The organism is Thalassospira indica (assembly GCF_003403095.1).
Classification (GTDB): Bacteria; Pseudomonadota; Alphaproteobacteria; order Rhodospirillales; family Thalassospiraceae; genus Thalassospira; species Thalassospira indica.
Genome location: NZ_CP031555.1, coordinates 4,154,812 through 4,270,154, shown reverse-complemented (window position 1 = coordinate 4,270,154; position 115,343 = coordinate 4,154,812). Strand labels below are relative to the sequence as shown.

The window sequence follows — 115,343 nt, the reverse complement described above, 5'->3', positions numbered from 1 at the left end:
TGTTGCTGCCGGTTTTGGGCCTGTGGCTCAGGCCCGTTCGGTGGCAAAATCGGCGATCAGCATGTCAAGGAACAGCTTGGTGATCGGATCGGGTTGCTTGCTGTCATCAAGGCTTGCCTGAAAGGTGACTTTGACCTTCAACCGATCTGGCAGGACCCTGCGCATGCGCCCGGCCTCGACAAACTGCCTGGCGTAATGTTCGGGCAGATAGCCCAGAAAGGCGCCAGACAGGATCAGGCGTGCTTCGGCCTCCATGTCCGTAACCGTGGCATGCGGGCGGGCGATGGCGAATTCTTTCAAATCGCGACCCAGCCAGGATTTGCGCCCGATCAGGCGATAACGCCGGATTTCATCGATATCGATTTCCGCATCCTTACGGTCAAAAAGCGGATGATCCGACCCGCAATAGAAACGGTGGATTTCGTCATAAAGCGGGATATAGCGCAGACCCAGCACGGTCTTTGGAAAGCTGCAAATCCCGATCTGGATATTGTCGGTCACCACTTCACGCAGCAAATCATTGGGCGGATAGGTCACGACATTCAGCGTCACATCCGGCGCGCGTTCCATAAACCGCGCAATGGTCTTTTCAATCCGCCGCGCCCCCGGATCGGTGATCGTGTTATCGGTCAGCCCGATGGTTAGTGTACCGCTCAGTTTGTCACGCAGGGCCCGCATCTTGGTTTCATACTGCCCGACTGATTTGAAAAGCCGGTGGGCTTCTTCAAACACAACCTGGCCTTCGCGTGTCAGGGCAAAGCCACCCCGCCCGCGTTTGCAAAGCGTGAATCCCAGCCGCGTCTCAAGGGCGGTGACATAGCTTGAAATTGTTGAAAGTGACAGATTGAGATCACTTTGCGCCGCGGCAAATCCCCCGGCCTCGACAATGGTCAGGAAGATGCGCAAAAGCTTGAGATCGGCCTGTTCCGTGATCATCGGGCGGGATCCATGGGTAAGTAGTCATTACTTTGAGGATTGCCAAAGTAAAGTTCAGAAATACGTGATTTTTCCGGGCATGGCAATTTGATCTGATCGGGCCAACAGAAAAATCGGGCCATCGATTGATACCGTATCGAACCGATGTGCCACTTCAGGAGGTCCCATGTTCACAGACGACAAGCTTGCAAAACTGCGCGAAAAATATGGCAACGCCAAAGGGGCCGACATCTTTGATCCGCATTTCCGCGAAGTGGCGGCATCGCAGTTTTCCGAAAGTGGCGGGCGCAAATGGCCGTTTGCTGGCGTTCCGACTTTCCTTGATGCGCCGTTTTTCGCTGATGCCGAGCGAGAAAATTTTGCAGACCTCGACGTCGCACTCGTTGGCGTGCCGATGGATCTTGGGGTGAGTAACCGTGCCGGTGCCCGTCTTGGCCCGCGCGCGGTGCGCAATATCGAACGCATCGGGCCGTATGAACATGTCCTTCGCATGGTGCCCGGTGCCATGGCCCGCATTGCCGATATTGGCGATGTGCCGTTCAGAAGCCGCTATTCGCTCGAAAGCTGCCACGAAGATATCGAGGCCTATTTCAGCAAGATTGTCGGGGCTGGCGTCATTCCGATTGCGGTCGGTGGCGATCATTCGATCAGCTACTCGATCCAGAAGGCGGTGGGCAAGGATCGCCCGGTTGGCATGATCCATCTTGATGCCCATTGCGATACCTGCGGGGCCTATGACGGTTCGCGCTTCCATCATGGCGGCCCGTTCCGCGAGGCCGTGATGGATGGCGTTCTTGATCCCGAACGCACCATCCAGATCGGTATTCGCGGCGCATCGGAATATGTTTGGGAATTTTCCTATGACAGCGGCATGACCGTGATCCACGCCGAAGAAGTGCCGAAAATGGGCATTGATGCCGTGATCGCCAAGGCCCGCGAGGTGGTTGGCGACGGCCCGGTTTATCTGTCCTTTGATGTTGATTGCCTCGATCCGTCCTTCGCACCGGGCACCGGCACGCCAGAGGTCGGTGGCCTTACCTCGCGCGAGGCGTTGGCGATTTTACGCGGGCTCAAGGGCCTTGATTTCGTCGGTGCCGACGTTGTTGAAGTCGCCCCGCAATATGATACCACCACCAACACCGCCCATATCGCGGCACAGGTCCTGTTTGAAGAACTGTGTCTGGTGGTCGATGCGATGAAGCGCCGCGGCGCTGGCGCGTAAATACAACTGATGTCGCCTGCCCAAGCTAACCGCATGATGGGCAGGCGATGTCGATTTTTTGCCGGTTTAGGGATCAAGACTTGCGATAAACGCGCCGGGGCTGACGCCCCACATGGCCTTGAAATGGCGGTTCAGATGGCTTTGATCAGCAAAGCCGGTGGCGGCGGCCGCATCGGCAATGCTCGCCCCGTCAAACAGCAACCGCTTGGCGCGCCGCAACCGCATGTGGTTGAAATAGGTATGCGGCGGAAGCCCGGTTGCCGCCCGAAACACGCGCAATAAATGAAACCGGCTGAGCCCGGTAATCATCGCAAGATCATCAAGCGATATATTGGCATCCAGATGTGCTGCCATATAGTCAATCACCGCCCGGACACGTTTGTCCTCTGAGCCCGGCTGATAGAGATAGGGCGGGGCATCGGCATGGCGCAGTGCAAGGCGGGCGGCGCTGTAAAGAAGCTGACTGTCACGCTCCAACAAGCTGTTGCTGACGTTGCTGCCATCGTCATTCGGGCGAAATAGGCGGTGCAGGTCTTGCAGTTGCAAATGCAATTCCGGGTCGTTGACGACACAGGAGCCGAAAAACGGCAGGCCGCTGTTTTTGGGCGAAAGCTCCGTCACCAGATCGCCAAACACCTTCGGGTCGATGAACATGATCTGGTATTGATAGCCATCATCGGATGCCGGGCTGCCATCATGCACCTGCATCGGGTTCATCATCAAAAGCTGCCCCCGCGCGGCGACATAATTTGTCCCGCGGGTGGTAAACCGCTCCGCCCCGTTTAGGACAGTGCCAAAGGCGTAATAGTCGTGGCTGTGCTTGGGGAAAGAGAAGTTCTTGTAATCGGCTTCGAACATATCGATGCCATCGGCTGCCCGCCAGTGGCGGGCAATCTCGCGGGGGCGGCCGGTCGCCGGTCGCGATGACGTCTGGCGACGCTGGGCTGCCGTGTTCTGTCGCGCAGCACTGTTCATGACGCCATTATAACGCCAAGGCCGGGTGCCAGCTTGTACAATATTGTCATCGTGACATTTTACTTGGCATCATTCCAAAAGATCGCCGGAGGCCTTCGCAACCTTGCGGTGGATGGTCGAGTCGCGGTCGATTTTGGGAAATCTGCCGGTTTGAAACCCTTCGAAACGGATAATGACCTTCGTCCAATTGTATAATGCGATGTTCATATGAACATTTTCGGGTGGCCAGAATGTTGTTTTGCGCAGCGCAAATGACCATCCGGCACCTTCTTTGATCGACAAATGCGGGTTTCATCCAACTGTTACAAAACCGCGCCCTGCACACATGTATGAATCGCGCCAAACGTAAATTTTGCTGTTTGGATGTCCCATGTTTCTTGATCGCATTCGTATCGGATCGCGCATCTTTGCCGGTTTCTTTGTTCTGGTTGTTCTGCTGGTTGGCCTGTCTGCCTTGTCATCAACCTACCTTCTGGGCTTTGGCGCGCATGCAGACCGCATTGCCAAAAGCACCGGTCTGGTCGGGCTTGCCAATGACTATGCACTGCGCTTGGAGCGTCTTTCCAATCAGGTCCTGTTATTTGCCCAGACGGTTGATCCGCTTGACCGCGAAGGCATCACCACCATGCGCGAGGCAGCCGAGCAAAGCGGTGCCACCCTTGTCACCCAGCTGCGTCAAAACGGCGATAGCGATCGCGCAGATGCGCTTGAAAGCCTCAGTGCTGATTACATCGCAACGCTGGAGCCGCTTGTGCTGCGGGCGGAAAACCTGTCGGCGGCATCGGAAACCATGCTGCTTGGCGCCAATCAGCTTGGCAAATCCGCAAGCCAGCTTGAAGATTTCATCGCCAAACGCGATCCGGTGATCGCCGAGAAATACGCAGATAAACTTGGCGCGGCCAACTTGGCGGCCATCGTCAATTCCCTGCAATTCCCGATCCTGCGTACCGCGGACTCACTTGATGCCGCCCGCACGCAGACCTCGGCCCTGACCGATCTTCAGGAAGAAATCAAAGCGTCCTTTGATGGCCTGACCCGGAACGAGAAAAAGCTGTTCTCCTACGCGATCCGCGACAATGACTTGCTCAAACAGGGCGCGAACCAGCTCGAAGCCTCCATCGCCGGGTTCCGTCAATCAATGGATGACTTCAAATCGGCCGTCCGTGAAGTCCAGACCATCACCCAGAATATCCGAACAGACGCCATGACCAATCAAACCGCCTTGGTCGAGGCCGCCCATAATCAGTCGGAAAACTCGGCCCTTACCAACATCGTGGTTGCCGCCATCGGGGTTCTGATTGCCGTCGTCCTTGCGCTTGGCATCGCGATGAGCATCCTGCGTCCGCTGCGTCGGGTGAATGGTGACATGACCCGGCTGAGTGAAAACGACACCGATATCGCGCTTGCCGATATCAAGCGCCGCGATGAATTCGGGGCGATGTCACGCACCGTGGCGATCTTCCGCGAAAACGCGCTCAAGATCGAAAAAATGGCCGAGGAGCGCATCACCCTTCAGCGCATCGAGGAAGAAAAACGTCGTGCATCGCTTGGCGCGATGGCCGAAACGATTGAGGGCGAGACCACCGGTCTTGTCAAATCAGTCAATCATCAGGTGACCCGCATGCGCGAAGCCGTGGTCGAAGTCGCCGCTGCCGCCGAACGCGTCACCGGTCAAACCGAAACCGCAACCAGTGCCGCACACGACAGCCAGTTGCATTCCAATGCCATCGGCGATGCTGCCAACCGTCTGCGCGAGGCCATCGTCTCGATCGCCAACCGCGTCGAACATCAACGTGAAATCGCGCAAAGTGCCGTCGGCTCGACCGAGGAATCGGCAAAGGCCGTCGATGATCTGCGCGAAGTCGCCACCAGCATCGAACAGATTGTTGACTTGATCCGCGGCATTGCCGGACAGACCAACATGCTGGCCCTTAATGCCACCATCGAGGCCGCCCGCGCCGGTGACGCCGGCAAGGGCTTTGCCGTTGTCGCGGCAGAGGTCAAAAACCTTGCCAGCCAGACCGAACGCGCGACCGAACAGATCACCGAACATGTCAACGCCATGGGCGCTGTTACCGATCGGTGTGTTGCCTCCATGGAGGATGTCGGGGTCACGGTGCGGTCGATGATGTCGATTTCCGAAGAGGTCGCAGGCGATGTTGAACATCAACGCCGCGAGACCGAGGAAATTACCGGTGCCATCGCCCTTGCCGGCGATGCGGTGCGCAATGTTGCGACCGCCATCGGTGCCGTATCCGAAGACATCGAAGTTACCCGCAAGCTCAGCCTTGATCTTAATCGTCGTGCCGACGAGGTTGATCGAAATGTGACCGAGCTCACAGCATCCCTTGACCGTGCGGTGGCCTCTGCCGCTGGCAACGAAGACGCAGATGCCGCTGACGACAACGCCAAAGAAACCACCATATGGCATGATGATAATCTGGTGGTCTTCCCGCAAACGCAACAGCGTGGTGCCGCCTGATTTACCTGCACCGGCCCGCGGTTTCGCCGCTGAAATTCAAAATTGAACAACAAAGGCCTGCGCACCGTATAGAGGGTGTGCAGGCCTAATGCATTTGCTCAGTGCTATCGGCGCAAAACGCAGGATTTGTCAGCAGTTAAGATACAAACTGCGACGTTTCTGATACACTTTTTGTGTGGTTCTCACTGGCGGGTTGCAATATCGTTCGGGGCAACGGTATTTCATCAAAAGCATAAAGCCTACTATTCGGTACTGAATTGAAATACCGGCACTTTCCCGGCACGGGAACAGTGTCATTTGCAGTAAGGTTGTTTGGTCAGCCCGACTTGGAAGTATCAATGTGATGGCGCGTAAATCAACGCTTCTGATCGCAGGTGTTGCACTGATTGTTGTTGCGGCCTCTGCCTATATCTTTGCCAAAGACGACATCACGGCGTTAATCGCGCCCGATGCGCAACCCGCAAGCACCGGGCAGCGCGGTGGCGGCGAACGCAGTCTTCCGGTCATTGCCGAATATGCCAGCCTGATGGATGAAAAGACCGTTGTCGAAGCGGTCGGCACGGGCAAATCGGCCCTGGGTGTTTCGATTTATCCAGCCGTGTCGGGCGAAGTTGCAGATGTGCTTGTACGCGCCGGTGACAAGGTGACCGAAGGACAGGTTCTTGTCATTCTGGACTCTGATCGCGAACGCCTTGCCCGCGATCTTGCTGCTGTTCAGGCCCGCGATGCCGAACAACTTCTTGCCCGCTATGAAAAGGCCCGCCCGCTGGGTGCCGTTGCCGAAAGCGAAGTTGACAGTGCCCGCACCGCCCTGGCCGAGGCCCGCATCGCCCTTGATCAGGCAGAGGTCAATTTGGCCGATCGCACCATTCTGGCGCCGTTTGATGGCATCGTCGGCATTCCGCAGGTTGAGGCCGGCGACCGTGTTGACAGTTCCACCGCCATCGTGACGCTTGATAACATCGATAGCATTCTGGTCGATTTCGAAGTTGCCGAAACCCGGTTTGACAATGTCCGTCCCGGCCAGTCGGTCCGGGTTGAAACCTGGAGCCTGCCGGGCGAAGAATTCACCGGTGTGGTTGAGTCTATTGGTAGCCGCATCGATCCCGAAAGCCGCACCTTTGCCGTACGCGCCCGGGTGCCAAACCCCAATAGTCGCCTGCTCGCCGGGATGTCCTTTGCGGTTTATGTCGATATCGAAGGCAAACAATATCCCGCAGTTGCCGAAATCTCGGTCCTGTGGGGCGATGAAGGCACCTATGTCTGGCGGATCGACGATGAAGACAAGGTCTCGCGCGTTCCCGTCCGTGTTGTGAAACGGACCAATGGCCGGATCCTTCTGGATGGCGGGATTGCCGAGGGCGATCTGGTCGTGGTCGAGGGTGTCTTGCGTCTGCGTCCGGGCCGGACTGTTTCGGCAACCATTCGCGGTGATAACCCCGCGCCTGAAAATGCGCCGTCGGATGCGGGCGGCGTTGCCACCCGCGAAGGCGCTGGCGAGGGGTCCTGATCATGACGACAGGAAGCGAAAATCACGATCATAACGACCTTGCATCGCTAAGTATCCGACGCCCTGTTCTGATCAGTGTGGTGTCGATGCTGATCATCCTGGCCGGTCTTGCCGCGATGCTGGGTGTGGAAATTCGCGAACTGCCCAATGTCGACCGCCCGACCATCACCGTGACCGCCGACTATGACGGCGCATCGCCGGAAACGGTTGATTCCGAAGTCACCGGGATCATCGAAAGTGCGGCATCGCGTGTCAGTGGCATCAAGGAAATCAGTTCGCAAAGCGAAGAGGCCAACGCCCGCATTCGCATCGAATTTTACCCGGATGTTGAAATCAACGATGCCGCCAGCGACATCCGCGAAGCCATCAGCCGTGCGGAACGCAGCCTGCCCGACGGGGTGGAAAACGTCCGCGTGGTCAAGGCCGATGCCGATGCCAGTGCGATCATGCGCATTGCGGTTGTCAGCAACAGCCTGACCGAGGAAGAACTCGCCAACATCGTCGAAGACCAGATCAGCCCGTCCTTGCTGTCTGTGCCCGGCGTGGCCGAGGTCGGTGTCAACGGGGATCGCGAACGCGTTTTGCATGTGCGCATCGACCCGCTTCGCATGGCAAGTTACGGCCTGTCGGTTCAGGATGTCGCGGACCTTCTGCGCACAGCCCAGTTTGATATTCCCGCCGGCAGTTTTGAATCATCCGATCAGAAATTGTTTGTCCGTGCCGATGCATCCGTCTGGGAAGTCGACAGACTGAACCAGATGCTGGTGCGCGATGGTGTGCAGATGGGCGATGTTGCCGATATCTATTACGGCCCGGATGATGCATCATCCTATGTGCGGCTGAATGGTCGCACCGTGATCGGGCTTTCCATCACCCGTCAGGCACAATCAAACACGATTGCGATTTCCAACGGCGTGCGCGATGTCGTTGAACGCCTTAACGATCAATATGATGATCTGGATGTTTTCGTGAACTCCGACGACGCGGTCTTTATCGAAGGTGCGCTGTGGGAAGTGATCTATAGTCTCGGTCTTGCCATCGTCATTGTCATAGCAGTGCTGTATCTGTTCCTCAGATCCTTTACCGCGACCCTGATCCCGACCATCACCATTCCAATCGCCCTGATTGGTACGGTGGCAGCGATCTGGGCGATGGGCTTTTCGATCAATATCCTGACCCTTCTCGCGCTTGTTCTCGCAACCGGCATGATTGTCGATGACGCCATTGTCGTGCTTGAAAACATCCAGCGCCGCCGACATCAGGGGCTGGGTTCTATGGCCGCCGCGGTGTTGGGCTCGCGGCAGGTGTTCTTTGCCGTGATTGCAACAACGCTGACACTGATTTCGGTTTTCGTGCCGATATCCTTCCTGCCCAGCACCGCCGGGCGTTTGTTCCGCGAATTCGGTTTCGTTCTGGCCTTTGCGGTGGCGGTGTCATCCTTCGTGGCCCTGTCGCTGTGCCCGATGCTGGCATCACGGCTTAAACATATCGATCCCCACGATGGCAAAACCGATGACGCACCCAATATGCTGGAACGTTTCGGGTTCTTCTGTGCCGGGATCTATCGCCGTATTCTTGAGGCCGCCCTTGGCAGCCCGATGATCACCCTGATGGTTTGTATCGTTGCGGGTGGAACGGCCATTGGCGTCTATACCAGTGTCACGCAGGAACTCCTGCCTGACGAGGATCGCGGACGCATTCTGGTTTCCATGCGTGGGCCGGATGGCGTTGGGATTGACTATATGGATCGTCAGGTCGAAGCGGTTGAAAATATCCTGCGCCCGGTGGTCGAGGCGGGCGATGCCTATAACATCTACACCATTGTCGGCCTGTGGGATCCGAACCGTGCACTGGTGATTGCGCCGCTGAAACCGTGGGAAGAACGTGCGCGCTCACAACAGGAAATTACCGCTTCCATCCGCGGCGACTTGAACGCCCTTCCGGGTGTGCAGGCCTATATCTGGAAGCCCAACAGTCTGGGGCTGCGTGGTGGCACGGGCGAGGGGCTTGAATTTGCCCTGACCGGGACAAGCTATCGTACGCTGGCTGAAAATGCCCGCGCCATGCAGCAGGAGATTGAGGCAAACTACCCTGGCCTCACGGGCCTTCGGGTGTCCTATCAAACCACCCAGCCACAGCTTCTGGTTAATATTGACCGCAAGCGCGCCTTTGATCTGGGCATCCCGATCGAGGAACTTGATACCACCCTTCGTGCAATGATCGAGGGGTATGAAGTCACCGAAATCAATGTCGATGACGAGAATGTGCCGATCAAGCTGCGCAGTGCGCTTGGCAGCATCAATGACCCGTCGGATCTTGAAAACCTGTTTGTCACGGGCACCAACGGTCGGGTTCTGCCGCTGTCTTCCGTTATTACGCTCACTGAGGAAGCTGTTGCCTCCGAACTTGAACGCGAAGGCCAGCAACGCGCTGTCACCATTTCGGCCAATCTGGCACCGGGCTATACGCTGGCCGCGGCGGTCGAGGATGTGAACACGGTTGGCGATCAGTTGCTGCCCCCCGGTGTTGGTATCCTCTTTCTTGGCAATGCGGCAGCGCTTGGTGAAACCGCCAATGATGTGCAGATTACCTTCCTGATTGCGGTTCTTGTGGTCCTTCTGGTTCTGGCCGCACAGTTCGAAAGCTTCACATCCGCGCTTGTGGTGGTGCTGACCGTGCCGTTTGGTTTGGCGGCGGCGATCTATGCGCTGGCGCTCAGTGGAACTTCGGTCAATATCTATAGCCAGATCGGGTTGGTGATGCTGGTCGGGCTGATGGCCAAAAATGGCATTCTGGTTGTCGAATTTGCCGATCAGCTGCGCGATGCAGGTAAGTCCGTGCGTGAAGCCGTCCATGATGCGGCCATGGTGCGTCTGCGGCCGATCATGATGACCATGATCTCGACCGTTCTGGGCGGCTTGCCACTTGTTCTTGGCTCCGGCGCCGGGGCAGAGGCCCGCGCTGCCATCGGCTGGGTGGTGTTTGGCGGTCTTGGTTTTGCCACGGTCTTTACCCTGTTCCTGACTCCGGTATTGTATTTACTGCTGGCCCCGCTTGTCTCTGCCCGTGCCGATGGTGGCAAGAAACTGCAAAGCCAGTTGCGCGCCGCAGAAGCCATTCCCGATCATGGTGAAGCCGCATCACATGTCGCCAATGAGCCCAGAAGTGATGGTCTTCAAGGAAGTGCGAAATAATATGAATAATCCTCACATTTCTGCCGTTTCGGGACTTGCCCTTCTGCTTGCGCTGGCCGGATGTCAATCTGTCGGGCCGGATTACACCGCACCAAGCTTTGATCTGGTCGGCGCCTATACCCCGGAAATCCCGGTGATTGCCGTCAATCAGAACCAACAGGGCCGCTGGTGGGAAAGCACCACGGACCCGGTTTTAAATGGTCTGATTAATGAGGGGGTCGACAACAATATCGATCTGCAGATCGCGATCAGCCGCATCCGTGCGGCGGCGGCAACCGCACGCGGTGTTGCCGGGGCGAATGGGCCGCAGGTCGGCGCGTCCATGGATGGATCGGCCAGCCGGTCGACGTCTAGCCGTGCCAGTGGTGATCAGGTTTCAGATATTGGTTATGGCGCGGGTATCGATTTCTCGTGGACGGCCGATATCTGGGGTGGTCAGACGCGTGAGGAAGAAGTCGCCGAGGCAGATTACCTGCAGCAGGTCTATCTGCGCGAAGATGTCTATCGCACGATGATTGCCGATATCATCACGAACTATATTGAACTGCGCGGGGCACAGCGGCGTTTGGCGCTTTTGCAGGACTCGCTTGATCTGCAACGCCAGACCAGCAACATCGTGCAGGTGCGCTTACAGACCGGTCTTGGCTCCGAGCTCGATCTGTCACGTGCCCGGGCCGAGGTCGCCGATCTTGAGGCCACCGTCCCGGTCCTGCAAACCACCATTGATCGTTCGATCAATGCGATCTCCATTCTGGTTGGTGCGCAGCCGGGCACCCATCGCGACCTTTTGCTCGATGCATCGCCCCTGCCGGAATTTCAAAGCAGCCCGCCAATCGGCATCCCGGCCGATTTGCTGCGCCGTCGCCCGGACGTGCGCGCAGCCGAACTGGCCCTGATTTCCGCGACTTCGCAAATCGGGGTGGAAACCGCAACGCTCTATCCGGAATTGTCCCTTGATGGGTCATTGGCGCTTGGCGTGACCGGCTACGGCACTGGCCCGATTGTCCGCACCGCCATGGCCGCCATCGGGGCGCTGATTGATGCGACCCTTTATGATGGCGGTGAACGTCGGGCCAATATCACCGTTGCCGAGGAAGAGGCAGAACAAGCCTTCCTCACCTATCGCCAGACACTTCTGAACGCGATTGAGGAAGTTGAAAGTGCGATTTACGGCTACGTCGGCGCGGTGGCACAGCGCGATTCCCTGATCGCATCGGTGCAATATCACCGCGAAGCCTTTGAACAATCGCGCGTGCGCTATGTTCAGGGGCTCTCGGATTTTCTTGACGTGCTTGATTCCCAGCGCAGCCTGACCACGTCGCTGCAATCGCTTGCCGATTCCGAAACCGATCTTGAGCTTGAAACCATCAATCTCTATAGCGCGGCGGGTTTGAGTGTCGAAGACGTCGAACGTTATGCCAGTGAGGCAGGCGTGGCTTTGGTGAACGGCTAGAAGCTGCTGGAAAAACGCATATATCAGCGAACTGTGGCTTGAGTTTCCTGATCTTTCATCCTAGGTCTTTGGCAATCTGCATTCCGGGGAAAATCATGACCGGCGATCTGTTTGCCAATGAACCACCACGCAACCTTTTGCCCTTTGACGGCGAAGTGCTGTTGCTGCGTGACATCATGGCTGATGATGAAGCCGACAAGACCTTTGCCCGACTTCAAAGCAACATCGTCTGGCAACAGGAAACAGCCAAAATCCATGGCAAGGAAATCCCGGTTCCGCGCCTGACCGCCTGGTATGGCGAGGTCGCTTATCGCTATAGCGGTGTCTATCACCCGGCAAGCCCGTTTCCCTCGATCGTTGCGCCGTTGCGCACACTGGCCGAAGATTTGGCGGGTGCTGCGTTCAACACCGTCTTGCTCAACCAGTACCGTGATGGGCGGGACAGTGTTTCCTGGCATGCCGATGACGAGGAAGTTTTGGGCGAAAACCCGGTGATTGCCAGCCTGACCTTCGGGCAGGAACGCCGTTTTCATTTCCGCCACAAGAAGACGGGGGATCGCATCAGTGTTGATCTGCCCCATAACTCAGCGCTGATCATGTCGGGTGCGACCCAGCATTGCTGGCTGCATCAATTGCCCAAAACGGCGCGTCAGGTCGGTCCGCGCATCAATCTGACCTTCCGCAATACCCGCCCGGAAAACCGATAGGATGTTGCCTTCCCTCGGGTAATGTCTTCTGGCCGTGGGTACCTGCTTCTGGCTATAGTGTCGCCAATTCAAACGGGTAATGACGGTTTCGGGGGTCAGGCAGGCATGGCAAAACGCGTAAAACTTCTTGATGTCGCCAAGGCGGCCGGGGTTTCGCAGGGCACGGCCTCCAACGCGTTTGGTAAGCCCGATCTGGTCCGCCCGGAAGTCCGCGAACGCATCTTTGATGCCGCGCGCGAACTGGGTTATCGTGGCCCGCATGTCATGGCGCGCATGCTGCGCACCGGCAAGGCCGGGGCACTCGGTGTCGTTTTCCCGGATAATCTGGAATATGCCTTTAGCGATCCGGTGGCGATTGAATTGCTGCGCGGGATCGGGCGCGAATGCGCGCATCATGGTGTGAATGTCATGATCATCTCGGCGGAAAATCCCGAACAGGCGATTACGGCGGTCAATAATGCCGCGGTCGATGCCTTTCTGGTGCATTGCTATTCCGACAATAACGACATCATCAAAGCCATCCAGCGCCGCAATCAGCCGCTGATCAGCATCGATACCGACATTGCCGGTGCGGCGGGCACGGTGGTGCTTGATGACTTTGCAGCCGCCAAAAATGCTGCGCAGCATTTGCTGGATTGCGGTGCGTCGAAATTCGCCATCCTGTCGCTGCAGGCAACCGAACATGACCATTTTGGCCCGATGAGTCCCAACCGTCTGGGGGCTGCCAGCCACCGGGTGGTCCGCGAACGTTTGGCGGGCTACCACACGGCCCTTGAGGCTGCCGGGATTGCTGCAAGCGATGTTGTCCATATCGAATGTGACAACCAGTCCGGTCACAGTGCCAAAATGACGACCGAGCTCCTCGCGGACCATCCAGAGATCGACGGTATTCTCGCCATGTCGGATGTCATTGCCATCGGCGCCATTGATGCCGCACGTGCCATTGGCCGCAAAATGCCGGGCGACCTCAAAGTCATTGGCTTTGATGGCATTCAAGCCGGCGAACGCACCGACCCGCCACTCACCACCATGCATCAGGATTCCGTTGAAAAGGGCCGGTTGGCGGCTGAAATGGCCCTTTCCGGCGAGCCGGGCAAAACCATCATGCTCGAGACCAGCTTGCTGCTGCGTGGGTCTAGTCAGGAAAGCTCGGCGTAGCGATAACAATCGGTGGTGTGATCCATCACGATACCGGTGGCCTGCAGGAAGGAATAGATGATCGTGGTGCCGACAAACTTCATGCCGCGTTTTTTCAGATCCTTGGAAATCTTGTCGCTGAGTTCGGTCGAGATTGGCACGTCTGACATGCTTTTCCAGTGATTGATTACCGGCTTTCCGCCAACAAATGACCAGATGTAGGAATCAAAGCTTCCGAACTCTTTCTGGATGTTGAGGAATGTTTGCGCATTTTGAATAGACGCCGCGACTTTTAATTTATTTCGAATAATCCCCGGATCGGCCAGAAGGGCTTCTTGCTTGGTCGTGTCGTAAGCCGCGACCTTGGCGACATCGAAATTATCGTAAGCCGCGCGATAGGTGTCGCGTCGGGCCAGGATGGTCAGCCAGCTCAAGCCGGCTTGCGCGCCCTCAAGGATCAGCATTTCAAAGAAATGCCAGTCATCATGCACCGGAACACCCCATTCGCTGTCGTGATAGTCGACATAGAACGGTTTGTCGGCATGGGTCAGGGCCCAGCCACAGCGCGAGTGATCGGTGTTTGGCATGATTGTTCCTCCTTGAATACCGGCATTCTGGCGTTGAAGCATGCCTCTATACAAGGCGTAATCGGGGCGGGACTGACATCTCCTGACAATTTCTGGCAGGGCGTTCGTGGGCCGAGTTTTCAGCACCTTTGGTGAGCATGATCACAACGCGATGAAAACTTCGGGCGAATTGAACCAAAATCAACGCTGTGTGCTTGCGTTGGCGGCCATTGCCGACTAGGTTTTGCTGCGTGCAAACATCTTTCCGGGCCCAAAACGTCCATGTGCCCGGCGATTGTAAGGAGCGGCGATGCTGGCGATTTTCTGGCTGATTGACACTGTGGTGGGTATCTACATTTTCATGCTGATTGCATCTGCAATCCTGTCATGGCTTGTGGCGTTCAACGTGATCAATACCAACAACCGGTTCGTCTATATGGTCGGTGATTTCCTCTATCGTGTCACCGAACCGGCATTGCGCCCGATCCGGCGGATCATGCCCGACCTTGGCGGTATTGATATCTCGCCGATCATCCTGATCCTGATCCTGCAATTTGCCAACATGCTGATCCAGACCGACGTCCGGATGGCGCTTGTCGGCTATTGATGTCTCATTTCACCTATTAAATTGTCTCATTTAGACAATGTCTGATCACGCGCCCGTGTTACGGTCCGAGCCATCAGGGGTTCGACTGTTCGTTCGGTTGACGCCAAAGGCATCACGTAACGCGATTGGTGATGTCATGGTCGATGCCAACGGAAAGCAGCAGTTAAAAGTTTCTGTGACGGCGGTACCGGAAAACGGCAAGGCCAATCAGGCGCTGATAAAACTTTTGGCAAAAGCAGCCAAATGTCCTAAATCGTCGGTCAGGATTGTTTCCGGGCAAACTGATCGCACCAAAACGCTGCTGATCGACGGAAATCCCGAAGAGCTGATGGCGAAAATATCCCAACTCACGGGGCGGACAGACATATGAGTGACGCGAAAATCATCGACGGCAAGGCATTCGCAGCCAACCTGCGCACCGACATCACGGCCGAAGTATCAAAGCTTAAATCCGAACATGGCGTAACACCGGGTCTGGCCGTCATTCTGGTCGGCGAAGACCCCGCCAGTCAGGTCTATGTCCGCAACAAGGGCAAACAGACCCTTGAATGCGGCATGAATTCCTATGAGCACAAGCTCCCGGCGGAAACCAGCGAGGAAGACCTTCTGGCCCTGATCGCCAAGCTGAATGCCGATGAAAATGTCCATGGCATCCTGTGTCAGCTTCCGGTGCCCAAGCACATCAACGAGCAGGCCATTCTGGCCGCCATCGACCCGGCCAAGGATGTGGATGGCTTCCACGTTGTGAATGCCGGTGCACTGGCAACAGGCGGCGAAGGTTTCGCACCCTGCACACCTTATGGCTGCCTGATGTTGCTCAAGGATACCCTTGGGGATCTGTCGGGCAAACGTGCGGTCGTGGTTGGCCGTTCGAACATCGTTGGCAAGCCGATGGCGCAGCTTCTGCTGAAGGAAAGCTGCACGGTCACCATCGCGCATTCGCGTACCCGCGACCTGCCTGAGGAAGTCCGTCGTGCCGATATCGTGGTTGCCGCCGTCGGTCGCCCGAACATGATCAAGGGTGACTGGATCGCCCCGGGTGCCACCGTGATTGATGTTGGCATCAACCGCGTTGAAGGTGCTGAAGGCAAAATGAAGCTGGTCGGCGATGTCGAATTTGAGACCGCCTCCAAGGTGGCCGGTGCCATCACCCCGGTTCCGGGCGGTGTCGGCCCGATGACCATCGCGTGTCTTCTGAACAACACGCTGATTTCGGCCTGCCGCGCCAATGGCCTTGATGTGCCGAACCTTGGGTTTGATAGCTAAGCCGCACGACCATATCGAAATGCGGAGGGCAGCCATTGGCTGCCCTTTTTGTTATCAAGTTGAACTGACAGTGCGACAAAAGTATTTGCGTCGGGATGAAGCTGATGGTGACCTTGTTCGGGCAGCTAGTATTTGTAGTATTGCGTTAACGGGGGGCCGATACTGTTACAAAAACGCCAGTGTTATGTAATGATTGTATCCGGCAATAAAATTTATCCCGTGTCACTTTGCCGTTTGATTTTCCGTTTATATGAGGCGTTGTCAGTTGGGTGAGGCAAAACGTAGGAAGAGTCTGGAAGAAAGAGCTAGGACATTTGTGCGGCAGATTAAGCGTGCTCGCTTTAATCTATATACTATGGGTACTCGCCTATCGAGCTCTGCTTACATGTGTGAGGAGTTGTCTTGGTGGTCATCCGATGGTGAAGATCTGCTCGGAATGGTAGCTCGTGATACAATTGACAATGATTTTTTTTGGATGATTTTGGCGCGGGATAGGGTCGGTCGTTTCCGCTGTGCTTCTTTGATGACTGATTTTCGAACACAGGATTACGCTGAACGGCAGCTATGGGTCGCAATGGCTAAAGTTCTAGAGAACGGATCTGTCGAAGAATTCGGCCAGCAGGGCGATGAAACAAATAGCCCGCTTGATCCTTTTGACGTTGCTGCGGACTTAAAAGACGAAGAGCTACATCCCTACTATAAGCAGCTAAAAGATGAGCCCGGGCGCTTGCCTGCACGTAAGGTGATTTCAGAGCTTGCATTGTGGCTTGCACCTAAGGACCCTCATTTTGTGCGAGAGTTCCAGACAAACGGATTTGACCAACGACTTTGGGAGCTGTTTTTGTGGGCGGCATTTAGAGAGTTCTTTCTCGATGTTGAACAGCTTGATGCACCTGACTTTCGTTGCTGCGGTCCGGGCATCGATTTCACGGTCGAAGCGACGACCGCCGCTCCATCACAAAATGGTGTTCTTCAGGAGCACCCCAATCCTAAATCACCCGAAGATAGAGAGCGGTTCCTCAGAGACTATATGCCGATGAAATTCGGCAGCGCACTTACTGGGAAACTGAACAAGGTGAATGCCTCAGGTCAGCGGTACTGGGAGAGAGAAGAGAGCAAGGGTAAGCCATTTGTTATCGCCATTGCTGATTTCCACAAATCGGCTGATAACAACGAACTTGGCTCAATGACCTATACTCAGTCTGCGCTGTGGCAATATCTTTATGGTGCGCGTGTTACATGGCGATTTGAGGGTGATCAATTGATAATTGATACTCAATCGATCGATAGCCACCAATATAAAGGTAAAGTAGTACCATCAGGTTTCTTTGACCTGCCCGAAGCGGAAAATGTTTCTGCTATCATTTTCTCAAACGCAGGCACTATCTCGAAATTCGATCGAATGGGTGCGGCCGCCGGTTTCGGAGCGGATGGCTATGGTTATTTCCGAGTTGGGTTGAAATACAACCCCGAAGCCAACGCAGAAATGGGAGAGGCCTTTTCTTTCGATGTTCAGGGGGATGAGTATGAGGAGTATTGGACGCAAGAAATCCAAGTGTTCCATAATCCAAATGCTAAGCACCCTCTGCCATTTGAAGCACTTCTGGGTGCGACTCATCACTACTTCGATGACGGTCACTTGAAGTCGGTGACGCCTGACGATGCCGTGCTTAGTTCATTTACAATGTTGATGAAGTATGTCGGGGAAGGTGAAGCTGTTGTCACGAAGAAAAGTAGCTCTTGAGCCTCTATGTTGACACTTTACAACGGCCAAACCCACAGCAACATAGGCACACCAACCGCGACAACGATGATCTCGATCGGCAGGCCGAGGCGCCAGTAGTCGCTGAAGCGGAAGCCGCCGGGGCCGAGGATCAGGGTGTTGTTTTGATGGCCGATGGGGGTCAGGAAGGCGCAGGAGGCGCCAATCGCAACCGCCATCAGGAACGGGTCGGAGCTGGCATCGAGTTGGGCGGCACTGCCAATCGCAATCGGGCACATGACGGCGGCGGTTGCGGCATTGTTCATGAAATCCGAGAGCGTCATGGTGACAATAAGGATCAGGGCAAGGGCAACTGGCCCGCTTCCCTGTGCGACGGTATCGAGCAGGAAGCGCGCAATCATATCGGCACTGCCTGTACTTTCCATGGCGTTGGCGACCGGGATCAGGGCGGCCAGCAACACAACCACCGGCCAGTCGACCGCATCATAAAGTGTTCGCGGCGAGACCACACCCACCAGCAAACTGGCAAGCACGCCAAGTGCGAACGAAATGGCGGCAGGCAGGATGCCAAAGGCTGCAAGCGCAATGGCAACGGCCATGATGGCGGTGGCCTTGAAGGCCTGTGTCTTGTCGCCAAGGTTGAGCGACCGTTCGGCGAGCGGCGCGCAGCCCAGGCGATTGCCGAATTCGTGAATGGCCGCAGGCGTTCCTTGCATCAACAGCACGTCCCCGGCCTGCATTTTCATGGTCCGCAAGCGTGACATGGAACGTTGTCCCTGGCGGGACAGGGCCAGCAAGTTGATGCCATAGCGGCTGCGAATGCGGATATCAGCCGCAGATCGCCCGATGAAGGAGGCGTTCGGCAGGACCACGACTTCGATCAGGGAGATATCGTCGGACTGAAGGGCTCTTTTCTTTGCATCAGAGTCCTTTTTATCCGACTTGGAGGCGTCATCCTTTTCGGCGTCAGCCTTTGGTGCGTCACCGGATTTTTCGGCTGCTTTTTGCGCCTTTTGGGCGCGGACCTGTTCCTTGGCTTCTTCCTTTTGTTCGGCGTTGGCTTCTTCACTGCGCAGTTCGGCTTCAAGGGTCAGTTCAAGGCCGGACAGGGCACTTGCCAGTCCTTCGGGTTCGGCTTCGATCAGAAGGATGTCATCCTGTTGCAGTTCGCGATAGGGGCTTGGTGCCGGAATGCGGCGCTCATTGCGGATCAGGCCGATCACCTGCGCGTCTGACTTTTCAAGCTCGTCATTTATTTCGCGCATGAACATGCCGATGGCCTTGCTGCCCTCGGTAATACGGGCTTCGGTCAGATAGGATCCGGTCTCGAACCCTTCGGCCCCGGCGCGTTGGCGGGTTGGCACCAGAAAGCGGCCCAACAGAATGACAAACAGCAGTCCGGCAAGGGCTATGGCAACGCCGACCGGGCTGTAATCAAACATCGAAAAGCCTGCCCCGTTTACCTCCACCCGAAAGCCCGAAACGATCAGGTTTGGGGGCGTGCCGATAAGCGTCGTCATGCCACCAAGGATCGACCCAAAGGCCAGCGGCATCAGGATTTTGCCCGGTGGCAGGTCCTGTTTGTTGGCAATCTGAAGGGCAATCGGCATCAAAAGGGCGAGTGCCCCGACATTGTTCATAAAGGCCGACAGGATGGCGGCGAGCAAACTCAAGGCTGCCATGGTGACAAACGGGCCCGCCGATTGCGGCAGAACGGTGCGCGACAGCGTATCGACCGCACCTGACCTTTGCAGGGCGGATGACAGGATCAGGATACAGGCAACCGTGATCACGGCGGGATGGCCAAAGCCGATAAAGGCTTCACCGGTCGGGACCAGCCCCAAAACCACACAGACCAGAAGGGATGCCATGGCGACCATGTCATGACGCCAGCGTCCCCACAGGAACAGCACAACAGTGCCAAGCAGTACGGCCAGAATCATGATCTGCGGGGTGGCCATTCGGGCTGTCCTGTTTTTGTCGTTGGTGTCGTGAGCCTATGAGTGCAGGCAAATCCGGTCAAGCATGTGACGTCACTGATCGGTGAAATCGTCCTGACGGAATTGTCAGGAGTATATGGTAGTATCATCCTGTTTCCATTTAGAATTTATGTGTGTTTTGATGCCGATTGACAGTGCCACCATCCCGTCCCCCACCGTGTCGATTTCGACCAAACAGGCACGTAACCTGGCCCTTGTCGGGCAAGGGTTTGCACCCAACCCGGACCGGGATGTGACCAAGCGCCAGATTTTGAAAACCATCCGCGCGACCAATATGTTGCAGGTCGACAGTGTCAATGTGCTGACACGGGCGCATTACATGCCGATCTTTTCACGGTTGGGCGTTTATGACCCGAAGATGCTTGATGAAATGGTCTGGGGAACGGCGCGCCAGCGCAAGCTGTTTGAATATTGGGGCCATGAAGCATCAATGATCCCGGTTGAGGATTACCATCTGTATCGCTGGCGGATGCGTGATGCCGAGCGGGGCATGGGGACGTGGGGACGAATTGCGCGGGTTCAGCGTGAGCAACCTGATCTGATCGATAACATCCTGCGCCATATCGATCAGGCAGGCGCGGTTGCGGCAAGCGAGCTTGAGACCGAGGGGCGCAGCAGCGCAAAATGGTGGGGATGGTCAAACACCAAAACCGCGATGGAGTATCTGTTCTGGAGCGGGCAGGTGATGGCGCGCAAACGCCGCAGCAGTTTTGAGCGCGAATATGATTTACCGCACCGGATTATCGGCGACGCAGCACACGAACCCGACCGGGATCGACAGGATGCGATGTGTGACCTGATCTGTCAGGGGATTGCCGCCATGGGGGTGGCCGCCGAGATTGATCTGCGCAAATATTTCCGTCTTCCAACCGATGAAACCAAGGCCTGTCTGGCGCGACTGGTTGAAGAGGGTCGGTTGTTGCGGGCCGATGTCGAAGGCTGGAAACAGCCGGGCTATCTGTGCCCGAAGGTCAATCCGCGCGGGCGGGCCAAGCCGACCTGTCTGATGGTACCATTTGATCCGGTGATGTGGGAACGTGATCGGGTGGAGCGGATATTTGGTTTTAATTATCGGATCGAGATTTATGTCCCGGCCGAGAAACGGCAATACGGCTATTACGTTTTGCCATTCATGTTAAATGGCGAATTTGTTGCCCGGGTGGATTTGAAATCAGATCGGCAGGCCGGAATTCTGCGCGTGCAAAGCGCGCATCTGGAAAACCACGCCAAGGCCGGTGATGTTGCCGGGCCGCTTATGGAAAACCTTGCGCGGCTTTCGGAATTTCTGGGACTGAACGGGGTCGAGGTGATGCCCGCCAATGACTTTTCAAAGTATCTTGCCAGTGTACCCATAAGGTAAACGGGGCGCAGGTCCCACATCCGCGCCCCGTCTATCCGTCGAACTGGCTGACCACAAAAGCTTCAGGACAATGTGGTCATATTGTTGCACCTGGCCTTACCAGCAGGTGTAACCCCCATCTGCCAGAACGATGGATCCGGTCATCAGGCTGGAAGCATCAGATGCAAGGAACAGGACAACCGATCCGATTTCTTCGGTCTCGCCAAGGCGGGCCATCGGGGTGCCGTTGATCCAGGCGTCATACATTTCCGGCTTGGATTTCACGAATTCATTCAGCGGGGTCGCGATATAGGTCGGTGCGACCGCATTGACGCGCACGCCACGGTTGCCCCATTCGGCAGCAAGTGACTTGGTCAGGTGGTGAACAGCGGCCTTGGAGGCGTTGTAATAAGCCTGTTCCTGCGGCTTATTCACGATGAAGCCGGACATGGAACCGACATTGACGATGACGCCGTTTTTCTTGGCCAACATCTGCTTGCCGAATTCACGGCAGCACCAGAAGGTGCCGTTCAGATTGACGTCAATGACATTGAGCCAATGTTCATCGGTCACGGTTTCTGCCGGCGTTTCCGAACGCGCGATACCGGCATTGTTGACCAGGATATCAACGCCGCCCTGCTTCGCCATTTTTTCGGCACTTGCACGGACCTGGTCGGTGTTGGTGACATCCATGATGTCGATATCGGCCGAATAACCTTTGGATTTCAGGTAATCGCGGCCTTCTTCGGCAACACCTTCGCTGATGTCACCGATGATGACATGGGCGCCGGCCTCTGCCAGAGCTTCGCAGCAGGACAGGCCAATGGCACGACCGCCGCCAGTGACATAGGCCCGACGGCCCGTAAGATCGAACTTTTTCAGATACATTTTGGACTCACAAGTGGCTTGGTTGGTAAGACGGGATCGCAATGTTTGTGGGACATCGCGATCCGGTTTTTGCACGTATCAGGATTTGGCCAGCGCCAGCCCTTGGGCATCAAAGCGATGGATGCGATCCTGTTCCGGGGTCAGGAAGATCTTGTCATGTTCGCCAAGCGGGATTTCCCCGGTGGCACGAACCGTCATCGGACCGAGACCGTCGGCTTCGACATGAAGATATGTTTCGGCACCAAGGTGTTCGGCGATCTTGACGGTTGCCGGGATTTCACCCTTTTCGGTGCTGACCGCGAAGTGTTCCGGGCGAATGCCGATTTCGTGGCAATCGTATTTTTTGGCAAGCTCCCCGCCCAGGAAGTTCATTTTTGGCGAGCCGATAAAGCCAGCGACAAACTTGTTTGTCGGGTTGTTGTACAGTTCCATCGGCTTGCCGACCTGTTCAACACGGCCGGCCTGAAGGACCACGATCTTGTCAGCCATGGTCATGGCTTCGACCTGATCGTGGGTCACGTAGATCATGGTGGTTTTCAGTTCCTGATGCAGACCGGTGATTTCGAGCCGCATGTTCACACGCAGCGCCGCATCAAGGTTGGAAAGCGGTTCGTCAAACAGGAAGGCCGCCGGGTTACGGACAATCGCGCGGCCAATGGCAACGCGTTGACGCTGACCACCCGAAAGTGCGCCCGGGCGCCGTTCAAGATAGTCGGTGAGGTTCAGGATCTTGGCCGCAGACTGGACTTTCTCTTCGATAACTTCCTTGCTTTCACCAGCCATTTTCAGGCCAAACGCAATGTTGTTATAGACGGTCATATGCGGATAAAGCGCATAGGACTGAAAGACCATGGACAGGCCGCGTTTGGCTGGGGCCTCGTTGGCGACATCGGTTCCGTTGATCAGGATTTTGCCATCGGTGACGTCTTCAAGGCCTGCAATCAATCGCAGAAGCGTTGATTTGCCACAGCCCGACGGACCGACGAAGACCACGAATTCACCGTCATTGATATCAAGATCGACACCGGGAATAACATCGAGTGTGCCGAAGGTTTTCTTGACTTTTTCCAGTCGGATAGCACCCATTTTGGTGTTCCTTCTTTCCAGATTGCTATCAGGCTGCGGTTACTTGACCGCGCCGAATGTCAGACCACGAACCAGCTGTTTCTGAGAGAACCAGCCAATCACGAGAATTGGGGCAACCGCGAGCGTCGATGCGGCTGAAAGCTTTGCCCAGAACAGGCCCTCGGGGCTTGAATAGGAGGCGATGAAAGCTGTCAGCGGGGCTGCATCGGACGTTGTCAGGTTGAGCGTCCAGAAGGCTTCGTTCCATGCAAGAATGATGTTGAGCAGCATGGTCGATGCGATGCCGGGAACCGCCATGGGCAACAGCACAAAGATGATTTCCTTGGGCAGGGTTGCGCCATCCATGCGGGCCGCTTCGAGGATGTCGGTCGGGATTTCCTTGAAATAGGTGTAAAGCATCCAGACCATGATCGGCAGGTTCATCAAGAACAGAACCATGATCAGACCAAAGCGGGTATCGAGCAGTCCCCAATCGCGGAACACCAGATAGATCGGGACCAGAACGCCGACCGGCGGCATCATCTTGGTCGAGAGCATCCACAGAAGGGCATCTTTGGTGCGCTTGGTCGGGTTAAAGGCCATTGCCCATGCGCAAGTCACGGCAAAGACCAGACCGACCAGGGTGGAGCCGACCGCGAGGATCACCGAGTTCATGGCGAACTTGAAATAGTTCGAGCGTTGCTGGACCTCGGCATAGTTTTCAAGCGTCCAGTCGAACGAGATGAAGCTTGGCGGGATGGACACCGCTTCGAGTTCTGTCTTGAAGCTGGTCAGCACCATCCAGAAGATCGGGAAGAAGATCAGAAGACCCACGATCCACGCGAAGACCGAGAAGCTGACATAGCCAAGGGGTGTTTGTTTGCTTTCCATGTCGTGCCCCTATTTGTCCAGGTTCTTGCCGATGAGGCGGATCAGGAAGATCGCCACGATATTGGCCAGAATGACCGCGACAATGCCGCCGGCAGATGCGCCACCAACATCGAACTGCAACAGCGCCTGAGTATAGACAAGGAAGGCGATGTTGGTCGTTGCCAGACCCGGGCCACCCCCAGTGGTGACAAAGATCTCGGCAAAGACAGTAAGCAGGAAGATGGTTTCGATCAGAACGACCACCGTGATCGCACGGCTAAGATGCGGAAGCGTAATATAGAAGAAGATCGCGACCGGACCGGCACCGTCCATCTGGGCGGCTTCTTTTTGATCGCGGTCAAGCGATTGCAGGGCAGTCAGCAGGATCAAAACGGCAAAGGGCAACCATTGCCAGGACACCATGATGATGATCGAGGTCAGCGGTGCATTGGTGAACCAGTCAATCGCGGGCAGCCCGAACAGGCTGGCGATCCAGGCAAACATGCCTGACACCGGATCCATCAAAAGGTTTTTCCAGACCAGCGCGTTCACGGTCGGCATGATGAAGAACGGTGCGATCACCAGCAGGCGCAAGATACCGCGCCCGAAGATCGGCTGATCAAGCATCAGACCCAGAAGGATGCCACCCACCACCGTGATGACCAGAACCGATCCGACCAGCAAAAGGGTATTGGTAAGGGATGCGAAGAATGCCGGATCTGTCAGGAAGAATTCGTAATTAAGTGTACCGATCCACTCTTCCATTCCCGGCGACAACAGGTTGTAGCGCAGGAAGGAGAAGTAAATCGTCATGCCCAGCGGGACGGCCATCCACAAGAACAGGACGATGATCGACGGTGCGGACATGATACGCCCGGTAAGGGTCGAGGCCCGTGTCGACATGATGTGCTCCCCGAAATTGTCGTTTCGATCCGTGACTTTAAGGGAAAAAAAGGGTGGTGTGTTTTGCAACCACCACCCAAGTTTCTCTCAGGTCAAGGAGGTTCAGACCGGAACTCAAATCAGGCAAAGAGTTCCGGTCTGGGTAGTGTATCAGTAGTAACCAGCCTTGCGCATGGTGCGATCAGTGCTGGACTGTGCGGCCGAAAGGGCCTCTTCAACACTCATCTGACCTGCAAGGGCTGCGGAGAACTGCTGACCGACCGTGGTGCCGATACCCTGGAATTCAGGGATTGCAGCGAACTGAACACCAACATACGGCTTCGGTTCCATGGTCGAGTTGATCGGGTCTGCGCTATCGATTGCCAGAAGGGTCTCGTCTGCGAACGGTGCCGCTTCAAGATATTTCGGGTTCTGATAAAGCGACATACGGGTGCCCGGCGGTACGTTTGCCCAACCTTCTTTGGAGGCAACCAGTTCCAGATAGGCTTTCGAGGTCGCCCAGGAGATGAACTTCTGAGCTGCTTCTACTTTCTGGGAACCCATCGGAATGCCAAGGTTCCATGCCCAGAGCCAGTTGGCGCCGGTGCAGGTTACAGCGCACGGTGCTTCGGTGAAGCCGACCTTGTCTGCAACTTTGGATTCTTTGGGGTTGGTCACGAAGGATGCCGCAACGGTGGCGTCAATCCACATGCCGCACTTGCCGGAGTTGAACAGCGAAAGGTTTTCGTTAAAGCCGTTCGAGGTCGCACCGGGAGGACCGTAGTTACCAAGGACGTTGGTGTACATGTCGAGGGCATTTTTCCACTCGGCACTGTCGAAGGTCGGGTTCCAGTTCTCGTCGAACAGGCGTGCACCAAAGGCATTGCCCATGGTGGTGATCAGCGCCATGTTTTCACCCCAGCCGGCCTTGCCACGCAGGCAGATGCCATAGACACCTTCGTCAGGCTTGTGGAGCTTCTTGGCGATTTCAAGGGTCTGGTCCCAGGTCAGGCGGCCGTTGATTTCGATACCGGCAGCTTCGAACAGGTCGGTGCGGTACATCATCATCGAGCTTTCGCCGTAGAACGGTGCAGCATAAAGCTGATCATCGTTGGAAACGGCAGAGCGGATGGCAGGCATCAGGTCATCGACGTCATAGTCGGAACCAAGATTATCAAGTGGTGCGAGCCAGCCTTTTTCAGCCCAGATCGGCACTTCGTAGGTACCAATGGTCATGACGTCATACTGGCCGCCTTTGGTGGCGATGTCAGTGGTAACGCGCTGACGCAGGGTGTTTTCCTCGAGCGTGACCCACTCAAGGGAAATGTCAGGATTCTTGGAGGTGAAATCATCCGTCAGCTTCTGCATGCGGATCATGTCACCGTTGTTGACGGTAGCGATGGTCAGTTTCGTTTCGGCATTGGCGTGTGCAACACCGCCTGCCAGCAGCGCACAAAGCGCTACTCCCATTACGCGTTTCATATTTCCTCCCAAAGGACTATTTACCCGCTGAGCAACTTCGGTTGCCCACATTGATCATTTGTTCAGGTAATGAGCATTCACTCAATTTCGCTATTGCTTGTCAAACAAAATCGTTTTTGCGGCGCACAACGAAACGCCCTGCCGACATGGGCGGCAGGGCGCAGAACTATTTGCTGTGTGGGTGAAAAATGCCGCGTGCTAGCGCAGCAAACTTTCCGCAGTGGCTTCGTCGGTGATCAGCGTTGAAATCAATTGGCCACGCATAGCACCGCGAATCGCGGCAACCTTTTTCGCACCCTTGGCGACCGCAATGGTGTTGGTCGCGGGCTGGACAGCCGGCGCGCTGGTGACACAGTGATTGACCGGGTGATCGAGGATATTGCCGTCCTGATCAAACGACCAACTGATCACTTCGCCGATGCCGCCACTTTCGCGTAGCGATACCAGCTCGTCTTTCGAGATAAAGCCGTCAATATGCAGCGGGGCATCATCGCCCAGATGCCCGACCCCGATAAAGCGGATGTCTGCCTCGCGCGCGAGTTTGAGGATATTGTCCATCGGGGGCTGTTGCTGCATGCGTTCGCGCATCTGCGGATCGGCGATGATCACCGGGATGGGTAACGGGTAATGCGGCGCGCGGGTGCGGTCGGCAAGATCGGTCACCGCATCATAGAAACTGGCCGCCCCGTCATGGGCGATGGTGCCGACCAGGGATACGATCTTGTGATGATAGGCATCAATACGCCCGATTTCATCGACCATGGCGCGCATGGCGCGCCCGGTACCGAGTGCGATGATTTTTGGCTCAGTGGAATGCAGCGCACGTTCGAGATAGTTTGCCGCCGCCTGCGCCATGCCAAACATCGCATCGGGTGCGGCCGGATCGGTTGGCACCACATCGCAACCGGCAATGCCATAGGTTTCGCAGATCGCCTTGCCCAGTTCCATGCAGCGCGCAATCGGATGATCAAGACGAACCTTTACCAGCCCCTCGCTGACAGCTGCAGACACCAGACGCTGTGCGGTCGGGCGTGACACGCCAAGCTTCTGGGCGATTTCATCTTGCGTGTTGCCAGCACAGTAATAAAGCCAGCCAGCGCGGGCTGCTTCATCGAGGCGGGCCGCTTCCTTGCGGGTGCGTTTGACCATCTCATTCCCCGGACTTTTTGATCCGTTGCCAAAAGGCGAACAGGTATTTTTTGATTTTGAAAATTTGTCTTCTTTTTCCCTAGCGCCTTTTTTTGCCGCTGACCAGCATCTTGCCGGGATGTGGAACGACAAAACCCGCCCATGACAGGCGGGTTTTGTTTGAAATCTGTTGCGGATCCAAGGGATCGCTTATTTCTTCGGCAGGAATTCTGCGACCAGTTTCTCGGCAATCTGAACCGCATTGAGGGCTGCACCCTTGCGCAGGTTGTCGCCAACACACCACAGCGACAGGCCGTTTGCGACCGTCGGATCCTTGCGCACGCGCGAGACAAAGACATTGTCCTCGCCCTGGACTTCCTGCGGGGTGACATAGCCTTCGTCTTGACGGTAATCGACAACCGAAACACCGGGGAAGTTTTTCATCGCCTTGCGGGCTTCTTCGACCGTGATCGGCTTTTCAAACTCGATATTGACCGCTTCGCCATGGCCGACAAAGACCGGGACGCGCACGCAGGTGGCGTGGACTGCGATTTCCGGTGCAAGAATTTTGCGAGTCTCGACCGACATTTTCCATTCTTCGCGGGTCGCGCCATCATCCATGAAATTGTCGATATGCGGGATGACGTTAAAGGCGATCTGTTTGGTGAATTCCTCCTTCTTGGGCGGATCATTCACATAGATGCCTTTGGTCTGGTTAAACAGCTCGTCCATGGCGGCACGACCGGCACCCGACACCGACTGATAGGTCGCAACAACGATGCGTTTGATGGTTGCAATGTCATGAAGCGGCTTAAGCGCCAGAACCATCTGAATGGTCGAGCAGTTCGGGTTGGCGATGATGTTCTTTTTGGCGTATCCGGCCAGCGCATCGCCATTTACCTCGGGCACGATCAGCGGAACACCCGGTTCCATGCGCCAATAGCTGGAATTGTCGATGACAACGCAGCCTGCTTCGGCAGCCTTGGGCGCCAGTTTCTTGGCGGTTTCACCACCGGCCGAGAACAGGGCGATATCGGCCTTTGAGAAATCAAAGGTTGCTGCATCAAGAACACTGACCTCGTCATCTTCGCCATAACCGACGGTGCGCCCGATGGATTTCGACGATGCCAGTGCAAAGATTTCGTCTGCCGGGAAGTTGCGTTCGGCAAGGGTGTTAAGCATCTCGCGCCCGACATTTCCGGTCGCGCCGACAACGGCGATTTTGTAGCCCATCAGGGTGCCTCTTTCAGTCTTGTCGGCATGGCGGTCACAACGGTACCGGAACGGGAAAACCCCGTGCGACAACGGATGACGCAGCGACCATGCCTTTGGGTAATGTCTGATAATCTGCGGCGAGATGTAAGGGTTTCTCGGCGATTGCGCAAGCATGTCATTGCCAATGTGATCATGATTACTACTTGAGATCGCAGAAAAATCTGGCAGAATTACCGAAGGGGTTCATGTAGCGAACCTGAAATCAGAAACGTTTTGCATCTTGCCAGGTTGATTTCTGAATTTCTGCCTGGTTGGCGTCCAAGCCACCGATGTGACCACCTGACGATCCTCCGGACGGCCAGACAAAACGATCCTGATCACGGGTTCAATACAGATATGCGGCATTGCTGCATATGGGGCGATCACTATTCGGACTTTTATAAAAAGGACGGCCAATGACGTACCCGATGAGTTTGGATTGGACACAGAAAAAGGTTCTCGATTTCTTTCGGGAACATGTCACGCGCGGGACTTTGGTATTCCGTGTGGATGACAAGCACGAGATCGTGCTGGGAGATGGATCAGAACCGCGGGCGGGTATGACCGTCCCGGATTGGACCAACACACTTAAAATGGCACTGAGCCCGGACCCGGGCTTTGGCGAGGCCTTCATGCATGGCGGGTTCGACCTTGTGAACTGCGAGATGGAGGACCTGATCAAGGTGCTGCGTCTTAATTTCGAAGGCGGGCATTCGACCAGCGGGTTTGGCAGCTTTATTGAAAAGCTGCAGGCGCTGAAATTCCAGATCGGGCAGTTTACATCGGTGCGGGCCGCGTCGCACCGCGTGCGCCATCACTATGATATCGGCAATGATCTTTACACCCGGTTCCTTGATCCGGAGATGCAATATTCATGTGCCTTCTGGGATGATGGGGCCCAGACCCTTGAAGAAGCCCAGCACCGGAAAATGAGCCTGACCACACAGCGGCTCAAGATCAATGAGCCGGGCCTGCGCGTGGTCGATATCGGTTGTGGCTGGGGCGGGTTAAGCCGCTTTATCCACCGTGAAACCGGGGCGGAAGTGCATGGCATCACGCTTTCGACCGAACAATATAACTGGGCGCAGGAAAAACGTTCCGAGATGGGCGGTAATATGAAGGCGGGGCTTGATTACCACCTGCTGGATTACCGCTTGTTTGCTGATGCCAACGCCGGGAAGTATGACCGCGTGGTATCGGTCGGCATGTTTGAACATGTCGGTCGTCATCAGTTCAAAACCTATTTCGAAAAGGTCAGTGAGCTGCTTAAGGCTGGTGGGAGGGCTGTGATCCATACCATCATCAAGCCGCGGGCTGAGTTTACATCGCCATGGATTGATAAATATATCTTCCCCGGTGGGTACATTCCGGCGGTGCACGAAGTGATCGAGGCAGCCGAACATGCCAACCTGACGGTAGAGGCCTCAAACTTCCATGCCGGTCGCAATTATGCACAGACGCTGATTGCGTGGCGTGATCGGTTCCGCAAAGTCGCCGATGAACTTGACCCGGAAAAATACGACGAAGAATTCAAACGCATGTGGGAATTCTATCTGGCCGGATGCATCAATGCCTTTGATGATGCCGAGGGCGGCGGTGGCATGCGGGTTAGCCAGTTCGTCTTTACCAAACCGGGTTTTGACTACGCCTGAGGGGCGCAGTGATAGAGGGCGGGGAACATTGGTTTCCCGCCCTGTTTGTTTTCTGCTTAGAGCTTCCCATATTCAGTAATGAGCCGTGCGACCCTGCTGCGGCGAAATGCACCACATGACTGCAAATCAAAATCAAAACAAAGAAGATCAAAAACGTGCCTTCAAACCAAGCCACATCGCGTGATGGACCGGCACGACAGATGTGAAAAGCGAAACTGAAATGCGATTTTCCGGTCATTCTGTCGGGAGGAAACGACATGTTTGAAATGATCAACCGGGATGACGCGACACACGCCAGCAGCGGTGACACTGCACTTGCCCCGCATATCGGACGGCCAGAGGACTATGTCCGGGCCCTGGCCAAAATTGAAATGTCGAGCTGCGAACGTGATATGCTGCGTGCGCACGCCAAAGCCCCGGACCGCAAGATTACCGGGCTGAAACTGGCCGAGACCGTCGGGCATTTCGGATGCAGGATCGGGAACAAGAAGTATGGTCGGCTTGCCGCCAAGATTGCGGCCGCAGCAGACCTTCCGATGTGCAAGAGTGATGTCAGTGATTATCTGGCGGCGATATTCACCCTTGCCCAGGGAACGCAAAGCGATGGTGAGGACTGGACATGGGTGATGCATGACAATGTCGCCCGCGCGCTTGCGGATGCGGGCATTGTCTGAAATCCCAGATTGCTGATTTCATAAATTTCGAATTTTGCGGGCGGGTCGTGTAACGCGGGCCGCTCGTGTTTCGTCCTTGTGGGCAGAAAGGGATTTTTCCCCATGTATTCCTCGTGTCACCAAGGAGAATTGCCATGACCCGTTTTGCCTTTCATGAAGTCAGCCCGAAACTGTTTCAGGCCCAGTTTGACCTTGCCACCAAGCTTGGCGAAAACCCGCTGATTGCACCGGTGCTGCGTGACCTTATTGAGTGTCGGGTGTCGCAGATCAATGGCTGTGCCTATTGCGTTCGGATGCATTCTGACAGCTTTGCCAAACATGGCGGGGATCCGGTCAAGCTTGCGATGTTGCCGGTTTGGCAGGGTGCCGAAGGGTTCAGCGCGGCAGAGCGTGCGGCACTGGCATGGGCCGAATGCCTGACCCAGGCGGAATGCCAAGTTACGATTTCGAAATGCCATCGCGTGCTTCTTGATCATTTCGAGGAAGCCGAGATTTCGGAGCTGACCTGCATCATTGCGACGATGAATGCATGGAACCGGTTGGGCATCGCGCAGCATGAATTTGCGTGATCGTCGCAAGCTTCCTGACGGAGGTGTAAAAACCCCTTACAATCGGAGACACACAGCGATACGGGATTTCCCCGTATCGCTTCACGCGTTTGGTGGGACATCTGTGGCAGATCGGATTTTTGAACAACGCAGGGCACGGTTGACCGCGTTGGCTTATCGCATGCTGGGCAGTCACGCCGATGCCGAGGATGCGGTTCAGGACGTCTGGTTGCGGTGGCGCAATCAGGATCATGAAACGATCAATGACGCCACCGGCTGGCTTGTCCGGGTGTGCAGCAATATCTGCCTCGATGTTTTGAAATCAGCCCGCCGCCAGCGTGAAAACTATGTGGGTCAGTGGTTGCCAGAACCGTGGTTGCCGCCCGAACAACCCAAAGCCGAAACCCAGCTGATCGAACAGGACGGCCTTGGGCAGGCTTATATGTTGATGCTTGAACGTCTTGCCCCGTTGGAACGTGTGGCACTTGTGCTGCATGAAGTTTTTGACTGGATGCATGACGATATCGCCCCCCTGATCGAACGCACGCCGAACAATACCCGTCAGATCCTGTTCCGCGCCCGGCGCAAGATGCAGCGTGACAGTGATCGCGATGCGACGCCCGAACCAAATGCAACGGCGTGTGATCGGGATCGTCTGGATGCGTTTGTCACTGCCATCGGGACGAGTGACGTTGGCCGGTTGCTAGATCTTCTGGCACCTGATGTGATTTTGCATTCCGATGGTGGTGGCAAGGCACTGGCGACCGCCAATCCGCTGTTTGGCGCAGATCATGTGTCGCGGTTCTTTCTTGGTGTCTGGGGCAAGCGCAGCCCGGGCGAACGCATCTTTGGCGTTACGATCAAGGATCAATGCTGGATCCTTATGGCCGAAGACGGCGTTGTGGCAACCGCACTCTGCGCGACCGAACGTGAAGGGAAGATTGTTGATCTGTTTGTTCATCGAAACCCGGACAAGCTGGCGCTGTTTTCCGGCATTCTTGCCGATGCCGTCGAGATCACCCATTAATGCAAAAAAGGCCGGATCAATATCCGGCCTTTTTAAGATCGGGATCGCTTAAAACGATCAGACGAGCTTGTCGAGTTCGCTGATCAGCGACTCACCCATAACCGTGGTCGAGACCTTGGCCATGCCCGGCTGCATGATGTCTGCAGTACGCAGGCCGCCCTTAAGGACGTTCTGTACGGCGTCTTCGATCAGGGTGGCATCGTCGCCCATGTCAAACGAATAACGCAGCATCATGGCGAAGGACAGGATGGTTGCCAGTGGGTTGGCGATGTCCTGCCCGGCGATGTCCGGGGCGGAGCCGTGTACCGGCTCGTAAAGCGCCTTGCGCGCGCCGTTTGCATCGGCCGCACCAAGGGATGCAGACGGCAACATGCCAAGCGATCCGGTCAGCATGGCGGCACAATCGGAAAGAATGTCGCCAAACATGTTGGTGGTGACCATCACGTCAAACTGTTTCGGGTTACGCACCAGCTGCATGGCGGCGTTATCGACATACATGTGGCTCAGTTCGACTTCCGGGAAGTCCTTGGCAACACGTTCGACAACTTCGCGCCACAGAACGGTGGATTCCAGAACGTTCGCCTTGTCGACAGAGCACAGGCGCTTGTCGCGTTTCATTGCCATGTCAAAGGCAACGCGCGCGATGCGTTCGACTTCCGGCTCGGAATAGACCAGCGTGTTAAAGCCGTGACGGACACCATCGCGTTCTTCGATGCCGCGCGGCTGACCGAAATAGATGCCACCGGTCAGTTCGCGCAGGATCATGATATCAAGACCCTTAACGACGTCTTCTTTAAGCGTCGATGCACCGACAAGGGCGTCAAACACCAGTGCCGGACGCAGGTTGGCAAACAGGCCCATTTCCTTACGGATTTTTAGAAGGCCACGTTCCGGTTTGATGTCGAACGGCATGTCGTCCCATTTCGGACCACCAACAGCACCCAGCAAAACAGCGTCGGCTGCCATGGCATCCGCAAGCGTTTCGTCGGTCAGCGGGTTTTTATGGGCATCAATGGATGCGCCGCCGATCAGACCTTCGGTGATTTCGAAATTCACACTGCGCTTTTTCGCCATCCAGTCCATGACGCGCTGAACCTGACGCATGACTTCCGGGCCAATTCCGTCTCCCGGCAGCATCAGTACTTTTTTGGTAGTGCTCATAAATGCTTCCTTCCCATATTTTTTTGGGGCCGCTCACCCCGTAACGATCAGAAAACGGGCGGCAAACCAATGTTTGCCGCCCGTTTTTGCAATTACAGCGACAGCCAGGGCTGCGATGCAGCGCGCTTGGCTTCGAAATCGTTGATGGCATCGGCCTTCTGCAGGGTCAGGCCGATATCGTCGAGGCCATTCAGCAGGCAATGCTTGCGGAATTCTTCGACTTCAAATTTGATGCAGCCGCCGTCCGGACCGGTGATTTCCTGATTTTCAAGATCAACGGTGACGGTGGCATTGGCACCGCGTTCGGCATCGGCCATCAGTTTGTCGACATCTTCCTGCGGCAGACGGATCGGAAGGATGCCGTTTTTAAAGCAGTTGTTATAGAAAATGTCGGCAAAGCTTGGTGCGATCACGCAGCGAATACCGAAATCAAGCAGCGACCAGGGTGCATGTTCGCGCGACGAGCCACAGCCGAAATTGTCACCCGATACGAGGATCTTGGCATTGCGATAGGCCGGCTTGTTCAGAACGAAATCCGGGATTTCGTTCCCCTGGTCGTCGTAACGCATTTCATCAAACAGGTTCTTGCCAAGGCCCGAACGTTTGATGGTTTTGAGGAACTGTTTGGGAATGATCATGTCGGTATCGACATTGATCATCGGCAGCGGTGCTGCAACACCGGTGAGCTTGGTGAATTTTTCCATTATCTTATCCCTTGCTTCCAGTTTCCCAGGCCAGACCGAGTGCTTCGATCAATTCTTCGGTCGCGTCGAGTTCCTGGGCCACGAAGTCCGGCAGGTTGATGCCGGTCAGTTGCGGCAGGAGGTGCTCAAGCACCGGTGCGCGGCCCAGACGAGGGGCACTTTCGCGGAAATTGATCAATGTGTGATCGGCCATGGGTAACCTTCCTTAACCGAGTTTGCGAATGTCGGTCAGATGACCGGTGATCGCAGCCGCAGCTGCCATGGCCGGGCTGACGAGGTGGGTACGACCACCACGGCCCTGACGACCTTCGAAGTTACGGTTCGAGGTCGAAGCGCAACGCTCGCCCGGGGCCAGACGGTCCGGGTTCATCGCGAGACACATCGAGCAGCCCGGCTCGCGCCAGTCAAAGCCTGCTTCGATGAAGATCTCATGCAGGCCTTCTGCCTCTGCCTGTTCTTTCACAAGGCCGGAGCCCGGAACGATCATGGCATTGACGGTCTCTGCAACCTTGCGGCCCTTGGCGACTTCGGCAACAGCACGCAGGTCTTCGATACGACCGTTGGTGCAAGAACCGATAAAGACGCGGTCGATCTTGATTTCCTCGATCGGGGTGCCCGCGGTCAGACCCATATATTCCAGCGAACGGGCAATGGCCTTTTGCTTGCCGACATCCTTGCCGTCAGACGGGAACGGAACGGTGCCGGTAACCGGAACGACGTCTTCCGGGCTGGTGCCCCAGGTAACCTGCGGGACGATTTCGGCGGCATCGATTTCGACAATCTTGTCGTAATGTGCGCCTTCGTCAGACGGCAGGGTCTTCCAGTATTCGACAGCCTGCTCGAACGCGGCACCTTTCGGCGCCATCGGGCGGCCCTTGATATATTCAAAGGTTTTCTCGTCCGGGGCGATCAGGCCAGCGCGTGCGCCGCCTTCGATCGACATGTTGCAGACCGTCATTCGGCCTTCAACCGACAGCGAACGGATGGCCGAGCCAGCGTATTCGATGACATAGCCGGTACCGCCAGCAGTGCCGATGCGACCGATGATCGCAAGGGTGATGTCCTTGGCGGTCACACCTGGATGCAGATCGCCTTCGACCTTGACCAGCATGTTCTTGGCCGGTTTCTGAACCAGCGTCTGGGTGGCCAGAACGTGTTCAACTTCGGACGTACCGATACCAAATGCCAGCGCGCCAAATGCGCCGTGGGTCGAGGTGTGGCTGTCACCGCAAACCATGGTCACGCCAGGAAGGGTGAAACCTTCTTCCGGGCCGACGATGTGCACGATACCCTGACGGAGGTCGTTCATCGGGAAATAGTGAATGCCGGTGTCCTTGGCGTTCTGGTCAAGGGTTTCAACCTGAATGCGGCTGTCTTCTTCCTTGATGCCTTCGGAACGGTCAGAGGTCGGAACGTTGTGATCCGGCACGGCGAGCGTCAATTCCGGATGGCGCACTTTGCGGCCCGAATTGCGCAGACCTTCGAAGGCCTGCGGGCTGGTCACTTCGTGGACGAGATGACGGTCAATATAAAGCAGGCAGGTACCATCATCCTGCGTGTCGACCACATGGCTTTCCCAAATCTTGTCAAAAAGGGTTTTAGGTTGACCCATCTCGACCTCCTCATAATACATCGATCTTTTGAGCAGCAACGATCAAGCCGCTGGGTGCGGATCTGGATGGGACGAAGATTGCTGCGATACCTGCTTTTGACGGCGGGTGGGGCTCGGCGTTTCTCCGGCGCAACCGGCTTTATCCGGTTTGCGAAATTTTATTATCCAGAACCACGCGGGTTTGTTCGTTTTTGCCGCGGGAGTGCCTTTATACACGCCGCCTTCCAAATCGCAAGGTATCGGGCGCGTGTTTTTGGATGATGCACACTTTTAAATAGAGTGTGGCATTTTACAGCACCCAAGAGTAGCAAAATCAGCGTTTAACGATATAGGTAAGGGATATCTGATATAATGAAAGCTGATAAATTTATCGTCGGTTTTCTGCGGGACTGCATTCTTTGAGGTTAAATCCGGCGATTCGCTATAATGCAACCAATGAGTGTAATAAGCGGTTTCTGATCTCGTCCCGACCGAGGGTCGGAAACGAAAACGGGCCCACCCGAAGGTGAGCCCATCTTTGTTCTGATGCTGAAAACAGCGAAGAATTACTTCTTCTTGCGTTCTTCGGCGGTCAGTTTGCCTTTGTGGCCGGTGGTCTGCTCGGCGATACGTGCAGATTTACCGGTACGACCACGAAGGTAGTAGAGTTTCGCGCGACGTACGTCACCGCGGCGAACGACTTCGATTTTGTCGATGGCCGGGGAGTACGACTGGAAGATACGCTCAACGCCTTCACCCGATGCGATTTTACGCACGGTGAAGGAAGAGTTCAGGCCGCGGTTCTTACGCGCAATGCATACGCCTTCGAACTGCTGGATACGCTCACGGGTACCTTCAACGACTTTCAGGTGTACACGGACGGTATCACCTGCATCGAATTCCGGAACTTCGCGCTGCGCAACGATTTTGTCGAGCTGCTCTTTCTCGAGCTGCTGGATGATGTTGGTCATGGTTTAACCCTCTTTGATGTTCCCGTTTGCCACGTACCGGTCCCAAAGGTCCGGGCGTCGCGCGCGGGTAATTTCTTCTGCCTGAGCATGCCGCCAGGCTTGTACCTTGGCATGATGTCCGGAAAGCAAGATCTCCGGCACTTCACGCCCGTTCCAGTTGGCCGGGCGCGTGTAATGCGGATATTCAAGCAACCCGGTTTCAAAGCTTTCCTCGTCGACAGACTCGGTCTTATTGACCGTTCCCTCGATGAGGCGAATGCACGATTCAATCAGGACCATGGCCGGCAGTTCGCCGCCCATGAGGATGTAATCACCGATGCTGATTTCCTCGGCCTCGTGTTCATCCAGAACCCGTTGGTCGATACCTTCGTAACGACCGCAAAGCAGGATGGCACCCGGGCCTGCTGCCAATTCGCGGCAGCGTTTCTGGTTCAGCACTTTTCCCCGCGGGCTGAGATAAATCAGCGGCAACTGCGGTGCAGAGCCACGCAATTCACGCAGGGCGGCGTCGACAATATCCGGGCGCATGACCATGCCGGCCCCGCCCCCGAAGGGATTGTCGTCTACAGTGCGGTGGCGGTCGGTTGCATGATCGCGGATGTCTTTGACATCAAGCGACCAGATCCCGTTTTCAAGCGCCTTGCCAGCCAAAGACTGACCAAGCACACCCGGAAACATTTCCGGAAACAGGGTTGCAACTTTTGCCTGCCACACAGACATCGATCAGGCCTCCTTCCCGCTGCCGGTCGCGGTTTCCGCGCCTACTGCATCTGCAGCAACGGCATCAGAATCGCGGTCGGCCTGAGAGTCTTTGCGGGGTTTGTTCGGACGACGGTTACGATTACCGGGTCCGTCCTCATCCTGCAGTAGCCCCTCGGGCGGATTTACCACCATCTTGCGTTCCGAAAGAATGACCTCGGGCACGACTTCCTTGGTGAAGGGAAGAACAACGACCTTGTTCTTGGCTTCTTCGAGCGCGACTTCGATTACGTCGCCAGCGCCAAAATCAGCCACACCCCGTACGGTGCCAAAAACCGAACCATCAATGTGGAACGCTTTCAGGCCGACAAGGTCAGCAAGGTAGAATTCATCTTCTTCAACCGTGTCAGGCAGTGCAGCACGCGGTACATGCAGCTTGGTGCCCCGCAGCCGTTCGGCAGCGTCCCGGTCGTCCACACCTTCGATCTTGGCGATCAGCTGGTCGCGGACATGTCCGACAGGAGACAGCTTGTATTTCACGCGTCCCTTGGCGTCGAACAACGGGCCGTAACCGACAAGGTTATCCGGATCGACGGTATAGCTTTTGACGCGCACGGCACCACGCACCCCGTGCGGGGCGGTGATCATGCCGACGCAGACATAAGCTTCGTCGTTTTTGGATTTGCGGGTATCAGCCATTTCGGTTCACAAGTTTCCGGTATCTGATCAAAGCGTGCGTTCAGCGATTACTCGCCTGCAGCTTCTTCTTCAGCAGGTGCTGCTGCTTCGGCAGCGGCTTCCGCAGCAGCGGCAGCAGCAGCTTCGGCTTTTTCAGCTTTCTCACGAAGACGTTCCTGAGCTTTCGCTTTCGGAGCAGACTTCTGCGGCTGTTCGGTCGGTTTGAACGCGTCAGCCAGGCCCGCTTTGCCCAGGAAACGTGCAACACGATCGGTCGGCTGTGCGCCAACGGACAGCCAGTATTTGATGCGCTCTTCTTTGAAGGTCACGCGGTTGTCAGCATCCTTCGGGAGCATCGGATCATAGGTACCGACGCGCTCGATGAAGCTGCCGTCACGCGGGGCACGAACGTCAGCAACTACGATACGGTAGTACGGACGCTTCTTGGCACCGCCACGGGAAAGACGAATCTTGACAGCCATTCGGATAAGTTCCTTTCAGCTTGGGTTTGTAGTCTTCTGAATCATGACCCCGAGGGGCCTATTCACTTGGTCTTTGATCCGGCTTTGTGGGCCGGTTTTGGTTCCTAAGAGGAATTCTTGAAGAACCCATTTCAGAACCGGGGGCTTGGCTATTTCTTTTTGCCGAACCCCGGGAATCCCGGAGGCAAGCCACCGCCGCCTCCCAATCCCGGCAACCCGGGCGGCAAACCGCCCCCGCCACCGGTAAATCCTTTTGGCAAGTTATTGAGGTCGGGCATATCGCCGCCCTCAAGCATTGCCGGGTCCATTTTCGGCATACCGCCAAACAGACCCTTTTTACCCATCTTGCCCATCTTTTTGATCATGGTGGACATGGTCTGGTATTGCTTCAGAAGCTTGTTCACATCCTGAACGCTCAAGCCACAGCCAGCGGCAATACGCTTTTTGCGCGATGCCTTGATCAGGGCCGGATTTTCACGTTCCTTCGGCGTCATCGACAGGATGATCGCTTCCTGGTGGGTCAGAAGTTTGGGATCAAGCTTGGTCTGCGACATCTGTTTTTTCAGCGCGCCCATGCCCGGCAGCATCCCCATGATGCCGGAAAGATCACCCATTTTCTGAAGCTGTTTGAGCTGTGCCAGAAGGTCGTTCAGGTCAAACTGACCCTTGCGCAGCTTCTTGGCCATTTTCTCGGCGTCTTCGGCCTTGATGTTTTCGGCAGCCTTTTCAACCAGGCTGACAACATCGCCCATGCCAAGAATACGGTTGGCGATACGATCAGGATGGAAGGCTTCCATCTCGTCGATTTTTTCGCCGATACCGATCATCTTGATCGGGCAGCCGGTAATCTGACGCATCGAAAGTGCTGCACCACCACGTGCATCACCGTCCACACGGGTCAGAACGATACCGGTGATGCCGACCTTGTCGGCAAATTCCTTGGCAACGTTTACCGAGTCCTGACCGGTCATCGCATCGGTGACCAGAAGGGTCTCGACCGGGTTGACGGCATCACGGATCTGGGCGACTTCGCTCATCAGTTCCATGTCGATATGCAGACGCCCGGCGGTATCAAGGATGACCGCGTCATAGCCTTCCTTGCGGCCGGTATCCATCGCACGTTTGGCAATCGAAACCGGTTTCTCGCCCATAACGATCGGCAGAATGCCAAGGCCGTTATCGTCTGCCAGCACTTTCAGCTGCTGCTGGGCGGCCGGACGATAGATATCAAGCGATGCCAGAAGGACTTTCTTGTTGCGCTTTTTGGTCAGGTTCAGCGCGATCTTGGCGGAACTGGTGGTTTTACCCGAACCCTGCAGACCGACCATCAGGATCGGAACCGGCGGGGTGGAAGCGAGATTGATTTCCTCGCCTTCGCCCAACATGTTTTTCAGTTCGTCATGGACGATCTTGACGACCATCTGGCCCGGGGTGACCGAACGCAGAACGTCGGCACCAACTGCACGTTCGGTGGCGTTGGAAATAAAGGTTTTAACGACCGGAAGTGCCACGTCCGCCTCAAGCAGGGCGACGCGTACTTCGCGCATGGCCTCCTTGACGTCGGATTCTTTCAGCGCGCCACGTTTGCGCAGCTTATCGAGAACCCCGCCAAGGCGATCGCTTAGTCCTTCAAACATTCCAAATCCCGTCTGTGTTGCTGGTGTTTCCACCGTGTGCGCACAAAAAACTAAAACCCAGTGCTCGAAACTCGAGGACTGGGGGAGTCACCTCTTGGGCGACCTTTGGTGGGGAGGGTTTATTGGATCAGGGTGTGGGAGTCAAGCGCAATCGGGCGCAAAAGCGCGTTATTCTGCGCTTTTCATCCTGTTTGGCGCGCAATCGGCGATTCCGCCACTGTGCCCGGGTGTTTAACCGGCAGTCATACCAGGCTCTTGCCCAGAATTACGCAGGCTCAATCGCGTGATTGTCAATCAGACGCGCCTTGCCCAGCCGGGCAGCAACAAAGATTCGGGCCGGTTTTGTCACCGTATCACTGATCAGTTCCAGTGTGTCGGCATCGCGAACTTCAAGGTAATCAATCGGATCAAACCCGGCAGCAAGGATATCTTCGCGCCCCTTGGCCAGAAGCGGGCCCAGTTCGGCGCCATTGGCGGCCTTGGCGGTGATGTCGCCCAATACCTTGTTGAGTGTCGGGGCAATCGCACGTTCGTCAGGTGTCAGGTAGCGGTTGCGCGATGACATCGCCAGACCATCGTCTTCGCGCAGGATTTTTGCCCCGATGATCTCGACCGGGATGTTCAGATCCATGCTGAAACGCCGGATGACCATCAGTTGCTGGTAGTCTTTCTGTCCGAAAATCGCACAATCTGGCAGGGCCTGAAGCAGCAATTTGGTAACAACCTGTGCCACGCCATCAAAGTGGCCCGGTCGGGCCGCCCCACACAGCACATTGGTCATCGCGCCATCAACAGAAACCTTGGTGGCAAAGCCGTCGGGATACATTTCCTCGACCGAGGGGGTAAAGCACAGCTCGACCCCGGCGTCATCAAGCAGTTTCTGATCGGCGGGCAGGGTGCGGGGATAGGCGCCGAAATCCTCGTTGGGCGCAAACTGGGTCGGATTGACGAAAATCGAAACAATCACCCGGTCAGCATGTTCACGAGCAAGGTGTGTCAGGCTGATATGGCCATCATGAAGCGCGCCCATGGTCGGAACCAGGGCGACACGCAGGCCTTCGGCGCGCCAGTTGGCAACAGTCGCGCGCAGATCAGCGACAGTGTGAACAGTCGTAAGGGACATCGTTTTCGTCGTATCGAAGATTGCAGAAAATCGCGGCGGTCTGGATCAGACCGCGCGCAACTTACCTTTTTTCGCTAACCCAAAGCAATGTTCATCCGTCGGGAACTGACGGGTGCGCACTTCGTCGGCATATTGGCCGACGGCCTCGGATACCGCATCGCCAAGATTGGCGTAGCGTTTGACGAATTTTGGCGTGAAGTCGGAAAACAGACCAAGGATGTCTTCGGTGACCAGAACCTGCCCATCACAGGCGACCGAGGCACCAATGCCGATGGTCGGGATGTCGATGGCCTCGGTGATCTGGCGGGCGACCGGCTCAACCGTGCCTTCGACGACAACCGAAAAGGCACCGGCCTTGGCAACCGCCTTGGCGTCAGCAAGGGTCTTGCGTGCGGTTTCTTCGTCACGGCCTTGGCTTTTGAAGCCACCCATGGTGTTGACCTGTTGGGGCATCAGGCCGATATGGGCCATGACCGGCACGCCGCGCATGGTCAGAAATTCGATGGTTTCGGCAAGTTCGGCACCGCCTTCAAGCTTAACAGCGGCACAGCCGGTTTCGGCCAGAATATGGGATGCCGTGCGGAACGCCTGTTCCTTGGATTCCTGATAACTGCCAAAGGGCAGATCAACAACAATACAGGCATTCTTTGATCCGCGCATCACGGCCTTGCCATGGTTGACCATCATATCGACGGTCACGGCAAGCGTGCTTTCCATGCCGTAGACAACCATGCCCAGTGAATCACCGACCAGAAGCAGGTCGCAATGTTCATCAAGGCGTTGCGCCATCGGCGCGGTATAGGCCGTCAGGCAGACAATCGGATCTTTGCCCTTGCGGGCACGGAGTTCTGGGACGGAGGTCCGGCCCATCTTTTTGCTGGTGGCACTCATGACGTTTCTCCCCCGGTACAACCGGATTTCGCTGCTCGATCTTTGTCGAGCGTGCGGTCATGTTTACAATATCATGACCGCGATCGGGAAACCTTTTTTGCAATCGCGAAATAGGCAATTCGGCCAATAACCGGGATTTTGGGCGTGGTTTGGCTGATCGTTCGAAGGATCAGCGTCCTAAAATGCTATTGGCCGATTACAGGCACGCAGAAATCACAGACCTTCGGCAAGATCTTCAAGCATGTCGAGACCGACCGCCTCGATATGGCGGTTATCCTTGAGCGTAATCGTTGCTTCCTTGCGCAACTGGGTCAGGGTGCGTGACACGGTTTCAATGGTCAGACCCAGATAGTCGGCAATGTCGGAACGGCTCATCGGGACATTGATGGTCTCGCTGCTTTCGCCGCGGTGTTCCTGACGGCGGGCCAGCATCAAAAGGAAGGATGCGACCTTTTCCTTGGCGGTCTTGCGGCCAAGCAGAAGCATCTGATCCTGTGCGGCGGCCAGTTCATCGACCGCCATGCCCAGCATGCGTTTTTCAAGATGCGGAAACTTGTCGAACAGTTTTTCCAGCTTCTGACGCGGGAACCGACATGCGGTTACCGGTTCAATCGCCTCGGCGGTGTAGCTGTAATTGGCATTCAGTGCGAGGCCAAGAAAGTCACCGGCAAACAGAAAACCTGTGATCTGACGGCGACCATCGCCCAGCAATTTATACAACTTTACAGAGCCGGATGTGACGTTGAAGACGTAGTCTGCGTCTTCTGCCTCGTGGAAAATCGTCGTGTGCGGGTCATAATGTGCATGCGTAAGCAATTGACGCAGCTGATCATGTTCATCGCCATGCAATGCGGAGCAAAAAGTTAAGTCCTTGATAGAACAGGCTTCGCAGATTTGAGGGCGGACTGCCATCGTAGACTCCGATGCTGGTGACCCGGTAGGCGGATTGTAAACAAATCTATCCGATGAGATAGCCCTGTTTCAAGCAATTCTAACTATCGCCTTGATGGAACTTCTTTGAGTTCCCCGGAGGCGTGACGTCATCGTCATCAAACAGAATGCGATTTGCCGCACCTTCCATATCGTCAAACTGCCCGGAACGCAACGACCACAAGAAGGCCCCAAGGCCCAGAAGGCCCAGAAACAATGCAATCGGGATCAGGAGAAGGAGGTTGCTCATGGCATTATATCCCTGCCTGCTGCGACAACGTGGTCGCCGGTTTGATGCCGACCCCGTCAGACTTGCCCGATTTTGCGTGTAAACGCAAGGCATTGGCGATCACAATCAGGGATGAGGATGACATGGCGATTGCCGCAAAAAGCGGGGTGACAAACCCTGATACCGCCAACGGGATCGTAATCACGTTATAGGCAAAAGACAGGGCAAAATTTTGACGGACAAGTCGATCAGCCTTGCGCGCGACATCAATTGCCTCGATCACGGCGCCAAGCCGATCCCCCTGAAACACGATATCGGCCGCATTTTGCGAAATTTCAGCGGCGGTCGCTGGCGACATTGACGCATGCGCCGCTGCAAGGGCCGGTGCGTCGTTGATGCCATCGCCGACCATCAAATCATGGTTGCCGCGATCCGCACGGGCCTGAATATGGTTGGCTTTTTCGGTTGGCGACATGCGTGCCATCCAGTTGGTAATGCCGAGTGTTTCGGCAAGCTGTCGCACGGTGCTTTCGCGGTCACCCGACAACAGGGTCATTTCAAAACCACGCGTGCGAAGGGTGTCGATCACTTCGGGTGCGTCGCTGCGCATCGTATCGCGGAAGACAAAACGGGTCGGGGCAACGCCCGGCTCAGACAACCACAATTCCGGTCCGGTGATATCGGATGGTACATCGGCGTTTTCGGCAACATCGCAGAAAGCACGGCTGCCAAGCCGGATCGGACCCGCGGGACCCTGCATCATCAGGCCGAGACCAGCTTGTTCGGTAACATTGGTTTGCGGGGTCACGTTTCCGGCGGCACGCACCAGTGCGCGGGATAACGGATGATTGCTGTTGGCGGCCATGCCAGCGGCAAGCATCAGTTTGTCTTGCTGTGGTTGGCCGACCAGTTCGGGTTTGCCTGTGGTCAATGTGCCGGTTTTATCGAAAATGATGCCGGTAATCTTGGTCAGTCGTTCAAGGGCGGTTGCCGATTTGACAAGAATGCCCGCACGCAACAGACGCCCGGTGGCAATGACCTGAACCACCGGAACTGCAAGCGCCAGCGCACAGGGGCAGGTAATGATCAGAACGGCGATGGCGTTCATCAGCGCATCCTGCCAGCCAATCCCACCAATCAGCCACCAGCCGATAAAGGTCGCCAGGGACAAGGTGTGAACAACCGGCGCATAGGCCTTTGCCACCCGATCAGCGATCGCGACATATCTGGCACGGCCCTGTTCGGCATTTTCCATCAGACGCACGATTTCGGACAGCAACGTATTGCCACCGGTGGCGGTGACTTCGATACGAAGCGGGGCGGAAATATTGGTGGTTCCAGCAAATACGGTGGTGCCCGGACGGGTCAGAACAGGGATGCTTTCGCCGGTAATGATGCTGGTATCGACATCAGATTGGCCGTCGATCACCTTGCCGTCAATGCCGATCCGTTCACCGGCCGCAGCCAGAACGATCATGCCCGGTGTGGCCTTTTGCGGTGCGATCAGACGTCGCGTGCCATCAGGTTCAATCACGGTGATCGAGCGGGCATTAAGTGACAAAAGATGTTCAGCCGCCGAGCGTGCCTGCCCGCGTGCACGACCATCAAGATAGCGCCCGATCAAAAGAAAGAATAAAAGGGTAATCGCACTGTCGAAATAAGCATGTGGTTCGCCGCGAATGGTTTGTGCCAAGCTCATGCCAAGTGCCAGAATGACGCCTAGACTGATCGGCACATCCATATTGACCCGGCGATTGCGAATGGCGCCAAGCGCAGATCGATAAAACGGCAATCCGGCATAGGCCGCCGCAGGCAGCGCGATCAGGGCGGATATCCAGTGAAACAGATCGCGGGTCGCCCCGCCCATGCCCTGAAAATATCCGGCCCAGACCGAGACCGACAGCAACATCACGTTCCCCGCCGCAAACCCGGCAACCGCCAGACAGCGCAGCAATTCCTTGTTGCGCGATGTTGTTGCCTGCTCAAGGGCGGCCGGGTCAAACGGGATCAGGCGATAGCCCATCTGCATCACCGGGCGAATGATGTCTTCGATATCGGATACATGGCCTTGCCAGCTCAGCCGCAGGCGGCGTGTCGTCATATTGACGCGGGCCTGCAAGACGGCACTGTTTCGTTGCAGAAGGGTTTCGATCAGCCAGACACAGGCCGCACAGTGAATGCCATCGACCATCAGGTTCAGGTGATGGTGGCCGTCGTCATCGGTGTTGGCCAGTTCGGTGAAATCAAAGCTTGCGATTTCGTCTTCGTCCGGGCGAAGGGCGCGGACCTTGGGATCGATTGCGCGTCGGTTGTAATAGGATGTCAGCCCCATTTCGCCCAAGAGCTCATAGGCGCCAGAACACCCGGCACAACAAAAGTCGGGTGCGGCAGGTGACATGGCTGTCACCGGCTCGCCGCAATGGCGACAGGGCTGAAGGGCGACGTTCATGGATTTACGACGACATACTCGACAGTTTGATAATCATCCCCCATCGCGTTGGCGATGGTGCGCAATTGCCAACGACCATAAACCGGGAAGGCAGCACTTGCACGATATTCACCCGGTGCGATTTCGGCCATCGCGATGGTGGTATCAAGATCATCACGATCCGCGCGCGACATCACAATGGACATTTTCGCCCCGGTGATCGGGTTGGAATCTTTGTCGCGGAACAGGACGGTGATGGTGCCGTTTTGATCAATGACACCATCGACACTAAGCTTGCTGCGCCAGCCCAGTTCTTCCTGACGGGCAGCACCGGAAATGGCCGCGTTATAGTTGTTGCCCTCTTCGAAGGCATGCTTGGTCACAAGGCCATTCCAGCTGGTCATCGAAAATGTGATCAGCGAAATATTGGCAACCAGCATGACGGCGAAGCCGCCGACAAAATACCACGGAATCCAGCGATCCGACTTGCGCGGGCCATTCTGATCTGTGGAAGGTGATGTCATCTGCATTGCCATATCTTGTCTCCTGAACTGAAACGCTTTTGCGATCAGCGGTCGTTTTCCGGACCGGCGAACACTGTATCATATGTTTCGGTATTGCCGGTTTCCTTATCGGTCACCGTGAATTCAAATGGTGTCGATTTACCATCAAGTGTTTGGGGATCAGCTGCCACAAAGACACGGAAACTGCCGACCCGGTCGGGGGCCACGTCAAGATCATAGGTGCCGTCCTGGTTCGGGGTCAGGCCGATGATCTGGAAATCAGTTGCGTCAATTCCTTCAAGCGACAGAACATAGGTTTTTTCTGCCTGTTCCTTGTTGAGAACCTTAAGGGTATAGCCGTTGCGCACATCACCATCAGACAGGGCGACGAACAGCGGGTTACGGTCGCGCAGAACATTGAGTTCAAGCACCGAACGGTTGGCCAGACCAAACATCATGACGGATGCGACGAGCACCAGAAGCACCGCATAGAATATCGTTCTGGGGCGAATGATGCGTACACGTGTGGCTTTGCCCTGAGCACGGAGTTGGCTGTTCTGGACCGAGTCGAAGCGCACCAGATCGCGCGGGAAGCCGACCTTGTCCATCATCTCGTTGCAGGCATCGATGCAAAGCCCACAGCCAATGCATTCCATTTGCAAACCATCGCGGATATCGATACCGGTCGGGCAAACGTTTACGCAGGCGTGGCAGTCGATGCAGTGGCCGGTTTCGGGCACTTCGCCGCGCATAAGGTTTTTACGTTTGATCGGGCCACGCGTTTCCCCGCGCCAGCTTTCATAGGTGACGATCATGCTTTCATCGTCAAGCATGGCGGACTGGAAGCGCGGCCACGGGCACATATAGGTGCAAACCTGTTCACGCGCCCAACCGGCCAGAAGGTAAGTCGAACCCGTCAGGAAGGCGATGGTAACATAGGTGCCAAATGATGCGTTACCGGTGAAAATATCGACCATCACGGTCGGGGCGTCGTGGAAATAAAGGACAAAGGCACCACCGGTCGCCATGGAGATCGCAATCCATGCCACGTGTGTTGCGCTGATTTTCCAGATTTTTTCCAGCGTCCATTTCGATTTGTCCAGCCGGACACGGGCGTTGCGGTCGCCCTGGATATAGCGTTCAACCAGCATGAACAGATCCGTCCACACCGTCTGCGGGCAGGCATAGCCGCACCAGATACGCCCGAAGAGGGACGTTGCAAGGAACAGCCCAACGGCTGCCATGATCAGGATGCCGGTGATGTAATAGACTTCCTGCGGCCAGATTTCGATGAAGAAGAAATAGGCACGCCCAAGATCCATATCGATCAGAACGGCCTGATCCGGTGCGCTTGGTCCACGATCCCAGCGCAGCCATGGCACGACCCAGTAAATGCCCAGAAGTGCAATCAGCGCAAACCACTTCAGGTTCCGGAAACGTCCTGAGACGCGCTTCGGATAGACTTTGTCGCGCTTTTTATAGAGCGGGACTTCGTCATAATCGCCTTCGTCAACGATGTGCGGGACGTTTTTGGGTTCGATATCTGGTTGCTGCAAAGTGGACATGGCCATGTTCGCTACCTGGTTGGTGCTCTGAACCTTGCGACTGCTCTCTATGCGGCGTCGAACCGCCAGTCGCTTTGAAGGTTGGTCTGTCAGGAGAACTTGGGTTTCTGGCAGCTTTGCAGAGCAAACTCTAATTATTCAAATCTCAGGCAGAAAATACGAGAGACCCGGCTTGCACACCATGACACATGTCAATTTATTAGCCGATATTGGTGTGAATTATTGTGGGTGAGCTGCCGGGCAAAGAAAAAGGCCCGCGATTACAAATCACGGGCCTTTTTGGAAAAGTTGTCTTGGACTGTGGACTTAGTATGCGGACTTACTGGCCGCCACCGAGCGAGTGGACATAAACCGTCAGCATTTTGATGGTTTCTTCGTCCAGACGGCCTTCCCATGCCGGCATGACGCCGCGACGGGAATTCATGACCGTTTCGGTGATGGTTTCTTTCGAACCACCATAAAGCCAGATGGCATCCGTCAGGTTCGGTGCACCGAGATCCTGAACGCCTTTGGCATCGTCACCGTGGCAAGAAGCGCAGTTTTCCTCAAAAACGACCGCACCGCGATCGGCCGCAGCGGCGTCAGTTGCACGGTCCGTGAAGGACAGAACATATTGAACCACATCTTCGATCTGGTCGCGTTCAAGCAGTTCGTCACGCCCAAATGCCGGCATATCATTGAAGCGGGTATCTTCATTGGCATCCCAACGCACGCCAACATGCAGCGTTTCGTTGATCGCCTCAAGCGTCCCACCCCAAAGCCAGGCATCGTCCTGAAGCGACGGGAAGCCCGGGTTACCCGAACCACCGGTGCCATGGCACGGTGCGCAGTTATCGGCGAAAACGGCCTTGCCACCAGCCATGGAGAAGTTCAGAAGTTCGCTGTCATTGGCGATTTCCGATACATCCAGGGCAGCCAGACGTTCCATGTAAGGTGCACGTTCGGCCGCAACACTGGCCATGGTTTCGTGCAGTTCGGTACGGTTGGTGGTGCCAAACATACCTTTGAGGTAGTCATTGGCAGTCGGCCAGGACGGGTAAACCACCCAATAACCAACAGACCAGATGACGGTGATCCAGAAGACATAGACCCACCAGGATGGCAGCGGGGTATTCAGTTCCTTGATGCCATCCCATTCATGACCGGTGGTATCTGTGCCAGATACCTGATCTTTCTCGACTTTTGTCGACATTGCTCTGTTCTCCCCTCAATCCTGATCCCGGAAGGGGATCTGCGCATGCGATTCCATGTCCTTGTTGCGCTTTTTGCTTGGCCACATGACCCAGGCAATAATCGCGCCGAACAGCAGCATCAGCCACAGACCCCACAGAGGGCGGAAAAAGTCAGCGAGTTGCGTAAAGAATTCCATGACGATCCCCTTGCATTAGCGCAGGTTCATCTGCGGGTTGTAGGTGGTGAAGTCGACCATCCGGCCCAGGACCTGCAGGTACGCAACAAGCGCATCCATTTCGGTCAATTCTGCCGGGTTGCCGTCAAAGTCACCTGTTGCCGCATTCGGATAGCGCGCGAGGAAATCATCGTCATAGGCCGCATCCTCGCTGGCCTGCAGATACAGGTCTGCCTTGGCTGCCTCGATCATCTCGTCTGTATAGGGGACACCTACCATCTTGAGGGTTTCGAGATGTGCCTGAGCGTCGTCGAAATTCAGTTTGCGTTCCGCCAGGAACGGATAACCCGGCATGATCGATTCCGGCACAACAGCGCGCGGGTCAATCAGGTGGGCCACATGCCATGCGTTGGAATATTTTCCGCCGACACGTGCCAGATCCGGACCGGTTCGTTTTGACCCCCACTGGAACGGATGGTCATACATCGATTCTGCTGCAAGGCTGTAATGGCCATAACGTTCGACCTCGTCACGGAACGGACGGATCTGCTGGGAATGGCAGTTATAGCAACCTTCGCGGAGATAGATGTTACGACCGGCCTGTTCGAGTGGCGAATAGGGACGGACACCTTCCACTTTCTCAATGGTCTGCTCCATCGTGAACAACGGTACAATTTCAACGATACCGCCGATGATGATGGTCAGGAAAATACCAAGGATCAGAAAGAAGACGTTCTTTTCTACGATATGGTGTTTTTTAAGAAGCATCTCTGGTTCCCCCCTTATTCGGCTGCAACGGGTGCAGGTGTGCCGATTGGTGCTTCGTTACGGAGGTCACCCTTGATGGTCTTGTAGATGTTCCAGACCATCAGCAGCGAACCCAGCAAGAACAGCAGGCCACCGGTTGCACGAATGATGTAGTAGGGATGCATTGCCTCGACAGTTTCGATGAAGGAATACTGCAAGAAGCCAAGGTCGTCATAGGCGCGCCACATCAGACCCTGCATGATCCCCGAAACCCACATCGAGGTGATGTAAAGAACGATCCCGATGGTGCCGAGCCAGAAGTGATGAGCCACAAGGCGCATCGAATACAGGCGTTCACGGTGCCAAAGGACCGGGATCAGGAAGTAGATCGCACCGAACGATACGAAGGCAACCCAGCCAAGCGCACCGGAATGCACGTGACCAATGGTCCAGTCGGTATAGTGCGACAGGCCGTTGACCGCCTTGATCGACATGACCGGGCCTTCGAAGGTCGACATGCCGTAGAAACCGACAGCCGCGACCATGAAGCGCAGAACCGGGTCAGTGCGCAGTTTGTCCCAAGCGCCCGAAAGCGTCATCAGACCGTTGATCATCCCGCCCCATGACGGCATCCACAGCATGATCGAGAAGGTCATGCCAAGGGTCTGTGCCCAGTCAGGAAGTGCGGTGTAATGCAGGTGGTGCGGACCAGCCCAGATATACAGGAAGATCAGCGCCCAGAAGTGGATGATCGACAGGCGATAGGAATAAACCGGACGTTCGGCACGTTTCGGAATGAAGTAGTACATCATGCCGAGGAAGCCAGCCGTCAGGAAGAAGCCCACAGCGTTATGGCCGTACCACCACTGGGTCAATGCATCCTGCACGCCAGAGAACATCGAATAGGACTTCGTGCCCATGAACGAGACCGGAATGGCAAGGTTGTTGCCAAGATGGAGCATCGCAATGGTCACGATAAAGGCCAGATAGAACCAGTTCGCGACGTAAATGTGCGGCTCGGTACGTTTCAAAAGGGTGCCGACAAACATTGCCAGATAGCAAACCCAGACGATCGTGATCCAGATATCAACGAACCATTCCGGTTCGGCATATTCACGACCCTGGGTCACACCGGTAACATAACCGATGGCTGCCATCACGATGAACAGCTGGTACCCCCAGAACACGAACGCCGGAAGTGCGCGGCCGCCATAAAGCGGTGCGCGGCAGGTACGCTGCACGACATAGAATGACGTTGCCAGAAGCGCGTTACCGCCAAAGGCAAAGATCACTGCCGAGGTGTGCAGCGGACGCAGGCGTCCGAAGTTCAGAAATTCTGTATCAAAATTGAGAACCGGAAATGCGAGCTGCCATGCAATGACATCGCCCACCAAAAATCCGACTACTCCCCAAAATACGGTCGCAAGTGCGGCCCAGCGCACAACGTCCATATTATAATTGACAGCAACTGAAGGCGATGCTGCCTGTGCCATGCTCCCCTGGCTCATGCTTGACTCCCGTTCAAGGTGGTCGGGTGAACTGCCCAAAACCCTCTCGGGCAGTTTCAATAGTCCCGATGAACCGACGACCTTCTTGATCTTCGGTCCACCTGCACAAAAAGCCCCACCCAAAATGCACCTTGTCTGAAAGTCAGGGCGCGTTATTGCGGGCGAGGTTTCCCAATTCGTTCGGCGAGTATGCGGACAGTTCATCCAAAAGCCATTGACCTACGTCAATCTCGGCTTGCAAACCCGTCAGAAATTCAATCGGCGGAAACGTATTGGCCCTTCGGCTGGGTACTTCTGTACTGGCTGTGTTTATGCGCGCCAAACCCTCAAAAGGTGTTGATGCACATCAAGGTGGGGCCGATTTATTTGCGGCATGATCTGCTAAATTCCAGAGGGCAGGATCATGTCAGAAGCCTATAAGTCACTTCCACTTACAGCACAGACCGCGGATATGACATATCCGCTGGTTCAGATGTTGAAAGTCGACATGTCTTTTGACCGTTGGCGTGCATTCGTCGATCAGTATTGCATGCCGGTTAACAAGGAGACCCTTGGTGCAGGCACCGACGGTGAAGACATCCTCTGGCAGCGTGAGCGCGGTATCATCGTGATTGCCAACGAACGCGGCTATATCCATGGACTGTTTTCGTATTATGTCCGCGATGACATGACCGATGGCGTTGTGTTGCATGTCGACAATGTGATGGCGGTTGAAATCGTATCGGGCGACTATGTCCTTGATGCCATGCGCGATGCCATGAGCCGACTTGCCCGCGTGCATGCCTGCAGCAATGTGTATGTCTCGCTTGGTGAACCGGACGAACGTCTCAGGGAATATTTTTCCCGGGCCGGCTATGCGCCAAGCAAGGTGCGCTATTGTGCGCCGACAACCCCGCGACTTTCTGCCTGATTTATCCTTTTTCGGATGCGCGACAGTGCGATTGGCGTAATGCCGATAAAGCTTGCGATCTGTGCCTGAGACAGGCGCGGGACAATATGGGCGTAATCTTCAAGAAACCCCTGATATCGATCCTGGGCGGACAGGCACAGGAATTCGTATTCGCGCTTTTCCTTGCGCATGCTGACCTGTTCGTTGAAATCAAAAAAGATCGCCATCAGGTCTGGTGAACGCGCGGCAAGTTTGCGCAAGCCGTCATAGGGCACGGCTGTAATTTCGCAGTCCTCAAGACATGTGATGGCAAAGTGGCTCGGCTCGCCCAGGATCTGGCAGCGCCTTGCTCCCATGATCGCATTTTCCGCAAAGAAGCTTTTGATCCATTCCTTGCCCTCGAATGTGACATAGGACATCTGTGCAAGGCCTTTGCGCAGAAAAATCACATCCCTGCAAACCTCACCCTGTTTGATGATCTGGCTGCCTTTGGCATGGGTTGTGGTCCGTATCTTTGGTGCCAGATCCGGATCAGCCCTGAGCTGTTCGATCAAATCGTAAATGTTCATGCCCAATAAACCCGGGTTAATGCCAGTCCCACTGCGTAATGGCCAACTGTCGCTGATCTGAACACCAGACTACGCGGATGGGAAGCCAATATGAACACACAATCAGGAACTGTCCTTATTACCGGGGCAACATCGGGAATCGGACGCGAATTGCTGGGCATTTATCATGCGCAGGGTTTTAACGTGATCGCGCATGGCCGGTCCGAGGTGAAGCTTCATGACCTAAAAGACCACTATCCGGGTGTGCAAACCGTGTGTGCCGATCTGGCGCATCCTGCATCCGTTGATGCGATGATGGCCGATATTTTGCGCGATGTTCCACGCCTTGACCTTGTGATCAATAACGCCGCCGTGCAGGAAAGGGGCGTTTTGACCGATGTGGAATTCAGCGCGTCTCTGGCGGATCGGGAAATTGCGATTAACCTGCAGGCGCCCATCCGCATATGTCATGCGGTGATCAAGGCGTGGACAGAACAGGAGGGCCATACCGGCACACCGCAACGGACCGGGGTCTGGAGTCGCATCGTCAATGTGTCTTCCGGGCTGGCCTTTTTCCCCAAGACGGGTAGTGCGATTTATTGCGCCAGCAAAGCTGCGCTTCACAGCTTTTCCCAAAGTCTGCGTTACCAGCTTGTTGCCGCAGACCTGCCGATTGCCATCAGCGAGGTGTTCTTGCCGGTGGTCGACACCCCCATGACCGCAAGCCGCGACATTGCCAAGATCCCCGCACAGCAGGCCGCCCTTGCCATCCATGACGGCATTCTTGCCGGGCAGGATGAAATCTATGTCGGCATGGCGCGGTTGATCCCGGTTGTCGCCCGGTTGTCGCCGTCCCTGATGAAATCGATTTTGCGCAAGGGGTAGACAATCATGAAAGATCTTCTGAAAACCGGACTGGTGCTTGCGACCTGCTTTGCGGCGACCTTCGGGATATTGATCGCAACCGGGCTTTTGCAACGCGATGATGTCGTGCGTTGGCTGGAATATGCCGAGCAAATTGATGCGTGGCTTGTCGCGACGATTGTCATTTCGCTTTTGGTGGCGGATTTGTTCATTGCTGTGCCGACGATGACGGTTACCGTGTTGGCGGGATATTTTCTGGGGCCGCTTGGCGGCGCATTGGCAGCGGGAACCGGAATGATCACCGCTGGTGCGATGGGATATCGGATCAGCACGAAATTTGGCCGTTCGGTTCTGCGTCGAATCATTTCCGATGAAGAACGTCTAGGCGAGATGGAGGAGGTCTTTTCACGCTATGGCCTGGTAGTCTTGATGATTTGCCGTGCAATGCCGATCCTGCCCGAAGTGTCATGCTGTCTGGCCGGCGTGACCCGGATGCGATTTGTGAAGTTCGGCTTTGGCTATCTGATCGGCACGGTTCCATACGTGATCGTGTGTGCCTGGCTCGGCGCGCAAAGTTCGGCCGCTGATCCGATGCCCGCCATTTGGGGGGCTGCGACAGTTTCGGTTGTCATGTGGTTATGCTGGTTTTTCCTGATCCGTCATCACAGACGGTCGCATCGCCGGGTTTGATCAGGGCGAGGTTGCGCGACACTGTGAATAACCCACATATGGACGTGCTTTGGAATCACGACTATAAGGCGGGTATGAACGGTATTCCTTTTGTCAAAATGCATGGTTTGGGAAATGATTTCGTTGTCTTTGACGGACGACGCGATCCTGCTGTGCTTGATCTTGATGACGCGACCGCTGCCCGTATTGCCGATCGCAAAACCGGGGTCGGTTGCGATCAGTTGATCGTCATCGAACCGGCCCGCGATGATCTGGCAGATGCCTTTATGCGCATCCGTAACAATGATGGCGGCGAGGTACAGGCGTGTGGCAATGCGACCCGCTGCGTGGCCAATATCGTCATGGGCGAACTTGGCCGCAAAGACGTGATCATTGAAACCGTTGTCGGTTTGCTGGATGCCAATGGCTTGGCCGATGGCCGTGTCACGGTTGATATGGGGCAGGTCAAACTGGACTGGCGTGATATTCCGCTGTCCGATGCGGTCGATACCAACCACATTCCGCTTTCACTCGGCCCGCTTTCAGATGCGGTGGCTGTCAATGTTGGCAACCCGCATGGTGTTTTCTTTGTTGATGATGTCGAGTCCATTGATATCGAGAAATTCGGTCCGGTGCTTGAACATCATGAAATGTTCCCGGAACGCGCCAATATCGAAGTTTGCAGCATCATTGATGAAAACAAGATCCGGATGCGTGTTTGGGAACGCGGTGTCGGCGTAACCCGTGCGTGCGGGACTGGCGCCTGTGCGGCTGGTGTTGCGGCGGCACGTCGTGGCCTGACCGGTCGCAAGGTCGAAGTGATCCTTGATGGCGGGCCACTGACCATTGAATGGCTGCCCGATGATCATGTGTTGATGACCGGCCCGGTCGCGACCAGTTTTTCTGGCTTTTTGCATGCGTCCCTTCTAGGAAACCACTGATCAGGTTTTCCTGATTGGTCTTTTGACCGGTTTGATCTGGCCTTGCGTCGGATGAGGTGATCGGGCAAAACAAGGCGCATCAGGATTTGGTTCAATCCATGTCGGGACACCCAATCCCGTCTCTTGTGAAACTCAAAAGCAGGTTCAGATAATGGCTGACTTCAATACGCTTGACGGTGTCAATGTCGCTGGCAAGCGCGTTTTGCTGCGCGCTGATCTTAACGTTCCGATGAAGGATGGGGTTGTTGGCGATACGACTCGTATCGACCGCACCGTACCGGGCCTGATCGAACTGGCGGATGCCGGGGCGAAACTGGTGGTAATTACGCATTTCGGTCGTCCCAAAGGTGCGCGCGTCCCGGAAATGAGCCTTAAACCGGTTGCCGATGCCCTTGCCAAGCAGATTGGCCGTCCGGTGAAGTTTGCGGATGACTGCATCGGTGACGCAGCGGCAAGCGTGGTCAACAGCCTGAAAGACGGCGAGATCGCCCTTCTGGAAAACCTGCGTTACCACGCCGAAGAAGAAAAGAACGACCCGGCCTTTGTTGCTGAGCTGGCAAAACTTGGCGATATGTATGTCAATGACGCGTTTTCCTGTGCGCACCGTGCACATGCCTCGACCGAGGGTCTGGCACGCGCGCTTCCGGCCTATGCCGGTCGTCTGATGCAGGCTGAGCTTGAAGCGCTTGGCAATGCACTGGAAGCACCGAAGCATCCGGTGATGGCGATTGTTGGCGGTGCGAAGATTTCCACCAAGCTTGATCTGCTGGGCAACCTTGTTGCCAAGGTCGATCAGCTGGTGATTGGCGGTGGCATGGCCAACACCTTCCTGGCAGCCAAGGGTGTCAATGTTGGCAAGTCCCTGTGCGAGCATGACCTGCTTGATACCGCGCGTGAGATTTTCAAAAAGGCCGAAGCCGCCAATTGCGAAATCGTCCTGCCGGTCGATGGTCTGGTGGCCAAGGAATTTGCCGCCAACGCGCCGCATGACGTTTGCGACATCAACGACGTCGCAGCAGACGGCATGATCCTTGATGCCGGTCCGGCAACCATCGAAGACCTGAACAAGCGTCTTGAGACTTGTGAAACGCTGGTCTGGAACGGCCCGTTGGGTGCGTTTGAAATTACCCCGTTTGACACCGCAACCGTTTCGGTCGCCCAGCATGCCGCGGAACTGACCAAGGCCGGCAAGCTTCTGTCGGTTGCAGGCGGTGGCGACACAGTCGCAGCCCTGCGTCATGCCGATTCCGATCAGGCATTTTCCTATGTCTCGACCGCGGGTGGTGCGTTCCTGGAATGGCTGGAAGGCAAAACCCTTCCGGGTGTGGCAGCCCTTCGCGCCGGCTAAGCCGTTTGGTTTGAGTACAAAACAACAAACCCCGCCAACTTGGCGGGGTTTTCTTTTGCAACGCGTTTTGGAAACCTAGTCCTTTTTGACGTCAGGCAGGCTGTTCTGGGCCGTGCTTTGCATGATTTCATCGCGTTCGGTCAGGAACCCCGCATAGCCGTTTTCCATCATGGCTCCGCCCAGTTCGATATAGACTGTGAACAGACGCGATAAGGTATCGGCCTCGTCCGTGTCCAGAACCGACAACAACTCACCCGATCTGGCTTGCCCGGTTTCGAAATGCTCCCAGGCATGTTCGAGCAGGATTTTACCGAGATAATCGAGATCACCATATTTGCCCTGGCCGATGGCATTGCGGATTTCACCAAGGGTGATGTCGGCAGCGATCAGGACTTCCGAGGGGATGGTGACAAGGCGGTCGGGGCCTTTGATGTCTTCGGGCAGGTCGCGCAGGATGTGGATGATATAGCAAAAGATCGCCATGTCCCGTGCGTGATAGAGCGGCGGGTTGGTCAGTGGCGAGGTATAGCCGATCTCTGCGTCATAACGGGCCGACAACAGATAAACAAAAATTGATGCCGGTGCCGCGGTTGCACCTTCGCAATAGGCGATAAAATCTTCCCATTCGTCCATCGGTTCTTCGGCGATGTCACGATGAAGCGCGTCAGCCAGTTCGATCCATGGATCTGCGGGAAGGTCGCTGCGTCCCAAGGTCAGGCGCAGGGCCTGATAGACCTCAGACGACAAAGGGCCGTTTTCGGGCAGAGGATTATCCAGATCTGCCTTGGAGGCGATGACCTGTGCTTGCCATTGATGAATGGTTTGCAGGACAAATTCGCGTTGGGCATCGCGCTCGGCATCGGGAAGTTCAAGGAACCCGTCATCGACGATATCGTCGATCACACGCATCGAGGCATAGGCTGCCAGAAAGAAACGCTGCCGTTCGGGCGAAAGGCGCATTGCGGCACGATACAGATTGGCATTCTTTGCGGCTGCCAGTTCATTGCAGGCATCGAATGGTGGTCCAAGTACAGCGTGTTCAGGAGGGAGCGAATGGCTCATGCGTGTCTGGATGTCCCGTTGGTTTGCTTTCAAACAGTCATACAGCACTGCCAGCGCTGCGCAACATCCGAATTGGGAATTGTCAGGGGCGTTGGCATACGGTGCGCAACCGCATGATCAGAACTGGATCCGGTATCTGGCCGTCAGCCCCAACATGGCATCAATGCCATCAAGTAGACCGTCATTGGGGCTCGTTGTGGTCAAATCACGTGAAACCGAGCCATGCAGACCGATCCAGATATCTTCGAGCGGCATGTAAGACAGTGAGCCGGCAAGTCCGGCATCGTTGGTCAAGCCTGTACCGGTAAAACCGAACCTTGGACGCGCACGATGTTGCATACCGAATGCATCGGTCTGGTAAACACCAAAATTGCCCGGTGTCGCGGCATCAAGATCAACGAACGGTCCGACGGTAAAACCAACATCAGGGGTCGGTGAATAGCCAAACCCGATTTGGGCATTCATGCCGTGATCAGAACGCGGCGTACCACCGAATTCAAGCCAGTACTGTGCCGGATTGTGAGGATCTGTTGCATCGGGACCAAGTGTCAGGCCATAGCGCGCCGACGGGGTAAAGGTGCGATCAAAGCCGGTTGGGTTTGAGGATGAAATACCGCCGGGGCCAAATGCGCTGCCGCCCGGGATCAACGTAACGCCGGTTTGCGATGTTGGTTCAGTTTGCAGCGACTGGGCAAAAGCCGAGGGGGTCTGAACCAGACCCGCATGCAGCAAAGCCGTCAGAAATATCCATATCCGGTGTCTTTTTGCCCAATTTGGCCAATGCAGCTTTTTCATGTCGCCTGTGCCCACAGGTGATCAAACAACCACAGCAATCGAGGCAACAGCCAGACTGCGTCCTTTGCCGGACGCTTGAATGGTTTGATTTTGTCGGTCCCAACCAACAACCGTTGAACCCTTGCTGCGTTCTTGGCGCGTAGCAAACTTCATCGGGTTCTTGACGGACGGGGTTTTCCGGCGTGACTTGATCCTGGGTTTTACCGGGGATTGCCGGTCAGGATGTGCTCGTGCTCAGAAAGTCCCGAATTGCGTCGATTTGCGCTTTATTATTTAAGTGGGGTGCGTGCCCGCAGTTCGCCACTGCAAAAACCGGCATTTGTGGTTTTTTCTGTTTCATTTTATCGACGATGGATTTCGGAATCAGATCGGACTGTTCGCCGCTGATCAGCATAACCGGGCAGGGCAGGGCTTCAAATTCGGCCCAAGCATCAAATTTATCAATATGTTCGGCGAAAACCCGCATCACTTGCGGGTCGTAATGCATCATGAAATTGCCATTGGGCAGGCGACGTACGGAACGTGATGCCAAAAAGGCCCATGTCGCATCATCGGCCACCCCGAAGGATGCATAAACCAGCCGAACAAGCTGTTCGACCTCGTCGATGGTTTCAAATTCCGGGGACGCCCCGACATAGGATTTGATACGCGCAACCGCAACAGGATCAAGTTCGGGGCCAATGTCATTAAGCACCAGCCGTTCGATGCGTCCGGCAACTTCGGTTGTGGCATAAAGACCAATCAGACCGCCCATGGATGTACCAATCCAGTCGCAGGTATCGATGTTGAAATGATCAAGCAGTTCAAACATCTGCGCAACATAGAAGGGCACAGTATATTCCGCGTCTGGATCGCTGGCCCAGCCGGAAAATCCCCGCCCGATCATTGATGGGCAAAGAACATAGTATTTGTCGGTGAAATGCGGCGCGACATGGTCAAAATCATCGGCCAGACGTGCCAGCCCGTGCATCATCAGAAGCGGCCGATTGGCCGGATCGCCCCATGCCCTGACATGGACTTCATAGCCACAGCATTTGACGAAATGTTCGCGAAAATCGGCCATGGGATACTCCTTGTCAGGGATGTCTTGTTCGGATCGTCAGGCGGACTTCTTGCGGGCGATCATGAACAGGCGATTGAACGGAAACAGGGTACGTCCGTCATCGCGTGGCGGATAGACCTGATTAAGCCGCTCCTTGTATTTCGCAGTGAATTTTGCGCGCGCTTCGTCATCGGGCAGGGCATCCATGACCGGACGCAGGATGGTTGAACTGGTCCAGTTATAGACCGCATCTGGCCCGGTCAGCACGTGACAATATTGGGTTTGCCAAAGGTCGACTTCATCACATGCAGGTGTCAGCACATCGAAATAATCACCCGGGCGCATGATGCGGGCCGCATGCATGGCGGTTGCCACTTCCTTGCGCCAGTCCATGCCGGCTTCGCCGATCAACTGGTAGCTGGGCGCCAGGAAATTGTTGGGCACCTGAATGGCAATGATGCCGCCGGGGCGAAGATGTTCAAGAAGGTGCGGAAACAGCTTTGAGTGATCGGGCACCCAGTGCAGGGCCGCATTGGAAAACAGCAGATCAACTGGCGCGTCCGGTTGCCAGTCGGCGATGTCGGCCCTTTGCCAGGTGATATTTTCACCCCGCTTGCGCGCGGTTTCAAGCATTTCGTCAGACGAATCAACACCGGTGATGCGCGGTCCGTCAGGATCGCTGGATCCATATGCGTCGGCAAGCAGTGCCGTTACCGAACCCGGGCCACAGCCTAGGTCGACAATATGACGGGGTGAAAACCCGCTTGCCGGTTTGGGCAAACGCGAAATCAGATCGATGGCCGGTCGCAGGCGTTCATTGCCAAACAGACCGTAACGGGCAGGATCCCAGTGTGTATTGCTCATGGGGAAAGTCTTATCGCGTTTCGGATGTCATTTGAAGCATCGAGGAGAGGTGCAGACAAAAACAAGCGCCCCAGACCAGAGGTTGGGGCGCAGAAATCCGATGACACATCAAACGCAGCGATCAGTGATCGGACGCTTCAAGCTGGTCATAATGGCCCTTGATCAGATGGAACATGAACAGCACGGCACCAATGAACATCGCAAGTCCGACGAAGTAGGAATAACCGTCCTGCGAACCTGACGCGTAAAACAGGCCGAAAAGACCGACCACGATGGTCAGAACACCAAAGATCAACCGATCCATACCCATGTTGGAACTCCTCTAAGCCGAATGTTTGTTATTCAAATTTATCGAAAACTGTACTGCGATCAAACCGCAAACATCGTCTTATGCCTGACCCTTTTCGCGAATTCTTTGCGGTATGTCATGAAACTCGGCGGCAATTTGTAAATAAACCGGCCTTTTGAACGGCACGATAAGATCCGGCAGGGTCGCCAGGTCGTTCCAGCGCCAGCTGTCAAATTCCGGATCCGGGACATCAATATTGATGTGTTTGTCCTTGCCGGTAAAGCGCATGGCGAACCATTTCTGTTTCTGGCCGCGATACTTGCCCTTGAATGCCTTGCCGATCAGGTGTTCGGGCAGATCATAGGTCAGCCAGTTCGGTGTTTCGGAAATGATTTCGGCCTTGTCGGTGCCGATTTCTTCCTTGAGTTCACGCATGGCGGCCTCAATCGGCGTTTCGCCGTCATCAATGCCGCCTTGCGGCAGTTGCCAGGCGCCTTCAAACCCGAAACGGTTCCCCATCCAGACCAATCCGTCTGCGTTAAACAGGGCAATACCGACGCATGGCCGATAAGGAAGATCATCTGCCGTGACTTTGTCTGCGTTCGGGGTATCGGACTTCTTTGCCATGACTGCTCCTGACTGACAGGGCTGGGGTACCAGCATCTGTCATTAGTTCTCGATTGTGTTGGCGGGTTCGTCGGGCTCCGCCGGACCGGCAGGTTCCGAAAGTGCTTCTTCCTGCTCTGCCTGTTCGGCCATGACCTCACGTTCGCGTTCTTCGGCTTCAAGGCGGGCGGCCTCTGCCTCGTCGGCAGATTGCGGCGTGACCTGCTGGCCTGATACGGCACTAACCGGGACCAGAACAACGCCCTGACGTTTCAGGCGGAAGGCCCAGTTGCGCAGTCGCTGGATCGTCACCGGATAGGATTGCGCAATCCCGACGGCAACGCCATTGCGTTTGGCGATCTCGACCAGTTCGGCCAGCCGCCTATCGATGTGGCGGCGGCTTGGCGTGTCATCGATGATGACATTGCTGATCGCATTCGGTGTTCCGTCGTTTGCCGCCAGTTGCGCGCCATAGCTGGCGACACCGCTTCCGGTGCCTTCGACATACATCAGGCCAGTACGCGAAATGAATTCGATCACCGGACGAATGGCGCTGTCGAGGCTGCCGAACTTCGATCCCTGACGGCTGACAAGGCCAGCATAGCCGGGGAAGCGTGCCAGCAACCATTCCAGACGGACAAGGTTTTCACCCTCTGACAGGGATGTCAAAAGTGCGCGCGGTCCGGGGTCTGACAGCGGGAAGTCCGCCGGTTCCATCGGAAGTTCAAGGAAGACCTCGTGGCCCATGGCGCGTGCTTCGCGGGCAACCGTTTGCAAATCGCGGGCATAGGGCGAAATCGCCAGTGAAATGTTCAGGGGCAGATCATTGATGGCCGCGTCGGTGCGCTCTTCATTCAGGCCAACACCGGTCAGCATCACCGCTACAACGGGGGTACCTTCGGGCAGTTCGAACGGGCGTTTGTAGGCTTCAAACGGTGTGGTGCCATCATCGCCAATGCGCGGGATACGGCCAAAGCTGCCTTCTTCGTCAAGACCGGGCAGCGGCGCCGGGCGCAAGGGATCGGGGTCGATTGGTTCGTCAAACGATCCTTCTTCCTCGATCAGGGCGGCGAGTTCTTCTGGTGTCGGGGCGCCATCACCGGTGCCATCGGTTGCCCCCGGTGTTCCGATCAGGTCGGAAACGCCATCAAGGTTGCCAGCAATGTCTTCGGCCGACTGGCCTTGGCCATTTGCGCCGTTGGCAGCCTCCATCGCGGCGCGATCGCGATCCTGAATGTCCTTAACGCCGCGCGCGATTTCTTCTTGCAGTTCGCGTTCGGTGCCCGGAACCGTGATCATGGCTTCCGGCCCGCCAGCATGAAACAGCCGCCAGCCGGTTTCCGGATCAAGCACCGGGATCATCGCGACTGCTGTTGCGCAAAACGGCGACAGGAACAGGGTAATGATCAGCAGTTTCGAAAGCCAGCTACGCCGGGATTTCGGCCGCTTTGGCATTCGTTTGAACTGCACTTCGATCGGCAGTTCATTAAAGGGCAGGTCATCGAGATTGACGTTGTCTTCGTCGTCGGCGTCAGTCATCCCGTCGCCAAGGTCGTCGGCCAAATCACTGGCCATGTCCTCGTCGATGTCACCGTTCTTTTTCTTTCGGAACGGCAAGGAATTTAGGATTTTCCTGAACACGCGCAACTAGTCTCTCACGATGCCGGGTCCAACCTTACCCATTCGGACGCGGGCCAAACAGCGAAATACCCCGGATCATGTCAAGTGCACGCGACAGCTGATAATCATCAATCGCCAGCTGTTCGGCCTCGTCACGGCGGGAATTTGCATCCTGTTCCGCATCTGTGATGCCTTCGTCCTCGTTGCGAAGGGCGCCACTAAGCGATGCTTCGGAGCGACGGGTATCCGCCTCGATGCTTTCGACACGTGCCTGCGGAACGATGATGTCTGGCACAATGCCGACTTCCTGAATGGATTTGCCTGACGGCGTGTAATATCGCGCCGTGGTCAGACGAAGGGCTACGTTACCGGGCATCGGCAGGATGGTCTGGACCGACCCCTTGCCAAAGCTTCGCGTACCCATAATGACCGCACGGCGGTGATCCTGAAGGGCGCCGGCAACAATTTCGGATGCCGAGGCAGAACCATCATTGATCAGAACCACAATCGGCAAACCTTCGCTGAGGTCACCGCTGCGTGCGTTGTACCGCTCGGTGTTTTCGGTATCACGCGGACGGGTCGATACGATTTCACCCTTATCAAGGAAGGCATCGGAAACCGAAATTGCCTGATCAAGCAAGCCGCCCGGGTTGTTGCGCAGGTCAATCACCAGACCCTTGATTTCCGGGCCGATTTCTTCGCGCATGTCGGCAATGGCGCGCTGCAGGCCGCTGGCGGTCTGTTCGTTGAATTTGGTGATACGGATATAGCCGATATCGTCTTTCGGTTCGGCGCGGACAGACTGGATCTTGATCACCGCACGGGTCAGGGTGACATCAAATGGTGCCTGTTCACCCTTGCGGATGATGGTCAGGACGATGTCGGTATTGACCTTGCCGCGCATCATCTCAACCGCGTCATTCAGCGTCATGCCGCGAATGGCGGTGCCATCGATATGCGTAATAAAGTCGCCCGGCTGAAGGCCAGCCTTTTCGGCGGGCGTGTCATAGATCGGCGCGATGACTTTGACAAAACCGTCTTCCATCGTGACTTCGATGCCTAGACCACCGAATTCACCGCGGGTATCGACCTGCATTTCTTCGAAATTATCCATATTAAGATAGGAGGAATGCGGATCAAGCGATGTCAGCATGCCGTTGATGGCCGCTTCGATCAGTTTTTTGTCATCGACTTCTTCGACATATTTGCTTTTGACCTGTTCGAACACGTCGCCAAACAGGTTGAGCAGCCGATAGGTCTCAGCCGAGGAGGTTGAAGATTGCGCCAAAACTGGCGACGCAAGGCCGATAGTCATGCCGGTCGCGAGTGCGAGTACTGCCAATCGTGAGGTTTTCATCCACTTACCTTGCCGTTTTTCGAGGCCAGCCATGGAAGCGGATTGATTGCTTCCCCGTTCTGGCGCATCTCCAGATATAGTTTTGGCGAAGTTTCACCCATAATACCAACAGGTTCGCCCGCCAATAGATATTGTCCTACCACACTGTCCAGCCGATCAAAACCGGCGATAAGGCTATGGTATCCTTCGCCGTGTTCGATAATCAAGAGTCGGCCATACCCGCGGAAGGGGCCAGCAAAGACAACTTTGCCGTCAAAAGGTGAGACAACCTGCGCATTTGCGCGTGTGCTGATCTCAATTCCCTTGGATCTGTTTACGGTCAAACCATCCGGGCCGCGTGATTTTTCACCAAAAAGTGTAACCACTTTACCACTGGCGGGCATGCGGAGGTTGCCTTGTGCCAGTGTGATCGAGCTGCCAACAGCGAATTCTTCTTCGCTTGTATCGTTACCACCGGAATTGCCCGCATCAGATTTGCTTTCGGGCGGCGGTGGCGGTGTGTTTTTGGCAATTGTTGTCGTACCAAGAGTGTCTGCATCCGGTTCGGTACGTGTCGCAACACGAACTTCCGGACGGGCGCGCGGGCGTGGCAGCCCTTCAGCACGATTTTCCAGATTGCGCAAAAGCTCGCCCAGCGATTTGGCTTCATCGGCAAGCACACTTACGGCCTTGGCGGCTTCCTCGGCTTCGGCCTCTGTCTGGGCACGCAGGTGGCGCTTTTCATCCAGAAGGGCGGCAAGGGACGCGCGTTCTTGCTGCAATTCCTGGGTGGCAGCGGCCAATTCGCTGCGTCGATTGCGAATATCTTCGCGCAGCGTAGCAATCTCGCCCAGTTCCTTGCGCAGATCGCGGGCATGTTGTTCGACCCCGGGCAGAGCGGCCTTAAGCAATACCGCCGAACGTAACGTATCCTGCGGTGATGTCGGCAGGGCAATGACCGCTTCGGGCGGGGTGGTCGACAGGCGCTGCAGGGCCATCAGGATGCGGGCATACTGCCCGGCCTTGTCTTCAAGGCTGGTGGCCGCGACCTTTTCACGTGCTTCAAGGGTTTCGAGCTGATCTTCCAGTTCGGTCAGCGTCGTTTCAAGGCGCTGGGTGCGTCTGGCGACAGATATCGCCTCGGACTGAAGGGCTTGTTCCTCGGTCCAGAGTTCCCGTGATTTGCGCGACAGGAACTCTTCCTGTTTTTGTTGTTCGGAAAGCTGGTTTTCAAGTTGATCAAGTTGCTGATCAACCTTTTGCAGCGATTGGGCAAAAGAAGGCGCAGCCCCGCCTGCAGCAAAAACCGCAAAAGCGATCAGCGCAGGCAGGGCGATCTCATAAGCTAACTTAGCTCGCAAGAAGCGCGTCATTCTGTTTCAGGCCCTTAAGCAAGGGTTTACCAGTCATTTCTGCCGGTTGCGGCACGCCAAGCAATTGCAGCAAGGTCGGTGCGACATCGGCCAAACGACCATCTTCCAATGTTACCCCTTCCGGACCGTTAACAAGGATGGTCGGAACGAGATTAAGTGTATGTGCCGTGTGCGGTTCGCCGGTTTCCGGATCAACCATCACTTCGCAGTTGCCGTGATCAGCGGTGACAAAGGCGACGCCGCCGACCAACTTGATCGCGTCGATCACCTTGCCAAGGCAGGTATCAACTGCCTCCGCGGCCTTCATCGCGGCTTCAAGGATGCCGCTATGGCCGACCATGTCCGGGTTGGCAAAGTTCAGGATGATTGTGTCGTATTTTTCCGACTTGATGGCAGCGACCAGTTTTTCGGTCACTTCCGGTGCCGACATTTCCGGCTGCAGGTCATAGGTCGCAACTTTGGGGGAGGCGACCAGAATGCGGTCCTCGCCCTCGAATACCTGTTCTTCGCCGCCGTTAAAGAAGAACGACACGTGCGGGTACTTTTCCGTCTCGGCGATGCGAAGCTGCTTCATGCCGGCTTTGGAAACCACTTCACCAAAGATGTTTGGCAGGGTCTGCGGCGGATAGATCGCATCCATGTATTTCGCATGTTCGGACGAATATTCGACCATCCCGGCCTGAACGGCGAACTTGACCGGCGTGCCGCGATCAAAGCCGTCAAATTCCGGAGCGCAAAGGGCGGAAAGGATTTCACGTGCGCGGTCCGCCCGGAAATTGGTCATCAGAAGGCCGTCGCCATCCTTTATGCCGTCATAATCGCCAATCACGGTCGGCAGAACGAATTCATCGGTGGTGCCGGCTTCATAGGCGTTGGCAATCGCGGCCTCCGCACTGTCAGCACTGCGGCCATCGGCGTAATTCTTGCCCTGAACCATGGTGAAATAGGCCTGGCTTACGCGTTCCCAGCGATTGTCGCGGTCCATGGCGTAATAACGGCCGGTGACGGTGGCGATTTCAACATCAGCATCGCCGATCAGGGCGCGGAATTTCTCAAGGAACTTGGCGGCACTTTTCGGTGCGGTATCACGGCCATCAAGATAGGCGTGAATTTTTACCGGCACACCGGCACTCGCAATGATCTTGGCTAGGGCCGCCATGTGGGCCTGATGGGAATGCACCCCGCCTTCGGACAGAAGACCCGCGATATGGCAAACGCCCTTGGAATCGGAAAGTTTGGCGATGATCTTTTTGACGGTGTCGGTATCGGCGATGGTGCCGGTTTTGACGGCCTCGTCAATTTTGGGCAGTTCCTGCATGACCACACGGCCAGCACCCAGGTTCATGTGACCGACTTCCGAGTTGCCCATCTGACCTTCGGGCAGGCCAACATCCAGACCACAGGCCTTGAGGAACCCGGTCGGATTGTTGGCGTAAAGGTCATCCCAGACAGGCGTGTTGGCAAGGGCGACAGCGTTGTCCTTGCTTTCTTCGCGATAACCCCAGCCGTCCAGAATGCACAGCACCACAGGGCGCGGGCGCTTTACGGAATTCGATACAGTCACGTTCATAAACCCCACAGATAAAGGAAAAGGCTGAATGTCCCGTAAATATGGTGACTTACGGGCTCTTTCGCCATCAATCCCGCCATGCGGACAGGGTGGGTCAGTCTTCGCGCACGACAGGTACATCAATTACCCGGGCAATTTAGCACGATTACCGTTGCTTAACAGCATCTGCCGCAGAAAATTTTGCAGATGCAAACCAGTTCTTTTGACAGTGTCTAAAGACGCAGATAGTGTTCAATCTGACGGTGAACCTCTGAGGTGGCAGAAATGTTATCTCGCACCGTGACGGGAGAGTTCGGATATCACGCGATTTGCATGATGTGCGGCGCCGAAGGAGCAATGCCTCATAAACACTCTCAGGCAGATGGACCGTCACGGAAGAGGCTCTGGAGAGAGAAACCAAAAAGCGCCTGGGAGAAAGCGCTGGTCAGGTTTCCACCGAAGGATGAACGCCCCAAGCCGATCTTGATCGGGCAGGGCGGATAATCTCAGGTCAAGGGACAGAGGGGGCAAAAACACCGGTTCGTAAACAGCGCGAAAACAAGCGCGTTATTGAGCCGTGAAGGAGGCCCTTGATGACAAATCCCGCGACCGATCCCACTTCGGGATCGCAAAAGAAATCCCAACATGACGTCAACCTGTCGGTTGTTGACCTTTACACGATAGGTATCGGTCCTTCGAGTTCGCATACGGTTGGCCCGATGCGCGCGGGGTATCGTTTCTGCCTTGAGCTTGAGGCGCGCAATCTTTTGCAAAAGACCGGCAGTGTCGTGGTTGATCTTTATGGATCGCTTGCCCTGACCGGCAAGGGGCACGCAACCGATACCGCGGTGATCATGGGCCTGAATGGCAAGCGCCCGCGCAATATCGATCCTGATGATATCGTGCCGACTGTGAAGGCGATTGATGAAACCAGCCAGTTGCAGCTTTATGGGCAGTATCCGGTTGCGTTTAACCGCGATACCAATCTGGTGTTTCATTTCACCGAGACCCTTCCGCAGCATCCCAATGGCATGCGCATTACCGCCTTTGACCGCGATGGCGTGAAAATCCATACCCAGGAATATTTCTCGGTCGGGGGTGGCTTTATCGTATCCAGTGACGATCACGGTGCGGAATATTCCGGCGATAACATCACCTTGCCATTTCCGTTCTCGTCCGCCGATGAACTGATGGAAATCTGCAAGCGTGAAGGGCGCTCCATCGCGGAAATCATGATGGAGAACGAGCAAAGCTGGCGCAGCGCCGATGAAACCATCGCCTTTGTTGATCGCGTTCATGACGCGATGATGAGCTGCATTGACCGTGGCATCCGCACTGACGGTATCTTGCCCGGTGGCCTGAATGTCAAACGCCGGGCATCAAACCTTTACAAGGAACTGACCGAAAAGCCCGAAGCCGGCCTGCGTGATCCGTTAACGGTGATTGACTGGGTCAATCTGTATGCCCTTGCCGTGAACGAAGAAAATGCTGCAGGCGGGCGGGTTGTGACCGCACCGACCAACGGGGCCGCAGGCGTTATTCCCGCCGTTCTGCGCTATTACGAAAAGTTCGGTGCCAACGCCAATCAGCACAAAATTCGTGAATTCCTTCTGACCGCGGCGGCCATAGGGTCGATCTATAAAAAGCGCGCCTCAATCTCGGCGGCCGAAGTTGGCTGTCAGGGCGAGGTCGGTGTTGCCTGTTCGATGGCGGCTGGCGCGTTGTGTGCGGTGCTGGGCGGAACGCCCGAACAGGTCGAAAACGCCGCCGAGATCGGTATGGAACATAACCTTGGCCTGACCTGTGATCCGATTGGCGGTCTGGTGCAGGTGCCGTGCATCGAACGCAACACCATGGGTGCGGTCAAGGCGATCAATGCAGCACGTCTGGCATTGCGCGGTGACGGACAGCATACCGTGTCGCTTGATAAGGTGATCGAGACCATGCGCCAGACGGGACTCGACATGCAAAGCAAGTACAAGGAAACCAGTCAGGGCGGTCTTGCGGTCAATGTCAACGTTGTGGAGTGCTGATCCCAACTCTTAAGAATAGGGCGGAAAACCGGGCTTTTAGGCATCTGCAATGTAAATTAGACGGTTTTCTGTTTTTGTTTCTTGCGACTTGAGGTTGGTGTTTTGCTATGATTTGCCGACTAAAAATAGGGGCAAAGACCCCAATATCGGTTGGACATAGACATGAGCAAAAAACTGTTCCGCATATACATCGCGGTCAGTCTGGATGGATTCATTGCGCGTGCCAATGGTGCGGTGGACTGGTTGGGGGAATATGACCCGGCCGAGTTCGGCTTTGATGACTTTCTGGACTCCGTCGGTACGCTGATCATAGGGCGAAACACCTTTGATCAGGTGATGGAATTTGGCGACTGGCCCTATGAGGCCCGCCGCACAATCGTTTTGACTTCCCGCGAACTGCCCAAAGAGCGGCCTGCCAATACCGAGGCGTATGGCGGGAGTATCATCGAACTGGTCGATCAATTGCGCGACCGGCGGTCGGCGGATGGTGACATCTGGGTCGTCGGCGGGGGCAGTGTGGTGACACAGTTCCTGTTTGGCGACTTTGCCGATCAGCTTGATATCTTCACCATCCCGGAAGTGCTGGGCTCTGGCATTTCGTTGTTCGGGCGTGACGCCGGGGGCATCAAACCCCGTCTTCTGGCGTCCGAGCGATACAATTCCGGTGTCGTGCGCAGCCAATACGGTTTGGCCTAAGCCCGAAAACACACAAAGCCTGCATCTGGTGAACCGGATGCGGGCTTTGTCGTTCTATGCCATTTTTGCAGGATGAAGCCTTAGATTTCTTCAAGTGCCTCAAGCGATTCCGGCAGGATCTGACCACCATCGACCACGATTTGCTGGCCGGTGATATAGGCCGCTTCATCGGATGCAAAGAACAGGGCGGCATTGGCGATATCCTCGACACTGCCCAGACGTTTCAGCGGGATCGAGTTTGCCATCGAGCTCAGATAATCCTCGCCAAGATCGGCCAGGCCCTCTGTCATGATATTGCCGGGCATGACGGCATTGATTGTCGTGTTATAGCGCGACAATTCCATGGCAGCGGTCTTGATAAAGCCAAGCTGGCCGGCCTTTGACGCGCCATAATGCGACCACCCCGGATAACCGGTGACCGGCCCGGTGATTGAGGACGTGATCACCACGCGGCCCTTGCCACTTTTTTCGAAATAGGGAATGCAGGCCTTCACGCACAGGAAGCTGCTTTTAAGGTTGGTCGACATCACCTGATCCCAGTCATCCGCCGTCATATCGACCATCTTGACCTGCGGAAAGATGCCAGCATTGGCACACAGGATATCAATTCCGCCAAAGGTTTTGGCGGTGTAGTCGGCAAGCGCGCTTACCTGATCGAAATCCGAGACATCACACAGGAACATATCGGCGGTGCCCCCGGCGGCCTTGATTTCATCCACCGTCGCGGCCGCGTCCTTTTCGGTGCGGGCGGCGATCATAACCTTTGCGCCCTTGATGGCAAATACCTTGGCGATGCCCTTGCCAATGCCCTTTGAGCCACCGGTGACGATGACGCTTTTGCCGGAAATCGAAGTCAGCATGGTCGATCCTTTCGTGAAGTCATTGGGCAATGCGTCAGCTTTGCGATGTGCTGCGGATTGCCGGTTCCCTGATTGTGCGCTGCGTTATGTTTTCTTGATGATTGGTCGAAATATTCCGTGATGCAACAAAAAATGTTGCAAGTTACACATTTTGTGCCTCATTATTCACAAAATGACACTGAGATGGTCCTGAAACGGGGCGCAACTTCCGTTTCAAGACGGTCACGAGATAGCGGCAGGAGGCATCAATTGGGCGGCATTTACGATGACAACATGATTGATGTCCTGAAAGAGGGCGCCATATCGGTCCTGCCTGGTTGGGGCATGGGGCCGGATGCCGAGGTGTCGCTTCTGACCGTTTCGGAAAATGCGACCTTTTTGGCAACCGATCCAAATAGCGGTGCAAAACTGATCCTGCGTGTTCATCGGCCGGGCTATCACACCCGTGCGGAAATTGAATCTGAACTCGCCTGGATCAATGCGCTTCGGGCCAGTGACATTGTCGAAACACCCAAGCCACGCATGCGCAGTGACGGGTCACTGGTTGCCGAGTTTGATCAGGGCGGGGTCAGTCGCCATGTGGTCGCGTTTGATTTTATGCGTGGCGCTGAACCCTCCGCTGATGAGGCGCTGGTTGATGGATTTTTCAAGCTGGGCGCGATCAGTGCGCGCCTGCATGGACATGCGCGGCAATGGACGCGATCGGTCAATTTTGTGCGCAAAAGCTGGACGTTCGATACCACCCTTGGCGCCAATCCGCATTGGGGAGATTGGCGGGACGCACCGGGCCTTGATGACGATGGTCTGGCGTTGCTTGAACGTCTGTGCAGCCATCTTGATCAGAAGCTTGCGTCTTTCGGGATGGGCAATGATCGATATGGTCTGATCCACGCCGATTTGCGTCTGGCGAACCTTCTGGTCGATGGCGACCGGCTGGGTGTGATTGATTTCGATGACTGTGGGTTTGGCTGGTTTGGCTATGACTTTGCAGCCGCGATCAGCTTTATCGAACTTGATCCGATTGTTCCGGCATTGAAAGAAGCCTGGGTCGAGGGATACCGGACCGTTGCACCGTTTTCGGCCAGTGACGTGGCGATGCTTGATAGCTTTGTTATGCTGCGTCGCCTGCTTTTGACTGCCTGGATCGCAAGCCATCCGGAAACACCGACCGCGCAGGAAATGGGCACAGGCTTTACCGCCGGGACCCTGCAAATGGCGCAGGATTATCTGACAGCCGAGAATGCGAAATGAAGCCTGTACGCCCCATCCTTGATATGAACGCCTATGATGGCAAAACGTCTTTCGCACAGACCAAGGAGGGTGATGACCTTTTGTCGCGCCGCACCCGGAACTTTGGCGCGGCATCGGTTCTGTTTTACCGCGATCCGATTGAAATGGTGTCGGGATCAGGCTGCTGGATGACGGCGGCGGATGGCACCAGCTATCTGGATTTCTATAACAATGTGCCCTCGGTCGGGCATTGCCATCCGCGCGTGGTGACCGCCATGTCCGAGCAGGCCGCCAAGCTTAATATCAACAGTCGATACCTGCACCAGACGACCGAGGAATATCTCGATCGTCTGAAGGCGACATTTCCGAATTACCTTGAAAACATCGTTCTGACCTGCAGCGGTAGCGAGGCAAATGACCTTGCGTTGCGCATTGCCCAGCGTGCGACGGGTGCCAGTGGTTTTATCGTGACTGAGTCCGCCTATCACGGCAACACGGCGGCGGTGACCGACATTTCGCCATCGGCGTTGAAACGTGGCCAATTGCCTGATCACGTGATTGCCATTCCAGCCCCCAGCAAGCTTACCTACGGCGATAATATCGCCGCTGGTTTTGCAGATGAGGTCAACAAGGCCGCACTGGTTTTGCAAGATCGCGGATATGGGGTTGCGGCCCTGATCGCCGATAGCATTTTTTCCAGTGACGGCGTGTTTTCCAATCCGCGCGGGTTCCTGCGTCTGGCGGTTGCGGTTGTTCATCGGGCGGGCGGACTTTTTATTGCCGATGAAGTACAGCCGGGCTTTGCCAGAACCGGCGATGCCTTCTGGGGTTTTGCCCGCCACGATCTTGTGCCCGACATCGTCAGCATGGGCAAGCCGATGGGCAATGGCTTTCCAATGGCGGGGATTGCTGTCCGCCCGGAATTGCTTAGCGCATTTTGCGACGATGTCGGATATTTCAACACATTTGCGGCAAGCCCGGTGGCGTCGGCGACCGGGCTTGCCGTTTTGAATGTCATCCGCGATGAAAACCTTCAGGCCAATGCCGCCCTGTGTGGCAAGTCATTGCGTGAAGGCTTGCTGCATCTGGCCGATATTGACGGTCGGATTACAGATGTTCGCGGTGCAGGATTGTTCATTGGCGTTGATCTGGCACCCGATGGTGATCCGGCAAACCCCAGCGGGCAACTGGTTAGTGACATCATCAACGCCATGCGCCAGAACCGGGTGCTGATCGGGGCGGCCGGGAAATACGGCCAGACATTGAAAATTCGCCCGCCGCTGTGTTTGAAATCGTCCGAGGTGGATTTCTTCATCGAGGCACTGGCGAAGTCGCTTCGGACCTGTCGCTAAGATTTTTGTCGCTAGCTACGCGTCGGGGCTTTGATCGTACAGCCGCCGGCACGGATGGTTTCATCAAGTACACCCATCGGGCTTTCATCACTGACCAGAACATCGACCGATGTCCAGTCGCAATAGCGCGCCGGAAAGGCCTGATTAAACTTGGTGTGGTCGGCAACAATCATGCTGCGGGTGGCGCGTTCCATCATGACGGAATAAACGTCAGCCGCCTCGATCAAGGCATCGCTCGCCCCATCCCCATCAAGGCCACTTGCGCCAAGAATGGCCCATTCCACCCGGTAGTTTTCTAAAAACCGCACGGTTTGTGCACCATGCATCGCACCTTCCTGCGCGTGATAAAGGCCCGGTGCCATGATCACGCGGATCGTCGGATTGATGGCAAGAACCGTGGCGACACCAAAGGAATGGGTGATCACGGTAAGATCGTTCATGGTGACGGCAAGGCGTTTGGCGACATGCACCGTGGTTGCCCCCGACCCGATCATGATGTGGCGTGCGCCTGCCAGAACCGGGATGGATTGCTTGGCGATGCTTTCACGTTCGGCAATGTGAAGCTGATGGCGTTCATTCAGGCCCGGTTCGCTGGCGTGGCGGCGAACTGCCCCACCATAGGTGCGGTTGATCAGTCCTTGCGATGTCAGTTCGTCAAAGTCGCGTCGAATGGTTTCATTCGAGACATTCAAACGTTCGGCAAGATCTGCGATCCGAAGTGCCGGTTCGAGATCCAGTTCGCCAAGAATGCGTTGTTGTCGCAGGGATTTTTTGTTTGCAGCCATGCCCTGATGATAGTGCCAGCCCCGTCATCACGCCAGACGTTTTAATCAGTCATTCAGTCGGCCGAAATCCCGAACTTGCGACAATGGGCGTGATAGCTGCTGGCAAGTTCGTCCGCCCCGATCAGATTACCGGTTTCGTCCTTGTAGGTCAGATGATGTTCAATCGGCTGGCCCTGCCAGAGCTTTTCAATCTCGGCCCGTTTCGGCGTCTTGCGGAAATCGGCAATGAAGTCGTTGATGGCGCAAAGCAACGGATAGGACGCAGGTTCCGCTGCGACTGCCGCGACATAGAAAAACGGGTGCGGCAGGATCGGTTTGGGGAGGACTTCCAGACGACCATGCCAAGGGCTTTGCGGGTTCTTCGATGCCCAGTAAAACACAGGATGGTCCCCGGCAAAGGCATCAATCGCCCCGTCGGCAACCGCGTCATGCACGCGCGAAATATCGCCATAGGCGATCATGTTCGAAAGCTTGGCAATACCACCGGGTTTGTTTTCATTATCCGCCCAGCGAAGACCAACATCTTCAAGCACGGTAAGGGCGGCGGGGTCATTAACCGTGCCCAGTACCCTGCCCTCAAGATCGGCAATGGTGTTGATTGATGTATTGTCCGGGCGGCGGATCAGCGAAAAGTTCAGATAGGTATAGGTATCTGAGAACGCGACACCCTTATAAAAATCGCTGGGCGGCAAGGCGCACCAGACAACATCGGCGGGTGGTTGTCCGGCCTTTTTGCCAACAAACAGAAGTTCGGTCAAAAGGTCCCACGGATGTTCAATGAACTCGCACTCAACGCCGATGGACTTGGCAAAGGCCTCGGCATAGTCGATATCAATACCATGCAGCGGGCCACCTTTTTGCGGGCGGAACGATGCCCCGACCAGTGCCGGGTCAATCGCGATGCGGATTTTTCCGCGCGCCTTGATATCGGCGAGGCGGTCATAGGCCGGGTCTTCGGGAATGTAACTGGCGGCCAGAAACTGCGAAAGCTTGGTCGATACGTTTGCTGTATCGGTGGTGCAGTTTGACAGTTTGGCGATTTCGCCTGACGCCCAGCTTACTTTGCTGCGTGTGCGGGCTGATGAGTCTTTGCTGGCATCGAGCAGTTCAAACACGACCTGGTTATGGCCGCTGATATGTTCAAGGCGTCCCGACATCTGGGCAAAGCGATCCTTAAGCCCGCCAAGTGCCTCTTCGATCTCACCACCCAGGCTATCAAGGTCATTGCCGATATTTCCCATGCTTTCGCGCAGGGATTTGGTGACATCGGACAGATCGATCAGATCGACGGCCTCGTTGGTGCGCTGCATGGTGCTTTGTGCAAGATTGCCAACTTCCTTGGCCACCACGGCAAAGCCGCGGCCATGGTCACCGGCGCGGGCGGCCTCGATCGTGGCGTTAAGGGCGAGCAACTTGATCCCCTTGCCGATATCTTCAATCGCACTCAGAACCTTTGCCGCACCTTCGGCCTTGGTTTCCAAATCCTGACTGATCTTTTCAAGGTCGCCACGAATGGCATCGGTTTTCGACGAGACCGTTGCGCGCGTGCTTTCCTGAACGTCGTTGGCGGTATGGGTGCTTTCTTCGATTTCGCGGCGCGTTTGTTCAAGACCGGTGCGCAGATTGTTGGATCGCACATCGATCTCGCGCATCAGGCTGTCTTGGGTTTCACCCGCCGTGTTGGCGAATTTCAAAAGATTTTCAATGTAATCAAGGGCCGTGGAAATACCGCGCATCAGCCCGTCAAGTTGGTCGGCTTGTGGTGGTGCATCCGCCTGCATGGGCTGTGTGTCTGATGATTGTTGCGGTTCGTCCTGATCAACGAGGTCCGCACGCGGCGCCAAGATGGTTTCTTCCATTTTTCAAAGCCTCACCACTGCCACTGAATTTTGTGAATTTTTATTTCTTATAAGGAAACTCTATCGTCGGGTGGAAAATGTTGCAAGGCAGCATATTATGAAAGTTGATAACCGGTGCTGTGATGCCTTGAAGTTGCAATGCTTTTTAAATCTCGTAGGGCGCCGTGCACCGGCACACCAGAATTTTGTGTTGCGTTGCAATGGCTAGCACTCGGCAATACCGAACTTGCGGCAATGAGCGTGATACAGGGTTGCCAGTTCATCGGCCCCGATCAGATTTCCGGCCTCGTCCTTGTAGGTCAGATGATGTTCAAGCGCCTGGCCCTGCCACAGTTTTTCGATCTCGGCGCGCGCAGACGTGCCACGGAACTCGGCAATGAATGCGTTGATCGCGCACAACAACTTCCAGGATGCCGGTTCTGCGGCCACCGCGGCAGTATAGTAATAAGGCAGCGGCAGGATATTACCCGGCAGGACTTCAATGCGGCCATGCCATGGGCTTTCCGGGTTATTTGCCGCCCAGTGGAAGATCGGCTGATCAACCGCAAAGGCATCAACGGCCCCGTCGGCCAAGGCATCATGCAGGCGTGTCTGGTCGCTATAGGCAATCAGGTTGGAAAGCTTGGCGATGCCGCCCGGATTGCTTTCATTATCCGCCCAGCGCAGCCCCTGTTCTTCAAGAACCTGAAACGCCACCGGATCATTGATGATACCCAACACCTTGCCATCGAGGTCCGAAAGGCGATTGATCGCCGTATTCCCGGCCCGCCGACAAAGCGCGAAGTTGAGGTATGTGTAGGTATCTGAATAAGCGACACCCTTGTAAAAGTCGCTGGGGGGCAGGGCGCTCCAGACCACATCGGCGGTCGGCGCACCCGGTTTGGCTCCGACAAAAAGAAGTTCGGTCAGAAGATCCCAGGGATGTTCAACAAATTCACATTCAACGCCCAGCCATTTGGCAAGTGCCCTTGCGTAATCGGCATCAAGGCCACGCAACGGATCATTTGGCTTAAGGCGGAATGACAACCCGACAAAGGCCGGTTCAATGGCGATGCGGATTTTGCCGCGTGCCTTGATATCGGCCAGTCGGTCATAGGTTGGATCATCATGCAGGTGATGGGACTTCAAAAACTGCGCAAGGTTGTCATGCGCCAATGTCGCATTCGAAAGGCTTGTGCTCAGCGCCTTGGTGTCATTATGCGCCCGGGTAACCTTGCCGCGTGTACGGGCCGAGGCATCCTTGCTACCCGCCAGTAATTCAAACACCACCTGATTGTGCTCGGAAATATCAGATAGCCGTTCTGACATGTTGGCAAAGCGTTCCTGAAGGGTGGTAAGCGACCCTTCGATTTCGTTGCCAAGGCTATCAAGATCATTGCCGATACTGGCCATGCTTTCGCGCAGCGCCTTGGTAACATCCGAAAGATCAATCAGATCGACCGCCTCGTGGGTGCGTTGCATGGTACTTTGCGCCAGATTGCCGACTTCCTTGGCAACAACGGCAAATCCACGGCCATGATCACCGGCACGCGCCGCCTCGATCGCGGCGTTAAGGGCCAAAAGCTTGATGCCCTTGCCGATATCCTCAATCGCGCTCAGAACCTTGTTGGCACCTTCGGCCTTGGTTTCCAGTTCGGCGCTGATGCGTTCAAGGTCGGTTCGGATTGCGTCGGTCTTTGCGGCCACTGTGGCGCGGGTGGCTTCCTGAACGTCATGGGCAACAGAGGTGCTGTTTTCGATCTCGCGCCCGGTGTCATCCAGACCGGCACGCAGATTGTTTGACCGCACGTCGATTTCGCGCATCAGGCTGTCCTGGGTTTCGCCCGCCGTATTGGCAAATTCCAGAAGATGCTGAATGTAATCCAGTGCGGTGGAGATGCCGCGCATCAGGTCTTCGATGCCAGCATTGGTTTGGGCGACCTTGCGCGCAGTTTCGCCGTCTTGCGCAGCCAAAACAGTTTGTTCCATATTCAACGCCTTACCATTACCCAAGAGTCATTCTTTGATTTTGGGAATATTTTTTTCTTGTGGGGAATGTTAGCGGCGCTGTTTATATGTTGCAAGGCAGCATGGGCTAGAACGAGAAAATATCTTTATTTTCTCGGGCATAAGTTGAGCAACGGTATAGGGTACCTTGCACTGCAGGTAGGGCCTGCCCCTATCTTTATGCCGCGATGCAGTATTATTCGCGGTGATAGGGATGGTTGGTCTGAATGGCGTGGGCGCGAAACAGCTGTTCGGAAATCAGGGCGCGGACCAGCATATGCGGCCATGTGGCCTTGCCCAGCGACCAAAGCGTATTGGCCCGTGATTTAAGGGCTGCGCCATGCCCGTCCGCCCCGCCAATGGCAAAGGCGATATTACCGGCATATTGATCCATCCAGCCTTCAAGCTTCTGCGAAAACTCGATCGATCCATATTCCTTGCCGCGCTCATCGAGCGCGATCAGGAAGGCATTTTCCGGAATGACGCCAAGCAGGAGATCCGCTTCGCGGTCTTTAAGCTGATTGGGCGGGAGTTTCTTTTTTTCTTCGACTTCGCGCAGCACAAAGGGCCAGCGCAGTCGGGCGGCGTAATGGTCAAAAAGATCTTTCTCGGGGCCGGCTTTCATCCGTCCCACCGCAGCAAGGGTAATTTGCATGTCGTCGATCCAGACCGTTACGCAAGATATCTGTTTGGCGCCGTTACCCGCCTTGGGCAGGCGCCAAACAGCGCGAGCTGTTAGTACAGCCGCGCTGCCTGCTGTTTCAGAGCCGGGTTTTCAACGCCCCACATCTCTTCGATGTTGTAAAAGGCACGAACTTCCGGACGGAAAAGATGAACGATGACATCGCCCGTATCGACCAGAACCCAGTCACCCTGTTCCTTGCCTTCTGCCAGTGCACGGCCCTGACCGGCATCCTTGATGGCTTCGACAAGGTGTTCAGCCATGGATGCGACCCGGCGCGATGACGAGCCGGTTGCGATGATCATGTGATCGGCAAGGGAGGTTTTATCGGTCAGATCAATGGTAACAAGGTCTTCGGCCTTGTCATCTTCGAGCGTTCTCTGGATCAGCGAGAGCATTTCGCCGGAGGTCAGAGTCTGTTTTGCGGTACCTATGGTCGCCACCTTAATGTTTCGCGCGATGGCCGGACTTCTCCGGCCAAATACATCGCTGCGATGCTTACACCTGCCATCTGCCTTCGGCGCGAATTGCGGTCGAAGAGGCCGGATGGCGCTTGATTGGCAGGTATACCCAGGCCGGAACATCCAGATCGGCCAGCAAACCCGCCCTGTCCATGGGAATGCGCCAGCGTTCCATACGGCGCGCGGCGGTTCCGGACAATGCCTTGTTAGAATACCCTTCACGGTCGAGAACCGCAATGGGAGCACGTAAAATCAACCTTTCCCACCATTTCCATTTATGGAACTGGGCCAGGTTGTCTGCTCCCATCAGCCAAACGAACTTTGTTCGGGTAAAACGGCGTTGCAAGGCTGCAAGAGTGTCGGCCGTATAGCGGGTTCCAAGCTCGGTTTCAATTGCAGAAACAACAATGCGGGGATGCTTTGCCATCATCAGTGCCGAATCAAAGCGGTCGGCAAGGTCGGCCATGCCGGTCGATGACTTAAGCGGGTTTTGCGGTGACACCAGCCACCAGACCGCATCAAGCTGTAGGCGTTTCAACGCTTCGAGCGATATATGAAGGTGACCTTCATGGGCGGGATTGAACGACCCGCCCAACAGGCCGACCCGTGGTGGGGCCGCATGTGATCTGGGGGCAGATGACGTCATGGACGGGTCTGACCGTTACCACGAACAATGTATTTATAGCTGGTCAGCTGTTCGACTCCGACCGGGCCACGTGCATGCAGCTTGCCGGTCGAAATGCCGATCTCGGCCCCCATGCCAAATTCGCCACCATCTGCGAACTGGGTTGATGCGTTTACGATGACGATCCCGGAATCCACCCCGTTGAGGAAGGTGGCCGTTGCGGTGGCGTTTTCGGCAACGATGGCATCGGTATGGTGCGATCCGAACGTGTTGATGTGATCAACCGCCTCTTGCACACCTGACACAACCTTGATCGACACAATCGCATCAAGATATTCGGTGACCCAATCGTCGGCGGTGGCCGGTTTGATGCGGCCATCAATCGCCTGCGCGGTTTCATCCCCGCGAAGTTCGCAGCTCTTGGCAACCAGTGCCTCGGAAATGCGGGGTAACAGACGGCCTGCGACCGAACTATCGATCAGGATGGTTTCCGTCGCACCGCAAATCCCGACGCGGCGCATCTTGGCATTCACAACAATGTCGACCGCCTTTTGCGGATCGGCACTGGCATGGACATAGGTGTGGCAAAGCCCTTCCAGATGCTTGAACAGCGGAATGCGGCTTTCATCCGTGATGCGCGAAATCAGCGACTTGCCGCCGCGCGGGACGATGACATCAATGTAATCCGACAGTTTCAGCATCTCGCCAACCGCGGCACGATCCGTTACCGGGATCATCTGAAGAGCATTTTCGGGCAGGCCCGCTTCCCGGATGCCAGCCACCATGCAGTCAAAAATCGCACGCGATGAGTGAAAGCTTTCCGAACCACCACGCAGGATGGCGGCATTACCCGACTTGATGCACATCGCACCGGCATCGGCCGTCACATTCGGGCGGCTTTCATAGATGATGCCAATCACGCCAAGCGGGACAGATACGCGTGCGATATCAAGGCCGTTATGTTCCGGGCTCCAGCGCGCAAGCTCACGACCGACGGGATCGGGCAGCTGGGCAACGGCCTCAATACCCTTGGCAATGCCTTCGATGCGATTAGAATCCAGTGCCAGACGGTCCAGCAAGGCTGCCGTCAGGCCTTTGGCGCGACCGGCTTCCATGTCCTTTGTGTTGGCTTCAAGGATGGTATCTGCGTTTTCGCGCAGTTTGGCGGCTGCGGCCTTAAGGGCAGCTTCCTTTGGCTCGGCCGGGACCTGTGCGAGTTCGAGTGCCGCCTTGCGGGCCTTGATTCCCATATCGCGCATCAGTGCTGCGATATCCTGGCTTTCGATACTGGCAAGCGCCGTCATGGTCCTGGTTCCGTTCCTGTCATTCTGGCCAGTGCAAAACGCACTTGGCCAATTGTTCTGAGATTTTATCAACAAATTGGCAAAATAGACATCAAACCGGCTATCTGCAATGTCCTTGAGTGGACAAAGCGCGCTGAATGCTTGCCAAATAGTGCGTAGCGGTCCATCTGTTGATGACACAAAGAGATGACATGCCGTGCACATACCGCAATGCTGCCCGGTTGCTGATTGGGGATAAGGTTTTGAAAAATATGGGTTCCGATCAACCGACTGCGCGGGCAGAGTTCGGCGTCGTGAAGACGTTCCTGCCCTATTTGTGGCCGCGCGGCGAGTTTGAGCTGAAGGTGCGTGTTGTTCTGGCTCTGCTGTTTCTGGTCGGGGCCAAGGTGGCAAACGTCTATATCCCGGTGCTGTACAAATACGCGGTCGATGCGCTTGGCGGTGGTGACAAGGCCGGTGATGCGGCGGCAAACGCCGCCCAGTCAGGATCGACAGACACCACAGCCCTGATTGTCGTGCCGGTGGCGCTGATTGTCGGTTATGGCCTTGTGCGGATTCTGGTGTCGGCCTTTGGCGAGATGCGTGATGCGGTCTTTGCCAAGGTAGCCCAGCGCGCCATCCGCAGATCCGCCTTAAGCGTTTTTGAGCACCTGCATGGTTTGTCGCTGCGGTTCCATCTGGATCGTCAGATGGGCGGGCTTTCGCGTGCGATTGAACGCGGGGTGAAGGGCATTGAATTTCTTCTGTCCTTCATGCTGTTCAACATCCTGCCGACCTTGCTTGAGATCTTCATGGTCTCGATCATCCTGTGGGCGCTTTATGATGTCTGGTTTGCGCTGATCACCTTTACCACCATCGTGATCTATATCGTCTTCACGCTGGTGGTGACCGAATGGCGTATGAAGTTCCGTCGCGAAATGAACAAGCGCGATGACGAGGCCAACACCAAGGCCATCGACAGTCTGATCAACTACGAAACCGTCAAATATTTCAACAACGAAGCCCATGAATCGACCCGCTATGACAAGGCGCTGCGGGGCTATGAAGTAGCGGCTGTGCAGTCGCAAGTCTCACTTTCCAAGCTCAATGTCGGGCAGGGCGCGATTATTGCCGTCGGCCTTGTTCTGAACATGTTGCTGGCTGCCCAGGGGGTTAAGGACGGCAGCATGACGGTCGGTGACTTCGTTCTGGTGAACACCTATTTGCTGCAGCTATACATGCCGCTCAACTTCCTTGGGTTTGTCTATCGCCAGATCAAGCAGTCGCTAACCGATATGGAACGCATGTTCTCGCTTCTGGATGTCGAAAAGGAAGTCGAAGACAAGGCGGGTGCCAAAAGCCTTGCCTGTGATGCGGCAACCGTCCGGTTCGAAGATGTGCATTTCTCCTACAACCCGGATCGCAAGATCCTTAAGGGGGTCAGCTTTGAAGTGCCAGCAGGCAAAACCGTTGCCGTGGTTGGGCCAAGCGGGGCAGGCAAATCGACCCTGACGCGGTTGATGTTCCGGTTTTATGATGTTTCGGGTGGCAAGATCACGATTGATGGTCAGGATATCCGCGATGTGACGCAGAACTCGCTTCGTCGCGAAATTGGTATCGTGCCGCAGGATACCGTCCTGTTTAACGATACCATTGCCTATAACATTTCCTATGGCCGTCCCGGTTCGGCACAGGGCGAGATCGAAAATGTTGCGAAGCTTGCCAGCATCGACGGATTTATCGCAGGCCTTCCCGACGGCTTCAAAACCATGGTTGGCGAACGTGGCCTGAAACTTTCGGGCGGTGAAAAGCAACGCGTGTCGATTGCGCGCATGTTGCTCAAACGTCCGAAAATCATGATCTTTGACGAAGCCACATCCGCCCTTGATACCCGCACCGAAAAGGATATCCAGCAGGCGCTTCGTGAAGTGTCGCGCGGGCATACAACCCTGATCATTGCGCATCGATTGTCCACGGTGATTGATGCCGATGAAATCATCGTGCTGCGCGATGGGCAGGTGGCCGAACGCGGTCGCCATCAGGAATTGCTGGACCGTGATGGTCTGTATGCCGAGATGTGGGCCCAGCAACAGGAAATCCGCCAGGCCGAGGAAATCCTCGCCCACGCGGGTGAAATTCCAGGCTGATTTTTCTGCTGGCAGATTTGAAACTGTGGTTTCGGGCGGTTGCCTAAGGCAATGGCCCGAATACCGCGGTGCTATCAAGCAACCAAAGTGCCGTGCTGATGGTGATGAAGGATAGCGATGTGGCTGCCATCAAGGCTGCCGCGCCCATTGCTTCGTGCCCGTAGCGCTGACAATAGATCGGGTAGACGCTAAACATCGGGGCACAGGCATAACCGATTGCAGCGATCTTCATCACCGGATCAAGATCGGGGACAAGGCCCAGCAAAAGGAAAATGATCAACGGGTGCAGCACAAGTTTGCCAAACACGATGCGTGCCATGTCGAAACGCAAACCGCGCAGTTTGAGCCCAACAAGCCCGCCACCGATGACAAACAGTGCCACCGGGCCCGACGCCGAGGCCAGCATATCAATCACCGAAAAGATCGGACCGGGCAATGTGATCCCGGAGATCGAAATGCTCATTCCGATCACGATGGCGACAATGATCGGATTGCGTGCAAGCCGGGTAAAGGTCTTGCGCAGAATTTGCCAACGACTAGTGCCCTCTGCCTCGGCACTATCGCCCAGTATCAGGGTTAGTGGCGTGATCACCAGATTTTCGATGATAAAGCAAAGTGCCAGTGCAATACCCGCCGTCGGACCAAGCAGCTGCAGAACAATCGGATAGCCAATAAAGCCGCTGTTGGACATCGACATACCCATACCCTGCAGGGCGGCATTCTGTTGGCTTTTCTTGGCGATCAATCGGGCAAAGAAATAGCCCAGCGCAAACACGATCAAGGACCCGCTGCCATATGCCGCCAGATAGTTGGTGTCGAACACCTTATTGATGTCATGGGCAATCAAGGTGCGGACTAAAAGGCATGGCAAGGCAAAGTTGATCACAAATGCCCCCATGCCACGTGCGACCGTTTGCGCAACGATGTTGCGATAGACGGCGATATAGCCAATGGCGATGATCAGGAATATCGGCAATGTAACGGCAAGGATATCAAGCATCTGGGCCAGAGGCTTTCATTGTGGTAAGGCCTTCATCAGCTAGCCCCCTATTGGCCCAAGGTCAAGAAACAGAATGATTTCAAACATGAACCAAACGGTAATGGATTGGCCAGAAGGACTGGATGGCAATAGCTTTTCCGGGGTGGCCCGGCTTGCGAATGTGTCTCCACGTGGGGCACGGGCTGCCGAAATTCTTGACCGTCACCGGCTACTTGATTGTTTGGCGGCGTATCAGCCCGAGGTTGTCGGGACCTTGCCGCTGGCGATTGATACCCCGGAATCTGATATTGATATCTTGTGCAACGCCCCTGATTTGACGGTGTTTTCTGAATTTTCAGACCGGGCATTCGGTCATTTTGACGGTTATCGTCTTCACAAGCGTCCTGCAACCAGCCATGTCGCCGCAGCATTGGTTGTCCGTTTTGAGTGTGACGGGCTGCCTGTCGAAATCTTCGCCACTAATTGTCCGACACGGTCGCAATACGGTTTTGTCCATATGCTGATTGAGGCGAGGATACTATTTGTGATGGGGGATGAATTTGCCCGTCAGGTTAGGGAACTGAAGCAGTCAGGCATCAAGACCGAACCGGCCTTTGCCAAGCTTCTGGGATTGTCCGGCGACCCGTATATTGAACTGGCTGAACTTGTCAGCCTTTCGCCACCACAGCTTTGCCAACGACTTGGTGTTGGTGGAAACTAGGTGTTCTCGGTTACCGGATCACCGACGGTCATTGTGCCACCTGCGATCACGCGACAGGTCACACCACCCCGCCAGTCTGGTCTCAAAGCTTCTTGAAGCCCCATGGCAACCGCATCCATACGATTGCACGGGTCAGTTTCACCGTTAATTTCAAACACGACGTCACCGATTGAAAGTTTGCTGCCTTTGCTGCGTGGCAAGGCAATCCCGCGGACAAAAAGGTTGGCGCGGCGTTCGGTCCAGTGAATGTCATCGCGGCCGATTTCGTGGCATGCCGCCTGCCAGTCTTCTTCTGCCAGAATGGTGACCTGACGTCGGCGCAGCTTGCCGCGAAAATCCCCGTCGATACCAAGCTCGGTTGTGACTGAAACACTTTCAAGACTTTCCATCGCGGCGCGCGGGCGTGCCTTGCGCGCGATACCTACAAGTTCGGCTTTATCGACCATTCAGGTTTTCCATTGACCGGAAATCACCCAGCGACCTGCGAAGTTTTCCGGCACCAGAATGGTCTGGCGCGGTGTGCCACTTTCATCAAGATCAGGGTAATCGGTGGTGTAATGCAGCCCACGGCTTTCGCGCCGCCACAGGGCAGATTGAATGATCAGCTTGGCAACGACCGACAGGTTACGCAGTTCGAGAAGGTCATTGGTGACACGGAAATTGCCGTAATATTCATCGATTTCCGATAGCAGCAAATCAACACGGTGCTGAGCGCGTTGCATGCGCTTGGTTGTGCGGACAATGCCGACAAAGTCCCACATCACGTTGCGCAGCTGTTCCCAGTTATGGGCAACAATGACTTCTTCATCCGAGTCCGTGATGCCGGTTTCATCCCAGTCGGGGATCGGTTTGAAAAGGTCCTCGACCGGCAGTGCTTCGATAATGTCCTTTGCCGCTGCCTCGCCAAACACAAGGCATTCCAGAAGCGAGTTCGATGCCAGCCGGTTCGCGCCGTGCAAACCGGTGCCAGCACATTCACCGATGGCATACAGCCCGGTCAGATCAGTACGCCCGCGCAGATCGGTCAACACCCCGCCGCAGGTATAATGGGCCGCCGGAACAACCGGGATCGGTTGCTGGGTCATGTCGATGCCATAGCTCAGGCAATTTTCATAGATGGTCGGGAAGTGCTCCTTGATGAAATCAGCGCCCTTGTGGGTGATATCAAGGTAAACACAATCTGCCCCCAGACGTTTGAGCTCATGGTCAATGGCGCGTGCGACAATGTCACGCGGGGCCAGTTCGCCACGCTCATCAAACCGGTCCATGAAGCGCGTGCCATCAGGCAACAACAGTTTGCCGCCTTCACCGCGCACGGCTTCGGAAATCAGGAAGGATTTGGCCTGTGGATGATACAGGCAGGTCGGGTGGAACTGGCTGAATTCCATATTCATCACACGGCAACCTGCACGCCATGCCATGGCAATACCATCGCCCGTTGATCCGTCCGGGTTGGAGGTGAACCGGTAAACCTTGCTTGCCCCGCCGGTGGCAAGAATTACGGTGCGCGCATTGAATGACTTGACCTTTCCGGTACCAAGATCAAGCGCATAGGCCCCGATGCAACGGCGGCCTTCGCCACCGAATTTGCGATCGGTCACCAGATCAATCGCCAGATAGTTTTCAAAAACATCGATGTTCGGATGATTGACCGCCTGCCCCTGAAGCGTCGTCTGAACCGCACGCCCGGTGGCATCCGCCGCATGCACAATGCGCCGATGACTGTGACCGCCTTCGCGGGTCAGGTGGAACGGCTGATTGTTATCCCCATTGGGGTCGCGGGTCAGTTGAATGCCAAGTTCATCAAGCCAGGCAATTGCCTTTGGCGCATTGGTGGCGACGAATTCGACGGTTTCGCGTTTGCACAGGTCGGCCCCTGCCACCAGCGTGTCACGCACGTGGTTTTCAATGCTGTCAGCGGCATCAAGCACGGCGGCAATACCGCCTTGTGCCCAGTTGGTCGATCCATCATCGATCTTCCCCTTGGAAAGAACAGCGACTTTTACATGCGGGGCAAGTTTGAGTGCCGTGGACAAACCGGCAGCACCACTGCCGATAATAAGCACATCATACTGGAAAGAATTTTCGGACATTTTTTCCCATCGCTTTCGGGCGGTGCCAGATGGCGGAAACTGGCGCGGTGGCGTCAACATCGGGCTCCGAACAGAGGCGCAGAATAGGACTGCTTTTAGCCAATCTCAAACATATTTGTCTGAAATGGTGTGATGATTTCTGTCCATCTGTGTCAGATTTATTGCGTGTTGCTTGCAAATGGCCGCCAAGCAGACAGATTAAAAGGACCACCCAACACCAACCAGGGGAGTTTGCTGTGGGCAGTTCTGCGCACAAGGAGACGGTTTATCGCGGTGGATGTCATTGCGGCGATGTCCGTTATGAAGTTCACGGGCCGGTTGACGATGCGGTGATGTGTCACTGCGAGCTGTGTCGCAAGCTGCACGGACATGTCAGCTCTTATGCCCGCTTTGATCGCCATCACCTGAAACTGGCCAAGGATGATGGGCTGCGGTGGTATCGCATGTCCGATAAAACCGATCGCGGATTTTGCAAGGAATGCGGCACCGCCCTGTTCTGGCGCCCTGTGCGCAACGACAATATGGCACTGATGCCCGGAACTCTTGATGATACAAAGGGTATGACCACAGTCGGGCAGATTTATTGCGCGGACAAAGGGGATTATTATCCGCTTGATCCGGCAATTCCCCAACATGATCAATCAGACAAGGCCGACAACGTCGCCGTTGCCGATCAATCCTGATCGGTAACTCCGGGCACCTTCATCCAGGTCAGCTCGTGCTTGTTGTTATATAGATGCACGACCTTTGATCCGGGGATATCGCCAAACTGGGTGATCGCGGAATAGTCCGTATCGCCCTGCAATTTGATGGTGCAGATGAAATTGGTCGCCATCCCGGCATCCATCCACTGATTGACCAGCGTAAACAGGCGATCCGGATAGCAGATCACGTCCGAGCACAGCCAATCGATATAGCCGATTTCTTCCGGGTTAAGGCCAAAGGCACTTTCCTGTCTGAAATCAACGCGCGGCAGATTGGCGATCTTGGCATCAAGGCGGGCCTTGTCGATGGAAATCACGTCGGTGCCAAATTCATGCAAAACCCACGTCCAGCCGCCCGGGCTGCCGCCCAGATCCATGGTGCGATCACCGGCCTGCGGATAGGCGCCAAGCCGGGTGAAGGCTTCCCACAGTTTGAGGTACGCACGGTTGGGTGGGGTTACCTTGTCTTCTTCAAACTCGACCTCGCCGTTTTTCCAAGGGCTGGAACAATCAGCAGCCGCAATGATGGTATCGGGATCAATCAGCGTCCACGAGCCAAGCGGTGCAGCAGGGGCCGGTTCGCCAAACACCTGACGTTTGGCCGACACGTGCGGCAAATGCCCTTCGATCAGTTTGGCACGGGAAAAGTGGTCAAACTTGAACAGAGCCCAGTTGCGTTGATTGAATTTCAGGATCTTCGCCGCCCCCTTGATCGACGGGATGGCAATGCGGACCGGATTGCGCCAGACATTCTGCGCCCAGAAAACCCGCCGTTCCGGACCGGGGGCAAACATCAAGCGGTCATGGCGTTCAATCACATCGCCAAGTTCTGTTTCGAGCTGATCTTCAAAGCCGACAGGGGCGAGATAGCCGGTGGCATCCATCGGCTCGATCACGGCATCAATGCCGTCGGGGGTATCGAATGTCTGTGTGTTTTCCATCATGGGCCTGCTTTTACGCCGATTTGGCGCAATAAAAAAGCGGGAAAGCTGCATGTCAGCTTTCCCGCCCGTGATGGCTGATCAGCGAGGTGACAAATCAGAATTTGTCTGCCTGCACCAGACCGTCGATCAGGAGAACCTTGGTCGGGTCACCCTTGATCCCAAAGTCATTGTCGTTGATCATCGCAAGTGCGCCGTCCCCCATGATGGCAAGGCCTTCGAGCTTGTTGGGTGCTTCCGGGTAGTCCGCGCTGTCAAACCGAAGCGTCTTGGAAACCGCAACCAAATCAATGGTGCCAAGATCATTTTGCTGTTCAAGTGACGGGCTGGTGGACATGTCATCCCAGCGGGTGGCAAGGATGTTGGTCGCACCTTTCAGCTCAACCTCATGCAGCTTGGTGGTTTTGTTGGTACGTTCCAGAACCAGAAGACGGTCGTTGCCAAGGGCCAGTACTTCGGAAATACGCGGTGCGTTCTGTTTCTTGGATGGGTCGTTGCGGAAGGTCTGCGGATCATCAAGCTGATAGATATATTCGCCAGTAAGCTTGGAAGATGTGCGGTCATATACAAACAGGCGCGTGTTTTTTGCCGTGGTGTAGGCCGCCTTGTCCGGGTTTGCCAGCGGGTTTTGGACCATGAAGTACAGCTTGCTTTCGTCCGGTGAAACCGCCATGGATTCAATGCCGCGGTTGGTCTGGCGTTTGACCAGAATGGCGGGAAGGCCGCCGGTAACCTTATAAGCCGAACCTTCGAAATCCTTTTCAGAGCCAGCCGGAACGATGCGTTCAATGACAGTGCCGTCAGCAGAAGCATGCAGGATCGACGGGCCATTTTCCTCACCAATCCAGTAGGAGCCATCAGAAAGGCGAATAATGCCTTCGGCATCGATTGAGGAAACCGACTGCTTAAGCATATTACCATTGGCATCAACCGGCTTTTCGGTTTTAGCCACGGTCAGCTTGTTGGTAAGCCCGGTCAGCGGCACCCCGTTTTGGTCCTTGATGGTGATGACATCCTTGATGTCAAAGCTGCCATCGTCATTCAGGAAGATGGTGTAGATCGACGGCGAATAATCCGGGGTCGGATAGACGCGGACTTTCTGGCCCTTGCAGACCTGATCGGCCGAAACTCCCAGAACTGCTTCGACGTTTGCACAGGTAAAGTTCGGACCACGGTCGGATACGGCATAGAACATATTGGCCGGGTCACTTGGGCGACGATATGCGCCCGAACCAAGACCGACGGTGAGTTCACGTGCCTTGCCGCCCTCGACCATGACGGTCGAAAGATTATTGATCGCACTTTTGGTTTCAAAAACCTTGGCTTCGCCCGCCATGGCAGAACCCGCCATCAGCATGGCGGTAACACCGAAAAGACCGGCTGCAAACGTCCGTTTCATCACTGGGAATTCCCCGAAAAATTTCACAAAAATACGCAGCTCAAGCCCGTAATGTTCGGACGAACTGTGTTCCTGTTCACATTAAGGGGTCTGTGTGACAGTTTGTTTGCGCTTGCGCGTCGCTTTGATGAAACAAATCACAAGTGTGGGTGGCTTACTTCCAGAAATCCTCGCGCCGGACCGTAAAGGTTTCCGACACGCTGGCATATTCCTGATAGCCAAGGCGTGCAAGTGGCTCGAACAAGGTGATATCGACCATGCCATCGCGAATGATGTCATCATCGATATGCAGGCCAACGACGGTTCCAATCACCATCGCACACGGGCGTTCGGGATTGGCACTTGGCAGATCGACAATCTGAAACACTTCGCATTCCATATGGATCGGAACACCCTTGATCAGATGCGGTTTAACGCACTGAGCGGGCAGCTTTTCCAATCCGGCATATTCAAACTCGTCTTCGCCCGGCGGCAGCGGTGCCGAGGAAAAATTAAGTTCTTTCAGCATCGCCTTGGGCGCAACGCCAACAACGAATTCACCAGTATCACGTGCATTGCGCAGACTGTCGATGGACCCACCCGATGAAAACATTACCATCGGCGGATTGCCATGCACCGCATTGAAGAATGAATAGGGGGCTAGGTTTGCCCGACCCTCGGCATCAAGGGTCGATACCCAACCAATCGGACGCGGCGCCACACACGCCTTGAACGGATCGTGTGGAAGATTGTGGGCGGTTTTTCCGGGCTCGTAAAACATCAAGATGTCCGTTCTGGTTGGCTTGGTGGGCGGTGTCTTTTGTCCGACGATGAAACGCAATCAGATCACCTGATAATGCCAGATATCGTTATTGACGTCTTTACTGACCCGGCGCGTATTCATGTTCCCGTAAATGATCCGGGCGGTCCGCTAGATGCAGGCGGGTTTGCGCCATCGGGGTTTCGGCGATGATCTTGCCGCGGCGAATAACGAACAGGCGGTTGGCGCGCATGCGGATGGCCTCGATGGTGTCGCGGGCCTGCAGGATGACGAAATCGGCATTATTGCCGACCTCAACCCCGTAACCTTCAAGGCCCATGATCTTGGCGGGCTCGGTGGTGACCGCATCGAAACACGCGCGGATATTATCGCGCGACGTCATCTGGGCCACATGCAGCCCCATGGAGGCAACTTCAAGCATGTCGCCAGATCCCATCGAATACCAGGGATCCATCACGCAATCATGGCCGAAGGCTACTGTGAGCCCGGCCTTGCGCAATTCCGGCACACGGGTCATGCCGCGGCGCTTGGGATAGGTATCATGACGGCCCTGCAGAGTAATGTTGATCAGCGGGTTGGCGATGGCGGATACCTCTGCCTCGGCCATCAGCGCGATCAATTTGGACACATAGTAATTGTCCATCGAATGCATCGACGTCAGATGGGACCCCGCCACCCGGCCATGAAGCCCAAGGCGCTGGGTTTCATAGGTCAGCATTTCGATATGGCGTGACAGCGGATCATCCGATTCATCGCAATGCATATCGACCATCAATCCACGGTCCGCCGCCATTTGGCAAAGCTCCGTGATGCTTTGGGCACCATCGGCCATGGTGCGTTCAAAATGCGGAATTCCGCCGACCACATCAACACCCTTGTCCAAGGCGCGGATGACGTTGTTTTTGGCTGTAGGGCTGCGCAGATAACCGTCCTGCGGGAAGGCAACAAGCTGCAGGTCGATATAGGGGGCGACCTGCTTTTTGACCTCAAGCAAAGCATCAACCGCCAAAAGGCGATCATCGCACACATCAACGTGGCTGCGGATTGCAAGCAAACCTTTGGAGACGGCCAGATCACAATATTTCAGTGCGCGTTCAATTACCGCTTCGGGTGTCAGAAGTGGTTTGAGTTCCCCCCAAAGCGCGATGCCTTCCAGAAGGGTGCCGGACTCATTCATGCGCGGCAGACCAAGCGAAAGCGTCGCATCCATATGGAAATGGCTGTCGACAAAGGGGGGGCTGACCAGCATGCCACCACAATCAAGCACCTCGACCGACGGCACATCGATATGTTCGGCAATCTCGATGATTTTGCCGTTCTGACACGCGATATCCACACCGGTTTGGCCGTTGGCGATATTAGCGTTTTTCAGGATCAGATCGGGTTGCATGATGTCATCCTTGGTCTGGTGGTGGCAGTCACAAACGGGTTGTATTGCTTAACGTTGTCCCTTGAACCATGGCACAAGAAGCGCCTTGGGGTAATCGGCTTTGCGGGCCACAACAATAAGCGCAATGATCGACAGGATATAGGGCATCATCAGGAATACCTGCGATGGCAGGAATGCGCCGACCTCGGTCTGCAAACGCACCTGAAACGCGTCAAATGCCCCAAACAGCAATGCGCCAATCAATGCCTTGCCCGGTCGCCAGCTGGCAAACACGGTCAGCGCAATACAGACCCAGCCACGGCCATTGATCATGCCAAAGAAGAACGCATCAAAGGCCGACATGGTCAGGAAAGCCCCGCCCAATGCCATCAGCGATGAACCGACAACGACCGCACCAATGCGAAGGCCATAAACCGAAAGTCCCTGTGCCTCGACCGAGGACGGGTTGTCACCAACAGCCCTGATCGCAAGACCAAGCGGTGTGCGATACAAAACCCAGCCGGTGACAAACACCAGAACAAGGGCCAGCATTGTCATGGCCGTTTGCGAAAACAGCGCCTGTCCGATGAAGGGTAGGTCTGAAAGAAACGGGATATCAAGCGGACGGAACGGTTCGATGCGCGGCGGGGACGAAACATCGGGTAATGCCGTGCGATAGGTGAAATATGACAAACTGGTCGCAAGCAACGTCACCCCGATGCCCGACACATGCTGGCTTAACCCCAGCGGCACAGTCAGGATCGCATGGATCAGGCCAAAGAAGCCACCCGCAAGGGCTGCAACCAATACGCCACCCCAAAGACCGGCTCCCAGCCATACAGCCATCCAGCCCGCCATCGCACCGGCGGTAAAGACGCCCTCGATCCCAAGGTTAAGCACACCGGCGCGTTCGCAAATCAATGCGCCCAACACGCCAAAGATCAGCGGGGTCGCAATGCGAATGGCGGCTTCCCAGAAGCTGGCGGCAAGAAGAATATCAATGATTTCCATGGTCTTTCCCCTTAGCCCTGCGCCGATTTGCGATCAAAGTGAACTCTAAACCGGGTCAGGAACCCGCCGATCAAAACACACAGCAACGCCATGGCAACGATCAGATCGGCGAGATAGCTTGAAACGCCAATCGCGCGGCTCATGGAATCTGCACCGACAAAGACCGATGCAACAAAAAGCGCCGATGCAATTACCCCGATGGGTGACAGACGTGCCAGCATCGCGACCACAATTCCGGCATAGCCATATCCGGGCGAAAGGTCAGTTGCGAGGTAACCACGCGTGCCAGCGACTTCCGACACCCCGGCAAGCCCCGCCAAACCACCTGACAGGGCGGCGACAAGGATCATGGTTTTGGTCACCGAAATGCCGGAAAATCTGGCAGCAGCGGCATTTTCCCCAACCGCACGAATTTCAAAACCCCAAACCGTGCGTTTGACAAAGATCGCCAGCGCAATGGCCGAAACCAGTGCGATGAGAAGCCCGATATGCACCCGCATGCGTTCCAGAAGGGCCGGGAAGGCCGCACTGTCAATGATCGGTTCGGATTGTGGCCAGCCCATCGACATCGGGTCTTTCAGCGCCCCTTCAAGCATCATCTGAACGAACAGCAACACGATGAAGTTCAAAAGCAGGGTGGTGACGACCTCGTCCACACCAAGACGGGTTTTCAAAAGCGTCGGCCCGATCAGCATCAGCGCACCAGCAATCATGCCTGCGATGATCACAACCGGGATCATCACCCAGCTTGGCCCGTCAATCACACCCGAACCAACGGCAACAGAGGCCATGGCGCCCATGTAGAGCTGGCCTTCGGCGCCGATATTCCAAAGCTTGGCCCGGAATGCGATGGCCGCGGCAAGCCCGGTCAGGATCAGGGGCGTTGCACGTGTCAGCATTTCCGAGGTCGAGAAGACCGAGCCAAACGCGCCACTGATCATAAGGCCATAGGCCTCAATGATCGGCGCACCGGCGAGCGCCAGCGGAATGGCGGCCAGAAGAATGGCAATCGTCGCGGCCAGAACAGGCACACCGTAAACCAGAAGCGGGCCGGGATTGCTGCGGGGTTCAAAGCGGATCATGCCGTTTCTCCCGGATTAGTGGTCGTCGTGGCAGGAGGGGCATCGGGGGCATGCGGGGCGGCTTTTTGGCCAGCCATCATCAGGCCAAGCTCGGACCGATCAATGCTATCGGTTGGCATGGCGGGGGTTATGTGCCCGGCATGGATCACCGCGATCTGATCGGAAATGGTCAGAAGTTCATCAAGGTCTTCGGAAATCAGAATGACCGCCGCCCCACCCTGACGGGCTTCCAGCAAGCGGCGATGGACTTCGGATTGCGCACCGACATCAAGGCCGCGCGACGGCTGATTGGCCAAGATCAGCCTGGGTGATTTTTCCAAGACACGCGCGAGGATCAGTTTCTGAATATTCCCACCTGATAAAAGGCGCGCCGGGGCATCCGGGCCGGGGCAACGCACGTCATAATCGTTAATCGCGTGTTCGGCACGTTTGCGGATGGCATCGAAATCAAGGAAGCCGAATTTCTGGTATTCCGCGCTTCGAACATCCTCGATTGCGATGTTTTCGGTTACCGTCATCGATCCGACCATGCCATCGTGATGGCGGTCTTCGGGGATGCGTGCGATGCCGTTCTGCGCGAAGGTGTGGGCGTCAAACTTGGTGACTTTTTCGCCAAATATTTCGACTGTGCCGCTATCTGGTTTATCAAGCCCGGCGATCAGTTGCGCCAGCGCCGCCTGTCCATTGCCCGATACCCCGGCAATGCCAAGAATTTCGCCTTCGCGCGCGGTGACATTCACCCCATGCAAGGACCGGCGGGAATCACCTCGATCAATCGTCACATCGGCAAGTGTGATAACGGGCTTTCCGGGCGCGCGCGGTGTACGGCGGCTGGCGGGAACTTCGCGACCGACCATCAGTTCGGCGATGGATTTGTGGTTCGCTTCGCTGGTTTTCATTTCGCCAACCTTGGCCCCGCCGCGCAGGACGGCAATCCGGTGCGAAACAGCAAGAACCTCGGCCAGTTTGTGGGCGATGATGATGACCGCAAGGCCGGTTGCGGCAAGCTTGCGCAGGATGGTAAACAGGCTGTCGGCTTCCTGCGGGGTCAGAACCGCGGTGGGTTCATCAAGAACCAAAAGCCGCGCATTGCGGTAAAGCGCCTTGAGGATTTCCACGCGCTGCTTTTCGCCAACGGTCAATTTGTGCACCGGCTGATCGAGATCGACGTTAAGCCCCGATCCGGCCATCAGTTCACCAAGCTTTGCGCGTGCGCTGCTGCGATCACGACGGAGCCTGAAAATCGGTTCGGTCCCAAGGACGATGTTATCAAGACCGGTCAGGTTTTCGGCCAATGTGAAATGCTGGTGAACCATGCCGATCCCGGCATCAAGGGCTGCCTGCGGGGCGCCCGGTTCAAGCTGCTCAAGGTTACCATCGCGACTGGCAACCGTAACGGTGCCTTCGTCTGCGACATAGTGACCGAACAGAATATTCATTAGTGTGGTTTTACCCGCACCGTTTTCACCAAGCAGGGCGACGATTTCGCCCTTGTGAACGGTCAGGTCGATGGCGTTATTGGCAACGAGTGGGCCAAATCTTTTGGTGACACCTGCCAGCGACAGCAGCAGGTCTTGCGACGTTTCGGATGATGTGTGCGCAGCAGATGACATTCGGGTAATCCGTTTTGTTTTTATGCGTCACGCTGTGGGGCAGTGGGCGGCTTTGTGGTGGGTATCATGTCGTAAATGACAAAGGGCAGTTCGATTGTTTAACCGAACTGCCCAATGATTTCAGCGAAATCTTACATTGATGATTTCGGTTCTTCGTCGTTTACGTCGACCGTGAAGGACCCATCAAGGATTTCAGCCTGTTTGGCTTCGACTTCTTCAACCGTACCGTCCGGCAGCAGGGCCGGATCGAGAACGACAGAACCGCCGCCATATTCCATGTAGCTGAACTTGCCGTAATCTTCGGCCTTGAATTCACCGGCTTTGACAGCCTCGATGGCGTGGTCAATGGTGGCTTCCATGTGCCAAAGTGCCGAACCCAGGATGGTGCCCGGATAATCAGCCGCGGTGTCGATCACGTTGCCAACGGCCAGAATGCCGCGTTCCTTGGCGGCATCGGAAACGCCAAAGCGTTCGGCATACATGATGTCCGCGCCATTATCGATCATGGCAAAGGCTGCTTCTTTGGCCTTGGGCGGGTCATACCAGCTGTTGATGAAGGTCACCATGAACTCGACATCCGGATTGACAGATTTGGCACCCGCCATGAAGGCATGCATCAGACGGTTCACTTCCGGGATGGCAAAACCGCCAACCATGCCGATCTTGTTGGTTTTGGTCGCCTTGCCAGCCGCCATGCCGACAAGGTAGCTCGGCTCATGGATGAAGTTATCAAAGACCGAGAAGTTTTCCCCGTCCGGTGCAAAGCTTGACCCCATCAGGAACGCGGTTTCCGGATAATCAGCCGCAACCTTGCGCGCTGCACGTTCAACGCCGAATACTTCACCCACGATCAGGTCGGAACCGTTTTCGGCATATTCGCGCATGACGCGCTCATAGTCGGTGTTGGCGACGTTTTCGGAAAATTCATAGGAAATATCGCCGCGTTCTTCGGCGGCATTAAGCGCCTTGTGAATGCGCGATACCCACTGCTGTTCGACCGGAACGGTGTAGATTGCCGAAACCTTGAGCGGATCGGCGGCCTCGGCCGGTGCGCCAAAGCCGAACGATACGACGGCGGCTGCGCCAGCGATGGCCGACAGCATGGCACGACGCGATAGGCGGAAAGTACCAGACTTCATTTTTGTCCCCCTGCGGATTTATTGCCGTTATGCGAAACTCAACCTTTTGCATAGATTGTGGGCAGATTGTATACGCGATCACAAAAGAGGCAAAGCACCTTCTGTCCAAATGGTCAGTTTTCCACTCTTTGGTGTAAGTATTTGGGAATGCACGGGGTTTGGGGTGAATTAACGCGTGCAAATGGCGCGTTTCTGCGCAGCCAAAAGGTGATCGGTGGATATTCCGGTGCCGATTGGTGCTGTTTCGCGCAGGCCCGATACCCGAGTCCGGGCTGCATCAACCGCATTTATGATCATGCGGTAGCAGGGGCAAAATCTTCCGGTTTTTCGGGCATAGCGGTTAAGATTGTCTAAACAGGTGACGCACTTTCTAACACAATGCGAATCCTTGAAAAATTTCGGAGTCGGTTAACTCTTTCATTAACTATTTCGGTTGATGCTTTCATCAAGATTTCAAGGGGGAACCTAGAAGGCATCATGACAAAGAAGACATCTTTACCACTTGATCAGGTGATGGTTGGCGATTGCATCGAACTGATGAACAGCCTGCCGGAAAAATCCGTCGATCTGATTTTTGCCGATCCGCCCTATAACCTTCAGCTTGGCGGCGATCTTCTGCGCCCGAACAATTCCAAGGTCGACGCTGTTGACGATCATTGGGATCAGTTCGACAGCTTCCGTCACTATGACGAGTTCACCCGTGACTGGCTGACGGCGGCGCGCCGCGTGCTTAAGGACACCGGTGCGATCTGGGTGATCGGTTCGTATCACAACATTTATCGTGTTGGTAACATGCTCCAGGATATCGGGTATTGGATCCTGAATGATATCGTCTGGCGTAAAACCAACCCGATGCCGAACTTCCGCGGCAAGCGTTTCTGCAACGCGCACGAGACCCTTCTGTGGTGTTCCAAAAGCGAAGAGCAGAAAGCCATCACCTTTAACTACGAAGCGATGAAGCAGCTTAATGAAGGCCTGCAGATGCGCTCTGACTGGTTGATGCCGATCTGCTCTGGCTCGGAACGTCTTAAGGACGACAAGGGTAAAAAGGTCCATCCGACCCAAAAACCCGAAGCATTGCTGCAGCGTGTTCTGATGGCGACCACCCGCCAGGGTGATGTGGTGCTTGATCCGTTCTTTGGCACCGGCACCACCGGTGCAGCTGCACGTCGTCTGGGCCGTCACTTCATCGGTCTGGAACGCGAAGAAAGCTATGCTGAAGCCGCGCGCGAACGTATTTCCAAAGTTCAGATGCTTGATGGCGACAGCCTTGAGCTGACCGAGTCGAAGCGTTCCCTGCCGCGTATCCCGTTTGGTGCGGTGATCGAACGTGGCCTGCTTTCGCCGGGTGACAAGATCTATGACAACCGGGGAAATGTTGCCGCCATGGTGCGTGCTGACGGCTCGATCAGTCATAAGGACAATGCCGGTTCGATCCACCAGATCGGTGCCCATGTTCAGGGCGCACAGGCTTGTAATGGTTGGACTTATTGGCATTACAAGTGCGATGGCCGACTGGTTTCGATCGACAATCTGCGCAGTCAGCTGCGTAAGGAAATGGGTCAGGTCCCCGCCTGATCCAAGCCGCAAACCAACGGCTAAACTCTTGATGCCTAAAAGAACCGGCGTGGTTGCAAAACCCGCCGGTTTTGCTTTTGGGCAAAATTCTTGCTATATTCCGATCATCAAACTTATCCGCAAGGATAGATGGAGAAGAATATGCAAGCAGGTGCAGTAGGGGGTGCCGCATACGCACCCAACCCGGTACAAATTCAGCAGGCAACCGCGCCAATTGCTGAAACGGGTAACAACGACCTGAATTCACCGCCGACACAGCGGATCGAGCAAGCAGCAGAAACCGAAACGTCGCAGCAGGCAGCCCCGACCCCGACAGAGGGCCGTGGACAGGTGATCGATATTTACGCCTGATCGCGCCGCGCGAGGTTTAAAAACAAAAGGCCCGTGGTTCCGACCACGGGCCTTTTTAAATTGCGGTGCTCTCATTCGGCACAGCTATTCAGTTCAGGCGGGCCCGTATTTCAGGGCATGTCGGACGATCTTTTTCATGATGGTCGGCAGCGCAAAGTCCGAAAGCCCGTCAATGGTTGTCCAGCTACCTTCAAGTTTATCGGCATGATCAGCGGGCAGGGTCGTGGCCAACACGCTGACATTTAGATGAAAATGCGTGAAGGTATGGCCGACCGTACCGTCAAGTTCCGACCAATTGGCGGAAACCGGTGCCTCGGACAACATCACATCATCGGGCGCCTCAATTGCCCGCCAGTCACTACCGGGCACTTCATACAAACCACCCAGCAGTCCCTTTTCCGGGCGGCGGCGCACCAGAATGCGGCCATCATCTTCGCGCCGGATCCAAAACGCATAACCAACCCGGGTTGGTTTGGGGTCCTTTTTGCGTTTCTTGGGAAGGTCGGGCGCGATGCCTGATTTGCGACCCTCGCAATCGGCCTGCCATGGGCAAATGCCGCACGCGGGATTGCGCGGTGTGCAGACCGTCGCCCCCAGATCCATCAATGCCTGGGCATAATCGCCGGGGCGGTCGGATGGGGTCAGGGCAGCCGACTTTTCCTTGATTTCCGGTTTGACGTCGGGCAACGGCGTTTCCAGCGCAAACAGGCGTGAAATCACCCGTTCGATATTGCCATCCACCGGGCTTGCATGGCGGTTAAAGGCAATGGCGGCAACTGCGCAGGCGGTATAGGGGCCGATACCCGGCAGTTTCAGCAACCCTTCCTCGGTATCGGGGAAAACGCCGTCATATTCCGATGCGACAACCTTGGCGCATTTGTGCAGGTTGCGCGCCCGTGCGTAATATCCCAGCCCCTGCCAGGCATGCAAAACGTCATCAAGTTCGGCATTGGCAAGGTCGGTCACGGTTGGCCAGCGTTTCAAGAACGCAGCAAAATACGGTCCCACCGTTTGCACAGTGGTTTGTTGCAGCATGATTTCGCTGAGCCAGACATGATAGGGATCTGGCGTATCGCCTGGTTCTGATCGCCAGGGCAGGGTGCGGTGATGGCGGTCGTACCACTCCAGCATGCTTGCTGCTAGGCGTTGGGTATCCTGATGGGTGAAATGCACGTCGATCCCGTGTTATGTTGTTTTGCGGACGCAGAGTTTTGGTCCGAAGGTATGCAGACCCTACGAAAGAAGCGGGCGTGAGCAAGAAAAAAGATAGTGTTGGTACGAAAAGTGGCTCGGTGATGGATCAGCCATCCAAATCCGTTGCGCCCAAAAAGAAGCAGGGCTTTGTCCCGCTGGGCAGCTGGGAACGTCGGATGGGCCTGCGTAATGTTGCCCCCCTTGTTGGCAACCTGACCCGACCGCTGGTGCGCAAGCGCGGCTTTTTCCAAACGGAAATCATCCTGCATTGGGCCGAGATCGTCGGACGTGATCTTGAACAATATACCATGCCGCTGAAATACAGCCCGCCGCCCAAGGAAAGCATGGCCGGTGGTACGTTGCTGATCCGGGTTGTCGGGCCGGTCGCCCTTGAGCTGCAACACCGCATGCCGCAGATCATCGAACGGGTGAACAGTTATTTTGGCTATCGTGCGATCAACAAGATCACGATGCTTCAGGGCGATATTTCAAGGCCCGAACGGACCGTTCACCGCCCGACCGACGTGCCCGAGGCCGACATCAGCCCAACCAGTCAGGCCGACCTCGAAAAGATCGAAGATCCGCATCTTCGCGAAGTTCTGACCCGCCTTGGTCGTCACATCGCCGGTGCAAGCGGCGGTTTGCGTCCCAAAACAGGCAAGAAATAACGCCTGCGCGACCGTAACCGTGGGCATTTGATAACTTGCCCTGCGGTCACGATCTGTTGTCTTGCGCGTCGTCGATAATCGAATCAGTTTCATGAAATGAACGATCACGGAGTTGCCGCAATTGCGCACCACTTTGGCGACTCGTTGGTGGCATAGCCGTTTTCGGGGGTGTGTTGACTCGCACGCAGCAACAGGCTTGTAATCACAAAACTTTGTTTTAACGGAGGTTTCCTTGCTAAAGGCAGTTAAGTTTCTTGCTTGTGCGTTTTTGATGATGGTTGGGGTCGCAAGCACCCAACAGGCACAGGCAGTTGAATGGAAAGAACATGTGCTGGGCGACGAAAATGCGCCGGTCACGATGATTGAATATGCATCTTTGACCTGCCCGCATTGTGCGGCCTTCCACACCGAAGTTCTGCCTGAGATCAAGGAAAAGCTGATTGATACCGGCAAACTGAAACTGATTTTCCGCGACTATCCGCTGGATGGTGTTGCGCTGCGTGCGGCGGCAATCGCACAGTGCGCGGGTGAAGATCGTTATTTCGGTGTGCTTGGCATGCTGTTCAAATCCCAGATGACCTGGGCACGTTCCGACGATCCGATTGCCAGCATCAAGGAAGTGGTTCGCTTTGCCGGGATGACCGGTGATGCTGTCGATGCCTGCATGGCAGACCAGGAGCTGATTGATGGGATCGTTGCATCGCGTATGAAGGGTGAACAGGAACACAACGTCAATTCGACGCCGAGTTTCATCCTTGATGGCGACACGATTGCCGGTTCGCGTGATGCGGAATTCTTTATCGATAAAGTCGAAGACCTGATCGACTAAATAAAACAATTCTGCCGGACACTGCATGTGCGGTGTTCGGCAACAAGGGACAGGGTCGGACCGGGGGACATGATTGGTCCAGTTTAAATCGCTAAAGCTGACGGGGTTCAAATCCTTCGTCGATTCAACAGATTTATTGGTTGAAGACGGGCTGACCGGTGTTGTCGGCCCGAACGGCTGTGGCAAATCCAATCTTGTTGAAGCACTGCGTTGGGTGATGGGGGAAACATCGGCCAAGCAGATGCGTGGGTCCGACATGTCCGACGTCATTTTTGGCGGCACATCGTCGCGCCCGGCGCGCAACGTCGCCGAAGTATCCGTCACCCTTGATAACAGCGAGCGCAAGGCGCCCGCGATGTTCAATGACTTTGACATGCTTGAAGTCACACGCCGCATCGAACGCGGCGGTGGGTCAAACTATCGCGTGAATGGTAAGGATGTGCGCGCCCGTGATGTGCAATTGCTGTTTGCTGATGCCGCGACAGGTGCGCGATCAAATGCGATGGTGTCTCAGGGCAAGATTGGCGCGCTGATTGGCGCCAAACCGATCCAGCGTCGTTTGATCCTTGAAGAGGCAGCGGGCATTACCGGCCTGCATTCACGCCGTCATGAGGCCGAGCTGCGCCTTAAGAACGCCGAACAGAATATGGAACGTCTTGAAGACGTCTTGGTTCAGCTTGACGGTCAGATCGCCTCCCTGCAGAAACAGGCACGACAGGCTGAACGCTATCGCAAACTTTCTGAAAGTGTCCGCGAGACCGAGGCCCTGTTGTTCCATATCCGCTGGACCGAAGCCGCGAAACGTCAGTCAGACGCGCGCGAGTTGCTGGTCGCTGGCGAAAGTGCAGTACGTGATCTGACTTCATCGGTGACCGAGGCCACCACGGTTCAGGCCCATATTGCGGCAAGCCTGCCCGATCTTCGCAAAAAAGAGGCCGAGGCCGCCGCCGCCCTGCAGCGTCTTTTGATCGAGCGAGAAGGCCTTGATAAGGACAAGGCGCAGATCGAAACGCAAATGAGCCAATTGCGTGGGCGTATCCAGCAAATTGATGCCGACCTCACACGTGAGGCGGAGCTGGCAAGTGATGCACAGGGCGCGCTTGAAAAACTCAAGAACGAGCGTGAAGAACTCCGCGAGGCCCAAGGCGGCGAAGATGACGCCCTTGATGAAGCTCGCGAAATGGCATCCGAAAAGGCCCTTCGCGTCGAAGAACTTGAAGCCGACGTTGATCAAATGACCAACAAGGTCGCTGAGGAAGAGGCGCGCCTTAAATCGGTACAACAGCGTTTAAGCGAACTGAATGCCCGTCGTGCGCGTTTGACCGAACGCCATGACGAAGCCGTCGCCAAGCTTGACGATATCCGTATTGAAGCTGACTTTTCCGAGGCCCTTGAAGAAGCAAGCATGCATCTTGAAGAGTGCGAGGAACTTGTCGAACAGCGCAAAATGGCCGTTGAAGAGGCAGAGATGCGCTTGGCCGAAATGCGTGATCGGGAAGATGGCCTGAAAACTGCCGAAAGTGATGCGCGTGATGCGCTGCGCGATGTCGAAAGCCGCAAGGCGCGCCTGACGGCCGAGATCGAAGCGCTTGAAAGTCTTTTGCGCGGTGGTGACGATGACAAGTATCCCGGGGTGATCGAACACATCACGGTAAAAGGCGGGTTTGAGCTTGCGATGGCCGCGGCCCTTGGTGAAGACCTCGATGCACCGGATTCAACCGATGCGGCCATGCATTGGGCAACCATTGATCCGGCTACTGATGACCCCGCACTGCCCGATGGCGTCAGTGCGCTTGCCAAATATGTCGAGGCACCTGCCCTTTTGAACCGCCGTCTGTGGCAGATCGGCATTGTTGAAGACGAAGCAACCGGTAACTTCCTTGCCAAAAACCTCAAGGTCGGTCAGCGCCTTGTTTCACGTGAAGGTGCGCTTTGGCGGTGGGATGGCTACCGCATTCTGGCGGGTGCTGAATTGCCTGCAGCAGTGCGGTTGCGTCAGCGTAACCGCCTTGAAGAATTGCGTGGCGAACTGGAAGAAGCCGACGCAGTGGTCGAGGCCGCAACCGAGCGGGCCGAGATTGCCAGTGAAAATGTCGAACGGCTGGATGAAGAAATTGAAGCGGCCCGCACTGCCGAGCAGGAAGCACACCGTGCGGTCCGCGATGCCGAAAACACCGCATCATCCGCCCGCGAGGAAATCGCCAATATCAAACGTGATGCCAGCGCAATCGAAAGCCGCCTTCAGAACGCCGAAGAGGCCGAAAAGCGCGCCAAGCAGGACCTTGATGAACTGATTGCCGAACAGGAAGAACTCGCCGCCCTGCCAGAGGAAAGCAGCGAGGGCCTGATGGAAATCAAGGCCGAGCTGATCGAAAAACGCGCCAATCTGGCCGATGCGCGTGCGGACCATATGGAAGCCCGCAGCCAGCTTGAACGCATGCAAAGCACCATGTCAGGCCGCCGCAAGCGCCTTGAATTCGTTGAAAACGAAATTGCCAGCTGGAACGAACGTGCTTCGGGGGCTGGCGAGCGGGTCGCCGAATTGCGCGAACGCCAGGAAGAAGCACGCATGGAGATCGAGGAGCTTGAACTCAAGCCCGAAGAGATCGAAGAACGCCGCGCGGTTCTGTCAGACCGGATTGAGCTTTCCGATCAGACCCGCAAGGATGCCGCTGATGAATTGCAGCGTGCCGAAAATGCCCAGCGCGAAGCGGATATCAACCTGCGCGAAGCCGAACAGAAACTGGCCGAGGCCCGCGAAGGTCGTGTGCGCTGTGAAGCGCTGCTTGAGCAAGCCGAACAGCATCGCCGCGATTTGATCGAACGTATCCGCGAACGTGTTAACGCGACCCCAGATCAGTTGGTTGAACTGGGCCAGATTGATCTGACCAAGGATTTGCCAAGCGAAGGCGACATCGAAGCCCGCCTGCAACGCCAGACCCGCGAACGCGAAAATCTTGGTGCGGTTAACTTGCGTGCCGAGGTCGAACTGGCCGAGATGCAGGAACAGAAAGACACCATGGTGTCCGAACGCGATGATTTGATTGCTGCCATTGAAAAACTGCGCAATGGCATCAATCAGCTCAACCGCGAAGCCCGTGCTCGTTTGAAGGCGGCCTTTGATGAGGTGGACAAGCATTTCCAGCAACTGTTTGTCCGTCTGTTTGGTGGCGGTGGCGCGCATCTGATGCTGACCGATGCGGATGATCCGCTTGAAGCCGGGCTTGAAATCATGGCATCGCCGCCAGGCAAAAAGCTTCAGCATTTGTCACTTCTGTCAGGGGGCGAACAGGCTCTGACGGCTGTTGCATTGCTGTTTGCGGTCTTCCTGACCAACCCGGCGCCTATCTGCGTCCTTGACGAGGTTGACGCACCGCTGGATGACGCCAACGTCGACCGTTTCTGCAAGTTGCTGGAAGCGATCGGCCGTCATGCCAATACCCGCTTCCTGGTCATCACCCACCACCGTATGACCATGGCCCGCATGAACCGCCTGTTTGGTGTGACCATGGCCGAACGCGGCGTGTCCTCGCTGGTATCGGTCGACCTGCATCAGGCAGAAGTCTATTCCAAGAAAGAACAGACCGAGCTCGACTTCACCAGCTAATCCGTGCCGCTTATTAAGCATTCCATTAATAAACTGATAGGGCGCGCAATGTTAAACATCATTGAAACTCAATGGTGGTGAAGGTCGAATGTCCCAGAAAGTGCGCGAGCTTTATGAACAGTTTCCCTATCCCTTGCGCGATCCCGGGCAGGAAAAAGACCGGCTGTTAATGCCGCCAATCGATACCCTGTCACGGGTCAATCATTACTGCTTTGGCGGCACAAAGGAATTTGATGCCAAATTCCGCGCACTTGTTGCTGGTGGCGGCACAGGCGATTCCCTGATCTGGTTGGCCGAACAACTGGGCGGTGTCGGCGGATCGGTGACCTATCTTGAACCGTCCACGGCCAGTACTAGGGTTGCCCGTGCACGGGCGGAGGCACGCGGTCTTTCAAATATCGAATACGTCAATCAAACCATCTCGGAATTTACCAAATCCAAACCCGATCTGTTTGATTACATCAATTGTGCCGGTGTATTGCATCATCTCGAAGACCCGGAAGAAGGTTTGCGTGATCTGACCTCGGTGCTTAAGGCTGATGGTGCGATGGGCATCATGGTGTATGGCGAACATGGTCGCCTTGCCGTGACCGAGTGGCGCAAAATGATCGCGCCGTTACTTGATGGCAAAGATCTGCTGCAACAGTTGGCGATGACGCGGACATTGTTGTCGGCCCTGCCCGAAGACAACATGCTGCTTAAAATGGGCGGTGGTGCGGGGTTCATCAAAGGGTTGCTTGAAAACGATCCGGAAATCGTTGATTTGTTGCTTCATCCTGTTGAGTGCGCCTATGACGTTCACGGTGTGTACGATTTCGCGTCTTCTGCGGACCTTCATGTCGCGGCCTTCACAGGCTTCTTCGGGTTCGGGGGAACCGGCAAGGCCCATTACAAGATAGACAATCTGGTGCGTGATCCTGCATTGCTACGCGAACTGGCGGCCAAGCCGCTTCGCGATCAGCAGGCATTTTGTGAACGGTTCAGTGGTGCCATGCCGTTGCACGCATTCTACCTGACCCGCGAGGACAAGGGCCAAGCTGCCGAAATGCTGCCAGATGCGGAACTTGCCCCGTACTTCTTTGTATCGCCCAGCGAGACCTTCTTTGATGATCTGGTGGCTCTTTCCGGTCAACCGGTTCTGATCGAAGATGGCACGGGCAATGCGGTTGATCTGACGGGCGGGCCGGATCTGGCACGCTTGCTGGCGGTATTTGACGGCAAGAACACGGTCGCAGAGCTTGTTGCCATTTTGCGCGATGAAATTCTTGATACCCAACCGATTGATATGAATTCGATTGCGATCAATACGCTTGGCGCAGTCTGGGCGCTGTTTCACAAGTTCGACTGGATGTTGGCATCCAGGCCGGACGGTTGGCAAAAAACCGATGGTGAACGCACTCTTCGCGTGCGCAAGGTCTGAGTGGTTTATGCGGGTACGGCCACCCGTAATGTGTTTCGGGCATCGGTCGTGAATCGGAAAGGCGTAGCGTCTTTAATCCGTCGATATTTCATGGTTTTGACGAAAAACGGTTCCGATTTTGGTAAATTGCCAAGGGACTTTGAAAAACGCCGAATTTATCGTCTGCGATGTCAAAGGGCATAAAACCCGCAGGAACCGAGGAAAACCGCCGGTTGCAGGACAGTGGCGCAGATCACTGTCAATTCTTTTGAGTGCGACTATTGCCTAACGTCAAAAGTGTTTTCCTTCACATTTGTGGGGTTAAGCAGCTGAAATAATTGATGTTATTTCGGTTTTCAGAGGCCGGGGCAGACGGGGTTTTACAGCTTGACAGCCCATGGGGTGCTAAGTATGTTGCCCGCGCATTTCCTTGCGACGTTTGCAGGGTTGCCAAAGCGGGGTTCACAACAATGAGCGATGATAAAGATCGCGCTTCATTAGCAGAGCTTGAAAGCAAACTGGCAGCCGTAGCAGGCAAGCGAGAAGAACTGCACAGCCCGAACCGGGCGACCGGCAAACCATCCCAAGGGATGGCGCTTGGCATGAGGATTTCGGCGGAAATGATCGCTGCGGTTCTTGTTGGCTTGCTGATCGGCTGGGCGCTGGATCGGGTGCTTGATACGACACCTTGGCTGCTTGTTCTGTTTGTTTTTCTCGGGGCAGGTGCCGGAGGTTTGAACGCTTATCGCGTTGCCAAGGGTTTTGACAGTGCTGTCGGACTTGGTCGTGCGATGGGGGAGCGCAAGCAGGGGAACGGGGACCAATCCGAACCCTGATAATATTGAGCGAGGATTACGGTGGCTGGACCGCTAGAGCAGTTTGAAATCAAGCCCTTGGCCGAACTTTCGGTTGCCGGCATTGATATTTCCTTCACCAACTCCGCACTTTGGATGGTGATCGCAGCCGTTCTCGTAACGGGATTCATGACGCTTTCGATGCGTCGCGGCGCACTTGTTCCGGGCCGTTGGCAGGGATCTGCCGAGGTGATGTATGAATTCGTCGCCAATATGCTCAAGGACAACGTAGGAAGCGCTGGTCGCAAATATTTCCCGTTTGTCTTTACGCTATTTATGTTTGTTCTGTTCGGGAACCTGCTTGGCATGATCCCGCACAGCTTTACCTTTACGAGCCACATCGCTGTTACTTTTGCTATGGCTCTGGTGATCTTCCTCGGTGTGACGGTCATCGGCTTCATGCGTCATGGCACGCATTACCTTCGGATGTTCTTCCCTGAAGGTGCGCCGATTGCGACCGCGATCATTCTGATCCCGATCGAAATCATTTCCTATTTCTCTCGTCCGTTCAGCTTGGCGATCCGACTGTTTGCGAACATGACCGTCGGCCACATCATGCTGAAAGTTATCGGTGGGTTCGTCGGCCTGATTGGCATTCTTGGCGTGCTTCCGTTTGCTTTGCTGACGGGGATTACTGTTCTGGAGTTCGGCATTGCTGCGCTTCAGGCTTATGTCTACACAATTCTCACCTGCATCTATCTCCATGATGCAATCCACATGCACTAATGTGTGTGGTTTGGTGTGATCTCTTCTGATTGCCTTTAAGAAATTCGAAAGGGTGAAGTTATGGAACTCGATGCTGCTAAGATGATCGGTGCTGGCCTGGCTGCTATTGGCATGATTGGTGCCGGTATCGGTGTTGGTAACATCTGGTCGAGCCTGATTGCGACTGTTGGCCGTAACCCGGCTGCAAAAGGCGACGTTGAACTGTATGGCTGGATCGGCTTTGCTGTTACCGAAGCTATTGCACTGTTCGCACTCGTCGTTGCGCTGATCGTTCTGTTCGGCTAATCGGCGCCTTTTGCGCGAATACACGGCCCGGCGAGGCACTCCCTCGCCGGCGTCGTTGAATTCGGGAGTAGGCTATGCCGCAGTTTGATATTGCGACGTTCTCGGAACAGATCTTCTGGCTGTTCGTTATTTTCGCCATCTTGTATTTCCTGATGTCGAGAATTGCGCTGCCTAAGGTTGGTGAAGTTCTTGAACGCCGTCAAAAAACCATCGAAGACAACCTTGGCAAGGCTCGGGCGTTGAAGGACGAAACCGATGCCGCCATCGCGAAATACGAGGCTGCTCTGGCAGAAGCTCGTGAAGCCGCTCAGGCCGACATTCGCGAAGCATCGGAAAAGGCTGCTGCAGAGCAAGCCAAGAAAACCGAAGCTATGGTCAAGAAGCTGTCTAAAAAGACATCTGATGCCGAGAAGGCAATTGCGGACGCCAAAGCGGATGCAATGACGGGTGTTGCAGAAGCAGCATCGGAAATTGCCCGTGAAGCAACCGACAAACTTATCGGTGTCAAGGTTCAGGCCAAAACTGCCGACAAGGCTGTTTCGGCAATCGTAGGAGAGTAAGACAATGGCAACCCAAGAGGTTACTTTCCTTACCGATCCATACACCTGGACCACGCTTTCTTTCGTGCTGGTCGTCGGTTTTGGCGGTTTCAAAGCCGTCAAAGGAATCTCTGCTGCACTTGATAAACGTGCACAGAAGATTTCTGACGAACTGGACGAAGCACAGCGTCTTCGCGAAGAAGCCCAGGAGCTTCTGGCCAATTATCAGGCCAAACAGCGTGAAGCGCTTAAGGAAGCTGACGAAATCCGTGCGCATGCCAAGGTGGAAGCCGACCGTATGCTCGAGAACGCCCAGGCGGAACTGAAAGCGGCGCTCAAACGTCGTGAACAGCAAGCTCTGGACCGTATCTCCAACCTCGAAAGCCAGGCTATTGCCGAAGTTCGTGCACATGTTGCCGAAATCGCAGCCAAGGCCACCATGGCCCTTGTCAGTGACAAGGTTTCTGGTGCAAAGGCAGACGAGTTGGTTGATAGCGCGATCGCGGAACTCAAAGGTCGTCTGAACTGATTTTTCCGGTTTCCGGAAACTGAAAACCCCGCAGCGATGCTGCGGGGTTTTTTATTGTTCGACAGTCCGGCTGAGGATCAGGACAAATGTTAGCGGCCATGCGGTTCATCAAGGTCCAGGACCGGGCCCAATGGCACCACGCCGGACGGATTGATCGTCGGGTGGCTTTCGTAATAGTGGCCCTTGATATGGTTCATAAAGACCGTCTCTTTGATCCCCGGGTGCTGATACAGATCGCGGGTATAAGCCCAAAGATTGGGATATTCGTTCAGCTTGCGCAGGTTGCATTTGAAATGGCCGTGATAGACCGGATCAAAGCGCAACAAGGTCGTGAACAGGCGCCAGTCAGCTTCGGTAAGCTGGTTGCCAACAAGGTAGCGTTGCTTTGAAAGGCATTCTTCAAGCCAGTCCAGCGCATCAAAAAGCGTGGTGACGGCTTCTTCATAGGCGGATTGCGTGGTGGCAAAGCCGGACTTGTAAACGCCGTTATTCACATCGTGATAAACCCGCTCGTTCACTTCATCGATTTCGGTCCGCAAATCTTCGGGATAGAAATCAACCTCTGTTGCGCCAAGATCGTCAAACGCGCTGTTCAGCATGCGGATGATTTCAGCCGACTCATTGCTGACCAGCTTGTTGGTCTTCTTGTCCCAAAGCACCGGCACGGTGACGCGACCAGTGTAATCAGACATCGCATCGGTATAGACCTGATGCATGAAGTCACGGTCTTCGAGATGGTCGGGAAGGCCCGCATCGCGATCAAACTTCCAGCCGTTCTCGCCCATGTGCCAGTGCACGACCGATACACTGATCATGTCTTCCAGTCCTTTAAGGGCACGGAAGATCAGCGTGCGATGTGCCCAGGGACAGGCGTAGGATACATACAGGTGGTAGCGGCCCTTTTCGGCCGGGAACTCGGCATTCTGATCGGCAGACACCCAGTTGCGAAAAGCTGAATCCTGGCGTTTGAATTTTCCGCCGTTGCTTTTGGTGTCATACCATTTGTCGTGCCAGACTCCGTCGACAAGTAATCCCATGTCCGTTTCCCAAATTTTGTTAATCGGTTCTGGCAGGCATTCTGCCGCGGTTAAGCTTTATTGTGCTTATTTGCGCGTTGAAGACAATCCGTTGATGTGACATTAATTTGTTTCGAATCGCGCAACAGTACCCCGCTCAGGAGCCGCATAATGCTGATCGGAAATCTTGACGGCATGACCGTCTTTGCCCGTGTCGTCGAGGAACGCAGTTTTTCCGGCGCGGCGCGCAAGCTTGGCATGTCCAAATCCGCGGTCAGCAAACATGTAACCAAGCTTGAAGACAATCTTGGCATCCGGCTTCTGAACCGCACCACGCGGCGTCTTAGCCTGACAGATGCCGGGTCGACCTTCTATCAGCACTGCGCGCGTGTGGTTGAAGAAATTGAAACAGCCGAACATGCCCTGACGGATTTGCGTGGAACGCCGCGCGGCACATTGCGTATTTCAGCCCCCCTGACCTTTGGGCAGATGTATCTGCCGCAACTGGTGACAGAGTTCATGGATAAGTATCCCGGGCTGCATGTCGATATCCATCTGGCGGACCATATGGTCGATCTGGTGGCCGAGGGGATTGATATGGCGATCCGCATCACCCGGCTTAAGGATTCAAGCCTGATTGCCCGCAAACTGGCCGACTTCACCGGACATGTCGTGGCATCACCGGGGTATCTGGAACAGTATGGCGAACCCAAAACGCCACAGGAACTGGCCGAGCATCGAACGATTTCCTACACCAACGTGCCAAGCCCCAATATCTGGGACTTTGACGGACCTGATGGGCAGGTCTCAGTCCGGGTTAATCCGGTGATGTCATGCAACAATGGTGAATTCACCTCCGTCGCGGCCATTCGCGGCCTTGGCATTGCCCGTGAACCGGAATTCATCGTTGCAGAGGCGCTGAGCGAAGGGCGTCTTGTCCGCATCCTTCATGATTACGATCCGCTCAGCAGTGGTGGTATTTATGCGGTCTATCCTGAACGCCGCCACCTGCCCAGCAAGGTGCGTGTCTTCATCGATTTTCTGGTCGAAAAATTCAAAGGCGGATTGTGCAACTTCCATCAGGAAGCCTGTGCGGAATACCATGAAGGGCGCGGTCGTCAAAGACCACGGCCCTAATCACTTGCTTTCGACCCGCCAGCCCAACAAACAGATCGCCCCGATCAAAAGCGCGACAAACGGGATCGGCAGCAAGTTTGTAATGCCGCCAATCACGGTCTTGAAACTGTTGGTCTGAAGGAACCCGGCCCAGTTGCTGCCATGCCAGATACGGTCATCGGGCACACGGCGGAAATCGGGCAACCCATCTTCGATCCGGCCGATATAACCATCATTTTCTGCCACCAGCCCAGCCAAAAGATCCGGGGTGGAGTTGGTATTTCGGGTTTCGGCGGTCAGGACATCACGGTCGACATGCAACGCGGTTTGGCTGCGATCATCCTGATCACGCACCCGAACCCGGATCAGACCGCGGGTCTCAATCGGAACAGTCGCCTGCCAGGATTGATCGGGCAGTTGTTCAAACGGCGCATTGATCTGTTCACCGGTTTCCGGATTGATCACGCTGGCTGCTTCGGGGGCTGCGCCGATCTTGCGCCAATTGAGGATCAAGCTTTCGCCATCCGGGCTGCGTTCGGTCAGGACGGTGTTTTCATCAAGGGCAGGTTCCTTCATCAGCCAGTGTGACAAGCGCCGCAGCAATTCTGCCACAGGGCCACCGCCATCATGGCCACGCTGCCAAAGCCACATCTGATCGGAACTCAGCATTGCCACACGCCCTTCCTCGACCCGCTGCATGGTCAAAAGGGGCAGGTCATCGACACCGGTCAAAAGCGTCATGGCATCGGGATCAGAAATACGCGTTTCGATCTGACGATACCATTGGCCCCATTTCGGGGGCGTGTTGGGGGATCCGGCAATGGCGGTTGTAACCGGGTGCAGGCGGCCAGCCTGATTAACACGCGGGACAAAGGCCTGTTCGATAACCCGGCCGGTCGGAGTGGCAGGCATCAGATCATCCAATGCCGTGCTGGCAAGCCCGTCCGGCCCGACATATTCCGGCCCGGCGACGACCAGTGCCGCGCCACCCCATTTGACGAAATCAACCACCTTTTCAAGATAGTGCGGCGGCAAGACGCCGCGCATCTGATAGCGGTCAAAAATGATCAGATCAAATTGACGCAGGCGGACTTCAAACAGGTCACGGATCGGAAACGGGATCAGCGCCAGTTCATTGATCGGTGTGTCGTCACCCTTTTCTGGCGGGCGCAAAATCGTGAAATGCACAAGGTCCACCCCCGGATCAGCCCGCAAAAGGTTACGCCAGGCACGCTCGCCCGGGTGGGGTTCGCCAGACAACAACAACACGCGTAACCGATCACGCACGCCGGTGGTTTCAAGGATCAGACGGTTGTTGGACTTGTCGGTTTCTTCCTCAAGCGTATCCATGCGCAATTCGGCAAGAACCGATCCGGCATGCGGCACCGGGATGGTGACCCGGCGTTGTTCGTTGGCGGGCAGGGCAATTTCGCGTTCCGTACCGTCTTCAAGCAGCATCCGAACCGGGATCGCCGTGCCAGGGGGCAATTGCGGATCGACCGCCTCGATCATGAATTCGGCATCCTTGCCAACAATGCCGTAATCGGCACTTTGGCGAATGACCAACCGGCGATCACGTTCATCGCGCCCGCCACTGATCAAAACATGCAAGGGCGCGTTCAGATCAAGGCTGCTTGGCACGTCATGAACCTGCCCATCGGTAATCATCATGACCCCACCCAGCCGTTCGCGTGGCAACCCGCCCAGCAACCGGTCAAGGACGGCAAACATGCGGGTATCGGTATCGCCCGGAACATCTTCAAATCGCAGTTCGACAGACGGATCATCAGCAAAGCGATCTTTCAGCTCGGCAATTGCCGCATCGGTTTGTTCTGCGCGGTTGCTGATATTCTGACTCGCCGACCTGTCGACCAGCACCAGAATAATATCGCTGAGCTTTTCGCTTTCGCGGTCGGTAAATTGCGGTGCCAGAAGGGCCAAAAGAACCAGTACCATCACCACCCCGCGCCAGACCGTACCACGCAGCCGGAAGATGGTGAACACAATGACCGCGGCCAAACACAGAATGGCCAACCCTTGCAGGATGGTGATGTCGAGAAGCGGGGAAATCTGAAGGTTCTGCCATCCCTGGTTCATCGGCCCAACCTTTCCAGAATGGCCGGAATATGCACCTGATCGCCCTTGTAACTCCCCGTCAGGGCATACATCACCAGATTAACACCAAACCGATAGGCCATTTCGCGCTGCCGGGGGGATATGTCTTCGCTGCGCAGTTCATCGCGGCCTTCGGGAATGATCCAGGCCGATGCCCAGTCATTGCCCCCAAACAGAACCGATGCGACCCCATCCAGGCGTTGACTGGGGCGGGCATCAAGCCATAGCGGTTCGGAAAACCGGCCAAAGGCATGATCAAGCAGATAGAAACTGCGAAACAGGATGTGATCACTTGGCGCACGATCCAAAAGCGGGACTTCCAACCCGGCCAAAAGACGCCGCAAGCGCGCCGGTTGGACTTCGCGGTCCCGGCTGTCGATCAGGATCATGCCACCATTATTCAGATAACGGTTCAGTCGTTCCTGTGCGCGTTCGGAAAACGGCTCCTGCCCGTCAACCAGCGGCCAATAGATCAGCGGATAGAAACTAAGCTCGTCGGTTTCCGGATTAACGCCATCGACGGTATTCAGATCCGCCGCACTACGCCGACGCAGGATTTCGGTCAGGCCGGTCATCCCGGCACGGCTCAGGCGATCTACCGGGGCATTGCCGGTCTCAAGATACGCCAGACGTGGTTGCAGGGCTGCTTCGGGCAGTGTTGCCGCGATGGATGCTGCGGGCATCATCATGCTGGCGGAGGCCGCACCCGTCAGGACGGCGGCCAGCAAAAGCGATGTCAGGGCATTGCTGCGTCGACTGCGCCGCAGGGACACGTTGTTCAGCACCAGCAAAATCGCGGCATCAAACAAGATCAGGATAAAGGCAGCCAGAAGGCAAAGGGCGGCAAGGTCAACCTGGCTTTGATCGGTGATTTCGCGTGCGCTGATGCCCGATGGCCAGACCACATCGCGTCCGATATCGGAAAGTGACGGGCCAAGGTTAAGCGCGACCGCCTGTCCGTTTTCACCGTAAATGCCCGGCGGATGGCGCGGGTTGGGTGCCGGAAGCGGGGTTTGAACCGGCAGGATCAAGGCATCTGGCTGATGCGGTCGGCCAAAGCCGTCCAGAATGGTCTGGGCAGGCAGGCTGCTTTGCAGTTCGGCATCGCTGCGATTGCTCGGACTGGCAAGGGGAAGAAGCCGCTGCCACA

General features: G+C 55.7%; 106 protein-coding genes and 1 riboswitch (1 of these 107 running past the window's edge). Of the genes, 40 read left to right on the top strand and 66 right to left on the bottom strand.

Features of this window, described 5'->3' with window-relative positions:
- Window positions 1-27 precede the first annotated feature (27 nt).
- On the bottom strand, window positions 28-936 hold the full coding sequence (locus tag DY252_RS19955; RefSeq protein ID WP_064788731.1) for a LysR family transcriptional regulator: 909 nt from the start codon (window positions 934-936) through the stop codon (window positions 28-30).
- 166 nt (window positions 937-1,102) lie between these two features.
- On the opposite strand from DY252_RS19955, the gene speB reads away from it, so the two are divergent.
- Complete coding sequence (gene speB, locus DY252_RS19950) at window positions 1,103-2,158, top strand: agmatinase (RefSeq protein ID WP_064788732.1); 1,056 nt, start codon at window positions 1,103-1,105, stop codon at window positions 2,156-2,158.
- A gap of 66 nt (window positions 2,159-2,224) precedes the next feature.
- Here the strand turns inward: speB and DY252_RS19945 are convergent, their stop codons facing one another.
- Together DY252_RS19945 and DY252_RS19940 are read right to left on the bottom strand one after the other, a co-directional pair.
- Window positions 2,225-3,133 (bottom strand): AraC family transcriptional regulator, encoded by a 909-nt coding sequence (locus DY252_RS19945; protein WP_064788733.1) that lies wholly within the window; start codon window positions 3,131-3,133, stop codon window positions 2,225-2,227.
- A gap of 69 nt (window positions 3,134-3,202) precedes the next feature.
- Entirely contained in the window at window positions 3,203-3,415 is a 213-nt protein-coding gene (locus DY252_RS19940; protein ID WP_064788734.1) for a hypothetical protein, read from the bottom strand.
- A gap of 88 nt (window positions 3,416-3,503) precedes the next feature.
- On the opposite strand from DY252_RS19940, the gene DY252_RS19935 reads away from it, so the two are divergent.
- From DY252_RS19935 to DY252_RS19910, 6 genes are all read left to right on the top strand, one after another.
- Entirely contained in the window at window positions 3,504-5,615 is a 2,112-nt protein-coding gene (locus DY252_RS19935) for a methyl-accepting chemotaxis protein (RefSeq protein ID WP_064788735.1), read from the top strand.
- A 343-nt stretch (window positions 5,616-5,958) separates the two neighbouring features.
- A complete protein-coding gene (locus tag DY252_RS19930; RefSeq protein ID WP_064788736.1) occupies window positions 5,959-7,125 on the top strand; it encodes an efflux RND transporter periplasmic adaptor subunit in 1,167 nt (388 codons plus the stop codon).
- A gap of 2 nt (window positions 7,126-7,127) precedes the next feature.
- Window positions 7,128-10,319: an efflux RND transporter permease subunit gene (locus tag DY252_RS19925; protein ID WP_064788737.1), complete on the top strand. Its 3,192-nt coding sequence runs from the start codon at window positions 7,128-7,130 to the stop codon at window positions 10,317-10,319.
- 1 nt (window position 10,320) lies between these two features.
- Entirely contained in the window at window positions 10,321-11,772 is a 1,452-nt protein-coding gene (locus DY252_RS19920) for an efflux transporter outer membrane subunit (protein WP_064788738.1), read from the top strand.
- A 95-nt stretch (window positions 11,773-11,867) separates the two neighbouring features.
- Window positions 11,868-12,479 (top strand): alpha-ketoglutarate-dependent dioxygenase AlkB family protein, encoded by a 612-nt coding sequence (locus tag DY252_RS19915; protein ID WP_064788739.1) that lies wholly within the window; start codon window positions 11,868-11,870, stop codon window positions 12,477-12,479.
- 105 nt (window positions 12,480-12,584) lie between these two features.
- Window positions 12,585-13,637, top strand: a complete 1,053-nt coding sequence (locus DY252_RS19910) for a LacI family DNA-binding transcriptional regulator (protein WP_064788740.1) — start codon at window positions 12,585-12,587, stop codon at window positions 13,635-13,637.
- Here the strand turns inward: DY252_RS19910 and DY252_RS19905 are convergent.
- Window positions 13,619-14,203, bottom strand: a complete 585-nt coding sequence (locus DY252_RS19905; RefSeq protein WP_064788741.1) for a DNA-3-methyladenine glycosylase I — start codon at window positions 14,201-14,203, stop codon at window positions 13,619-13,621. The two genes, DY252_RS19910 and DY252_RS19905, sit on opposite strands and share 19 nt — an antisense overlap.
- Before the next feature lie 289 nt (window positions 14,204-14,492).
- On the opposite strand from DY252_RS19905, the gene DY252_RS19900 reads away from it, so the two are divergent.
- The 4 genes from DY252_RS19900 to DY252_RS19885 all read left to right on the top strand — a co-directional run bounded on the left by DY252_RS19900 (window position 14,493) and on the right by DY252_RS19885 (window position 17,799).
- The gene (locus DY252_RS19900) at window positions 14,493-14,789 is read left to right on the top strand and encodes a YggT family protein (protein ID WP_062955972.1); all 297 of its coding nucleotides are present in this window, start codon (window positions 14,493-14,495) and stop codon (window positions 14,787-14,789) included.
- Between the two features lie 37 nt (window positions 14,790-14,826).
- Entirely contained in the window at window positions 14,827-15,159 is a 333-nt protein-coding gene (locus DY252_RS19895; protein WP_064788742.1) for a DUF167 family protein, read from the top strand.
- The gene (gene folD, locus DY252_RS19890) at window positions 15,156-16,055 is read left to right on the top strand and encodes a bifunctional methylenetetrahydrofolate dehydrogenase/methenyltetrahydrofolate cyclohydrolase FolD (protein WP_064788743.1); all 900 of its coding nucleotides are present in this window, start codon (window positions 15,156-15,158) and stop codon (window positions 16,053-16,055) included. Before DY252_RS19895 ends, folD begins: the two co-directional genes overlap by 4 nt.
- Window positions 16,056-16,491: 436 nt before the next feature.
- A complete protein-coding gene (locus tag DY252_RS19885; protein ID WP_197482575.1) occupies window positions 16,492-17,799 on the top strand; it encodes a hypothetical protein in 1,308 nt (435 codons plus the stop codon).
- Between the two features lie 17 nt (window positions 17,800-17,816).
- Here DY252_RS19885 and DY252_RS19880 read toward each other — a convergent pair whose 3' ends face one another.
- Window positions 17,817-19,739: an SLC13 family permease gene (locus tag DY252_RS19880; RefSeq protein WP_064788745.1), complete on the bottom strand. Its 1,923-nt coding sequence runs from the start codon at window positions 19,737-19,739 to the stop codon at window positions 17,817-17,819.
- A 160-nt stretch (window positions 19,740-19,899) separates the two neighbouring features.
- Between DY252_RS19880 and DY252_RS19875 the strand changes: the two genes are divergently transcribed.
- Window positions 19,900-21,138, top strand: a complete 1,239-nt coding sequence (locus DY252_RS19875; RefSeq protein WP_064788856.1) for a winged helix-turn-helix domain-containing protein — start codon at window positions 19,900-19,902, stop codon at window positions 21,136-21,138.
- 96 nt (window positions 21,139-21,234) lie between these two features.
- Here DY252_RS19875 and DY252_RS19870 read toward each other — a convergent pair whose 3' ends face one another.
- The 7 genes from DY252_RS19870 to DY252_RS19840 form a co-directional block, all read right to left on the bottom strand.
- The gene (locus DY252_RS19870) at window positions 21,235-22,005 is read right to left on the bottom strand and encodes an SDR family NAD(P)-dependent oxidoreductase (protein WP_064788746.1); all 771 of its coding nucleotides are present in this window, start codon (window positions 22,003-22,005) and stop codon (window positions 21,235-21,237) included.
- A 78-nt stretch (window positions 22,006-22,083) separates the two neighbouring features.
- A complete protein-coding gene (locus DY252_RS19865) occupies window positions 22,084-23,091 on the bottom strand; it encodes an ABC transporter ATP-binding protein (protein ID WP_063089204.1) in 1,008 nt (335 codons plus the stop codon).
- A gap of 39 nt (window positions 23,092-23,130) precedes the next feature.
- Complete coding sequence (locus DY252_RS19860; RefSeq protein WP_008889799.1) at window positions 23,131-23,961, bottom strand: carbohydrate ABC transporter permease; 831 nt, start codon at window positions 23,959-23,961, stop codon at window positions 23,131-23,133.
- 9 nt (window positions 23,962-23,970) lie between these two features.
- The gene (locus tag DY252_RS19855; protein ID WP_064788747.1) at window positions 23,971-24,843 is read right to left on the bottom strand and encodes a carbohydrate ABC transporter permease; all 873 of its coding nucleotides are present in this window, start codon (window positions 24,841-24,843) and stop codon (window positions 23,971-23,973) included.
- Between the two features lie 150 nt (window positions 24,844-24,993).
- Window positions 24,994-26,304: an ABC transporter substrate-binding protein gene (locus DY252_RS19850; RefSeq protein ID WP_064788748.1), complete on the bottom strand. Its 1,311-nt coding sequence runs from the start codon at window positions 26,302-26,304 to the stop codon at window positions 24,994-24,996.
- Window positions 26,305-26,502: 198 nt separating this feature from the next.
- A complete protein-coding gene (locus DY252_RS19845) occupies window positions 26,503-27,453 on the bottom strand; it encodes a sugar-binding transcriptional regulator (protein ID WP_063089203.1) in 951 nt (316 codons plus the stop codon).
- Window positions 27,454-27,642: 189 nt separating this feature from the next.
- Window positions 27,643-28,665: an aspartate-semialdehyde dehydrogenase gene (locus tag DY252_RS19840; protein WP_064788749.1), complete on the bottom strand. Its 1,023-nt coding sequence runs from the start codon at window positions 28,663-28,665 to the stop codon at window positions 27,643-27,645.
- Window positions 28,666-29,114: 449 nt separating this feature from the next.
- On the opposite strand from DY252_RS19840, the gene DY252_RS19835 reads away from it, so the two are divergent.
- From DY252_RS19835 to sigJ, 4 genes are all read left to right on the top strand, one after another.
- A complete protein-coding gene (locus DY252_RS19835; protein ID WP_064788750.1) occupies window positions 29,115-30,338 on the top strand; it encodes an SAM-dependent methyltransferase in 1,224 nt (407 codons plus the stop codon).
- Between the two features lie 257 nt (window positions 30,339-30,595).
- Window positions 30,596-31,012 carry a hypothetical protein gene (locus DY252_RS19830; RefSeq protein WP_064788751.1) on the top strand — a complete coding sequence of 139 codons (417 nt, stop codon included), beginning with the start codon at window positions 30,596-30,598 and terminating at the stop codon, window positions 31,010-31,012.
- A gap of 134 nt (window positions 31,013-31,146) precedes the next feature.
- Entirely contained in the window at window positions 31,147-31,581 is a 435-nt protein-coding gene (locus DY252_RS19825) for a carboxymuconolactone decarboxylase family protein (protein ID WP_082923459.1), read from the top strand.
- A 103-nt stretch (window positions 31,582-31,684) separates the two neighbouring features.
- Entirely contained in the window at window positions 31,685-32,587 is a 903-nt protein-coding gene (gene sigJ / locus DY252_RS19820) for an RNA polymerase sigma factor SigJ (RefSeq protein ID WP_064788752.1), read from the top strand.
- A gap of 57 nt (window positions 32,588-32,644) precedes the next feature.
- Here sigJ and leuB read toward each other — a convergent pair whose 3' ends face one another.
- The 20 genes from leuB to ccoN form a co-directional block, all read right to left on the bottom strand.
- The gene (gene leuB / locus DY252_RS19815; RefSeq protein WP_064788753.1) at window positions 32,645-33,748 is read right to left on the bottom strand and encodes a 3-isopropylmalate dehydrogenase; all 1,104 of its coding nucleotides are present in this window, start codon (window positions 33,746-33,748) and stop codon (window positions 32,645-32,647) included.
- Between the two features lie 92 nt (window positions 33,749-33,840).
- Window positions 33,841-34,452 (bottom strand): 3-isopropylmalate dehydratase small subunit, encoded by a 612-nt coding sequence (leuD, locus tag DY252_RS19810; protein WP_064788754.1) that lies wholly within the window; start codon window positions 34,450-34,452, stop codon window positions 33,841-33,843.
- 4 nt (window positions 34,453-34,456) lie between these two features.
- The gene (locus tag DY252_RS19805) at window positions 34,457-34,645 is read right to left on the bottom strand and encodes a hypothetical protein (RefSeq protein ID WP_008889810.1); all 189 of its coding nucleotides are present in this window, start codon (window positions 34,643-34,645) and stop codon (window positions 34,457-34,459) included.
- A 12-nt stretch (window positions 34,646-34,657) separates the two neighbouring features.
- The gene (leuC, locus tag DY252_RS19800) at window positions 34,658-36,064 is read right to left on the bottom strand and encodes a 3-isopropylmalate dehydratase large subunit (protein WP_064788858.1); all 1,407 of its coding nucleotides are present in this window, start codon (window positions 36,062-36,064) and stop codon (window positions 34,658-34,660) included.
- Between the two features lie 545 nt (window positions 36,065-36,609).
- Window positions 36,610-37,014, bottom strand: a complete 405-nt coding sequence (rplS, locus tag DY252_RS19795) for a 50S ribosomal protein L19 (RefSeq protein WP_008889812.1) — start codon at window positions 37,012-37,014, stop codon at window positions 36,610-36,612.
- Window positions 37,015-37,017: 3 nt separating this feature from the next.
- Complete coding sequence (gene trmD / locus DY252_RS19790) at window positions 37,018-37,734, bottom strand: tRNA (guanosine(37)-N1)-methyltransferase TrmD (RefSeq protein WP_008889813.1); 717 nt, start codon at window positions 37,732-37,734, stop codon at window positions 37,018-37,020.
- A 3-nt stretch (window positions 37,735-37,737) separates the two neighbouring features.
- Window positions 37,738-38,412, bottom strand: coding sequence for a ribosome maturation factor RimM (gene rimM / locus DY252_RS19785; RefSeq protein WP_008889814.1), 675 nt, complete (start codon window positions 38,410-38,412; stop codon window positions 37,738-37,740).
- A gap of 47 nt (window positions 38,413-38,459) precedes the next feature.
- Window positions 38,460-38,873 carry a 30S ribosomal protein S16 gene (gene rpsP / locus DY252_RS19780; protein ID WP_008889815.1) on the bottom strand — a complete coding sequence of 138 codons (414 nt, stop codon included), beginning with the start codon at window positions 38,871-38,873 and terminating at the stop codon, window positions 38,460-38,462.
- Window positions 38,874-39,022: 149 nt separating this feature from the next.
- Complete coding sequence (gene ffh, locus DY252_RS19775) at window positions 39,023-40,510, bottom strand: signal recognition particle protein (RefSeq protein WP_063089190.1); 1,488 nt, start codon at window positions 40,508-40,510, stop codon at window positions 39,023-39,025.
- A gap of 265 nt (window positions 40,511-40,775) precedes the next feature.
- Complete coding sequence (panC, locus tag DY252_RS19770; RefSeq protein ID WP_064788755.1) at window positions 40,776-41,633, bottom strand: pantoate--beta-alanine ligase; 858 nt, start codon at window positions 41,631-41,633, stop codon at window positions 40,776-40,778.
- A gap of 45 nt (window positions 41,634-41,678) precedes the next feature.
- A complete protein-coding gene (gene panB / locus DY252_RS19765; protein ID WP_064788756.1) occupies window positions 41,679-42,524 on the bottom strand; it encodes a 3-methyl-2-oxobutanoate hydroxymethyltransferase in 846 nt (281 codons plus the stop codon).
- A 213-nt stretch (window positions 42,525-42,737) separates the two neighbouring features.
- Window positions 42,738-43,436 carry a cyclic nucleotide-binding domain-containing protein gene (locus DY252_RS19760; RefSeq protein ID WP_051007599.1) on the bottom strand — a complete coding sequence of 233 codons (699 nt, stop codon included), beginning with the start codon at window positions 43,434-43,436 and terminating at the stop codon, window positions 42,738-42,740.
- Window positions 43,437-43,515: 79 nt separating this feature from the next.
- Window positions 43,516-43,704 carry a cbb3-type cytochrome oxidase assembly protein CcoS gene (gene ccoS / locus DY252_RS19755; RefSeq protein WP_008889820.1) on the bottom strand — a complete coding sequence of 63 codons (189 nt, stop codon included), beginning with the start codon at window positions 43,702-43,704 and terminating at the stop codon, window positions 43,516-43,518.
- Window positions 43,705-43,708: 4 nt separating this feature from the next.
- Window positions 43,709-46,081 (bottom strand): heavy metal translocating P-type ATPase metal-binding domain-containing protein, encoded by a 2,373-nt coding sequence (locus DY252_RS19750; RefSeq protein ID WP_064788859.1) that lies wholly within the window; start codon window positions 46,079-46,081, stop codon window positions 43,709-43,711.
- Between the two features lie 47 nt (window positions 46,082-46,128).
- Window positions 46,129-46,647: a FixH family protein gene (locus DY252_RS19745; RefSeq protein ID WP_064788757.1), complete on the bottom strand. Its 519-nt coding sequence runs from the start codon at window positions 46,645-46,647 to the stop codon at window positions 46,129-46,131.
- A 32-nt stretch (window positions 46,648-46,679) separates the two neighbouring features.
- On the bottom strand, window positions 46,680-48,185 hold the full coding sequence (gene ccoG, locus DY252_RS19740) for a cytochrome c oxidase accessory protein CcoG (RefSeq protein ID WP_064788758.1): 1,506 nt from the start codon (window positions 48,183-48,185) through the stop codon (window positions 46,680-46,682).
- 313 nt (window positions 48,186-48,498) lie between these two features.
- Window positions 48,499-49,371, bottom strand: coding sequence for a cytochrome-c oxidase, cbb3-type subunit III (gene ccoP, locus DY252_RS19735; RefSeq protein ID WP_064788759.1), 873 nt, complete (start codon window positions 49,369-49,371; stop codon window positions 48,499-48,501).
- A gap of 15 nt (window positions 49,372-49,386) precedes the next feature.
- Window positions 49,387-49,548, bottom strand: a complete 162-nt coding sequence (locus DY252_RS19730) for a cbb3-type cytochrome c oxidase subunit 3 (RefSeq protein WP_008889825.1) — start codon at window positions 49,546-49,548, stop codon at window positions 49,387-49,389.
- A 15-nt stretch (window positions 49,549-49,563) separates the two neighbouring features.
- On the bottom strand, window positions 49,564-50,295 hold the full coding sequence (gene ccoO, locus DY252_RS19725; protein ID WP_008889826.1) for a cytochrome-c oxidase, cbb3-type subunit II: 732 nt from the start codon (window positions 50,293-50,295) through the stop codon (window positions 49,564-49,566).
- Between the two features lie 14 nt (window positions 50,296-50,309).
- Window positions 50,310-51,767: a cytochrome-c oxidase, cbb3-type subunit I gene (gene ccoN, locus DY252_RS19720; RefSeq protein WP_008889827.1), complete on the bottom strand. Its 1,458-nt coding sequence runs from the start codon at window positions 51,765-51,767 to the stop codon at window positions 50,310-50,312.
- Window positions 51,768-52,185: 418 nt separating this feature from the next.
- Between ccoN and DY252_RS19715 the strand changes: the two genes are divergently transcribed.
- Complete coding sequence (locus tag DY252_RS19715; protein WP_064788760.1) at window positions 52,186-52,692, top strand: hypothetical protein; 507 nt, start codon at window positions 52,186-52,188, stop codon at window positions 52,690-52,692.
- Here the strand turns inward: DY252_RS19715 and DY252_RS19710 are convergent.
- Window positions 52,656-53,240: a Crp/Fnr family transcriptional regulator gene (locus DY252_RS19710; protein ID WP_064788761.1), complete on the bottom strand. Its 585-nt coding sequence runs from the start codon at window positions 53,238-53,240 to the stop codon at window positions 52,656-52,658. The two genes, DY252_RS19715 and DY252_RS19710, sit on opposite strands and share 37 nt — an antisense overlap.
- Window positions 53,241-53,330: 90 nt before the next feature.
- Here DY252_RS19710 and DY252_RS19705 point away from each other — a divergent pair, with 90 nt between their 5' ends.
- From DY252_RS19705 to DY252_RS19690, 4 genes are all read left to right on the top strand, one after another.
- Window positions 53,331-54,104 (top strand): SDR family oxidoreductase, encoded by a 774-nt coding sequence (locus DY252_RS19705; protein ID WP_064788762.1) that lies wholly within the window; start codon window positions 53,331-53,333, stop codon window positions 54,102-54,104.
- Window positions 54,105-54,110: 6 nt separating this feature from the next.
- Entirely contained in the window at window positions 54,111-54,773 is a 663-nt protein-coding gene (locus DY252_RS19700; protein WP_064788763.1) for a TVP38/TMEM64 family protein, read from the top strand.
- Window positions 54,774-54,847: 74 nt separating this feature from the next.
- Window positions 54,848-55,693, top strand: a complete 846-nt coding sequence (dapF, locus tag DY252_RS19695; RefSeq protein WP_064788860.1) for a diaminopimelate epimerase — start codon at window positions 54,848-54,850, stop codon at window positions 55,691-55,693.
- A gap of 151 nt (window positions 55,694-55,844) precedes the next feature.
- Window positions 55,845-57,041 (top strand): phosphoglycerate kinase, encoded by a 1,197-nt coding sequence (locus tag DY252_RS19690; RefSeq protein ID WP_064788764.1) that lies wholly within the window; start codon window positions 55,845-55,847, stop codon window positions 57,039-57,041.
- A 75-nt stretch (window positions 57,042-57,116) separates the two neighbouring features.
- On the opposite strand, the gene DY252_RS19685 is transcribed toward DY252_RS19690, so the two are convergent.
- The 10 genes from DY252_RS19685 to gpmI form a co-directional block, all read right to left on the bottom strand.
- Complete coding sequence (locus DY252_RS19685) at window positions 57,117-58,103, bottom strand: squalene/phytoene synthase family protein (RefSeq protein ID WP_064788765.1); 987 nt, start codon at window positions 58,101-58,103, stop codon at window positions 57,117-57,119.
- A 117-nt stretch (window positions 58,104-58,220) separates the two neighbouring features.
- Entirely contained in the window at window positions 58,221-58,898 is a 678-nt protein-coding gene (locus tag DY252_RS19680; protein WP_129542775.1) for a hypothetical protein, read from the bottom strand.
- Between the two features lie 217 nt (window positions 58,899-59,115).
- Window positions 59,116-59,961, bottom strand: a complete 846-nt coding sequence (locus tag DY252_RS19675; RefSeq protein WP_064788767.1) for an alpha/beta fold hydrolase — start codon at window positions 59,959-59,961, stop codon at window positions 59,116-59,118.
- A gap of 36 nt (window positions 59,962-59,997) precedes the next feature.
- Complete coding sequence (locus tag DY252_RS19670) at window positions 59,998-60,804, bottom strand: methyltransferase domain-containing protein (protein WP_064788768.1); 807 nt, start codon at window positions 60,802-60,804, stop codon at window positions 59,998-60,000.
- 121 nt (window positions 60,805-60,925) lie between these two features.
- On the bottom strand, window positions 60,926-61,114 hold the full coding sequence (locus DY252_RS19665; RefSeq protein WP_008889835.1) for a hypothetical protein: 189 nt from the start codon (window positions 61,112-61,114) through the stop codon (window positions 60,926-60,928).
- A gap of 78 nt (window positions 61,115-61,192) precedes the next feature.
- The gene (locus tag DY252_RS19660) at window positions 61,193-61,720 is read right to left on the bottom strand and encodes an RNA pyrophosphohydrolase (RefSeq protein WP_008889836.1); all 528 of its coding nucleotides are present in this window, start codon (window positions 61,718-61,720) and stop codon (window positions 61,193-61,195) included.
- A 42-nt stretch (window positions 61,721-61,762) separates the two neighbouring features.
- On the bottom strand, window positions 61,763-63,316 hold the full coding sequence (locus DY252_RS19655; RefSeq protein ID WP_082923462.1) for a divergent polysaccharide deacetylase family protein: 1,554 nt from the start codon (window positions 63,314-63,316) through the stop codon (window positions 61,763-61,765).
- A gap of 58 nt (window positions 63,317-63,374) precedes the next feature.
- Window positions 63,375-64,676 (bottom strand): S41 family peptidase, encoded by a 1,302-nt coding sequence (locus DY252_RS19650; RefSeq protein ID WP_063089172.1) that lies wholly within the window; start codon window positions 64,674-64,676, stop codon window positions 63,375-63,377.
- Window positions 64,673-66,016 carry a murein hydrolase activator EnvC family protein gene (locus DY252_RS19645; RefSeq protein WP_245960863.1) on the bottom strand — a complete coding sequence of 448 codons (1,344 nt, stop codon included), beginning with the start codon at window positions 66,014-66,016 and terminating at the stop codon, window positions 64,673-64,675. The genes DY252_RS19650 and DY252_RS19645 overlap by 4 nt, the downstream gene beginning before the upstream one ends.
- Window positions 66,006-67,598 carry a 2,3-bisphosphoglycerate-independent phosphoglycerate mutase gene (gene gpmI, locus DY252_RS19640; protein WP_064788770.1) on the bottom strand — a complete coding sequence of 531 codons (1,593 nt, stop codon included), beginning with the start codon at window positions 67,596-67,598 and terminating at the stop codon, window positions 66,006-66,008. Before gpmI ends, DY252_RS19645 begins: the two co-directional genes overlap by 11 nt.
- Before the next feature lie 273 nt (window positions 67,599-67,871).
- Window positions 67,872-67,977: riboswitch (glycine riboswitch) on the top strand.
- Window positions 67,978-68,170: 193 nt separating this feature from the next.
- On the opposite strand from gpmI, the gene DY252_RS19635 reads away from it, so the two are divergent.
- Both DY252_RS19635 and DY252_RS19630 read left to right on the top strand, forming a co-directional pair.
- Window positions 68,171-69,610: an L-serine ammonia-lyase gene (locus tag DY252_RS19635; RefSeq protein WP_064788771.1), complete on the top strand. Its 1,440-nt coding sequence runs from the start codon at window positions 68,171-68,173 to the stop codon at window positions 69,608-69,610.
- A 162-nt stretch (window positions 69,611-69,772) separates the two neighbouring features.
- Complete coding sequence (locus tag DY252_RS19630; RefSeq protein WP_064788772.1) at window positions 69,773-70,306, top strand: dihydrofolate reductase family protein; 534 nt, start codon at window positions 69,773-69,775, stop codon at window positions 70,304-70,306.
- An 80-nt stretch (window positions 70,307-70,386) separates the two neighbouring features.
- Here the strand turns inward: DY252_RS19630 and fabG are convergent, their stop codons facing one another.
- Window positions 70,387-71,166, bottom strand: coding sequence for a 3-oxoacyl-ACP reductase FabG (fabG, locus tag DY252_RS19625; RefSeq protein ID WP_064788773.1), 780 nt, complete (start codon window positions 71,164-71,166; stop codon window positions 70,387-70,389).
- 249 nt (window positions 71,167-71,415) lie between these two features.
- On the opposite strand from fabG, the gene DY252_RS19620 reads away from it, so the two are divergent.
- A complete protein-coding gene (locus tag DY252_RS19620) occupies window positions 71,416-72,417 on the top strand; it encodes a phosphotransferase enzyme family protein (RefSeq protein ID WP_082923463.1) in 1,002 nt (333 codons plus the stop codon).
- On the top strand, window positions 72,414-73,748 hold the full coding sequence (locus tag DY252_RS19615) for an aspartate aminotransferase family protein (RefSeq protein ID WP_064788774.1): 1,335 nt from the start codon (window positions 72,414-72,416) through the stop codon (window positions 73,746-73,748). The genes DY252_RS19620 and DY252_RS19615 overlap by 4 nt, the downstream gene beginning before the upstream one ends.
- A gap of 11 nt (window positions 73,749-73,759) precedes the next feature.
- Here DY252_RS19615 and DY252_RS19610 read toward each other — a convergent pair whose 3' ends face one another.
- The 7 genes from DY252_RS19610 to DY252_RS19580 form a co-directional block, all read right to left on the bottom strand.
- Entirely contained in the window at window positions 73,760-74,533 is a 774-nt protein-coding gene (locus tag DY252_RS19610) for a DeoR/GlpR family DNA-binding transcription regulator (protein WP_064788775.1), read from the bottom strand.
- 53 nt (window positions 74,534-74,586) lie between these two features.
- Window positions 74,587-76,392, bottom strand: a complete 1,806-nt coding sequence (locus DY252_RS19605; protein ID WP_064788776.1) for a methyl-accepting chemotaxis protein — start codon at window positions 76,390-76,392, stop codon at window positions 74,587-74,589.
- Window positions 76,393-76,596: 204 nt separating this feature from the next.
- Window positions 76,597-78,360 (bottom strand): methyl-accepting chemotaxis protein, encoded by a 1,764-nt coding sequence (locus DY252_RS22725; RefSeq protein WP_064788777.1) that lies wholly within the window; start codon window positions 78,358-78,360, stop codon window positions 76,597-76,599.
- 214 nt (window positions 78,361-78,574) lie between these two features.
- The gene (gene rlmH / locus DY252_RS19595) at window positions 78,575-79,033 is read right to left on the bottom strand and encodes a 23S rRNA (pseudouridine(1915)-N(3))-methyltransferase RlmH (RefSeq protein WP_064788778.1); all 459 of its coding nucleotides are present in this window, start codon (window positions 79,031-79,033) and stop codon (window positions 78,575-78,577) included.
- Between the two features lie 80 nt (window positions 79,034-79,113).
- The gene (gene rsfS, locus DY252_RS19590) at window positions 79,114-79,503 is read right to left on the bottom strand and encodes a ribosome silencing factor (RefSeq protein WP_051007601.1); all 390 of its coding nucleotides are present in this window, start codon (window positions 79,501-79,503) and stop codon (window positions 79,114-79,116) included.
- A gap of 55 nt (window positions 79,504-79,558) precedes the next feature.
- Window positions 79,559-80,167: a nicotinate-nucleotide adenylyltransferase gene (locus tag DY252_RS19585; protein ID WP_040823073.1), complete on the bottom strand. Its 609-nt coding sequence runs from the start codon at window positions 80,165-80,167 to the stop codon at window positions 79,559-79,561.
- Window positions 80,164-81,450 (bottom strand): glutamate-5-semialdehyde dehydrogenase, encoded by a 1,287-nt coding sequence (locus DY252_RS19580; RefSeq protein WP_064788779.1) that lies wholly within the window; start codon window positions 81,448-81,450, stop codon window positions 80,164-80,166. The genes DY252_RS19585 and DY252_RS19580 overlap by 4 nt, the downstream gene beginning before the upstream one ends.
- Before the next feature lie 251 nt (window positions 81,451-81,701).
- Between DY252_RS19580 and DY252_RS19575 the strand changes: the two genes are divergently transcribed.
- Complete coding sequence (locus tag DY252_RS19575) at window positions 81,702-83,576, top strand: ABCB family ABC transporter ATP-binding protein/permease (RefSeq protein WP_064788863.1); 1,875 nt, start codon at window positions 81,702-81,704, stop codon at window positions 83,574-83,576.
- A 43-nt stretch (window positions 83,577-83,619) separates the two neighbouring features.
- On the opposite strand, the gene DY252_RS19570 is transcribed toward DY252_RS19575, so the two are convergent.
- On the bottom strand, window positions 83,620-84,576 hold the full coding sequence (locus DY252_RS19570) for an AEC family transporter (RefSeq protein WP_064788780.1): 957 nt from the start codon (window positions 84,574-84,576) through the stop codon (window positions 83,620-83,622).
- A gap of 85 nt (window positions 84,577-84,661) precedes the next feature.
- On the opposite strand from DY252_RS19570, the gene DY252_RS19565 reads away from it, so the two are divergent.
- Window positions 84,662-85,276: a DUF4269 domain-containing protein gene (locus tag DY252_RS19565; protein WP_165374928.1), complete on the top strand. Its 615-nt coding sequence runs from the start codon at window positions 84,662-84,664 to the stop codon at window positions 85,274-85,276.
- On the opposite strand, the gene DY252_RS19560 is transcribed toward DY252_RS19565, so the two are convergent.
- Entirely contained in the window at window positions 85,273-85,722 is a 450-nt protein-coding gene (locus DY252_RS19560) for an MOSC domain-containing protein (protein ID WP_064788781.1), read from the bottom strand. The genes DY252_RS19565 and DY252_RS19560 overlap by 4 nt on opposite strands.
- Entirely contained in the window at window positions 85,723-87,369 is a 1,647-nt protein-coding gene (nadB, locus tag DY252_RS19555) for an L-aspartate oxidase (RefSeq protein WP_051007609.1), read from the bottom strand.
- 236 nt (window positions 87,370-87,605) lie between these two features.
- On the opposite strand from nadB, the gene DY252_RS19550 reads away from it, so the two are divergent.
- Window positions 87,606-88,052, top strand: coding sequence for a GFA family protein (locus DY252_RS19550; RefSeq protein ID WP_064788782.1), 447 nt, complete (start codon window positions 87,606-87,608; stop codon window positions 88,050-88,052).
- On the opposite strand, the gene DY252_RS19545 is transcribed toward DY252_RS19550, so the two are convergent.
- The 8 genes from DY252_RS19545 to DY252_RS19510 all read right to left on the bottom strand — a co-directional run bounded on the left by DY252_RS19545 (window position 88,043) and on the right by DY252_RS19510 (window position 97,387).
- Window positions 88,043-89,017 carry an SAM-dependent methyltransferase gene (locus tag DY252_RS19545; protein WP_425451877.1) on the bottom strand — a complete coding sequence of 325 codons (975 nt, stop codon included), beginning with the start codon at window positions 89,015-89,017 and terminating at the stop codon, window positions 88,043-88,045. The two genes, DY252_RS19550 and DY252_RS19545, sit on opposite strands and share 10 nt — an antisense overlap.
- Before the next feature lie 94 nt (window positions 89,018-89,111).
- Entirely contained in the window at window positions 89,112-90,413 is a 1,302-nt protein-coding gene (locus DY252_RS19540) for an esterase-like activity of phytase family protein (RefSeq protein ID WP_064788783.1), read from the bottom strand.
- 154 nt (window positions 90,414-90,567) lie between these two features.
- Window positions 90,568-91,173 carry a flavin reductase family protein gene (locus DY252_RS19535; protein ID WP_064788784.1) on the bottom strand — a complete coding sequence of 202 codons (606 nt, stop codon included), beginning with the start codon at window positions 91,171-91,173 and terminating at the stop codon, window positions 90,568-90,570.
- A 100-nt stretch (window positions 91,174-91,273) separates the two neighbouring features.
- Window positions 91,274-92,563, bottom strand: a complete 1,290-nt coding sequence (locus tag DY252_RS19530; protein ID WP_064788785.1) for an amidohydrolase family protein — start codon at window positions 92,561-92,563, stop codon at window positions 91,274-91,276.
- Window positions 92,564-92,611: 48 nt separating this feature from the next.
- Window positions 92,612-93,553, bottom strand: a complete 942-nt coding sequence (locus tag DY252_RS19525; protein WP_064788786.1) for an ABC transporter permease — start codon at window positions 93,551-93,553, stop codon at window positions 92,612-92,614.
- Between the two features lie 11 nt (window positions 93,554-93,564).
- Window positions 93,565-94,635 carry an ABC transporter permease gene (locus DY252_RS19520; RefSeq protein ID WP_064788787.1) on the bottom strand — a complete coding sequence of 357 codons (1,071 nt, stop codon included), beginning with the start codon at window positions 94,633-94,635 and terminating at the stop codon, window positions 93,565-93,567.
- The gene (locus DY252_RS19515) at window positions 94,632-96,248 is read right to left on the bottom strand and encodes an ABC transporter ATP-binding protein (RefSeq protein ID WP_064788788.1); all 1,617 of its coding nucleotides are present in this window, start codon (window positions 96,246-96,248) and stop codon (window positions 94,632-94,634) included. The genes DY252_RS19520 and DY252_RS19515 overlap by 4 nt, the downstream gene beginning before the upstream one ends.
- Before the next feature lie 131 nt (window positions 96,249-96,379).
- The gene (locus DY252_RS19510) at window positions 96,380-97,387 is read right to left on the bottom strand and encodes a BMP family protein (protein ID WP_064788789.1); all 1,008 of its coding nucleotides are present in this window, start codon (window positions 97,385-97,387) and stop codon (window positions 96,380-96,382) included.
- Between the two features lie 477 nt (window positions 97,388-97,864).
- Here DY252_RS19510 and DY252_RS19505 point away from each other — a divergent pair, with 477 nt between their 5' ends.
- Window positions 97,865-98,965: a site-specific DNA-methyltransferase gene (locus DY252_RS19505; RefSeq protein ID WP_063089153.1), complete on the top strand. Its 1,101-nt coding sequence runs from the start codon at window positions 97,865-97,867 to the stop codon at window positions 98,963-98,965.
- Window positions 98,966-99,106: 141 nt separating this feature from the next.
- Window positions 99,107-99,316, top strand: coding sequence for a hypothetical protein (locus DY252_RS19500; RefSeq protein WP_231959703.1), 210 nt, complete (start codon window positions 99,107-99,109; stop codon window positions 99,314-99,316).
- 93 nt (window positions 99,317-99,409) lie between these two features.
- On the opposite strand, the gene mutY is transcribed toward DY252_RS19500, so the two are convergent.
- Window positions 99,410-100,447: an A/G-specific adenine glycosylase gene (gene mutY, locus DY252_RS19495; RefSeq protein ID WP_064788792.1), complete on the bottom strand. Its 1,038-nt coding sequence runs from the start codon at window positions 100,445-100,447 to the stop codon at window positions 99,410-99,412.
- 119 nt (window positions 100,448-100,566) lie between these two features.
- On the opposite strand from mutY, the gene DY252_RS19490 reads away from it, so the two are divergent.
- The 9 genes from DY252_RS19490 to DY252_RS19450 all read left to right on the top strand — a co-directional run bounded on the left by DY252_RS19490 (window position 100,567) and on the right by DY252_RS19450 (window position 109,946).
- The gene (locus tag DY252_RS19490; RefSeq protein ID WP_064788793.1) at window positions 100,567-101,178 is read left to right on the top strand and encodes a DUF721 domain-containing protein; all 612 of its coding nucleotides are present in this window, start codon (window positions 100,567-100,569) and stop codon (window positions 101,176-101,178) included.
- Window positions 101,179-101,410: 232 nt separating this feature from the next.
- Window positions 101,411-102,007 (top strand): DsbA family protein, encoded by a 597-nt coding sequence (locus tag DY252_RS19485; protein ID WP_064788794.1) that lies wholly within the window; start codon window positions 101,411-101,413, stop codon window positions 102,005-102,007.
- Window positions 102,008-102,080: 73 nt separating this feature from the next.
- Window positions 102,081-105,614, top strand: coding sequence for a chromosome segregation protein SMC (smc, locus tag DY252_RS19480; RefSeq protein ID WP_064788795.1), 3,534 nt, complete (start codon window positions 102,081-102,083; stop codon window positions 105,612-105,614).
- Between the two features lie 88 nt (window positions 105,615-105,702).
- Window positions 105,703-107,034 (top strand): class I SAM-dependent methyltransferase, encoded by a 1,332-nt coding sequence (locus tag DY252_RS19475; RefSeq protein WP_064788796.1) that lies wholly within the window; start codon window positions 105,703-105,705, stop codon window positions 107,032-107,034.
- Window positions 107,035-107,483: 449 nt separating this feature from the next.
- Complete coding sequence (locus DY252_RS22610) at window positions 107,484-107,849, top strand: AtpZ/AtpI family protein (RefSeq protein ID WP_064788797.1); 366 nt, start codon at window positions 107,484-107,486, stop codon at window positions 107,847-107,849.
- 21 nt (window positions 107,850-107,870) lie between these two features.
- The gene (locus tag DY252_RS19465) at window positions 107,871-108,593 is read left to right on the top strand and encodes a F0F1 ATP synthase subunit A (RefSeq protein ID WP_008889876.1); all 723 of its coding nucleotides are present in this window, start codon (window positions 107,871-107,873) and stop codon (window positions 108,591-108,593) included.
- Between the two features lie 60 nt (window positions 108,594-108,653).
- Window positions 108,654-108,878, top strand: coding sequence for an ATP synthase subunit C family protein (locus DY252_RS19460; RefSeq protein WP_007089066.1), 225 nt, complete (start codon window positions 108,654-108,656; stop codon window positions 108,876-108,878).
- 74 nt (window positions 108,879-108,952) lie between these two features.
- Window positions 108,953-109,438, top strand: a complete 486-nt coding sequence (locus DY252_RS19455) for a F0F1 ATP synthase subunit B family protein (protein ID WP_008889877.1) — start codon at window positions 108,953-108,955, stop codon at window positions 109,436-109,438.
- A gap of 4 nt (window positions 109,439-109,442) precedes the next feature.
- The gene (locus DY252_RS19450) at window positions 109,443-109,946 is read left to right on the top strand and encodes a F0F1 ATP synthase subunit B family protein (protein WP_064781144.1); all 504 of its coding nucleotides are present in this window, start codon (window positions 109,443-109,445) and stop codon (window positions 109,944-109,946) included.
- An 89-nt stretch (window positions 109,947-110,035) separates the two neighbouring features.
- Here DY252_RS19450 and DY252_RS19445 read toward each other — a convergent pair whose 3' ends face one another.
- Complete coding sequence (locus DY252_RS19445; RefSeq protein WP_064788798.1) at window positions 110,036-110,983, bottom strand: glutathione S-transferase family protein; 948 nt, start codon at window positions 110,981-110,983, stop codon at window positions 110,036-110,038.
- Window positions 110,984-111,133: 150 nt separating this feature from the next.
- On the opposite strand from DY252_RS19445, the gene DY252_RS19440 reads away from it, so the two are divergent.
- Complete coding sequence (locus DY252_RS19440) at window positions 111,134-112,099, top strand: LysR family transcriptional regulator (protein ID WP_064788799.1); 966 nt, start codon at window positions 111,134-111,136, stop codon at window positions 112,097-112,099.
- Here DY252_RS19440 and DY252_RS19435 read toward each other — a convergent pair whose 3' ends face one another.
- Entirely contained in the window at window positions 112,100-114,175 is a 2,076-nt protein-coding gene (locus tag DY252_RS19435) for a hypothetical protein (protein ID WP_064788800.1), read from the bottom strand.
- Window positions 114,172-115,343: the final stretch of a DUF4159 domain-containing protein gene (locus tag DY252_RS19430; protein ID WP_064788801.1), read on the bottom strand. It continues 1,540 nt past the right edge of the window; 1,172 of the gene's 2,712 nt are visible here — the last part of the coding sequence; the start codon falls outside the window, past its right edge; the stop codon is at window positions 114,172-114,174. Before DY252_RS19430 ends, DY252_RS19435 begins: the two co-directional genes overlap by 4 nt.

What these genes read in the sequence shown, in the direction of transcription:
- DY252_RS19850 (WP_064788748.1), bottom strand. Translation starts at nt 26,304, where the DNA reads ATGAAACGCGTAATGGGAGTAGCGCTTTGTGCGCTGCTGGCAGGCGGT.
- DY252_RS19525 (WP_064788786.1), bottom strand. Translation starts at nt 93,553, where the DNA reads ATGGAAATCATTGATATTCTTCTTGCCGCCAGCTTCTGGGAAGCCGCC.
- DY252_RS19665 (WP_008889835.1), bottom strand. Translation starts at nt 61,114, where the DNA reads ATGGGTATGGATCGGTTGATCTTTGGTGTTCTGACCATCGTGGTCGGT.
- DY252_RS19610 (WP_064788775.1), bottom strand. Translation starts at nt 74,533, where the DNA reads ATGGCTGCAAACAAAAAATCCCTGCGACAACAACGCATTCTTGGCGAA.
- DY252_RS19885 (WP_197482575.1), top strand. Translation starts at nt 16,492, where the DNA reads ATGGTAGCTCGTGATACAATTGACAATGATTTTTTTTGGATGATTTTG.
- leuC (WP_064788858.1), bottom strand. Translation starts at nt 36,064, where the DNA reads ATGGGTCAACCTAAAACCCTTTTTGACAAGATTTGGGAAAGCCATGTG.
- DY252_RS19835 (WP_064788750.1), top strand. Translation starts at nt 29,115, where the DNA reads ATGAGTTTGGATTGGACACAGAAAAAGGTTCTCGATTTCTTTCGGGAA.
- DY252_RS19860 (WP_008889799.1), bottom strand. Translation starts at nt 23,961, where the DNA reads ATGGAAAGCAAACAAACACCCCTTGGCTATGTCAGCTTCTCGGTCTTC.
- DY252_RS19895 (WP_064788742.1), top strand. Translation starts at nt 14,827, where the DNA reads ATGTCTGATCACGCGCCCGTGTTACGGTCCGAGCCATCAGGGGTTCGA.
- DY252_RS19715 (WP_064788760.1), top strand. Translation starts at nt 52,186, where the DNA reads ATGTCAGAAGCCTATAAGTCACTTCCACTTACAGCACAGACCGCGGAT.
- ccoP (WP_064788759.1), bottom strand. Translation starts at nt 49,371, where the DNA reads ATGTCGACAAAAGTCGAGAAAGATCAGGTATCTGGCACAGATACCACC.
- DY252_RS19570 (WP_064788780.1), bottom strand. Translation starts at nt 84,576, where the DNA reads ATGCTTGATATCCTTGCCGTTACATTGCCGATATTCCTGATCATCGCC.
- DY252_RS19530 (WP_064788785.1), bottom strand. Translation starts at nt 92,563, where the DNA reads ATGCAACCCGATCTGATCCTGAAAAACGCTAATATCGCCAACGGCCAA.
- DY252_RS19445 (WP_064788798.1), bottom strand. Translation starts at nt 110,983, where the DNA reads ATGGGATTACTTGTCGACGGAGTCTGGCACGACAAATGGTATGACACC.
- DY252_RS19660 (WP_008889836.1), bottom strand. Translation starts at nt 61,720, where the DNA reads ATGGCAAAGAAGTCCGATACCCCGAACGCAGACAAAGTCACGGCAGAT.
- DY252_RS19920 (WP_064788738.1), top strand. Translation starts at nt 10,321, where the DNA reads ATGAATAATCCTCACATTTCTGCCGTTTCGGGACTTGCCCTTCTGCTT.
- DY252_RS19500 (WP_231959703.1), top strand. Translation starts at nt 99,107, where the DNA reads ATGCAAGCAGGTGCAGTAGGGGGTGCCGCATACGCACCCAACCCGGTA.
- panC (WP_064788755.1), bottom strand. Translation starts at nt 41,633, where the DNA reads ATGTCCCTTACGACTGTTCACACTGTCGCTGATCTGCGCGCGACTGTT.
- ccoS (WP_008889820.1), bottom strand. Translation starts at nt 43,704, where the DNA reads ATGAGCAACCTCCTTCTCCTGATCCCGATTGCATTGTTTCTGGGCCTT.
- leuD (WP_064788754.1), bottom strand. Translation starts at nt 34,452, where the DNA reads ATGGAAAAATTCACCAAGCTCACCGGTGTTGCAGCACCGCTGCCGATG.
- DY252_RS19935 (WP_064788735.1), top strand. Translation starts at nt 3,504, where the DNA reads ATGTTTCTTGATCGCATTCGTATCGGATCGCGCATCTTTGCCGGTTTC.
- DY252_RS19520 (WP_064788787.1), bottom strand. Translation starts at nt 94,635, where the DNA reads ATGATCCGCTTTGAACCCCGCAGCAATCCCGGCCCGCTTCTGGTTTAC.
- DY252_RS19560 (WP_064788781.1), bottom strand. Translation starts at nt 85,722, where the DNA reads ATGGTCGATAAAGCCGAACTTGTAGGTATCGCGCGCAAGGCACGCCCG.
- gpmI (WP_064788770.1), bottom strand. Translation starts at nt 67,598, where the DNA reads ATGAACGTGACTGTATCGAATTCCGTAAAGCGCCCGCGCCCTGTGGTG.
- ccoG (WP_064788758.1), bottom strand. Translation starts at nt 48,185, where the DNA reads ATGGCCATGTCCACTTTGCAGCAACCAGATATCGAACCCAAAAACGTC.
- DY252_RS19670 (WP_064788768.1), bottom strand. Translation starts at nt 60,804, where the DNA reads ATGAGCAATACACACTGGGATCCTGCCCGTTACGGTCTGTTTGGCAAT.
- DY252_RS19605 (WP_064788776.1), bottom strand. Translation starts at nt 76,392, where the DNA reads ATGGAAGAAACCATCTTGGCGCCGCGTGCGGACCTCGTTGATCAGGAC.
- DY252_RS19710 (WP_064788761.1), bottom strand. Translation starts at nt 53,240, where the DNA reads ATGAACATTTACGATTTGATCGAACAGCTCAGGGCTGATCCGGATCTG.
- nadB (WP_051007609.1), bottom strand. Translation starts at nt 87,369, where the DNA reads ATGTCCGAAAATTCTTTCCAGTATGATGTGCTTATTATCGGCAGTGGT.
- DY252_RS19925 (WP_064788737.1), top strand. Translation starts at nt 7,128, where the DNA reads ATGACGACAGGAAGCGAAAATCACGATCATAACGACCTTGCATCGCTA.
- DY252_RS19575 (WP_064788863.1), top strand. Translation starts at nt 81,702, where the DNA reads ATGGGTTCCGATCAACCGACTGCGCGGGCAGAGTTCGGCGTCGTGAAG.
- DY252_RS19760 (WP_051007599.1), bottom strand. Translation starts at nt 43,436, where the DNA reads ATGGCAGTCCGCCCTCAAATCTGCGAAGCCTGTTCTATCAAGGACTTA.
- ccoO (WP_008889826.1), bottom strand. Translation starts at nt 50,295, where the DNA reads ATGCTTCTTAAAAAACACCATATCGTAGAAAAGAACGTCTTCTTTCTG.
- DY252_RS19900 (WP_062955972.1), top strand. Translation starts at nt 14,493, where the DNA reads ATGCTGGCGATTTTCTGGCTGATTGACACTGTGGTGGGTATCTACATT.
- DY252_RS22725 (WP_064788777.1), bottom strand. Translation starts at nt 78,360, where the DNA reads ATGGAACAAACTGTTTTGGCTGCGCAAGACGGCGAAACTGCGCGCAAG.
- DY252_RS19805 (WP_008889810.1), bottom strand. Translation starts at nt 34,645, where the DNA reads ATGGCCGATCACACATTGATCAATTTCCGCGAAAGTGCCCCTCGTCTG.
- DY252_RS19910 (WP_064788740.1), top strand. Translation starts at nt 12,585, where the DNA reads ATGGCAAAACGCGTAAAACTTCTTGATGTCGCCAAGGCGGCCGGGGTT.
- DY252_RS19565 (WP_165374928.1), top strand. Translation starts at nt 84,662, where the DNA reads ATGAACCAAACGGTAATGGATTGGCCAGAAGGACTGGATGGCAATAGC.
- fabG (WP_064788773.1), bottom strand. Translation starts at nt 71,166, where the DNA reads ATGCTGACTTCGATTTCCGGCAAAAGCGTCATCGTCACCGGTGGCTCA.
- DY252_RS19840 (WP_064788749.1), bottom strand. Translation starts at nt 28,665, where the DNA reads ATGGGCTACAAAATCGCCGTTGTCGGCGCGACCGGAAATGTCGGGCGC.
- trmD (WP_008889813.1), bottom strand. Translation starts at nt 37,734, where the DNA reads ATGTCTGTGTGGCAGGCAAAAGTTGCAACCCTGTTTCCGGAAATGTTT.
- dapF (WP_064788860.1), top strand. Translation starts at nt 54,848, where the DNA reads ATGAACGGTATTCCTTTTGTCAAAATGCATGGTTTGGGAAATGATTTC.
- DY252_RS19680 (WP_129542775.1), bottom strand. Translation starts at nt 58,898, where the DNA reads ATGAAAAAGCTGCATTGGCCAAATTGGGCAAAAAGACACCGGATATGG.
- DY252_RS19580 (WP_064788779.1), bottom strand. Translation starts at nt 81,450, where the DNA reads ATGACGGCGCTTGCCAGTATCGAAAGCCAGGATATCGCAGCACTGATG.
- DY252_RS19955 (WP_064788731.1), bottom strand. Translation starts at nt 936, where the DNA reads ATGATCACGGAACAGGCCGATCTCAAGCTTTTGCGCATCTTCCTGACC.
- DY252_RS19745 (WP_064788757.1), bottom strand. Translation starts at nt 46,647, where the DNA reads ATGGCAATGCAGATGACATCACCTTCCACAGATCAGAATGGCCCGCGC.
- ccoN (WP_008889827.1), bottom strand. Translation starts at nt 51,767, where the DNA reads ATGGCACAGGCAGCATCGCCTTCAGTTGCTGTCAATTATAATATGGAC.
- DY252_RS19505 (WP_063089153.1), top strand. Translation starts at nt 97,865, where the DNA reads ATGACAAAGAAGACATCTTTACCACTTGATCAGGTGATGGTTGGCGAT.
- rpsP (WP_008889815.1), bottom strand. Translation starts at nt 38,873, where the DNA reads ATGGCTGTCAAGATTCGTCTTTCCCGTGGCGGTGCCAAGAAGCGTCCG.
- folD (WP_064788743.1), top strand. Translation starts at nt 15,156, where the DNA reads ATGAGTGACGCGAAAATCATCGACGGCAAGGCATTCGCAGCCAACCTG.
- DY252_RS19455 (WP_008889877.1), top strand. Translation starts at nt 108,953, where the DNA reads ATGCCGCAGTTTGATATTGCGACGTTCTCGGAACAGATCTTCTGGCTG.
- DY252_RS19865 (WP_063089204.1), bottom strand. Translation starts at nt 23,091, where the DNA reads ATGGGTGCTATCCGACTGGAAAAAGTCAAGAAAACCTTCGGCACACTC.
- rimM (WP_008889814.1), bottom strand. Translation starts at nt 38,412, where the DNA reads ATGGCTGATACCCGCAAATCCAAAAACGACGAAGCTTATGTCTGCGTC.
- DY252_RS19905 (WP_064788741.1), bottom strand. Translation starts at nt 14,203, where the DNA reads ATGCCAAACACCGATCACTCGCGCTGTGGCTGGGCCCTGACCCATGCC.
- DY252_RS19635 (WP_064788771.1), top strand. Translation starts at nt 68,171, where the DNA reads ATGACAAATCCCGCGACCGATCCCACTTCGGGATCGCAAAAGAAATCC.
- DY252_RS19830 (WP_064788751.1), top strand. Translation starts at nt 30,596, where the DNA reads ATGTTTGAAATGATCAACCGGGATGACGCGACACACGCCAGCAGCGGT.
- speB (WP_064788732.1), top strand. Translation starts at nt 1,103, where the DNA reads ATGTTCACAGACGACAAGCTTGCAAAACTGCGCGAAAAATATGGCAAC.
- DY252_RS22610 (WP_064788797.1), top strand. Translation starts at nt 107,484, where the DNA reads ATGAGCGATGATAAAGATCGCGCTTCATTAGCAGAGCTTGAAAGCAAA.
- DY252_RS19750 (WP_064788859.1), bottom strand. Translation starts at nt 46,081, where the DNA reads ATGTCACCTGCCGCACCCGACTTTTGTTGTGCCGGGTGTTCTGGCGCC.
- DY252_RS19630 (WP_064788772.1), top strand. Translation starts at nt 69,773, where the DNA reads ATGAGCAAAAAACTGTTCCGCATATACATCGCGGTCAGTCTGGATGGA.
- DY252_RS19515 (WP_064788788.1), bottom strand. Translation starts at nt 96,248, where the DNA reads ATGTCATCTGCTGCGCACACATCATCCGAAACGTCGCAAGACCTGCTG.
- DY252_RS19585 (WP_040823073.1), bottom strand. Translation starts at nt 80,167, where the DNA reads ATGACGTCATCTGCCCCCAGATCACATGCGGCCCCACCACGGGTCGGC.
- DY252_RS19915 (WP_064788739.1), top strand. Translation starts at nt 11,868, where the DNA reads ATGACCGGCGATCTGTTTGCCAATGAACCACCACGCAACCTTTTGCCC.
- DY252_RS19930 (WP_064788736.1), top strand. Translation starts at nt 5,959, where the DNA reads ATGGCGCGTAAATCAACGCTTCTGATCGCAGGTGTTGCACTGATTGTT.
- DY252_RS19705 (WP_064788762.1), top strand. Translation starts at nt 53,331, where the DNA reads ATGAACACACAATCAGGAACTGTCCTTATTACCGGGGCAACATCGGGA.
- DY252_RS19730 (WP_008889825.1), bottom strand. Translation starts at nt 49,548, where the DNA reads ATGGAATTCTTTACGCAACTCGCTGACTTTTTCCGCCCTCTGTGGGGT.
- DY252_RS19870 (WP_064788746.1), bottom strand. Translation starts at nt 22,005, where the DNA reads ATGTATCTGAAAAAGTTCGATCTTACGGGCCGTCGGGCCTATGTCACT.
- DY252_RS19540 (WP_064788783.1), bottom strand. Translation starts at nt 90,413, where the DNA reads ATGAAACGGACGTTTGCAGCCGGTCTTTTCGGTGTTACCGCCATGCTG.
- DY252_RS19475 (WP_064788796.1), top strand. Translation starts at nt 105,703, where the DNA reads ATGTCCCAGAAAGTGCGCGAGCTTTATGAACAGTTTCCCTATCCCTTG.
- DY252_RS19690 (WP_064788764.1), top strand. Translation starts at nt 55,845, where the DNA reads ATGGCTGACTTCAATACGCTTGACGGTGTCAATGTCGCTGGCAAGCGC.
- DY252_RS19460 (WP_007089066.1), top strand. Translation starts at nt 108,654, where the DNA reads ATGGAACTCGATGCTGCTAAGATGATCGGTGCTGGCCTGGCTGCTATT.
- DY252_RS19825 (WP_082923459.1), top strand. Translation starts at nt 31,147, where the DNA reads ATGACCCGTTTTGCCTTTCATGAAGTCAGCCCGAAACTGTTTCAGGCC.
- rplS (WP_008889812.1), bottom strand. Translation starts at nt 37,014, where the DNA reads ATGACCAACATCATCCAGCAGCTCGAGAAAGAGCAGCTCGACAAAATC.
- DY252_RS19615 (WP_064788774.1), top strand. Translation starts at nt 72,414, where the DNA reads ATGAAGCCTGTACGCCCCATCCTTGATATGAACGCCTATGATGGCAAA.
- DY252_RS19675 (WP_064788767.1), bottom strand. Translation starts at nt 59,961, where the DNA reads ATGGCCGATTTTCGCGAACATTTCGTCAAATGCTGTGGCTATGAAGTC.
- DY252_RS19700 (WP_064788763.1), top strand. Translation starts at nt 54,111, where the DNA reads ATGAAAGATCTTCTGAAAACCGGACTGGTGCTTGCGACCTGCTTTGCG.
- ffh (WP_063089190.1), bottom strand. Translation starts at nt 40,510, where the DNA reads ATGTTTGAAGGACTAAGCGATCGCCTTGGCGGGGTTCTCGATAAGCTG.
- DY252_RS19510 (WP_064788789.1), bottom strand. Translation starts at nt 97,387, where the DNA reads ATGAAGTCTGGTACTTTCCGCCTATCGCGTCGTGCCATGCTGTCGGCC.
- panB (WP_064788756.1), bottom strand. Translation starts at nt 42,524, where the DNA reads ATGAGTGCCACCAGCAAAAAGATGGGCCGGACCTCCGTCCCAGAACTC.
- DY252_RS19945 (WP_064788733.1), bottom strand. Translation starts at nt 3,133, where the DNA reads ATGAACAGTGCTGCGCGACAGAACACGGCAGCCCAGCGTCGCCAGACG.
- DY252_RS19875 (WP_064788856.1), top strand. Translation starts at nt 19,900, where the DNA reads ATGCCGATTGACAGTGCCACCATCCCGTCCCCCACCGTGTCGATTTCG.
- leuB (WP_064788753.1), bottom strand. Translation starts at nt 33,748, where the DNA reads ATGAGCACTACCAAAAAAGTACTGATGCTGCCGGGAGACGGAATTGGC.
- DY252_RS19855 (WP_064788747.1), bottom strand. Translation starts at nt 24,843, where the DNA reads ATGTCGACACGGGCCTCGACCCTTACCGGGCGTATCATGTCCGCACCG.
- DY252_RS19435 (WP_064788800.1), bottom strand. Translation starts at nt 114,175, where the DNA reads ATGAACCAGGGATGGCAGAACCTTCAGATTTCCCCGCTTCTCGACATC.
- DY252_RS19450 (WP_064781144.1), top strand. Translation starts at nt 109,443, where the DNA reads ATGGCAACCCAAGAGGTTACTTTCCTTACCGATCCATACACCTGGACC.
- DY252_RS19545 (WP_425451877.1), bottom strand. Translation starts at nt 89,017, where the DNA reads ATGATGGAAAACACACAGACATTCGATACCCCCGACGGCATTGATGCC.
- mutY (WP_064788792.1), bottom strand. Translation starts at nt 100,447, where the DNA reads ATGCTGGAGTGGTACGACCGCCATCACCGCACCCTGCCCTGGCGATCA.
- DY252_RS19880 (WP_064788745.1), bottom strand. Translation starts at nt 19,739, where the DNA reads ATGGCCACCCCGCAGATCATGATTCTGGCCGTACTGCTTGGCACTGTT.
- DY252_RS19845 (WP_063089203.1), bottom strand. Translation starts at nt 27,453, where the DNA reads ATGGTCAAACGCACCCGCAAGGAAGCGGCCCGCCTCGATGAAGCAGCC.
- DY252_RS19440 (WP_064788799.1), top strand. Translation starts at nt 111,134, where the DNA reads ATGCTGATCGGAAATCTTGACGGCATGACCGTCTTTGCCCGTGTCGTC.
- DY252_RS19535 (WP_064788784.1), bottom strand. Translation starts at nt 91,173, where the DNA reads ATGTTTTACGAGCCCGGAAAAACCGCCCACAATCTTCCACACGATCCG.
- rlmH (WP_064788778.1), bottom strand. Translation starts at nt 79,033, where the DNA reads ATGCAAATTACCCTTGCTGCGGTGGGACGGATGAAAGCCGGCCCCGAG.
- DY252_RS19650 (WP_063089172.1), bottom strand. Translation starts at nt 64,676, where the DNA reads ATGAAAACCTCACGATTGGCAGTACTCGCACTCGCGACCGGCATGACT.
- DY252_RS19685 (WP_064788765.1), bottom strand. Translation starts at nt 58,103, where the DNA reads ATGAGCCATTCGCTCCCTCCTGAACACGCTGTACTTGGACCACCATTC.